Source organism: Arthrobacter sp. P1_B3 (assembly GCF_056406615.1).
On record NZ_JBFTZV010000003.1, the window covers coordinates 1 to 113,494 of the forward strand.

Below are 113,494 nucleotides of genomic sequence, written 5' to 3' on the forward strand. Positions count from 1 at the left end.
GCCCGCCGCCGTTGAGCGATCAGGTTGAGCGTCAGGCTTTGGCCTTGCGCTTCACCCAGCCCCAAACAGCCGTGGCCACCAGCAGCACCAGAGCAATGATCGCCAACCAAAGTAGGCCCTTCACGGCGAAGCCAAGGATCGAAAGTACAAGCCAAATGATAAGTAGTGTGATTATTAGTCCCATACCGGAAGCTTATGCCACGCCAGTAGCCGACGGCGCCATCGGGACCGCGCTCCACGTCCGCTTTGGCGCTGGCCAGGGCCTCGGACGGTGACCCTGCGGTGGCCGCGGCTCTGCTGTCGCTCGTTATCTAAGGGGTGAAGCGAGGACGAAGCCTGTCATGTGTTCGAGTCCAGGACGACGGTCTCTGAGACAATTCGATCGTCCGGTTACCGACGGGAAACGTAAACTGCTTCCACCTGACTGGAACGAACTGCCCGAGATGCGAATGGTCCGTTAGCGGCTGCCGGGGTTGCCGGCGTCCATAAGGGCGGGGAGAAGATGGGGAGATGAGATCCGTGTTGAAGCGAAAGCAGCCCAACGGGCGCCACCTGCTGGTCCGGAACCGGGGTCCCGTCGTCGGCGTTTGGCTGGTACTGCCGTGAATACGTTCGTGCTGATCCCGGGAGCGGGCGGCGCAGCCTGGTACTGGAGCCACGTCGTTCCTTTGCTTCAGGGGACCGGGCACGACGCCGTGGCGGTCGATCTGCCCGGCGACGATGAAGGCGCCGGGCTGCCGGAGTACGCGCGGCTGGTTCTCGACGCCATCGGTGGGCGCAACGACGTCGTGCTTGTTGCGCAGTCGCTGGGTGGCTTCACCACCCCGCTCGTGTGTGAGCGCGCTTCCGTCCGAAAGCTCATCCTGGTGAATGCGATGATCCCTATACCGGGCGAGACCCCCGGCGCATGGTGGGACAACACCGGCTGGGCTGCAGCGCAGCAAAGCGCGGCCAGGGCCCACGGGTACAGTGCCGAGTTCGACATTGACACCTACTTCCTGCACGACGTTCCGCCGGAAATCGCGGCGGAAGGGGAACCGCATCAGCGCCCGGAAGCAAACGCGGTTTTCGGTTCGGTATGCAACTTCACGCAATGGCCCAAGATCCCAACCCGTGTGCTTACCGGCGAGGCAGACCGGTTCTTTCCTCTGGATTTCCAACGACGGGTCGCCCGCGAACGCCTCGGTGTGGAGCCCGACGTCGTGCCCGGCGGCCACCTCCTCGCCCTAGCAAACCCCGACGGCGTGGCCAGCTACCTGCTGCGCAGTTGAATATGGGGAACCGGAATGGGTGCCGGTTCGATGATCGTTCCGTTGACAGGTCAAGCGGTGGACGATCTCGGCCCCGGGGTCCTTCAACACGCGTCCGAGTAACACCTGACCCGCCGGGTTGAGCCGAACTGGACAGGGTTGTCTTCCTGGCATAAATTCAACGTTGGCAGTCGGGCGGTGACCCAACTGCCCAGTGTCGGTGACGGAGCGTCCCAGCGATGCACACGAGATAAGGGAACGGATATGAGCGCGCATTTTGATCGGTTCCTCGCAGAGGCCGTGACCAGTGACCGGGAAACCGACGGCGGGTTGGACGAGGAAGAGCTGTACGGGTTGTACACCAGCTGGTGCCTGATAAACCACACCGAGCCGGAGCCCGCCGAGGCTCTTTGGGCGGCCCTCGAAGGCCGCCGGATCAAGCCTGACGACAACACTCTGGCCATGTCCGGTCCCGCCGCGTTGGATTACATCGTGTACAGCTCCCCCGACCTGGCGTAAACGCACCTCAAACGGACGGTGGGACCGCTGGACCGGCGAGCTGGAGAACGATGCGGCTCAGACGTTGAATACGGCATCGGGCCGCAGTCCGATGGCGGAAGGCCGCACCAGGGCTTGGAACCTTGGGATCACCCCCGCACGGCGGCGGGGACCTGCTTGACGGGTTTTGTGGCAGGCATCCCGATAACGGCGACGACGGTGAGCAGCGCGACGATCATGACCGCCAGGAACACGGCGGAAGAGGCCGCCACGATGGTACCGGGATCCGTGTCACCGTGCGGAGTGCCGGCGTAGACGGCGTTTGCTATCGCCCCGAACACTGCGACACCGATGGAGCTGCCGATTGATCGGGCGAAAAGGTTGGTGCCGGTCACCACCCCGCGCTCGTTCCATTCGACGCTCGTCTGGGCGGCGATGAGGGTCGGCGTGGCGACCAGCCCGAGTCCGAGTCCGACGATGAAGCAACTGCCTGCGACCAGCGCAACGTTCGGGACGGAAGCGGTGACGGCCAGGACCGCCGTGCCGATGACGGTGACCGTGATACCGATCATCGCAGTGTTCCGGAACCCGATCCGCAGATACAGGCGGCCCGATTGGGACGCACTGATCGGCCAGCCGATGGTCAGCGCCGCCAGGGCGAGCCCGGCCAGGATCGGGGAGGTCGAGAGGGCTCCTACGAGGAAGGTGGGAACGTAAGAGGTGATGCCAAGCATGACTGCTCCCACGCCGAAGGCGACCATCGCCGTCGTCGCCAGCAGCCGCCGGGACACCACCCACGGGGGCAGGACAGGCTCCGCTGCCCTCCGTTCGGCGAGGACGAACGCGGCGAACAAAAGCGCACCGCCGGCGAACACTGCGCTGCTGATGGCGGAGTTCCAGGCCCAGGCCTGGCCGCCCTCGAGGGCACCGAGAATGAGCAGGGTGAGCGAAACCGTGAGCAGCCCCGCGCCCAGATAGTCGACCCGGTGCTTCACGCGCTCGATGTTCTCGTGGAACGACCGGACCAGCATCCATCCTGCCACCAGGCACAGCGGGATGTTCACGAGGAAAATGCCACGCCAGATGCCGAGCGTGGCAAACACTCCCCCGAGCGTCGGGCCCACCACTGAGGAGACGGCCCACACACTCGCAAGGTAGCCCTGTACTTTTGCCCGCTCTGCCAGGGCGTAGATATCGCCGGCGATAGTGATGGCCATCGGCTGGACCGCTCCGGCGCCCAGGCCCTGGACCACGCGGAAGGCGATGAGCACCGGCATGCTCCACGCGACTCCGCACAGGACCGAGCCGAGCAGGAACAGTCCAATTCCGATCAGCATGATCGGCTTGCGGCCGATGGTGTCGGAGAGCTTCGCGTAGACAGGGACTGACACAGCCTGCGCCAGCAGGTAGGCGGAGAACAGCCACGGGAACGACGTGAACCCGCCAATGTCATGCACGATCGCAGGCACGGCTGTCGCCACAACGGTCGCGTCAATCGCCACCAGACCCGTAGAGAGCATCAGGGCAATAAGGACAGGTCCGCGTTCGGAGCGGAAGCCGACTCCCTCGGCAGGCGTAGTCGTCACGTGACCTCATTCCCATCGGTGCTCAAAGGCGGCGTTGTGCGCAGAACCGGTTCCACCCCCGACTGCATAACGGCACCCGTCACCGAATTAGTCCCGGACCTGCCTCATAATCGCGGCGATGGTCCGGACTATTGCACGCTTGCTTATTATCGTCTAATTTGAGGCTGGGATGCGGCCCGCCTAGCGAACACGGGCCTTCGGCACACGCCTCTTGCCGACTTCCTGACAGGCCGGCTCCGCGTCCAAGTCCGGAGCCGGCCTCGGGGGCGCCGCCCATCACCTCATTGAGCGTGTCGGCCGAGGATTTCTGAGCGTTTCCTGACGGCGTTGACGTAATCGATGAGAGGCTGCCGCGCGTCCGGCATGGCCTTCCCGACTAGCCCGCGCAGTGGGCCGGTGATCTCCTCCTTCACGCGCAGGTGCGTCTTGCCATCGTCGTGGGGTTCAAGCGTGAACGTGCATACGCCGGTGATCAGACCCAGGGGCAGGCCCCCGGTCCAGGTCATCACCTCGCCGGGCCTCTGCCGGACACGCAGCCGGAAGATGCGGCTCCCACAGGTGCTGGTCCGGATTTTGATGGTGCCACCGTTGCGCAGTTCGCCCGTGACGTGCGTGATACCGGAATCCCAAACTGTGTAGTTCCCTGCATCGGTGATGATGTCCCAGACGGTGGAGTCTCGGGCTTTGATAAGTGCCTCAGCCTCGACGGAATGCATGAACCTACCGTATCCGCCGCGTCCCGGGAAGGCGCCAGAGGATTTGGGCACCTGTCTGGTGAACATCAGCCCACGTCCACGGCATAGGCCAAAGGCCTGGGAGACGTACTCCGAGTGGCTTTGGGGCAACCTAGGTGACTGATGACCCGGCTCATGTCGACACCGCATGCTGCGCGGAAGGCTGCGGCGCTGGCTGCCGCAGAACGCAAGTTCTGGCGCCCCGGCAATGGGTCAGAGGGTGAGCTTCATGCCCTCGTGGCTGCAGACAAAGCCCAGGCGCTCGTAAAAGCGGTGGGCCGCGAGGCGGGATTTGTCGGTGGTCAGCTGGACGAGGGAGCAGCCGCGCTCACGTGCATGCTTAATGGCCCATCGCATCATGACCGCACCAGTTCCCTGGCCTCGCAACTGCTTGGCTACTCGCACCCCTTCAATCTGTGCACGCCAGGATCCCCTGCGGGAGAGGCCGGGGATGAAGCTGAGCTGGAACGTGGCCACCACCTCACCGCCGAGTTCTCCCACTACCAAAAGGTGGGCGGGGTCGGAGTCGATTGCGTCAAAAGCCAGCTCGTACGGGTCCGGATCGTCGGCCCTTTCTCGGGTTGATCCCAGCTGATCGTCGGCGAGTAGCTGCAGAATTTGTGGCAGGTCAGCTTTGGTCGCGTGCCGGAGGCTGAAGGTTTCAGAGCCGACGGCGGCAGCCATTAAAGCGGGGACAGCGGAGGAACGGGAGGTCATGACCCCAGCATTCCATGAAGGCCCAGGGGCTTGCGACTAATGCTCTCTGTGGTGCCAGCCCCGCCGCAGGGATTCAGACAGTTCCTCCCAGGCACACCGATGGAGCGGCCAACTGTTGGGTCTAGTGCTGCCTGTCGCAGGGCTCCGATCACCCTGGCGGGTTACTGACCTCCCCGACGGCTGCGGCGCCGGGCGTGAATGAGCGTGTGCGGAGGCACACCCAACCGCTTCTATCGCGAGGCGAGCCGGTCCGCGTTGTTGCTCATGCGTTCGAGGACGCTGACAGCCATGGCATACTCATCCGCTCCGATGCCTGCCGTGAGCTCACGGCGGGCAGCTTCCRCCAGCCCGGTTGCCTCCGAATGCAGAGCGGAGCCGGCCTCGGTCAGGGCGAGGCGACCATCCAGCAGGAGCACCAGCCCCCGCCGAACCAACGCGGCCAGGTCCCGCTCCTGCCCTCCGCCGCCGTCCGCTGCGTTGAAAGGCCGCAGGATATCCCGCATTTCCGCCGGCGTGACGGGGGCGGAGCCCAACGTGTTGAGGACCTGCCACTGCSTTCTGGACAGATGGACACCGGCCAGCGTGGAATCGAGCTGTGCCTGCAGCGACGCATCCAGGCGCCGGACCCAGTAGCCAATGGGCATGTTCACCTTGCCATCGTCGCAGGAGCCTCATGCCCGGGCAAGGTCGCGGGCGGAGCCCGACTCCGGATTTCAGGGCTTCATCCCCGCTAGGGTCGCCTCGTGGTTGAAGTTCCCCCTATGGGCCAGGTCTGAAAATCCGTTGGCTCCGCGTGCTGTGCGTTGGGGCTCCCTGCCCTGTCCGGCCTGCCGGCCCCTTGCGCGGGTTTTGGATACCGACGGCGGAAACAATGCCCCCGAGGATGAGCAGCACGGCCGTCACGGTCACTATCCGGTGAAATCCGTCGAGATCAAGTTTGCCGCCCACGACGAGGCCTACCAGCGCGATGCCGATCAGACCGGCAACTCTGCTGACGGAGTTATTCACTGCCGAGCCGATGCCGGCCTGCTGTTCCGAAACCGAACCGAGAATGGCGGCAGTGAGCGGTGCGACGGTCGCCGAGAGCCCGACTGCGAACAGGAGGATCCCAGGCATCAGCTGGGTCCAATAGTTCACCGGGATTTCAGACGCGAGCATCAAGAGGTAGCCAGCTCCGGCGAGAGCCGGTCCGAATGCCATGAACCACCGCGGGCCGAACCGCCCGGCCAGTGAGCCAAACCATGACGCCAGGAGGATGTTGACGATGCTGACGGGAAGCAAAGCCAGAGCAGCCACCGTCGCCGGAAACCCGGCAACCTGCTGCAGGAAAAGCACGATGATGAATCCCCCGATCGACAGCGCAGCGTAGACGAAGGCCGTCGCCACATTGCCGACGGCAAAGTTTCGGACGGAGAAGAGGCTGAGCGGCAGGAGCGGCCGCTGTGCGGTCTGTTCCCGCCAAATGAACCCGGCGAGGCACAGGATGCCGAGGACGAAGGGCATCAGAATGAGCGGGCTCCCCCATCCATAGTTGCCTTGTTCGATCAGCGCGTAGACCGGCCCCGCCAGCCCGAGCACGCAGAGTACGGCGCCCGGGTAGTCGATGCGCACCCCCTCCTTGCGAACATCCCTGGCCCGCAGCTCGCCCAACAGATGCAGGGTCACAGCAATGGGCAGGACGTTGATTCCGAAGACCCAACGCCAGCCCACCGAATCGACGAGCACCCCGCCGAGCAGGGGGCCCGCGATGAAAGCCACGGTTGTACCAGCCGTCCACTGGCCGATCGCCTTCGCCCGGGGGGCCTCGTCGAAGTTGGACGTGATCAGGGCCAGGGAACTGGGCACCAGCAAGGCGCCCGCGACGCCTTGGAGCGCCCTGGCCAAGACCAGCACGTCCGCTGTGGGTGCCAGTGCACACATCACTGACGTGGTGCCGAACCCGATGAGGCCTGCCCGGAGAACCACGACGCGTCCGAGCAAATCAGAGAGCGAGCCGGCGACCAGGATGAGTGAACCCAGGGTGATCAGGTAGGCATCGACTACCCATTGCTGCGTTGTTAGTCCGCCGCCCAGTTCACGGGAAATGGCGGGCAGCGCTACGTTGATGACGCTGCTGTCGAGGAACGACACGAAGGACGCGAGAATCGCGATCCACAGCACGAGCCTCTGCGTACGCGTCGACGGTAGGGAACTCACTCTCCCAGTTAACACCCGCGGTTGCCGGACCCAAGCCGGGACACACTCACGCAAGGCAGTACCAGACGACGGCGGCTGTTGGGTCGGTACCCGGCCCGCGCCCCGAGCTGGTGATCGTTCGATGAACATTGGATGTCCTTCAGCTTCCGGCTGTCGCCGGGGACCTAAAATGGGGGGCGGGAGTCTCCGCCTCAACGATCGAACCGGCCAACCCTGGTAACCCCAAGGGACGAAACCACAGCAGAATGCGCCCAGGCTCGCGTGGCCACGCGAAGCATCAACGATGGAGAGCTGCGATGTCGTTTGAGGATGGGATGAATAGGACGCAAGCGGAGGTGGCCCGAGCGGATGTCGCCGGCAGAGCCGCCAAAGAGTCCGTCCCGGGCATCTATGAGTCGGCCCGCCGCGCCGCCGCGGACCGGATGAAACGCATCCTGGGACATGCCAGCACGCGGCTGCTCAAGCGATCCGTGCCGACCAGTCTTGCCGCCGTCACCACAGGCACCGATTGGAGCACATGGCATTTCGTGGCCCAGTCCCTTGGCTGGCCCCTGGAAAACGAGGACGACGGCGCTGCCTTCCTGACTGTCGACGGCCGCATCTGCTTTTACCGCCAGTCCACGACCTTCGGCGGGGACGAATTCCTAAGCGTCGACACCGTTCTGAGCACGTTCGAAGGCGGCAGCGACACGAAAAGGCTGGTCAACCCCAAAGGCCTGGTCCCGGCGTCGGGACGTGTGATCTCGCTGCCGGCCCGCAAACCGGGCAAGGAGCCGGCCTGGATGACCTCCCCCCAGCGCCTTGTCGAATTCAGCGGCAACCACGCCATCGCCCGCTGGCCCCGGACCGCTTTGGACAACCTGGTGAACACTGACTTTGACCGCAAGGGCAAGGCGTGGATCACCTACTCCCGCTGGGACCACCACCAGAGCATTCCGCTGAAGGAGTGGGTCACCGCGACCACCGCTGGACTCCTCGCCCCCGGATCCCCCGCAAGCAAGGAGGCCTAAGGGGCAAGGTCTGGTCTCGGTCCCGCCATTGCCATATCGTTGGGGCACCGATAAGAGTCGACCGGCGGAACTCCGCATCGGAGGTACAAGATGGGAATCATCTCGTCTGGTTTTCATGGAAAACGGCGCACCGGCAATCCAGCGTTACCACCCGGCCAATACGAGACAGCAAGCTTTCCCGTGCTGACGGCAGGCCCTGCACCCTATATCGCCAACGCTGACTGGGAGTTCTTCATTAGAACGGAGACGGGGCAGCGCCGTGCTTGGTCCTGGGAGGAGTTCTTGGCGCTGCCCCAGGTTGATATCCAGACCGATATTCATTGTGTGACCAGCTGGTCCAAGCTGGGTACCTCGTGGCGCGGGGTGTCCCTGGACACCTTGTTCGAGGACGTGGAAACAACATCCGAGTTCACTACAGCTCACTCCTATGGCGGCTATACCACCAATGTCCCGTTGCAGGACCTGCTGGACGGCCAGGCATGGGTGGCCTGGGAATTCGGCGGTGAGCCATTGGAACGGGCCCACGGCGGCCCTGCCCGCCTGCTGGTGCCCCACTTGTACTTTTGGAAGAGCGCGAAATGGATCAATGGCATCGAGCTGATGCCGCACGATGTTGCCGGCTTCTGGGAATCTAACGGGTACCACATCAACGGCGACCCGTGGCGCGAGGAGCGCTACTCATGAGGCAGGACGCATGAGCACCTTGTGGCGCGTCGCCGAGGTTGTCAGCGGCGTTCCCGAAACGGAATCGTCCAGAACCATCGGGCTGCGCGTGGACGGTCTGAACGGCAACCTTGCCGGCCAGCACATCGATATCCGGCTCACGGCGGACGACGGTTACACGGCGGTGCGGTCCTACTCCGTGGCCACCGCCGGCATGGACGAAATCCTGGAGATCACGGTCGACGAATTGGCCAATGGGGAGGTCTCCCCTTATCTGGTCAGAGACCTGATGGTTGGAGACCAGTTGGAGATCCGGGGCCCCGTCGGCGGCTGGTTCGTCTGGCGTCCGACCGACCCGAACCCGGTTCAGCTGATCGCCGGCGGATCCGGTATCGTGCCGCTCATGTCCATGATCCGCGCGCACGAGGCATCCGAGAATCCTTCACAGTTCCGGTTGCTGTACTCGCTCAAATCGCCCGAAACAGGGTTCTATCGGGAGGAGCTGCTCACCTTGGGCCAGGAATCCCCCAAGCTGACCGTCGACCATTTCTATACACGCAAAGTTCCGGCGGGCTGGCCAAGCGCACCGAAGCGACTCACCGCTGAAACACTGCTGGCAAACATCCTGCCCGCGGACGCTGCCCCCGACATTTTCATCTGTGGTCAGACGATGTTTGTCGAAACGGCCACAGAGTGGATGGTGCAGGCGGGCTATCCGACCGGCTCGATCAAAACCGAACGCTTCGGCGGAACGGGAGGAATACGGTGACTGGCAACAACGGCTCCGCTTCCCCGGGTGCTGAGGACCCGCGCTTCGAGGACCCGGACATCGCCGGAACCGCGGGCAATCCAGTACCACACCTTGACGGGAACGCGGCAGCAGGACCGTTATGGGAATTGTTCCGCATTGACATCATTGCAGCGATCGGTCGGTGCAAGAACTGTGGCGCGGTCAGGGTCTTCGGGGAAGCAGCGGTCTACGCCGACGCCCCGGGAATAGTTGTGCGCTGCAGTTCCTGCGGGGGCGTCCTGCTGCGTCTCGTAGAGACTCCGACCAAATTCTGGCTCGATGTCAGTGGACTCAGCTACCTTCAGATCGCCCGGGAGGGCTAGGCACGGGTCTGGTATCCGCACTCCTGCCGTGCTCAAGACTGCAGGACGCGGGCTCCGAGGATAGTTCATGCAGTTACCTCACGAATCAGCACCAGTCAGTCGCCAACAATTTGAAGGCGACGACCTGGCACAGCCACCAAGACGACCGGATGAAGATCGAGTATGGGCTCATTCTGCCGGAACTCCCGGGGCTGCGGTTAGGCTTGCAGACATGGCGATCATCCACCAGGCAGAATTGCAGCCGACGAAACTTGAACTTCTCGAAAAGTGGCTGCCCAGCCAGCCGTGGTTCAAGGAGCCCGGCACGGCAGGGTTGCGCAAAGTGGGTTCCTATCGGTTCGACGACCCCGCCGGCGAGGTCGGCATAGAAACGATCATCGTGTCTGTGGGCAGCTCCACCGTTCAAGTTCCTCTCACGTACAGGGCCCAGCCCCTGGCCGGCGCGGAACCATGGCTGGTCGGAACGATGCAGCATTCGGTTCTCGGAACGAGGTGGGTTTACGATGCCTGCGCCGATCCCATCTACGTGGCGGCATTGGCGGCGAGCATCATGCTGGGCCGGCCGCAAGCTGAGCAATACCTCCAAAAAGGGGGGAAACAAGAACGCCTGGCCCAATCGGTCTTCGTGCAAACCACCGGACCGAAACTCGATGCAGTTCCTGAGGTCTCTTCGGCCACACCGTGCGACACCGACGCCGGCACGGTAGTCGAGTCTGCCGGCCTCCACTTGCTCGTTATCCGGCGGCTGGACCTTAACGGGCAACCCGCCGGCCGGCTCACGCTGACCGGCAGCTGGGAAGGACAAAAGGACAACGTCAAACTCGCCGTCATAAGCGAAGCCTGACACTTTCGTGAGTTAGGTGCGGTCCACTCGATCGTTCTCTCCGGGATGGTTTCTGCCTTCCGGCTGTTCATGGCCGTTCCCGTGCTGTTCCCGCAGCTCCCGCCCGCGGCGGATGTCTTCTTCCTCGCGGGCCTGGAGCTTGTCGCTCTGTTTCGTGTCCCGTGGTGGCAGCTGAATGGTCTCTTCGGCCTCGATGCCGGCCTGGAGCTGCCGTCCACGCTCCATCTCGGCGTCGAACTCGGCACCGAACAGCAGAGACATGTTCAGGATCCAGAGCCACAGCAGCGAGATGATGACGCCGCCGATCGCACCATAGGTCTTCTCGTAGCTGTTGAAGTTGGCCACGTAGAAGGCGAAGGCCAGGGACGCAAGCAGGAAGATCACCAAGGCGATTGCGGATCCCAGGCTCATCCAGCGGAACTTGGGCTGCTTTACGTTCGGGGTGGCGTAGTAGAGGATGGCGATCGCGAGGATCACGAGCAAGAAGATGACGGGCCACTTGAGAATATTCCACGCCGTCAGGACGGCCCCGCCGAGGCCGATCGCATTGCCGACGGCCTCGGCCACCGGCCCGCTCAGCACGAGCATTGCTGAGAGCACGAGGACGATCAGAACGGTGGCAATCGTGACGCCCAGCATCGTGCCCCGAAGTTTAATAAAGGGCCGGCCCTCGTCGATTTCGTAGATCCTGTTCATTGCCCGGCCAAACGCACCGACGTAGCCGGACGCGGACCAGAGGGCGGTGAGGATGCCGATAACCAGGGTGAGTCCGGCAGCGGAGGAGCTGCTGAGTTGCTCGACCGGCTGGCGGATCGCGTCCACCGTGTCACCGGGCGCGAATCCCTGGACGATCTCCAGAAGGGCGGATGTGGTCTTCTCGGCCTGCCCGAAAATGCCCAGCAAAGACACCAGGGCCAACAGCGCCGGGAAAATGGAGAGCACCGAGTAGTAGGTCAGGGCTGCGGCGAGATCCGGGCACTGGTCCTTCGTGAATTCACGCAGGGTCTTCTTGGCGATGTACTTCCAGGAGGGCTTGGTGACGTCGGCGGGGCTGTCCGGTTTGCGGGAGTCGTCCGGAGCGGGCGCAGTACGGGCCTTGGCAGTGCTGCTCTCGTCCGTTTCGGCGTCGGTCATGGAGTCATTTTCTGCCTTGGCAGGGTTCTTGGCCATGGAAAATCCTTCTTGGGGTTAAGCGAAGTGGCCGGCCGCCCAGCGCATCAGCGAGGGCAGCCGGCCGAATTCAGATGTGGCCTCAGGCCTGCTGAACGTTGCCCTTGGCTTCTGCGGTCCGATCCTTCACGTCCGCCACAGCCGTCTGACCGTCCGCCTTGAGATGATCGGTGGCGTCCGCGGCAGTGGCCTTGACGTTCTCCATGGCTTCCTGGGCGGGTTCCTTGAGTCCCTCGGCCACGTGCTTGGCGGCGTCCGTCAGTTCCGTCGTGAGTGGCTCGGCGGCGGACTTGAGGGCATCAGCAGCTTCACGCTCCTTCTGGCTGGCCGGGATCAGGGAGGACACCAGCAGTCCGGCGCCAAAGGCGATCAGCCCGGCAGCCAGCGGGTTCCCCTGGGTCTTGGCCTTCAGCTGTGTCGGCGCGGCCGCGACTGCGGAACCCGCGTCACTCACGTGCGCGCCCGCGCTTCCGGTGGCGGAGTGGACGTGGTCGGCGGTGTGGTCGGCGGCTCCCATGACTTTCTCCTTCACTCCGAAGACGGCATCTTTGACTCTGTCGGTTTGCCGCTGGACGATGTGCGACGGCGTGACCTTGTCAGCGACGGCATCCACGTTTGTGCCCAGGCGGGCGCGGGTTGCTTCAATATCTGCTCGGATGACATCCGGATTTTCACTCATCGTGTTTCCTCGCTGGATCTAAGAGTTGGGTTTAAGTGTCGGCGGGATTTCCTGCAGGGTCTCGGCGGTCCTCGGCATGCCCTTGATCGCGTTAAGTTCCTTGCGGCCCATGGTTGCCAGGACGGCGGCGGCAATTGCCCAGATGACTGCGACAACAACACCGGACCAACCCAGCCCCATCAGGTTCCCCAGCGCCCACCAGAGCGCCAAAGACAGGAACAGGAGCACAAAGTGGCCCGCGACGCCGGCGCCGGCCAGCATGCCGGTGCCTTTGCCGGCCCGGGTGGCGGACTGCTTGAGTTCGACCTTGGCTAGTTCCACTTCCTGCCGCATCAGGGTGGACATGTCCCGGGTGACTTCACCCAGCAGGTCACCTAGGGAAGACGTTTCCGCCTTCGCGTGGGCGGCGGTGGGAGGCATTTCGCTGCTCATCGACGGCCGCCGTCGAAGGGGTCATCGCGGGACGGATCAGCCGACCGAAGGGGCTCGCCGACCATGGGCTCTGTGGCCCTGCGGCCCGGCCCGGCGTCATGGAGTGGATCGGCAGTGCCCAACTCGGAGTCCAGGGGATTCGGAGGGTAGGTGTCCGCGAAGCCCGCCGTCGTGGTTTGCGGAGCCGGCATCTGCACCGGCGGCGGCGGAACCGCTACGCCGGTATCGGGGATCCGGCCGGCGGCGGACGTTCCGGTAGCGGTGGTGCCCGTGGTTTCGGGGGCTCCGGCGCTCAGGCTGCGGCTGAGACGCCCGGCCAGTACACCGGCTCCGGCCGCGAGCAGGAGGAACGTGCCCGGGCGCTGGCGTGCAAAGGTTTTGACCTCGGTCAGCAGCGAACCCGGATCCCGGTCATCGAGCCATGACGCAACAGCGGCGGACCGCTCGGCGGCTTGGCGGACGACGTCGGTGGCCACGCCCGGCTGCTCGGAAGCAGCAGCCATGGAATGCAGTTCGCCAGCGACGGCTCTGAGGCCTTCGGCAACCTTCTGCTGCTGGGTTCCGGCCTGCTCAGTGAGATCTGACTTGGCCTGGTGCAGCAGGTCCCGGGCATTGGTCTTGACCTCGGCGGCGACGTGGACTGCTTCCGTCTTGGCCGTCTCGGCGACGTTTTGGGCCGCATCTGTTGCGTGGCGCTTTACGTCCGCCGCTTCTTCCCTCGCTGTCTCCTGTTTTGAGACAGCACGTTCCGTACCGTGAGCGGGCACCACGCCAACTTGAGGGGGCGCCACGCCATCTTGAGGGGGCACCACGCCATCGCCGGTGTACTGGTCCGTGGATGCTTGGGGTGTTGCCTGGGCCCATGGGTTCTGTGTCATCGTTGCTCTCTTTCAGGAGGGGTCCGCGTGGGATCGTGATCGTGTCTAGCGGTACCGGATGAAATTAGTAAGCACGGTTACTAACTAGATAGTAAGCACACTTCCTATGCTGATCGCAAGGCCTTGCCGAATTTCAAACGGGGGCTTATCGCGAAAAGCGCGCAGAGTGCGGTCTTGTGCGTGAAAGTAGTAAGCATACTTGCCAAATAGATGCACGGCGTGCTTACTGTGGAGGTGGACGCCGGCTTAGTTGGCGCCGTCCCTGACACCGCGATTTCGTCGCCACCCCAATCAGGAAGGCTCTCTTAGTGATCCTCGCCCCTGAGCCCCACGCCCGGGACGCTTACCGGCTTCTGACCGCAGCGGCCCGTCTGGTCCAACGCCTCCACGACGATGCGCTGGCACCGTTGGGACTGACGCGTGCCGCTGTCATCGCCTTGGAAGCCGTGGCACCCCGGCCCATGTACCAGGAACAGCTCGCCGCAAAGGTTCATGTTCAAAGCCAGACACTCGGGCGCGTTCTTGCGCGCCTGGAGGAGGGAGGGCTGGTCACTAGGACACGCAACCCCGCCGACCGGCGCCAATTTCAGGTCCAGATTTCCGAGGCCGGAAACGCCGCCCTGCAAGCGGCCTCCGAGGCTGAGCGTGCGGCCGTGCCTGCGGACTTCGACGGGTGGGAGACCCTGTCGGAACAACTCGCCCGGTTTGTGGATTTCTTCCAGACTCCACGAACGGGAATTCCAGGCTCCAGCGCCCCCTCGGCGCCCAAGCCTGGCCCCGAAGCTTCATTGAACTAGCCTCCCGCGGCTGGATCCCGCTCGGCCTGCCGCCCCTGGTACGCACGGCCAGCGCCCGCTTCGATTGCAGGCAAGACGGGCGACGGGACAGCCGCAGCAGCAGGCAGCGAGACCGGGTATTGCACGACAGTACGCATGCTGATTAAATCGCGGTTACGGCCGCATTCCACGACCGGTCTACCGAAAGGAAGTACAGTAATGGGAATTCTCGCGTTCCTCATTCTCGGCCTTATCGCAGGAGCTATCGCCAAGGCGGTCCTTCCCGGCCGGCAGGGAGGCGGCTGGGTGATCACACTCGTTGTTGGCGTCGTAGGCGCAATCCTCGGCGGCTGGATAGGTTCGTTGATCTTCGGCGGAGGCCTCGCTGACTTCTTTGACCTGCGGACCTGGCTCCTCGCCATCCTCGGGGCCGTTATTGTGCTCCTGGTCTATGGGGCCCTTGCCGGCCGCCGAAGCAGGGCATAGCAGGCTCGGGCGCAAAGTCCTCCCGCTAAGGCGTTCTTGGGCTCCGTAGACTGCTGCTGGCTGGTTCTGTAAGACCCCGGCAACAGGGTCTTACAGAACCGCAACGCCGGCTGGCCGGCGCCACCCCCGCCGCTCCGCGCCGCAGCCACCTCGGGAACCAGAGCAAGGAGATAGACATGGAAAACTTGTTCCGCCGCACCGGCATCGACGTGCCCGAACCAGTCCGGCGCTTCCTGCAGGGCGAGACAGATGCCTGGCTAAGAGTCGAGGAGTACCGGGACGGAAACACCTTGGTCGTCCGAACCGATATTCCCGGCATCGACCCCGACAAGGACATCGATATCACCGTCACCGACGGCACCTTGCAGATTGCTGCCCGGCGCACGGAACCCGCCCACAAGGATCAACCGGGTTACCGGAGCGAAGTTCGCTACGGCGAATTTTCGCGTAGCGTCCCGCTGCCCCGCGGCGCGAACCCTGAGGCTGTTGAGGCAAGCTACATCGACGGTGTCTTCGAAATCCGCGCCCAGCTTCCGGAGCAGTCCGAAACGTCCGCCACGAAAGTCCACGTCTCCCGCGGTGGAGCCCAGTCACCGGAAGCACCCGAAACTACGTGACCTGACCCGCACGACAGAGCGGAAGCAACCCGATGACAATCAAGGTCAACAACGCGGGTCTACGTCATGCCCGGCAGCTGATCAAGGACGCGAGGCTTGCCCGGGATACCCGGGATGACTGGAGCGAGCATGCCCCCGACGCCGACCAGGAAAACGCGTTCATCGACAAGTACGGCTACACAGAGTACGGCTCGTGGCATCTGGGCGAAGACACGGAAGAAACACACGACACCAAGGGACGTTGCAGCTTTCCCTTTGGGGATTTTCGGCGGCTGCACCGCTGCGCGATTCTTGCCATCGAGAGCCGAGCCGCCCAGAACGACCACAACGACATCGCCAAAGCAGCTAAGTCCCTCCTCGACGAACTCGACAAGAACTAGACCCGGGCTCGTCTGGCCTTCGGGCGGCTCTGGCGGGGCTCTCCCCCGGGCCCTCCGATCCAGCTATGGCCTCTTGCCTGTGGCAGTGCCAGTATGTTGGGCATCAGGCTCAATCAAGACACCCCGGCCCGGGCAGAAGGGACGCACGGTCATGACCTACATCAACAACTTCGGCGATGTGGGACAAGGCGACGTCGCTGTGGCCGGCGGCAAGGGTGTCGGACTGGGCGGCCTCACGCAGGCCGGGCTGCCGGTTCCTCCGGGGTTTGTGCTGAACACCGCAGCCTATGAGGATTTTGTGGCCGCCAACCACCTCGAGGCGGGCATCCGTGAGCTGGCCTCGCTGTCGCCGCAGGCTGCGCCACAGGACTACGAGGACGCCTCGAAGCGGATCCGCGCCCTATTCACCGGCGGCACCGTGCCCGCAGGGATCGCAACGGAACTCAGCGCTGCTTACAGTCGCCTCGGCAACGGGGATTCCGCTGTGGCGGTGCGCTCCTCCGCCACGGCCGAGGACCTCGCCTCGGCCAGCTTCGCCGGGCAACAGGAAACCTACCTCAACATCCGCGGAGCGGAGGCTTTGGCCGCGGCCGTGACCGATTGCTGGGCTTCCCTGTGGACGGCGCGTGCCATGGCATACCGGGCCCGTGAGGGCATCGGCCCGGACGCGGTGCGCCTCGCGGTGGTGGTCCAGCAGATGGTCGAGGCCGAGGCTGCCGGGGTCATGTTCACCGCCAATCCGGCGAACGGGCGCCGCGACCAGATCGTGATCAGTGCCGCGTGGGGTCTGGGTGAGTCCGTGGTCAGCGGTACGGTGACCACGGATGACGTGGTCGTCAAAGCCGGTACGGGCTGGGTGCTGTCGCGCCGTACCGCTGACAAGGAGGTCATGACTGTCTATGCGGACCACGGCACGCGGGAGCAGCCGGTGCCGGCGGCGCGGCGTCGTCAGCCCGTCCTGGACAACCAGGCGGCGGCCGTACTGGCCGGCTATGGGACACGGATTACTGATCATTTCGGGACGCCGCAGGACATCGAGTGGGCACGGGCCGGCGGCGAGTTCTTCATCCTGCAATCCCGGCCGATCACGGCGTTGCCTGAACCAGCGGCTGACACCCCGGACGTCTGGACGGTGCCCTACCCGAAGGGGCTGTACTTCCGGGCCAGCATCGTGGAACAGTTGCCCGACCCGCTCTCGCCGCTGTTTGCCGACCTCATTGACGGCTCGGTGGCCCGTTCGCTGCGAGCCCTGATGGCCGAGGCCGTCGGCAAGAACGTCATCCGCGACGACGACGTGGGACTGCCCACCATTAACGGCTATGCCTATTACTTCTACCGCACCTCGGGAATGTGGCGGGTGATGGGCAAATCGCTGACCGCCGTACGGGCGCTGGTCCGCGGCAAGGCGCACATGGGTGTGGCCGGCTGGCGGGAATTTTCGCATCCGCGCTACGAGCAGGTGATCAAGGACTGGTCGGCCACGCCCGTCGAGGAGCTCTCCGGAGGGGAACTGTTCGAGGGTGTGCAGGCGTTGCTGGACGCAGGCACCGTGTACTACACGGCCGTGCAGTCAATCATTCCCATCGCCGCGACAAGCGAAATCTCCTTCCGGACGTACTACGACAGGTTCGTACGGCGCAACGGAGATCCCCCCGCCCAGACGTTCCTCCTCGGCTACGACAGCGAACCCATCCGGGCGGAGAAGTCGCTGTACGACCTCGCAGCCTGGGCCCGGGAAGTTCCGGAGCTGGCTCCGACGCTGCTCAACGAACCCACAGCGGCACTGGTGGAGTCGCAGCGCACCGGGATCCCGCCGGCAGGTGTGGACCAGGCGCTCTGGCAGCAATGGCATTCCCGCTTCCAGGACCACCTCGGCCGGTTTGGCCATGCGGTCTACAACTTGGACTTCGTCAGCCCGGTGCCGGCCGACGATCCCTCAGCCCTGCTGGAGACGGTGAAGTTCTACCTGCGGGGACAGGGCAATGACCCACACGCGCGACAACGGCTGTCGGCCGAGCGCCGGGAGGACCAAACCAACCAAGCGGTCACCCGGCTCGGGCCGAAGCGCAAGGCCGCGTTCCTCCGGTTGCTCCGGTGGGCTCAGAACGCCGCCCCGATCCGCGAGGACGCCCTGGCCGACGTCGGCCTGGCCTGGCCGCTGCTGCGGCGGATGCTGCTCGAACTGGGTCGACGGCTGGTTGACTCCGCCGTCATCGCCGAGCCTGCCGATGTGTTCTGGCTGCGCCGCCAGGAGCTGCAAAGCGCCGTCGATTTCGGCCTCGCCGCGCCGGGCGCACCAGCGGCAGTAGCAATTACCGGAGCGGATCGGCCCGTCCGCGCCGACGCCGTCGAGAAGCGCAAGATGCTCTGGCGAGGCCAAGCCAGGGCCGCCGCCCCGCAACTGCTCCCGGAAAGCCGGTGGATGGAGGGGGCCTTCGGGAAAATGATGCCCGCAGGCTCTCAGGACCAGCTGGGCGACATCATCAAAGGCATCGGCGCCAGCGCGGGCCGGGTCACCGCGCCGGCCCGCATCCTGAGAGGGCCCCAGGATTTTTCCCTGATGGTGCCCGGAGACGTCCTGGTCGCCCGCATCACCACCCCCGCATGGACCTCGCTGTTCGCGATGGCCTCCGCCGTGGTCACCGACGTCGGCGGACCATTGAGCCACAGTTCGATCGTGGCCCGGGAGTACGGCATCCCGGCCGTGCTCGGCACCGGGGTGGCCACCCAGCGGCTCACCAGCGGCCAGCGGATCCGCGTGGACGGCGACGCCGGCACTGTCACGATGGAGGATCCGGCCGTTACGCAGGGGCCATGACCGGCGGCCTTCAGAACGCTCCTGCCGCCGGCAAGTGCTCGCTCAGCCTCGGTAGCTGTCCCCCATCAGCCATCCTGCCTGCCTACAGCGGCCCGAGTTCTGCCGACCGCGGTGGATTTGCGCCCTTCCGGGAGCACGTGATCGCCGCCGCGCGGTTGGCGTACGAGGCGACTGCGTGCAGCTGATCCAGGGCCAGGGTCTGCAGTTTTTGTCTTCCCTCCGCCCCGAGCGCTTCGAGTTGGGCGAGTCCGGAAATAAGCCCTGCCATGAAGGAGTCGCCGGCCCCCACGGTATCTGCCACTTGGATGGGTTCAGCTGCCATCTCCACCCGCCCCTTCCCGGAGAGGATGATCGGGCCGGCCGCTCCGCGCGTCAGTGCCACGACCGCCGGTCCCAGTTCCAGCCAGGCCGGCAGGGATTCCTCCGGGGTCCGGTCCGGGTAGAGCCAGCTCAAGTCTTCGTCGCTGGCTTTGACAATGTCGCTGGCTGCCACGAACATTTCCGCCTGCCGGCGTGCGGCAGCCGCATCGGGGCTGATTGCAGGCCGGCAGTTGGGATCGTAACTGACCGTAGCGTGCTCCCGGGCGGCCTGTACCAGGACAAGGGTGGCCTGCTCCCCCGGCGGGAGCACCGTGGCGATTGATCCCGTGTGGACGTGGGTGGACCCTTTGACGGCGGCGAGGGCTGGCAGGGATGCCCCATTAATTGCCCACGTGATCTTGAAGGTGTATTCGGCGGCACCGTCGGAACCCAGAGTGGCGAGGGCCGTTGATGTGAGTGCGGTTCCGCCGTTGATCACCTGGACGCCGTTCGCCTGCAGATGCTCTTCGAGCATGAGCCCGTGCGGGTCGGCGCCATAGTGGGTCACCAGGTTCGTCCGGAGGTCGAGGCGCGCAGCCCCTACTGCCACGTTGAGGGGGCTGCCGCCGGGGTGGGCCTCGATTCCGGCAGGCCCGCGGCGGTCGCTGATGATGTCGACGAGTGATTCGCCGATGACCGTCAGGCTGCTGTCCCCCGCGGCGGGCGAGGCGTCCGTGGCGTACATCAGCGGCCCGGGTAGACGACGGCTTTGAGCTGTCCGGCCTGCTTGCCCGCTTTGAATGCTTCCTCGGAATCGGCGAGGGCGAACTTGCCGGTGACCAGGATGTCCAGGTCCACCTTCCCGTCCGCGATCAGCTGGATGGCCAGCGGCCATGTGTTGGTGTAGCGGAAGACGCCGGAGAGCCAGATTTCGCGGTTCTGGATGTAGGAGACGGGGAGTTCGACGTCGTCGGCCCCGAGTCCCACCAGGATGACCCGGCCGGCCGGTCCTACGGCTTTGATTCCGGAACGGACAGCCTGCGGGGCCCCGGAGGCGTCGATGAACGCATCGACGTCGAGCCCTTCGACACTGTCCGTCAAGGCGTTCAGGGCATGGGTGGCGCCGTGTTCCAGGGCGAACGCCAGCCGGTCTTCGGCGATGTCCGAGACGTAGATTTCGGTGGCGCCGAAGGCGCGGGCTGCTTGAGCGGCGATGATGCCGATGGGGCCAGCCCCGGCGATCAGGACCCGGCTGCCGGGCTTGATCTGGGCGCGTTCGCAGGCCCAAAGGCCGACGGAGAGCGGCTCGATGAGGGCTGCCGCCTCGTCGCTGACGCTGTCCGGGATGTCGTAGGCGAAGTCGCTCTGGATCTTCACGTATTCGGCGAAGGCTCCGTCGATCGGCGGGGTGGCGTAGAACTCGATGTCGGGGCACAGGTTGTAGCGTCCGGCTTTGCACTGCTTGCATTTGCGGCAGGGCCGCTGGGGTTCGACGGCGACCCGCTGGCCCACACGTGACGGGTCGACGGCGCTTCCGACGGCGGCGATCCGTCCGGAAAGCTCGTGGCCGAGGATCAGCGGATGGTCCACGACGTAGTCCCCGATCCGGCCGTGCTCGTAATAGTGGACGTCGCTGCCGCAGACGCCGACGGCGGAGACCTGCACCAGGACCTGATCCGCGTCCAGCTGCGGGACCGGCAGGGTTTCCATGGCCATGTCGCCCTGGCGCTGGAGGACTGCGGCGCGCATGGTGGCGGGCACGTCCGGATGTCCGGCGGTGCGGGACTGCGTGGTTGATGTTGTCATCGAAGGAGTCCTTTACTAATCGAAGAGGTGGCCGGCTATTTGACGGCGCCGAGGGAGAGGCCCTGGACGAGTTTGTCCTGGGCGGCGAAGCCTGCGAACAGCACCGGCAGGGAGATCACGACGGCGGCGGCGCAGACTTTGGCGAGGAACAGGCCCTGGCCGGAGACGAAGCCTGTGAGGAAAACCGGGGCGGTGCCGGCCACGACGCCGGTGAGGACCCGGGCCAGGAGGAGTTCGTTCCAGCTGAAGATAAAGCAGATCAGGGCGGTGGCCGCGATGCCCGGCATTGCCACGGGGGCGATGACCTTCCGAAGCGTGAGCAGCAGGGTGGCGCCGTCGATCTGGGCGGCTTCGAGCATTTCGACCGGCACTTCGGCGAGGAAGGAGCGCATCATCCATACGGCGATGGGCAGGTTCATCGAGGTGTACATCAGCACCAGGAACCAGATGTTGTCCAGCGCGCCGGCGGTCTTGGCGAAGAGGTAGAGCGGCAGGACAGCGGCCACGACGGGCATCATCTTCGTGGAGAGGAAGAAGAACATGACGTCGGTCCACTTTTTCACCGGCCGGATGGACAGGGCGTACGCGGCCGGAATGGCCAGCAGCAGAACCAGGACGGTGGAGAAGATCGAGGCGGTGGCGGAGTTGATCAGCGACGGCCACGGGCTGACGCCGGATGTGGCTCCGAAGAACTCCTTGTAGGCGTCCAGGTTAAGGTCGGCGGCAATGGAGGGCGGGTTCGTCGCGGCGTCGATTTCCGAGTGGAACGATGTCAGGATCATCCACAGGACCGGTACTGCGAACAGCAGGGCCAGGAGCCAGGCTGCGATCCCGGCGGCCGTGTTGTTGCGGGTGGGGTCCATGCGCGACTTGCCTCGGCGCCGGGAATCCGTGGTCGGAGCGGGCGGGGCGGGGACTGATGACCTGGGCTCGGCCGGGGTGAGGGTGCTCATCGTGCTGCCTCCTTCTTGAAGAGCGAGAATACGGTGCGGAGTGCGAAGGTCGCCACGACGATGGTGCCGATGACCACCACGACGCCGGCGGCTGAGGCCAGGCCATATTCGTTGGCGTAGTAGAACGTCTCGTAGATGGCGTAGGGCAGGTTGGCCGTGCCCAGGCCGCCGGAGGTGATGACGAAGGTGGCGTCGAAGTTCTGCACGATGTAGATGGCTCCGAGCAGTCCGCCGAGTTCCAGGTACTGGCGCAGGTGCGGCAGCGTGAGGTGGCGGAAAATATCCCAGGGACGTGCCCCGTCCATTTGTGCGGCTTCGACGGTATCCATCGGACGGGACTGGAGACCGGCAAGCAGGATAAGCATCATGAACGGGGTCCACTGCCAGACCAGCGACAAGATGATGGCCATCAGGGGTGCCTGGGACAGCAGGTCAGGCTGGGGCGGGGTGTCACTGCCGAAGAGCGACCAAACCCAGGTCAGGGTGCCGTTGATCAGGCCGTAGACGGGGTTGAGGATGGCATGCTTCCAGATGAGGGCCGCGGCAACCGGAACGATGAGGAACGGTGCGATCAGCAGGGTCCGGGCCAGGCCGCGGCCGATGAACTTCTTGTCCAGGAGCAGGGCCAGGCCGAGGCCAAGGACCAGGCTGGCCAGAACCACCGAGACGGTCTCGATGATGGTGGTGACGATCGCCTGCAGCATGTAAGGGTCGGTGACAACCTGGATGTAGTTCTCAAAGCCGGCGAATCCGGTCTTGTCTGGGCTCAGGCTGTTCCAGTTCATGAACGAGATGATCAGGGTCACCACGAACGGAAGCTGGGTGACGACGATGAGGAAGACCAGGGCCGGCAGCAGCGGTGCACGCCGTGCCCAGTCCATGGCACGTTCCCGCGCCCTGGCGTTCTTGGAAGGTTTGGCTGTCTCGCTCCCGTGGCGGGAGACGCGCGCCGTTGCGGTAGTCATGATGTTCTCCTGCGGTTCGGTTGTTGCTACTTGTACTTGTCGCCGACTTTTTGTGCGGCTTCCTGGCCCTTGGCCACCGCGTCGGCGACGGAGCCCTGGCCGGCGATGGCGGAGCTGACGCCCTGGGACACCCGTGTGCCCAGGGCGGCGAACTCGGGAATACCGACAAACTGGATGCCGACGGCCGGCCGCGGCTGGACACCGGGGTTGGTCGGATCGGCGTTCTCAATGGCAAAGCGTTCGGCTTTGAAGAACGGTGCGGCCTTCTGGAACTCGGCGTTCTCGTAGGTGGAGATGCGCTTGCCGGACGGGACCTTGGACCAGCCGAGCTTGGACGCGACGAGCTCCTCGTACTTCTTCGAGCTGGCCCAGGCGATGAACTTCCCGGCAGCGTCCTGCTTCTTGGAAGCCGCCTGCATGGCCCAGGACCAGGTCCACAGCCAGCCCGAGGACTTGGTCTCTTTTACCGGGGCCTGTGCGTAACCGATCTTTCCCTTCACCGGGGAGGCGTCGGCTTCCAAAGCGCCGGCTGCGGAGGTGGCGTCGTACCACATGGCGACCCTGCTCTGGCTCATGTTGTTCAGGCACTCGGTGAAACCGGCCTGCGCGGCCCCCGCTTCACCATGCTCTCGCACCAGCTTCGTGTAGAACTCCGTGGCTGCAGTGAATTCGGGAGCGTTGACCTTCGCATTCCAGTCCTTGTCGAACCAGGTCCCGCCGAAGGTGTTCACCACCGTGGTCAGCGGCGCGAAAACCTGGCCCCAGCCGGGCTGGCCGCGCAGGCAGATGCCCTTCATCCCGGGCGCTGCGCCGTCAGCCTTGGCGGCCAGGGCCGCGACTTCGTCCCATGTCGGCTTCTCCGGCATGGTCAGGCCCTTGGCATCGAAAATGTCTTTCCGATACATCAGGAAGGAGGACTCGCCGTAGAACGGTTCGCCATAGAGCTTGCCGTCCTTCCCGGTCAGGGAAGCGGTGTAGGCCGGCAGGATGTCCGCCTGGTTGAACTCGGCATCCTGGGCCACGTTGTCCAAGGGCGCCAGCCACCCGTTGGCGGAGTAGAACGGGATCTCATAGTTGGAAAGTGACGCGATGTCGTACTGTCCGGCCTGGCTCGAAAATTCCTGGCTGATCTTGGCGCGGACGTCATTTTCCGGCAGGACGGTGAAGTTGACCCGGATGCCGGTGTCCTTCGTGAAGTTAGCAGCGGTGAGCCGCTGCAGGTCCTCCATCTGCGGGTTGTTGACCATCAGGACATTAATGCTGTTCGGATCGCCTGCGGAATTGCCGCCGCCGGCGCCTGCACAGGCCGAGGCGCTCAGCGCCACGCACAGGGCACCTGCGGCCAATGCGGGAACGCGTAATTTTGCGCGCATTCAAGGACTCCTTTGTTCTTCAGGGGGTGCAATGCTGCCCTACTCCGACTGCTGTGTCAGGTGCGGGGCGGTGAGCGGGACTAGGGGCTTGATGCCGGGTGCCCCGCTGATGTTCCTCAAGATTAGGCTTGTGGCATAGGGCACAACTAGCGTCGTGGTTGCTGGTTTCTGATACTAATTTTCCTGAACGGTCACGGGCCGGGCGCTACTCTGGGAGGGGGCGGCCAAGGTGCCGTCCATAATTCATGATCCGAACTCATGGGAGAACCAGGATGAGCACGGCGGACCCGAGCGACGGCGCAACGGCCAGGCTTGCCGAAAGACTGCTGGGGATGCGGGCCAACCGGGAGGTGATTCCGGAAGACCCCAACCATTCCGTCCGTTGGCACGAGCACGATTACCCCAGCCCGGTTGCACGTTGGAACTACCATCCTGAATACGAACTGCACCTGATCCGGAAAGGCACCGGAAAGTTCATCGTGGGAGACCACATCGGCACTTTCGAGGCCGGACACCTCGCCCTGGTGGGTTCGGGGCTGCCGCACGACTGGGTCAGCGACCTCGAGCCCGGAGAAGTGCTTCAGGGCAGGGACGCCCTCATTCAGTTCGACGGAAAATGGGTTGAGCAGGCTGCCTCGATTCTCCCGGAAATGGCCGAGGTCAAACCCCTGCTGGAACAGTCCTCGCGCGGCATCGAGTTCCTGGGGCGATCAGCCACGGCCGCCGCGGCTTCCCTCGAAGCGATGGGAACTTCCACCGGGTTGCAGCGGCTTCACCATCTCTTTGACGTGTTGGCGATCCTTTCGCGCGCGCCGCAGGAGGAACGGCGCTACCTCGCCGACGAATGGTTTCGGCCTCAGCTGGACGGCCAGGGCGCGGCCGTGGTGGACATAGTCCTCGAGTACGTGTTCGGCAATCACGCCGGCAGCGTCAGGATGTCCGAAGCTGCGGCGCTGGTGGGAATGTCGGAGCCCACGTTTTCGAAGTATTTCAAGCGCGCAACCGGCCAGAATTTCAGCGACCTCGTGCGCAAACTTCGTCTGGCCCACGCCCGCCGCCTGCTCGAGCAGAGCGACAAATCCATCTCCGACATCTGCTACGAAGTGGGTTTCACGAACCTTTCCAATTTCAACCGGCATTTCCGCAACGACGCCGGCGAAACTCCCCGGGAGTATCGTCAGCGAGTACAGAACTGACGGTCGCAGCACGGGGTTCTGCATGGTCACACCCCGGCGGGCGTGATCTGGACTCCCTGGCCCGGCGATGGGCATCGGCGGTAGATTGTGGCTGATAGTCGCTGCCGCCAGTTCGACGACGGGTGCGGATAACAGCCAAGCGCCACCGACCTGAAGGAGATCTTCATGGGCAAGCTCACTGTCACCGCTTTTACCACCCTGGACAACGTCGCCGAGGAGCCCCAGCTCTGGACAGGCCCGTTCTTCAGCGACGCCACCGCGGCTTTCAATGAACAAGTGCTGGCCGCGGCGGACTCAATGTTGCTCGGCCGGGTCACCTATGACGGATTCGCCGCCTCCTGGCCGTCGCGGTCGGGCGACTTCACCGCCGATAAGTTCAACGCCATGCCGAAGTATGTCGCGTCAACCACCATGGACCACGCGGACTGGAACAACAGCACGATTATCGCCGGCGACATACCCGGCCGGGTCCGCGCGCTTCGCGAACAAGAGAACGTGATCGTTTGGGGAAGCCCGACGCTCGTCAAGACGCTCATGAAGGAGAGCCTCGTCGACGAGTACATTCTGCTGGTCTCCCCCATCGTGCTCGGGCATGGCAAGAAGATGCTGCCGGAGGACGGCACCCGGCACACTCTGCACATCGTCGAACTTGAGCTCCTCGAAGGCGGGATGCTGGCACTCCGGATGGCACCGGCAGCGGTCTGAGTCCTGAGCCCATCGGAAGATAGGCCTAGCTATCCAGTTTGGGTGCTGCGCGGACGTGGGCGCGTTGGCCTTGCCTTCCGATGAGGCCGAGGTATTCGACGGGACCGGCGCTGTGGAGCCGAACCAGCACCGCACCGCCTCCACAGGACACGGACATCACCCACCAGCCGAGGCGACAGCCACTCTCGCGGACATCACCCGGAGCCTGGATTCGGCCGCATGGAGCATCAGGACTAGGGAGGAGATCACGCGCACACTCCCTGGTCCCGGTGGCCGAGCCATTCCGTTGCACGACGTCGTCGTGCAGGCCACCCGACACCCCTGACCTGGCCACTGCGGCGTCGGGAGCCTCCTGTTCCGTCGGCGGCGTTAGTCCCCCGAGCCTGTACCGTCCGGCAGGCTGGCATCTACCGGGAAGGTCATGAACGCCGGCGTCTCGTATGGATGCGCGGACAGCGCGGCGTCGACGACGGCGGCGCGCCGGGAGCGCGGGTAAATCGCCTCGATCCGGGTTTCCGGCACCTCCTCGGGCTCATTGACGGCGCCGATGGTCGGGGTCGCGCCCGGCAGCGGTGTGAAGCGCCCGGTGCCGTCGAGGCTGAACGAGCAGTGCGAGTAGTTGCCCAGCCTGCCCGCCCCGGCGTCGCCAATGGCCTGCCGGACCGCGTGCGCAGCTTCGGTGGGGACGTAGATGACCAGACAATCCATTGGCTCCATGCCAGAAAGTCTGCCACCCCCGTAAAAGTCATGATTAAATTTCGCTGCGGTCTTTGGTGCTCAGGTTCAGTCCCGGGAGTCGCCGTCTGGCGGGATGATTGCTGCGGTCCGCGGATGGGCTGGAGCCGTTTCGATCGGACGCTTGTTGGTGGTACTCCAGCTGCTGAGGAAGTCGAGTTGCTCTTGGGCATGGCTTTCCGGTTCCGCAGTGTAGGCAATGAGAGTCAGACCCGTTCCCGGGAACTCCAACGAATCGCCTGTGAGTTCGATGTCCCCGATCAGTGGGTTGTGCAGTGTCTTGCGGGCTGAGCGGTGGAAGCGGACGTTGTGCCGTGCCCAGCGTGTCGAGAATTCCGTGCTTCCAGTGGCAAGGTCACCAACTAGGCTGTTCAATGCCCTGTCGTGCGGGTTGCGTCCTGTTTCGGCGCGGAGGGCGGCGGCGAGATCATCTGCGATCGTGTCCCATTCGAGAAAGAATTCCTGGGAGCGCGGGTCGAGGAACATGAACCGTGCGAGGTTCAGCGGCAGGCTCTCGGGGCTGAGAATGCCGGCGTAGAGGGCGAAGCAGAGGCCATTGGCGGCGAGGACGTCCATGCGTGAGTTGCGGACGTATGCGGGCGTGCCTGTCATGCCGGCCAGGATCCGTTGAACGCTGGGGCGCACTTCTGCCCGTGCCCGGCGTGTTCGGGATGCCGGCGCCGGCGTGGCCGCCCTGGCCAGGTCGAGCAGGTGGGCTCGTTCAGCCTCGTCGAGGTGCAGGGCGCCTGCGAGTGACTCGAGGACACTCTCGGAGACTCCCCGCAGGTTCCCCCGTTCGAGCCGGGCGTAGTATTCCGTGCTTACGCCGGTGAGCATGGCCACTTCCTCGCGCTTGAGGCCGGCCACCCTCCTCGTTCCGCCGTAGGCGGGCAGCCCGGCCTGGGCCGGAGTGATGCGCGACCGCCGGCTCATGAGGAACTCGCGGACGTCGTTGTTGTTCTCCATGGCCTCTACGCTACGACCCCCCGGCCCGGCCTGACAGGAACTGGCAGTACACCGCACAGCAGGCACTCCCGCGCGCAGGATATGGCTGGTTTTCTTGAATGAGTTCAGATCCTTGTCGCCGTCCCTGCGACTACGATCCGGCCCCTACCACCCCCAGACAAAGGAAACACCATGAATACCGTCACCCTTAATAACGGCGTCGAGATGCCGATCCTGGGCTTCGGCGTCTTCCAGATCCCCGACCACGAAACCCAGGCCGCCGTCGAGGCCGCCATCGCAGCCGGATACCGCCACCTGGACACGGCGGCCTCCTACGGCAACGAGGCGGCCGTCGGTGCCGCGATCAAGGCCAGCGGAATCGCTCGCGAGGAACTCTTCGTCACCACCAAGCTCTGGATCCAGCACGCCCCGACCGGCAGTGTACAAGACGACACCAGGCGTTCGTTCGAAAACTCGCTCCACCGGCTGGGACTGGAGTACCTGGATCTGTACCTGATCCACCAGCCGCTCGGGGACTACTACAGCGAGTGGCGGGCCATGCAGGATCTTCACAAGGAAGGCCTGGCCCGCGCGATCGGCGTCTCGAACTTCCACCCCGACCGGCTCGTCGACCTCATCGATCACAACGAGATCGTCCCGGCCGTCAACCAGATCGAGACCCACCCGTTCCACCAGCGTGCCGCCGACCAGGCCCTGATGCGCGAACGGGGCGTCCAGATCGAGTCCTGGGGACCGTTCGCCGAGGGAAAGAACACCCTGCTCACCGATCCGCTCCTCAGCGCCATCGCCGTGGCGCACGGCAAGTCGGTCGCCCAGGTGGTGCTCCGCTGGCTCATCCAGCGCGAGGTCGTCGTCATCCCCAAATCAGTCCGGCCGGAGCGGATGGCCCAGAACCTCGATGTCTTCAACTTCACCCTCACCGATGAGCAAATGTGCCAGATCGCCGCGCTGGACACCGCTGCCAGCCTCTTCTTTGACCACCGCGACCCCGCGATGGTGAGCTGGCTGGGCGGACGCCGGTACAGCTAACCAGAAAACCCGACCGGAAGACCCCTGATGACCACGAACCTACGCACCATGGGCCGGCGCTCCGTCCTGCGTTCGGCTGTCGCCGGTTTCGGTGCTGCCATGATCACCGCCGGAACGTCGGGCTGCGCCCCCAAAGAACGGAACATTCCCATGCCACAAAGCAGTCCAGGACCCGGCCACGTCGGCAGGCAGATCCTGCTCGCCTATTTCTCACGGGCCGGGGAGAACTACCACTACGGCGGCCGCACCGACCTCGACGTCGGCAACACCGAGGTCCTGGTCGCTATGATCCGCACGCGCATCACGTGCGATGTCCACCGCATCGAAGCCGCCGACCCCTACGCCGCGGACTACGACGCAACCGTCGCGCGCAACGTCCGTGAACAGGACGGTGACGCCCGCCCGGCCATCGCCTCCCCGATGCGCTCGATCGACCAGTACGACACCGTGCTCCTGGCCAGCGGGATCTGGAACGTCCGGGCCCCGATGATCATGGCGACGTTTGCCGAGAGCTACGACTTCACCGGCATGTCAGTCCATCCGGTTACCACCCACGCCATGAGCGGACTCGGCACCACTGAACGGGACTACGCGAGATCCTGCCCCGGGGCGACCATCGGCGAGGGACTAGCCGTGCGGGGCGAGGAAGTCCGGGATGCCGGAGCCGCCGTCGAATCCTGGCTTCGCCGTACCAGGCTCCTCGATAGATAGCTGTACGGGAGCGCATCGTTCTGTGGGCTTTGCGCGCGCGAGCACAAAGAGCGGCGCGAAAAGAGGTGAGTGCGCCCGGCGCCCGGGCGCCAGCACCGGCCTATCATGGGGATCACGGAACCGAACGCAACCGGGGGCCGCTTAGCATGACCAACGAACGCGAACGCAATGAAGGGCCAACGGGAAACGTTGCGCTCGTGACCGGCGCAAGCCGAGGGGTAGGCCGTGGCATCGCACTGGGCCTTCTGGCAGCGGGGTTTCGGGTTTATGGCACGGGCCGCTCGATCGACCAGGCGGACCTGCCGCAGGAGATACGGCGACTGCGTTGCGACCATCTCAACGACGAAGAGACGGCGCGCGTGTTTGAAACGATCCGGTCCGAGAGCCGCCGCCTCGATCTCCTCGTCAATTGCGCCTGGGGCGGCTACGAGAAGATGGTGGAAGGTGGCACGTTCACGTGGCCTGCGCCGTTTTGGGATCAACCGCCGCATCGCTGGACCGGCATGATGGACGCCGGCGTCCGCGCCGCATTTGTGTGTTCGGCGCACGCGGCCCGCATGATGACTCCGCGGCACCGCGGCTTGATCATCAACATCAGCTTCTGGTCGGCGCAGCGTCACCTCGGCAACACGATCTACGGCATCGCAAAAGCGGCGACAGACAAGATGACGTCCGACATGGCCGTCGAGCTGAAAACGTTCGCTGTTCCGGTAATCTCGCTCTACCCCGGGCTGGTTCGAACCGAAGCGGTCGTGGCAGCGGCGAAAAGTGGCGCGTTCGATCTCTCGACCAGCGAAAGCCCAGAATTCATCGGCCGCGTGATCAACGCATTGTTCCACGATCCGAACCTGATGGCGCGGACCGGTCAGGTGCTTATCGCCGCCGCGGTTGCGAAGGAGTTCGGCGTACTGGACATCGACGGAAGTTCGCCGCCGGCGCTGACGCTTAGGGACATTGGTTTGGAGGGGTAAGCCCCCGAGGATGTGGCACGGTTGGTAGTCTTAGCCGACTATCGCCTTCCACCGGACATCACTTGAGGTGCAATCCATGACCGCGACGACACCCCCTCCGGGCACCGTCCTTCTCGCCGGTGCCACCGGCGATCTCGGCGGGCTTATCCTGCGGAATCTGGTCGTCCTCGGGGCCACCGTTCGGGTCCTGACACGACCGGAGACCAACACATCGCGGATTGCACAGCTGCGCGCCCAGGGCGCCGAGGTGATCCAGGCGGATTACGACGATTCGGACGGCCTGCGAAGGGCGTGCACGGATGTTGATTGCGTGGTCTCCGCGATCAACGGCCTCGACAGCGCCATCTTGGATGGTCAATCGCGCTTGCTGGAGGCGGCGGCCGCCGTGGGTGTCCCCCGTTTCATCCCTTCCGACTTCTCCATCGATTACCGCGGTATCCGGCCCCGAAGCAACCGGAACTTGCAGCTCCGCAGAGACTTCGCACAGAGACTGGACGCAACCGAAATCCAGGCCACATCGATCCTCAACGGCGCCTTCACCGACATGCTCTCCGGGCAGGCACCAATGATCCTGTTCTCGCGGCGCCGTGTGCTGTTCTGGTCCGACCCCGACCAGGTGCTCGACTTCACCACCAAAGACGACACCGCCACGTACACTGCTGCCGCCGCCCTCGACGAGCGGGCGCCCCGTGTCCTCCAGATCGCCGGGGACAAGGTCACGGCAAGGACCCTGGCATCCACCATGACCGACCTGACGGGCACACAATTCCGGCTCCTCTACGCGGGCAGCGTTGGTTCCCTGACTGCTATGAGCAGGGCAGTTAGAGCCCTCATGCCGGCCTCTACCGAGCCGTTCCCGCCGTGGCAGGGCATGCAGTACTTCGCCAGCATGTTCAGTGGCGACGCGAATCTGCGTTACGTCCACAACGACAGGTACGGCAGCCGGAAATGGACCACCGCCCGGGACGTCCTGGAGCAGCACCGCCAGCAGAGCTGACCGTGCGGCAAGGCCGAACGACTGCGCGGCGTACGCCAGATCCCACAGCCGTGTGCTGGGGCCGGCACCATCCCAATCGATGAAGACCCACCTGCTAGTTCTTGCTCGTCCTCGATCATCCCTGCAGGCTACTGGAATGCCGTCAAACGCTGCTGGAAAGACTCGACAAGGTCGAGCTGCCCCGGCCCCTCTCTGGCGTCGCCCAGCGTCCATCACATCGGCGAAGTTCCTAGGCGATCGGGCGGACGTTCTGATTTGATCGGAAGAGGTTGATTGGGTCGTGTGTGGCTTTGACGGCGGCCAGGCGATCGTAGTTGGCGCCGTAGGCTGCTCTTACGCGCTCCTCCCCCTCCTGGCCCAGGTCGTTGACGTATACCCCGCTTGCGGCAAAGGGCTGCATCGCTTCGAAGAAGGCGCGGGCCCAGCCGATGTGGCGCTCCGTCGCTGCCGGGTCCGACCACTGGGCCAGGATGAGGAGTTCGCTCTGGGACCGGCGATGGGGAAATGCCGTGGCTGCCGGGTCGACCCGGGCGGCCACACCGTGCAGTTGCTGCATTCCGATGCCACTCGCCGCCGAGGGCATCTCGGACGCAAACCGGAGCAGGACATCGACGGCGTCGGCGGTGAAGTCGGTGAAGAAGCTCGATTTCCAGTAGTGGTTCTGGCCCGACGGAAAGTCCGCGTCGTGAGCGCTCTGCAGAACGACGTAGTCCGTTGGGACCACCACATCCAGGGCTGGGCCGAGATCGCGCAGCGGTCGGAGAGCCTGCTCCGCCTCATCGTGCTCGCCGCTCCAGCAGACGCCGACGCCGAGGACAGGGCGCCCCGAGCCGTCGGGCCCCAGGCTGGCCGACATCGAGAGTTCATCGGGACAAGAGGCGGCGAACCCGGGGTAGAACCGCAGGACCTCCCGCGTCCGTTCGGCCGGGAATGAGAGCGCCCCGGCAAGKACCGGCCCGACGGGATGCAAAACGATACGTGAACGAGGTAACGACGCCGAAGTTGCCGCCGCCTCCCCGGATGGCCCAGTAAAGGTCTGCGTGTTCGCCGGGGCTCACCGTCAGGAGCCTGCCATCGGAAGTCACGATGTCGGCGGCGAGCACGTTGTCGCAGGCGAGCCCGTGCTTGCCGTTGAGCCAGCCGATGCCACCGCCGAGGGTCAGGCCGGCGATGCCGGTAACCGAGACGACTCCGAGCGGCGTGGCTAGGCCGTATGCCTGAGTGGCGACGTCAAGGTCGGCCAGGAGCGCACCCGCTCCAGCCACGGCGACGCGCCGTTCGGCATCGATCCGCACGTTCTTCATGCCAGAGCACTCCAGCATGAGCCCATGGGCGCCGACGGCGTTCCCTGCCACGTTGTGACCGCCGCCCTTGATGGAAACAGGGAGATCGTTTTCCCGGGCGAAGGTCACCGCGCGGCGGATATCTTCGGCGTCAGCAGGGCGGACAATCACGTCCGGACGGCGGTCAATCATCGCGTTGAAGACCTTCCGGGCTTCGTCGTAGCCGAATTCTCCGGGACGGAGCAGCCGGCCACGGAGAGCCGAACCCAAGTCCTCAACGACGGATGGGTCAAGCGACGGTGAGGGGGTCTTGATAGCCACGCCAAGGCACCTTTCTCGATCGAGACCGTCAAGAACGCGCCCCCGCCGGCGTCGTCCTCATTTGACGGTCAGCGAGCCGTGCATGTTGGAGTGGTACGTGCAGTGAAACGCGTATGTGCCCGGCACGGAAGGCGCCTTGAATGTGGCCGTACCGCCGTTTTCCTTGACCTCTACATCGAAGAGTGTCGCATCCTGGTCTGCGGTCACCGTGTGCTCGGCAGTGTCCATGTTCACCACCTTCACCTCAGCACCGGGCGCGACCGAGCCAGGGATCTCGTAGGCGAATTTGCTGATCGTGATTGTCGCGGCGGCGGCGTTTGCCGGCCCTGAAGCGGTAGATCCCGCCGGGGCGGACGGTTCCATCGACATACTGGGAGAGGTCCCGGCCGTCGTGGCAGGGGCCGACGCCGGTGTTCCGCCGCCTCCGGCACAGCCGCTCAGCCCGATCAGGACCGTGGCCAGCACAAGTGCAGTCCGTGTCTTATTGGTTGTCATGATGTGCCGTCCTCGACGCTGGAGGGGGGCTGGGAAACAGCCCGGCTTCTTTCCATTCTGCAACCGCCACCATCAAAAAGCACCATCAAAAAGCACCCGCCAAATTGCACCGCCAAACCACGGGCCAACAGCGGGACGTCGTCGCCCCCTCAGCCAATCTTTCCGGCGTCTGCCAGCCGGTTGTTGAGCCGGTCCACCTCGTCGAGGACTTCTGTCGCCGCCCAGGCACGGCTGCGCTTTGACTGGGTGACCGGGGTGATGACCCCAGCATTGGAGAGCCTCTGCAGCGCGGCGTAGACGGAGCTTTCGGCGACGCCGGCAATATGGGCAGCGCTGTGGGCCTCGAACACGGGCCGCTCCAGAAGCCACGGAATGATCTTCTCGTCCGCGGATCCCCTGCGTGGCCTGGCCAGCTCCAGCCACATCGCCGGCAGGGCATCGAGTGCGGCCACGGATTCCCGGGCGGCGTCCGAGGCGCGGACCGCGGAACGGGCCAGGTAGAGCACGAACGGATCGGCGTCACCGGAGCGGTAGTTGTTGACGAGGCTGAAATACGTGTCGACGTCGGCGACCATCGCCGACGCGATCGGGGTGACCGTGTTCTTTGTGAGCCCGCGACGCCGGGAAATTGCGCCGATCAAGGCCCGGCCGATCCGGCCATTGCCGTCGGTGAAGGGGTGGATGGATTCGAAGTGGGCGTGCGCGATCGCCGCCTGCGCCATGATCGGTACATCGCGGCGGTTGCAGAAAACCATCAGGTCCTCCATCAGGGCCGGCACGAGCTCCGGCGGGGGCGGGACGTGGATGGCCCCGCGCGGCGAATGGTCGCTGCCGCCGATCCAGTTCTGAACGTCCCTGAATTTGCCGGCGTGTGGGCCGTCCATCGGGTCCTCTTTCATGAGCGTGTGATGGGCACCCAGCATTGCCTCCAGCCGGATCTCCCCGGTTCGCCCGGCGTCGTCGATCATCCCTTGTACGGCGTCGGCTGCCGCCACCATGGAGCGGGCGTCATCACTGGCCTTGAGCCCGATCATGGCCCGGGCGTAGTCGTCACGGTTGGCGTTGACGTGCTCGATTTTAGAGGAGGAAACGGCCTCACTGCGGAGAAGGAACCCGCTGATGGCGGCCATCCGGGTGCCGGCCGTGACGTCCAGGGACGCTATGGCAACGGCGGCCTCCTCAAGGGCGACAATGGTCTCGCGCCCCGGATCGAACCAGCTCCGGGCGATCATGGGTGGCAGCGAGACGACAACCTCGGTGAATTCCCGGTCTTCGCGCGGCGGCCGCCCCGACGACTTCCACGGCATCGTCTTGCTGCCGTGCGCGGGCCAACGGGTCATGGATCCTCCGGAAGTCTAAATAGTCACCCTACTATTTAGATTTTAGGGGTCAAACATGAATAGTGCGACGATATGCTGGGGAAACCGCCACCCGCGTCCCGCAACGCGGGATCTTTCCTTCAGCCGGAGTGGGAGGCGACGACGGGAATCTCGGCGGTGGACGTCGCAGCCCAGCTGGCCAGCAGTTTCAGGCGCTCCTCGGTCGCGGAGCCGGGTTCGGCGGTGTAAGCGAACATTGTCCAGCCGGGGTTGGCCGGCAGCTCCATCGCCTCGTACGTGAGTTCGAGATCGCCGACCACGGGGTGATGGATACGTTTGAAGCCGGTTCTGTGAAGCCGGACATTGTGGGCTGCCCAGCGGGTACGGAAGTCCTCGCTGCGCGTCGCAAGCTCCCCGACCAGATCCGAGAGTCCCTTGTCGTGCGGGTCCTGGCCCGCGGAGCTGCGCAGGACGGCGACGATATCGTTGGCGCTCCGCTCCCAGTCGGGAAAGAAGCTCCGGGCCTCCGGATAGAGGAACACGAAGCGGGCGCTGTTGGCGGGCCGGGCACTGCCGGTCAGCAGGGGCGCGTACAGTGCACGGCCGAGCGCGTTGGCGGTGATGAAGTCCATGCGTTCGTTGCGCACCCAGACGGGCGCACCAGTAATGGAGTCCACGAACCGTTGCAGGCTGGGCCGCACCTCCTGCGGCTTCGCCGGACGCCGGCGGCGGGCCGGCCCGGGCTGCGCGGCACGGGCGAGAGCGAACAGGTGCGCGGTCTCGGCTTCGTCCAGCCTCAAGGCGTGCGCAATGGATTCCAGTACTTCATCGGAGACCCCGCTGAGGTTTCCGCGTTCCAAACGCGCGTAGTAGTCGACGCTGACCGAGGCCAGGGTCGCCACCTCCTCGCGGCGCAGCCCCGGGACGCGGCGGTTGCTCCCGACGATCAGATTCACCTGTTCCGGTGTCACTTTCGCGCGGCGCGTGCGCAGGAATTCACTCACATCATTTCGGCTCTCCATGCTTTCAGGCTACGGCCGGTGATGGAAGTGTGGGAGGGCCTGTCAGTACACCTCTCGGTGCGGGAACCGGGGCTGAAGGGTGGTCTGGGAGTGCGTGGATCAGCAGTGACTCCCGCTCCGTGGCTTTCTGCGGTGTTGTTGATAGTGCGGGCCGCCGCCTGACCGACTTTCAGAAGCACCACACCATCCGACCACGAAGGACCACCGTGCCCACCACCACAGCCGCGTCCGCCACCCGGGTCCGCCCGACGGCGATCCTGGCGATCATCCTTGTCAGCTACTTCATGATCATCCTGGACAACTCGATCATCTTCACAGGCCTGCCCAGAATCCAGGCTGAATTAGACCTTTCGGCCACCGCACTGTCCTGGGTGCAGAATGCGTACACGCTGGTGTTCGGCGGACTGCTGCTGCTCGGGGCCCGCCTCGGCGACATTCTGGGCCGCCGTCGCGTGTTCATCGGCGCTCTCGCGGTCTTCGCCCTTGCGTCCCTTCTGGTCGCAGCCGCCCCCAGCGACGAGTGGCTGATTACTGCTCGGGCACTCCAGGGAATTGGCGCAGCAGTCGTGGCCCCCTCCTCGCTCTCTCTGCTGACGGCTACGTTCGCTGCCGGCCGGGAGCGCACCCGCGCCGTGGCATCCTACGGCGCCGTCGCGGGAATCGGGGCCAGCCTGGGCCTCGTCGTCGGCGGCGCGCTTGCCGAATGGGTTTCCTGGCGGGCGGGGTTCTACGTGAACGTGCCCATCGGAATCGCCATGATCATCGCCGCGGTCAGGTTCATCCCGGAATCCCCGCGGGCCTCCGGCCGCTTCGATTTCACCGGCGCCGTGGCGTCGACCCTTGGCATGGGCGCCCTCGTCTTCGCGATCGTCAAATCCGTCGACGCCGGCTGGGCGGCGCCCGAAACGGCCACGGCCCTGATCGTGGCCGCGTTGCTGCTAGGCCTGCTGGTCCTCAACGAATGGAAGGTCAAGCAGCCGATCATGCCGCTGCACCTCTTCGCCAGCCGGGAACGGGCCGGCGCCTACACAGCGCGCCTCCTCTTCGCCGGCACTATGATCGGCTTCTTCTTCTTCACCACCCAGTTCCTGCAGGGCGTCTACGGCTACAACCCGCTCCAGGCCGGCGTCGCATTCCTCCCCATGACGATCGTGAACTTCTTCGTCGCGCTGGGCGTCCCGCGGCTCACCCACCGGTTCGGCAACGCGATTCTGCTCGCTGCCGGGCTTGCCGTAACCCTTGGCGGCGTGTTCTGGCTGAGCAGGATCACCGCCGCGACCCCGTACCTCACCGGGGTCGCAGTGCCGCTGGTGCTGATCGGAATCGGCCAGGGCCTCGCCTTCGCCCCGCTCACGGCCGCGGGGGTCGCGGGAGTCACCGCCAAGGACGCCGGAGCAGCCTCGGGGCTCGTCAACACTTCGCACCAGCTCGGCAGCGCCCTCGGCGTCGGTGTCCTCGTCGCGCTCTCGGCCAACGCCGGCTCGCTCGCCGCCAGCGCGGCGGTCGCCTACACGGGCGGTTCCGTCATGCTGGCAGCGGCCCTGGCGGCCGTCCTCATCCTCATCGTCCCGGCCGAGCGATCGGCCCGGCGCGCCGCCCGTGCCGGATCCGCCCCTTCCAAGGGCCCCTCGCTGACACCCGTTCAATCAAACCGGAGCACACCATGACAAACGACACTGGCAACTACGAGCCTTCGGATGCCGCAGAGGCCATCAAGAAGGCCAACACCGATCTGAACCGCTGGATGGTCCAGGGACGCACTGACCGGCTCGAGGAGTTGCTCGACGACGGCTTCGTCCTTGTACATATCACCGGGTACGTGCAGTCCAAGGCCGAGTGGCTGGCGCAGATTGACTCCGGCGAGATGACCTACCACGGCATCCGTGAGCAGTCGGTCAAGGTTGAGGTCCACGGCGATACGGCCGTCGTTGTCGCCAGAAATCTCGTCGACGCAACGATCTGGGGGTCACGGGCGACGTGGCCCCTGGAAATGACGACGCCGTTCGCGAAGCAGGAAGGACGCTGGCGGCCGACGCGCTCCCGCGCCATCACCTACTAACGGTCGGCGCGTAGCGGCAGAAGGAAAGGCAGAAGCACGCCGTCGAGCGCGCCGGCCGCGTCCGCTTCCAGCCGCCTAGCGCTGAGAGGCTTCCCGAACGTCCGGCGGCGTAGCTTCCTGTATCACCCAGCGGTTGCCGTCCGGGTCGCTGAAGTAGGCGAAGGCGATTCCACCGATGTCTTGGACGTCGCTGATCTCTGCTCCCCGCCGGAGTAGCTCAGCCCGTGCCGATGCCATGTCGGGGACCACCAACTGCAGTCCTTCCAGGCTGCCCGGCGGCATGCTGGTCATTCCCGTGCCGATGACGATGGAGGCGGCGGAGCCGGGCGGCGTGAGTTGGACAACCCTCATGCCCGGTATGTATTCGACATCATGGTCCAGGGCGAACCCGAGCCGGTCTGTGTAGAACGACTTGGCCTTGTCCACATCACTGACGGGTACTTGCACGACCTCGAGGCGCATCTCCATGCGCCTTACAGTACCCCGGTTTGCACGTACGCACGGGGGCCGAGGATCAGTCGAGGAATTCGGGACGGCGTTCCTTCGATCTCGTGATGGGAGTGCTAGTTTTGCCGCAAGACGCGCTTCCCGGGACGAACCGGCAGTGACAGCCGTGTGCCCGCCGCTCGCGAGATTGCTTGGGACTGGACAGGGGACTGGTTTTTGATGGCAGTTGATCAGCTTTTCGCAACACTCGCCTGCGCCCTTCTAGCCGGCTTGGCCATCTTCCAGGCCGCACTCATCGGTGGAGCTCCGCTCGGGAGGATGGCGTGGGGCGGACAACACCGTATCCTGCCTGCCAAACTCAGAATCGGGAGCGCCCTGTCCATAGCTGCGTATGCCCTTTTCGCCTATGTAGCGCTGGCCAAGGCCGGCCTTGTCCTGCCGTTGGTCAGCGAAGCCTTTACTTCAATCACTGTGTGGGTGATGACGGCATACTTCGCGCTCGGCGTCGTCATGAACGGGATCTCCCGCAGCAAACCCGAACGCCTCGTCATGACCCCCACAGCGCTGGCCCTCGCAGCCACCTACCTGGTCCTTGCACTTCACTGAGCTCCGGCCTGGGGCTGCGGGATCCCTTGAGGGGTGCCCTGCCGGTACACCTTTCACCAGGGTCTCCCACGTGGCCGCAACGGCAAGGTGACTGGAGACGCTGAACCCGACTCCCCGCACAACGATCAAAGGAGACAAGATGCACACGCGAACTCTCGGACAGGGCTTGCAGGTCTCGGCCATCGGTCTTGGCTGCATGGGCATGTCACAGGGCTACGGTCCGAACCCCGGAGACCGCCAGACGATGCTCGAGGTGCTCCGCAACGCCGTCGAGATCGGAATCAACTTCTTCGACACCGCAGAGGTATACGGGCCCTTCGTCAATGAGGAACTCGTCGGCGAGGCGCTCGCCCCGGTGCGGGCCGAGGTGGTGATAGCGACCAAGTTCGGCTGGCGGATCGAGGACGGCAAATCGGTAGGACTCGACAGCTCCCCCGAGCGGATCAAACGGGTCGCCGACGAGTCGCTGCGCAGGCTCCGCGTCGACACCCTCGACCTTTTCTACCAGCACCGGGTCGACCCGAATGTGCCTATCGAGGAAGTCGCGGGCACCGTCGGCGAACTGGTTGAGGCCGGCAAGGTCCGCCACTTCGGCCTTTCCGAAGCCTCCGCCGCCACCATCCGGGCTGCACATGCTGTCTTCCCGGTGACGGCCGTGCAGAGCGAGTACTCCCTGTGGACACGGGATCCGRAACCGGAGGTGCTGCCAACGCTGGCCGRACTGGGCATCGGGTTCGTACCCTTCAGCCCGCTCGGCAAGGGCTTCCTCACCGGCACCGTCAACCCCTCGACGTCATTCGCAGACGGCGATATCCGGGGCACTATCCCCCGCTTCACCGCCGAGAACCGGGCCGCGAACCAGGCCCTCGTGGACCACGTCGCCGGTCTCGCCGGCGCCAAGGGTGCAACCCCCGGCCAGGTGGCACTGGCCTGGCTGCTGGCCCAGCAGCCGTGGATCGTCCCGATCCCCGGGACCAGGCGGCGCGGGCGCCTCGAGGAAAACGCGGCCGCTACCGCCGTCGCGCTCTCTGCCGACGAGGTCGCCGACTTGAATGCGGTGGCACGCCGGATCGGTGTGCAGGGGAACCGCTACAACGACCTCCATATGGGCCTCGTCGGGCGATGACACGGGCGAAAATGCGCCCTCAGGACGGCCGGCCGGTCAGGCCTGGCTCAGCGCCTTGGCCTTGACAGCGTCGAACTCGCTCTGGGTCAGCGTGCCGGCGTCGAGGAGCTCCTTGGCCTTGGCGATTTCCTGGGTGGGGGATGCTGTGGCGACGGAGCGGATGTACTCGTTAGTGGCGGCTTGGGCCTGTTGTGCACTCCTGGCCTGGCGCTCGGCCATGCTGCGGCCCCGCGCGATCAGGTACACAAGAACTGTGAGGAACGGCACGAAGACGAGGAAAATGATCCACACGGCCTTGAGCCAGCCGTTGAGCTCGTGGTCCCGGAAAATGTCGGTGATAACTGCAAACAGCGCGAAAAGGTAGGCGACGAACGCGAATCCCCAAAAGAACAGCCAAATGACGCTCCAGAATTGCTCCACGGGAGCCATCCTTTCGTTCTGAGGAAGCCCTGCTGGCATTCCTTACGCGCCAAGGTAGTCCGCCGGCATATCCGCTGTAAGGACCATAAGGCCTGAATTTGCCGAGGTGGCGGGCCTAGAAGAAGTGCAGCTCACTGGCCGCGTCCGGGGAAGGATGCACCACGGGAGCTTGGCCCAGTTCGAGCAGGATGTCGTTAATGCTCAGCTGGCCGTCCAGCTGAGGATCCAGCTGCACCGGGACAACAGCCTCCGGAACGGCGTCGCTACTCATGCCACGATCATATGTGCGGTCCGCCCCGGAGCCCGCGGGCCACGCCGACCGGGGGTCAGGGCGGGCCTGGCCCGGTCCGCCGCACCGGATTCCGGCGCGGCGGACCAACCGGCGCCGGGCGCCGGGGGCATAAGTGGCGTCAGTMGCCGTCGTAAGCGGACTGAAGGGCGGCGATGTCCAGCTTGCGCATTCCGAGCATCGCCTGCATGGCGCGCTGGGCGCCGTCGGGGTCGGGGCCACCGATCAGTTGTCCCAGCACGGCCGGCACAACCTGCCACGAGACCCCGTACCGGTCCTTGAGCCAACCGCACTGGCTTTCCTGGCCGCCGTCGGTCAGGGCCGACCAGTACCGGTCCACTTCTTCCTGCGACGCGCAGTCGATGACAAAGGACACCGCCTCCGTGAAGGTGAAGGCCGGTCCCCCGTTCAATGCCGTGAAGGTACGCCCGTCAACCTGGAAGCGGACGGTAATCGCCTGGCCGGCCGGCCCGGGACCGCCCTCGCCATACCGGGAGACGTCGAGGATTTTGCCGCCGTCGAAGACGGAGACGTAGTATTCGGCGGCTTCCTCGGCCTGGCTGTCGAACCACAGGCAGGTGGTGATTTTTTCGCTCACAGCGCTCCCCTTGCGTTCGCCCGTGCCACCGGCTGGCTCCGGCGGCGATCAGCGGCATGGGACCGAGCCTAGCCCCACGGTGATTTCACGCACAACGACTTCCGCCGGCCGGACGTCATCCGGACGGGACTAGGCTTGATTGTATGCCTTCTCCAACACCCAGACTCCCCCGTCCGTCCGCCCAGGATGCTTCCAGTACGGGCCTTCGGCCCGCGCAGACAGCCGCACTGGCCGCCTCCGCTGATGCGCTCCTGATCCTGCTCTTCGCGGCGATTGGGCGCGACGCGCACCAGCGGGGGGAAATCATCACCGGCGTCTTTGCGACGGCGTGGCCTTTCCTGGTGGGCGCGGCACTGGCATGGCTCGCCCTCCGGCTGTGGCATGACCCCCTGCGGGTGTGGCCCGCCGGCGTCGCCGTCTGGCTCGGAACTGTCGGCGTCGGCATGATCCTGCGAGCCGTCACCGGGCAGACAGTGGTGCTGCCGTTCATCATCGTCGCCCTGGTGAGCCTGGGCGTTTTCCTCCTGGGTTACCGCCTTGTGGCCGCAGGGGTGCGGCGGTTGCGTTCACGCCGCCGCCAGGGCTGATGCACTAGGCTTGCAGAAGATGGCAGCGCCCGGACACGGGCCGCCGACAGGCCCGCAAACGGCGCAACCGATCCGGAAAGGCTCACACGTGGTCACCGCATTCGTCCTGATCAAGACAGACGCTTCACGCATCCCGGAGACCGCCGAGGAAATCTCCGCCATCGCCGGTATCAGCGAGGTCTATTCCGTCACGGGCGAGTGGGACCTGATCGCCATCGCCCGGGTCGCCAAGCATGAGGACCTGGCAGAAGTCATCGCAGACAAGCTCTCGAAGGTCCGGGGCGTCGCCCACACCACCACGCAGATCGCCTTCCGCGCTTACTCACAGCACGACCTCGACGCCGCCTTTGCCCTCGGGTTCGAGCAGTAGCGGGCAACCAAGCAGCTTCAGCGCTACGCAGGACGGGCCCGGCATAATCTGCCGGGCCCGTCCTTCTTGGTCTGTGCCTTCTGTACCAGCCTGGCGGCGCCTAGGCGGTCTGCGACAGAGCGACCCACCTGTCCAGCACCGCGGCCGCGGCACCGGATTCAATGGACTGCTCGGCGCGTTTGAACGCCGCGGCCATCCGCTCCGCCAGCGGGCCCACGGCGTCGAGGTCGAACGCGACCAGCCCGGCCGCGGCGTTGAGCAGCGCAGCATCACGGGCCGGCCCCGGCGCACCGCCAAGGACAGCGCGGACGACGGCGGCATTGGCCACGGCGTCACCGCCGCGCAACTCCTCCAACGTGGCCGTCCGGATGCCGAGGTCGCGCGGATCAAACATCTCTTCCGTGACCTCGCCGTTGCGGATCTCCCACACGCGCGACGGGCCGGTGGTGGTGAGCTCATCCAAGCCGTCATTCCCTCGGAAAACCAGGCCGCGGCTGCCGCGCTTGGCCAGCACCCCGGCCACTAGGGGCGCCATCTGCTCATTGGCGACGCCCACGGCCGAGGCCTGGACATGTGCCGGGTTGATCATGGGGCCCAGGAAGTTGAACGCCGTCGGAACGCCGATTTCGCGGCGGGCGACGGCAGCATGACGCATCGAGGGGTGGAACACCTGGGCGAAGCAAAACGTGATTCCCGCCTCTTTGGCGTTGAGCGCCACGCGGGGAATGGGAAGATCCAGCCTGACACCGAGGGCCTCCAGGACATCGGCGGATCCGGACGAGGACGACGACGCACGGTTGCCGTGCTTGACCACCCTGGCCCCCGCGCCGGCGGCGATAAGGGCGGCCATCGTGGAGATGTTGACGGTGTTCTGCTGGTCGCCACCTGTGCCGACGATGTCCAGCTTCTCACCGGCAATGTCAATGGGGTTGGCGTTGGCGATCATCGCCTCTACCAGGCCAGCCAACTCATCCACGGTCTCGCCCTTGGAGCGCAGCGCCACCAGGAATCCCGCCACCTGAGCCGGCGTCGCCTCGCCGGACATGATGGAGTTCATGGCCCACTCAGTACTCCCGGCAGTAAGGTCTGCGCCGCTGATGAGCGCGTTGATGAGCCGCGGCCAGGTGTTGCCTGCCGCCTGTGCAGATGCCTGTGAAGTCACCTCCCGATGCTATCGAGGTCCGCCCCGCAAAGACCAATGTGAACCCCTCCGGGAACTTTTCCGCGCGAATTCGCGTCTTTGTAGAAAAAGTCCTCCGAAAACGCGGTTTGCGTTGGGCAGTACGGACTTTTATAGACATAATGTCTATGTGACATCTGCGACCCATGCCCCCAGTACCCCGGCGCACCCGACGCTGAACCGCCCGAACATGGTTTCTGTTGGAACCGTTGTGTGGCTGTCCAGTGAGTTGATGTTCTTCGCCGGTCTCTTCGCCATGTACTTCACACTCCGTTCGACTTCCGGACTGATGTGGGCCGAAGAGACAGCCAAGCTCAACTTCCCGTTTGCGCTCGTTAATACGATCGTCCTCGTGGCAAGTTCCTTTACTTGCCAGATGGGCGTCTTCGCTGCCGAGCGGCTCCAGCCGCGCCGAACCGGCGGACGCTTCAGCTTTACCCAGTGGGGGATGAACGGATGGTTCATCCTGACGTTCCTCATGGGTTCCTTCTTCGTCGCCGGCCAGGCGACCGAGTACGCCATGCTCGTTTCCGAGCATGTCTCGCTGTCCTCCAACGCCTACGGTTCAGCCTTCTACATAACGACGGGCTTCCACGGCCTGCACGTGATCGGCGGCCTGATTGCCTTCCTGCTCATCATTGGCCGCTCCTTCGCCGCGAAGAAGTTCGGACACTTTGAGGCAACCTCGGCGATTGTCACCTCGTACTACTGGCACTTCGTGGACGTCGTCTGGATTGGCCTCTTCCTGGTCATCTACGTCCTCAAGTAGTCAGACTTGACTCTTTTTCTACAAGAGGCAGAATTTCAAGAAGCGGCTCCCGGAGCCACCGCAGGATCGAATAAAGGAACCACCACGTGAAGGCACTCTCGCAGAAGCGACGTCACCCACTGGCAGCAATTGCACTGCTGCTGATGGGCCTCTTGGTCACGGGTGGGCTGTACGCCGTTGCCACCACCGTCAACCAGGCCAAGGCCGACACCACCACCTACAGCGCAAGCGACGTAGAGGAAGGCGGCAAGCTCTTTGCCGCCAACTGCGCCACCTGCCACGGCATGGGTGCCAGCGGTTCGCAGGCCGGGCCGTCGCTTGTGGGCGTCGGCGCCGCCGCTGTTGACTTCCAGGTCGGCAGCGGCCGCATGCCCATGCAGATGAACGGCCCGCAGGCCTACAAGAAGCCCGCCCAGTTCAATGAGGAACAGACCAAGCAGCTGGCTGCTTACGTTGCCTCCCTCGGCCCCGGCCCGGCCATCCCCGAGGCCGGTGTGCTCGACGAAAAGGGCGATGCCGCCAACGGTGGGGAGCTCTTCCGCACCAACTGCGCCATGTGCCACAACGCTGCCGCCGCCGGCGGTGCACTTACTCGGGGCAAGTTTGCCCCGGCCCTCGCAGGTGTCTCCGGGCAGCACATTTACGAGGCAATGGTCACCGGCCCCCAGAACATGCCGGTCTTCAGTGACGCGAACATCTCCCCCGAGGGAAAGCGCGACATCATCACCTACCTGAAGCAGATTGAGGCCAACGGTTCACCCGGCGGCGCCGATCTTGGTGCTTTGGGACCGGTCTCCGAAGGTCTCTTTGTCTGGATCGCCGGGCTGGGCGTCATCATCGCGTTCACCATTTGGCTGACATCCCGCACGTCATAGGCGGACCTTGCACCTGTAAGAATTTTCTGCTGACCCGTCAGCAGTTTGAATTGAAACCTAACTCGGCACTCGCCGAGACGAGAGAAGGATGAGGCGAATTATGGGCAACCATAGTGACGGCGGTCCGAACGACTCGGGCACCGTAGCTACGGCTGGTCAGAATGAGGTGGAGAAGTTCCAGGATCCTGGAATTCCCCCGCACCGTTTGCGCCTGGCTGACACGGACCCGAAGGCCGCCAAGAAAGCAGAACGGCAGGTAGCCCTTCTGTTCGGCATCTCGGTCGTTGGCACCTTGATATTCCTGGTGGCGTATTTCGCGATCGATCTGGGGCACGACTCCCCGATCGCCACGATCCGTCTCCAGAATGCACTGCTGGGCATCGGCACCGCATTCGCGATGCTGGGCATCGGCACCGGTATCGTCCACTGGGCCAAGGCACTTATGCCGGACCACGAGGTCTCGGAAGAGCGCCACGCGATCCGCACCGAGGAAGACCGCCAGGCTGCCGTGCGCATCGTCGATGACATCGTCGAGGAAACCGGTATTAAGCGCCGGCCACTGATCCGCAACACCCTGCTCGGCGCCGTCGCCCTCGCCCCCCTGCCGGCCTTGGCCATCTTTGGTGACCTCGGCCCCCGGCCGGACGACAAGCTTGCCCACACCCTGTGGGCACCGGCCCCGGACGGCAGGCTCAAGCGGCTGGCCCGCGACCCGGATGGCACACCCATCAAGGCCGCGGACGTCACCATGGGCTCTGCGTTCCACGTCATCCCCGAGGGTCTGAACGAACTGAGCGAAGGAAAGCTGAACGAGAAGGCCAAGTCGGTCGTCCTGCTCATGCGTCTTGACCCCGAGTTGCTCAATCCCTCCCCTGGCCGCGCAGACTGGGCCTACAACGGAATCGTTGCCTACTCGAAGATCTGCACCCACGTTGGTTGCCCTGTTGCCCTGTACGAACAGCAGACCCACCACCTGCTGTGCCCGTGCCACCAGTCAACCTTCGACCTGACTCAGCAGTGCAAGGTTATCTTCGGCCCTGCCAGCCGCCCTCTCCCCCAGCTGCCTATCGCAGTGGACTCCGAGGGCTACCTTGTCGCCACGAGCGACTTCCATGAACCCGTCGGACCGACCTACTGGGAGCGTGAGCAGCATGTCCTCGAACGCAACGCCTGATGCCTCTGTCTTCGTCGCCAAGACGTCGGGCGGCCGCATCACCGACTTCGTCGACCAGCGTGTTGGCGGCTCCGGAATCCTCCGCGAATTCGGCCGGAAGGTTTTCCCGGACCACTGGTCGTTCATGTTCGGCGAAGTGGCGCTCTATTCCTTCGTCATCCTGCTCCTCTCGGGCACGTTCCTGACGTTCTTCTTCGACCCGTCCATGGCGGAGACGCACTACGCGGGTTCGTACACACCGCTGAAGAACGTCGAAATGTCCGTGGCGTACAGTTCCTCCCTGAACATCTCCTTTGATGTCCGCGGTGGGATGTTCATGCGCCAGGTACACCACTGGGCAGCCCTGCTGTTCGTCGCGTCCGTGTCCGTGCACATGCTCCGTGTGTTCTTCACCGGCGCATTCCGTAAGCCCCGCGAACTGAACTGGGTGGTGGGCAGCGTCCTGCTCATCCTGTCCATGGCCGCAGGCTTCACCGGCTACTCACTCCCCGATGACCTGCTCTCCGGCAACGGCCTGCGCATCATCGACGGCGTCATCAAGTCCATCCCGGTCATCGGCACGTACACCTCGTTCTTCCTCTTCGGCGGCGAGTTCCCGGGCACCATGATCATCAGCCGCCTGTACATGCTCCACATCCTCCTGGTTCCCGCGCTCATCCTGCTGATGATCGTGATGCACCTCTTCATGGTGGTTGTGCACAAGCACACGCAGTACCCCGGCCCCGGCCGCAATGACGGCAACGTCGTCGGTTACCCCCTGGGACCTGTTTACGCGGCGAAGGCCGGCGGCTTCTTCTTCATCGTGTTCGGTGTCGTTGCCATCATGGCGGCGTTCTTCACCATCAACCCGATCTGGAACTACGGCCCGTACGACCCCTCCCCGGTTTCTGCAGGCACGCAGCCTGACTGGTACATCGGCTTCGTTGACGGCGCCCTGCGCCTGATGCCGGGCACGATCGGTGACTGGAAGGTCGAGCAGGTGTGGTTCGGCTACATGTTCACCTTCAACGTGCTGCTGCCGGCCCTCGTCCCCGCGGGCATCCTCTTCACCGTCATGTTCGCCTACCCGTGGATTGAACGCTGGATCACCAAGGACAACCGCGAGCACCACGTCCTGGACCGTCCCCGCAATGCTCCTACCCGTACGGCAATCGGCATGGCCGGTTTCGTTTGGTACTGCGTCATGTGGGCAGCCGCCGGCTCGGACCTCATCGCCACCCACTTCCACGTGGCCCTGAACGATGTGACCTACTGGCTGCGCGCGCTGTTCTTCATCGGCCCGGTTATCGCCTTCATCGTCACGAAGCGCGTTGCCCTGGCGCTCCAGCGCAAGGACCGCGAGATTGCCCTGCACGGCCGCGAAACCGGCCGCATCGTGCGCCTGCCGCACGGAGAGTTCATCGAGGTCCACGCCCCGCTGGATGAATACAAGCGCTACAAGCTGGTCGGCTTCGAGTCGCCGGCCCCGCTGCCCGCGGTGCCGAACGAGCACGGCGTCGTGGACCGCAAGGAAAAGCGCCGCGCGAAGCTATCACGCTGGTTCTTCGAAGACCGGGTTGCCCCGGCCACTCCCGCAGAACTGGAGGCCGCTCACGGCCACCACGGCGCCCACGAGGCCGTCGAGGCGGCAGAGTCTCAGAAGACGCTGAGCCACTAAGCAGCACCAAGCAAGACAGCTAGACAGGAAGGCCCGGTCCCCTTGGGGACCGGGCCTTCCTTTGTTTCTGCTGCCTATCGAACAGCTGCGTTGTTGTGGCTACGGACGGTACCCCGAGGCGTAGTTGCGGGTGGGCCGGACGCCGGGGCGCTGCAGGGGCACCCAGAGCTTGTAGCGGTCAGCCCGGTAATAGGACACGGAGTAGTCCACCATGGCGCGGGCCACGAACGCATGGCGCTGGATCTTCAGCAGCGGAGTTCCAACCTCGACATTCAGGAGCCGGGCTGTCGACGGGGATGCGGCCGTCGCCTCGATCATGTCCTCCCCCCATTCCATCACCAGCCCGTAGCGTTCGCTCAGCACGTTGTAGAGGGATGTGGGCGGCTCGCCGTCGAGCAAGCCGGGGACCCGGTGGGCCGGGATGAAGTTCTCGTCCACGCTCATTGGCTCACTGTCGGCCAGCAGGAGGCGCCGGAACCGGACCAGGGGCGTCCCCTCCTCCAACTGCAGCTCCCGGGCCAGGAAGGCGCTGGCGCTAATCTGCTCAAAGCTCAGCACTTTGGCGGCCGGGACCATGCCGCGGCGCTGCATCTCTTCGCTGTAGGAGGTCAGCTTTACCTGGAGATCCAGTTTGGGTTTGCGCACGAACGTGCCCAGCCCAACGACGCGCTCGATGACTTCCTCGCCCACGAGGGCATCGATTGCCTGGCGGACGGTCATCCGGGCAAGGCCGAAGCGCTGGGCGAGGTCTCGTTCGGACGGCAGCGCGGATCCCGGCGGGCAGGCGGCAGCGATGTGCGCCCGCAGGATTTCCCGGAGTTGCACGTAGATCGGCACCCCGCTCTGACGGTCGATCTCGCCGATCATCTTGGATGCGTTAGAGGACGCCATGGTTCAGCCTCCGATTGGGGCACGACGCGGGAAAAACACTCATATCTCAAGGGTAAGCCCGCGGCCCGGCAGGTCTAGACCACTGTCGACTCAAGTCGTGCGGGCCCCGCCCCCGCGGCTACCCTTGAAGTTGCAGACCGGAACCGGGGCAATGGCGCCCGCCCAGTCTGCTGGAACGCCAGTTCTGGGCACGCCTGCCTAACCGGACGCCTGCCGTAGGGAACAGCCCGTCCCGCAGCACCACCTATAGACCAGCACCACCTACTGAACCAACACCAGCATGAGGGAGTCCCGTTGCCAGTTCGCAAGGCAATTGTCACGGCCGCCATCGGCCTCCACGCCCGGCCGGCGGCAGTATTTGTCCGGGCCGTCACGGCCACCGGCCTCCCGGTGACCATCAGCAAGGACGGCAGGCCCGGCGTCGACGCCCGCTCGCTGCTGGAGGTCATGACGGAAGACTTTGAGTGTGGCTGCGAAGTGGAACTGGCCGTCGCGGCGGAGGCCCTCCCGGCGTTCTGCAGCCTTTCGGAGGCCGAGGGTGCGCTGGAGGACCTCCGGATCCTCCTGGAGTCGGCAGCCGCAGCCTGAGCCTTCCAGACCCGCACCGCACCAGGCTCCCGCACAACACGCCCGCGCAGCAGGCGCACTAGACCCGCGCAGGCGCGCGCCGCACCCCGTACTGGGGCACAAACGACGGCGGGCCCCACCAATGGTGGGGCCCGTCGTCGTGCAATCTGAATTTTAGTCCGGGTGGACGTGGCCGCTAGTGCGCGTGGTCACCGCGGCTGTACTCGTAGACCCAGCCGACGAGAGCCACTACTGCCATTCCGCCGGCGATGAAGACGATCCACCAGCCCACGGCCAGGCCGAGGAACCCGGCGGCGCAGGACAGGCCGAGCATCAGCGGCCACCAGCTCCAGGGACTGAAGTGTCCCTGTTCGCCGGCGCCTTCGTGGATTTCAGCGTCGTTGCGGTCCTCGGGGCGCATGCCCACGCGGCGGCCGGTGAAGCCCAGGTAGGCGCCGATCATGCCGGCGAGCCCGCCAACCAGCAGGATGGCCAGCGCGCCCACCCATTCGGTCCAGTTAGTCAGGTAACCGTAGATGAATGCCACCGGCACGAAGAAGAAGACGCCGTAGCCAAAGATCCTTGATTCGATTTTCACTTGGCAGTGTCCTTCTGGTCGGCGTTACCGAGGACCGCTGCTGCTGGAGCAGGCGAATCCGCGGTGTAGGACAGGGAGAGCTCCGGGTGGTGCAGGTCCAGGGCAGGACGCTCGGAGCGGATGCGGGGCAGGGACGTGAAGTTGTGGCGCGGCGGCGGGCAGGACGTGGCCCACTCGAGCGAGGCACCGAAGCCCCACGGGTCATCAACTTCAACGCGCTCGTTGCTGCGCCAGGTGATGTAGACGTTCCAGAAGAACGGAATCAGCGAGGCGCCGAGGACGAACGAGGCGATGGTGGAGAACTGGTTCATCCACGTGAAGTTGTCCTGCGGCATGTAATCGGCGTAACGGCGGGGCATGCCCTCGACACCCAGCCAGTGCTGGATCAGGAAGGTGCCGTGGAAACCGAGGAACAGCATCCAGAAGTGGATCTTGCCGAGGCGCTCGTTGAGCATCTTGCCGGTCCACTTGGGCCACCAGAAGTAGAAGCCGGCGAACATGGCGAACACGACAGTACCGAAGACCACGTAGTGGAAGTGCGCCACCACGAAGTAGGAGTCCGAGACGTGGAAGTCCAGCGGCGGCGAGGCCAGGATGATGCCGGTGAGCCCACCGAAGAGGAACGTCGCCAGGAAGCCGATGCTCCACAGCATGGGCGTCTCAAAGGTGATGGAACCGCGCCACATGGTGCCGATCCAGTTGAAGAACTTCACGCCGGTCGGAACGGCGATGAGCATCGTCATGAAGGAGAAGAACGGCAGCAGGACCGAGCCGGTGACGTACATGTGGTGTGCCCACACGGTCACAGACAGGGCAGCGATGGAGATGGTCGCGTAGACCAGGCCCTTGTAGCCGAAGATCGGCTTGCGGCTGAAGACCGGGAAAATCTCAGAGACGATGCCGAAGAACGGCAGCGCGATGATGTAGACCTCAGGGTGGCCGAAGAACCAGAAGAGGTGCTGCCAGAGGACGGCACCGCCGTTCTCAGGATCGAAGATGTGCGCACCAAAGCGGCGGTCGGCACCGAGGGCAAACAGCGCGGCGGCCAGCGGCGGGAAGGCCATCAGGACCAGGATGGAGGTCACAAGGGCGTTCCAGGTGAAGATCGGCATCCGCCACATGGTCATGCCCGGGGCGCGCATGCAGATGATGGTGGTGATGAAGTTGACCGCACCAAGGATGGTGCCGAAGCCGGAGAGCGCCAGGCCGAAGACCCAGAGGTCACCGCCCACGCCGGGGCTGAACGTCGTGTTGGACAGCGGCGCGTAAGCGAACCAGCCGAAGGACGCGGCACCCTGCGGGGTGATGAAGCCGGATACGGCGATCGTGGAGCCGAAGAGGAAGAACCAGAAGGCCAGTGCGTTCAGTCGCGGGAACGCGACGTCGGGGGCACCGATCTGCAGCGGCATGATGACGTTGGTGAAGCCGGCGAACAGCGGCGTCGCGAACATCAGGAGCATCACGGTGCCGTGCATGGTGAACAGCTGGTTGTACTGCTCTTTGGTCTGCAGTATCTGCATGCCGGGCTCGAAGAGCTCGGCACGGATCAGCAGAGCCATGATGCCGCCGAAGCAGAAGAAGATGAACGACGCGATCAGGTACATGTACCCGATCGTTTTGTGGTCGGTCGAGGTGATCCAGTTGACGACGATGCGTCCCTTGGACTTCGGTACAACGGGAGCCTCGAGGGTCCCGGCGGATTGAGTGTAAGTTGCCACGTCGCTCCCCTTACTTGGTTTCGGTCGGGGCCGGGTTGCGGTCGTACTCTTCACCGAGCAGGCCGGTGTTCCCGTCCTGGCGCAGCTTGTTCATGTGCGCCTGGAACTCCGACTCGGAGACAACCTTCACGCGGAACAGCATTTCGGAGTGGTACTCGCCACAAAGTTCGGCGCACTTGCCGTCGTAGGTGCCCTCCCGGGTGGGAGTCAACCGGATGTAGTTGGTCTTGCCGGGAATCATGTCCCGCTTCTGCAGGAAGGCCGGCACCCAGAAGGAGTGGATGACGTCGCGTGCGTTGAGCTCGAGGTCAACGGACTTGTTGACCGGCAGGTAAAGGGTGGGCAGCTTTTCCTTGTCCACGTCGTTACCGGTCAGGTGCGCCTGGACGCCTGCTTCGTGGACGTCCTCAGTGACGACGTCGCCCTTCAGGTAGTTGAAGTCCCATGCCCACTGCTTGCCGCGGACGTCGACGACGACGTCGGCCGGCTGTGAGCGGTCATCGATCGATGCCTGGTCGCGGTCGGTGAAGTAGAAGAACACCAGGACCATGAACAGCGGGATCRTCAGGTAGAACACTTCAAGCGGAAGGTTAAAGCTGTTCTGGCGGGGGAAGCCCACGGTGCCCTTGCGGCGGCGATAAGCGACGACGCACCAGATCATCAGGCCCCAGGTGATGATGCCGACGACCAGCGCGGCAATCCATGAGTTGACCCAGAGGTCCATGATGAGGTCAGTGTGATTGGTGGTGCCACGCTCGGTGGGCAACCAGCCCTTCTGTACCTCTGGTGAACATCCAGTCAAAGCCAACGCGCCGGCTAGTGCCAAGCCAGTGATCGTAGTGATCTTTTTGCGTCGGCTGCCGGTTCGGTTCTGCGAACTCACAGACGGCCCTTCCTACTTGTTGCTGTTGCCCCGCAGATTACGGGCAGGGCAAACGAAAAGTTTTACTACTCGGTGTAGAGCTTACCGCTCTCCAGGAGTTTTCGCCCACATGTCCGCACCGTGCGTCGGGAGCTTTTTGCCGGTGCCGGTCGTTGAGGATCCTGCGGCACTGAGGCCGGGCAAAATGCCCGGCCTCAGTGGAAGGAATTAGTGGAAAGAATCTCCGCAGGCGCAGGACCCGCCGGCATTGGGATTGTCGATCGTGAAGCCCTGCTTGGCGATGGTGTCCTCGAAATCGATGCTGGCACCGCTGAGGTAAGGAACACTCATCTTGTCGACGACGACTTCAACGCCGTCGTAGTCGCGCACCGCGTCCCCGTCGAGCAGCCGCTCGTCGAAGTAGAGCTGGTAGATCAGGCCGGAGCAACCGCCAGGCTGCACGGCAACGCGGAGGCGCAGATCGGTGCGGCCTTCCTGCTCCAGGAGGCTGCGGACCTTTCCGGCCGCGACGTCGGTCAGCTTGACCTCGTGCGTGGCCAGCTCGCCGGCCTGGGCGGTGGTGTCGGCGCTGTTTTCATTGGTTGTAGTGCTCATGGCCTACCTTCTTGCAACGGTGGTGGCGGCCCCGCTAGCACGGTGCCCGCCCCTACTTAAACGGTATGGGCTATAGCTACATGCTACTTCGCGCAGCCTTCTAGCTCTAACTTCTGACGTAACCGTGTGAGACGGCTGGATGTTCCCCCCGGGGGCCGGAGGGGCCGGGCGGCTAGAGCGCACCTTCGTCGTTGAGGCGCGCGAGCAGCAGGGCCTCGGCGACGATCGCGTTCCGGAAGTCGCCCAGGTGCAGCGATTCGTTGGCGCTGTGGGCCCGGGAATCGGGATCCTCGACGCCGGTGACCAGGATCTGCACGTCCGGGTAGAGCTCGGTCAGATCCGCGATGAACGGAATGGACCCGCCGATCCCCATTTCGACGGCGGGTACGCCCCAGGCCTCGCCCAGCGCCCACATGGCCACGGACGCGGCCTTCGAGCTGGTGTCCGTCAGGAAGGAGTTGCCGCTCTCCCCCGGGGTGAACACCACCTGCGCGCCGAACGGCGCGTTCTCCTCGACGTGCTTGCGGACAGCATCCATGGCGGCTGCGGGGTCCTGCCCGGGGGCCAGGCGCAGGCTGAACTTGGCCCGGGCCCGCGGCAGCAGGGTGTTGGAGGCTACGTCCACGGCCGGGGCGTCAAAACCGATGATGGACAGGGCCGGCTTGGTCCACATGCGCGAGGCAATGCTCCCGGTCCCGGCGAGCTTCACGCCGTCGAGCACGGAGGCATCGGCGCGGTACTCCTCCTCGGTGAGGTCGACCACCACGTCGTCGCGGCTCACCAGGCCCTTGATCGCGACGCTGCCCTCGTCGTCGTGGAGGGTCGCGATCAGGCGGGCCAGCAGGGTCGGCGCGTCCAGCACCGGGCCGCCGAACATGCCCGAGTGCACCGCGTGGTCCAGGACCTTGACCTCGATGGTGCCGTCCACCAGGCCGCGCAGGCTGGTGGTCAGGGCAGGAATGCCCACCTTCCAGTTGCTGGAGTCGGCCACGACGATCACGTCGGAGCGGAGAAGCTCGCGGTGCGTCTCGAGGAACTGCCGGAACGTTGGCGAGCCGGCCTCTTCTTCGCCCTCGAAGAAGAACGTCACGCCGAGGCCCAGCTCGTCTCCGAGCACGCGCGTCACGGCCGAGTAGGCGGCGATGTGGGCGAGGATGCCGGCCTTGTCATCGGCGGCACCGCGGCCGAAGAGCCGCCCGTCGCGTTCGACGGCGGTGAAGGGGTCGGTTTCCCATAGCGCCAGATCACCCGTGGGCTGGACGTCGTGGTGGGCGTAGAGCAGAACTGTCGGCTTGCCCTCGGCAGCTGGACGGCGCGCGACGACGGCGGGGCCGCCGGGTGTCCCGTCTTCCTTGTCGCAGCGCAGGATCCGCACGTCGTCGAAACCGCTGGCCCGCACGAGGGCGGCGACGGCGTCGGCGCTGCGGTTCAGCGGGGCAGGATCAAAGCTTGGCCAGGCGATGCCCGGAATGGCAACAAGGTCCGTCAGCTGGCCGATCGTTTCGTCGAACGATTCGGCAACGGCCTGGCGGAGGGCCTCGGCATCGATGGTGCCGTCGTGGTCCATAGTGGTCAGCGGGTTCCTCGCGGTTGATGAAGTCATGGCCAAAAGACTACCCGTGCGCTGGATCACGACAAACAGCATCGTCGCCGGGCCTGCGCCGTGTGGGCTGGGTCTCGGACCCGTGTCTGCGGGGTATTCTTTAGGGGTGTTTGGACGTAAAAAGGAAGCGCCATCGGCGCAGGAAATAGTTGACCAGCAGGCAGCCGAGGCAGCAGCCCGGGGCACCGTGACCGGCAAGGGCGCACCCACGCCCAAGCGCAGCGCCCAGGTAGCGGCCCGCAAGCGGCCCCTCGTGCCGGAGGACCGCAAGGCCTCCAAGGCGGCCGAGCGCGCCGCCGTCGCGGAGCAGCGGCTCAAGATGCGGCAAGCCATGGACAGCGGTGACGAGAAGTTCCTGCCCTTGCGCGACAAGGGTCCGCAGAAGCGTTTCGCCCGTGATTACGTCGATGCACGCTTCAGCCTGGGCGAGTACCTCATGTTCGGTGCCCTGCTCTTCGTCATCATCTCGCTGCTCGTGCCGGCCTCCAGCGCGCAGATGGTCTACGTCCTGGGCGGCTTCTGGGTCATGTTCCTCGCGGTCTTCGTGGACGTCTTCATCCTMTCCCGCAAACTCAAGAAGCGTCTTGGCGAAAAGTTCGGCGACGTCGAGCGCGGCACCGTCTGGTACGGCTCCATGCGCTCCCTTCAGTTCCGCCGCCTGCGCCTGCCCAAGCCCCAGGTCAACCGCGGCCAGTTCCCCGTCTGACATTCCCTCCCAGTCGTCTTCAAACGAGAAGCCCCCGGCAGTCATCTGCCGGGGGCTTCTCGTTTGCTGCGATCTGTCCGGGGCCTGATCGCCCCGTGATGCCTAGCGCCGGCTCGGGTGCATGGCCAGCAGCCGGTTGATCCGGGCGGCCCAGAAGGGTCCCTCGTAGAGGAATGCCGTGTAGCCCTGGACGAGGGTGGCGCCGGCGTCCAGCCGTTCCTGCACATCCTGCGCGGTTTCGACACCGCCCACTGAGACGAGCGTCAGCGCTCCGCCCGTCACGGACTTGAGCCGGGCCAGGACATCCAGGGACCGTTGCTTGAGGGGCGCGCCGGAAAGGCCACCGGCCCCGCACGCTTCAACCTTGTCCGGGCTGGAGACGAGCCCGGTGCGGGCGATCGTGGTGTTGGTTGCGATAATGCCGTCCAGTTTGAGGTCCAGCGCCAGGCGCGCGACGTCGTCGATGTCCTCATCGCTGAGGTCAGGCGCGATCTTGACCAGGAGGGGAACGTGGCGGCCGGCGGCCTTGTCCGCTTCCTCGCCCACTGCGGTCAGCAGCGGGCGCAGCGTCTCCACGTCCTGAAGCAGCCGGAGGCCGGGCGTGTTGGGCGAGCTGACGTTCACCACCAGATAGTCGGCGGCCGGGGCCAGGCTGCGCGCACTGATGAGGTAATCGGACACCGCATCTTCGAGCCCAACCACCTTGCTCTTGCCGATGTTCACCCCGATCACGGGCCGCACGCCGGGCTGGTGGCGCTGCAGGGCGGCGCGGGCGGACTTCAGGCGCGGGGCCACCGCCGCGGCGCCGTCGTTATTGAACCCCATCCGGTTGACGACGGCCCTGTCCTCCACGAGGCGGAACAGCCGCGGCGCCGGGTTCCCGGGCTGGGCCTGACCGGTGATCGTGCCGACTTCCACATGGCCGAAGCCGAGCTCGGTCAGCGCCTCGATGCCGTGGCCTTCCTTGTCGAAGCCGGCAGCGAGTCCGAACGGGGAGGGGAAGGTCAGGCCGAACGCCTGGGTCTGCAGGGATGCTGCGGGGGCCGTGACCTTCTGCAGCAGCCGCCCGGCGCCGCAACTGTGGGCGAGCCGGATGGCCTTGAAACCGATCTTATGGGCGCGTTCGGCGTCCATCCATGAGAAGGCCAGCCGGAAGAATGTGGGATATACGCGCATGCCTCTAGTTTTCCGGTTCGGGCCGCGCAGACCAAACCAGCGCTCGGGCGGACGCCCGTTGTGACTGCGGTTGTGACTGTCGGTGTGACTGCGGTTGTGACTGCGGCGCCCAGCGCCGTGGACCCGGCGGCCGAACAGCGCCGGGGAGAGTTAGCATGAAGCCATGACCAGCAATGATGGTGTCGGAACGGACGGCCGCGGGGCGCCGGCGCGCGGGATCGAGGCCGATGTCGTGGTGGTCGGGGCGGGCCTGGCCGGGCTCGTCGCGGCGGCCCAGGCCTATGCCGCCGGCCGGCGGGTGGCCGTGCTCGATCAGGAACCCGAGGCCTCCGTCGGCGGCCAGGCGCACTGGTCCTTCGGCGGCCTCTTCCTGGTCAACTCCCCGGAACAGCGGCGGCTCGGGGTGCGGGACAGCGAAGAACTGGCCCTCACCGACTGGCATGCGTCCGCAGGATTCGACAGGCCGGCGGACGCGCTGGCGAAGGAGTGGGCGGCGGCGTACGTGAACTTTGCCGCCGGGGAGAAACGTGCGTGGCTCGCGTCGCTGGGCGTCCGGCTGTTTCCCTTGGTGCAGTGGGCCGAACGCGGCGGCTACGGCCCGGACGGCCACGGCAACACTGTCCCGCGCTTCCATGTCGCATGGGGCACGGGACCTGCCCTGGTGGCTCCCTTCCTTGCCAAACTGCGCGAGGGCGAAGCCGCCGGGCGCGTGTCCTTTCATTTCCGACACCGCGCCACTGAGCTTGTGAAAACCGCGGGCCGGGTGAGCGGCGTGCGCGGCGAACTGCTCGAGGCCAGCAGCGCGGGGCGGGGCGAAAGATCCTCAAGGCGCCCGGCAGGCAGTTTCGAGGCCATGGCCGCGGCGGTGGTGGTGACGAGCGGCGGGATCGGCGGCAACCACGATTCGGTCCGCAGGCAGTGGCCCGGCGGCATTGCGCCGGAGCGGATGCTGAGCGGCGTACCCGCTTCCGTGGACGGGGACTTCCTGCAGGCCGTGGGTCGGGCCGGCGGGAACCTCATCAATGGCGACCGGATGTGGCACTATCCGGAGGGCATCCACAACCATGCCCCGGTCTGGCCGCGGCACGGCATCCGGATCCTGCCCGGGCCGTCGGCCCTGTGGCTGGACGCTACGGGGCGGGCCCTCCCCCCTCCCCTGTTTCCCGGATTCGATTCCCTCGGCGCCCTCCGCCACATTCTGGCCACCGGACATGCCCATTCCTGGTTCGTCCTCAACAGGACCATCGCCCTGAAGGAGTTCGCCCTGTCCGGATCAGAGCAGAACCCGGATCTCACGGGCAAGGATGTCCGCCTGCTGGCCGCCAGGCTGAAGCCCGGCAGCGACACGCCGCTGCAGCGTTTCCTGGACCGCGGAGTCGACTTCCTGCAGGCGGACAACCCCGCCGGGCTGGCCGGCCAAATGAACGAATTGACTGGCGGACAGCTCATTGACCCCGGGACCCTGGACCAGCTGATCCGCGACCGGGACCGGCAGTTTTCCAGCGGGCTGGGCAAGGATCCGCAGCTGGCGGCCATTCGGGCCGCGCGCCGTTTCGCCACCGACAAGCTCATGCGGGTGGCGCCACCGCACCGGCTGCTGGATCCGCGCCACGGTCCGCTGCTTGCCGTCCGGCTCTCCGTCCTGACACGCAAGAGCCTCGGCGGCCTGCACACGGATCTGCAGTCGCGGGTCCTGGACGTGACCGGGCAGCCCGTACCCGGGCTGTTCGCCGCCGGTGAAGCCGCAGGGTTCGGCGGCGGCGGAATTCACGGCTACCGGGCCCTCGAGGGGACATTCCTGGGCGGGTGCCTCTTCTCCGGACGTTCGGCCGGCCGCTCCGCGGCGTCCGCAGCATAGTCAGCGGCGCAGGCAACAGCGCAGGAGGAAAGTCGATGCAGTGGCGGACCGACATACTGGGGGATGATTTCCAGGCGTGCGCCTTCGAGGCCACCGGACCTGACGGCGTGCTGCGCACGGCCACCCTGGTCCGCCATACCCCGCTGGGACCGGCACCATCTGCCCTGCCGGCCCGGGCCGTGCTGTTCCTGCACGGCTGGAGTGACTACTTCTTCAACGAGGAACTCGCGGAATTCTGGGCCCGGCAGGGATTTGAGTTCTTCGCACTCGACATGCACAACCACGGCCGCAGCCTGCGGCCGGGCACCCACGGCGGCTACGTCGCGGACCTGGACAACTACGACGCCGAAATCACAGCAGCGATCGGCATCATCGGCTCGCTCCGGCCGGCCGGCGCGGCGCCGCGGCTGATACTCATGGGCCACTCCACCGGCGGCCTCATCGCGGCGCTGTGGGCCGACCGGCACCCGGGGGTGGCATCGCAGCTGGTTCTGGACAGCCCGTGGCTGGAGGTCCACGGCAGCCCCGCCCTGCGCCGGGCCGCGCGGACCATGGTGGAGCCGTTCGCCCGGTTCTGGCCAGAGTCGGTGATCCGGCTGCCAGAGCGTGCCTTCTACTGGCGCAGCATCAGCAGCGCGGCGGAGGGCGAATGGGCGCTGGACGATGCCTACCGTCCGCCGCATGCCTTTCCGGTCCGTGCCGGCTGGCTCAGCGCCGTGCTGAGCGGTCAGTCCAAGGTGGCGCGCGGCCTGAACATCGATGTGCCCATCCTCGTGCTGATTTCGGGCGCCAGCGCCAACGGGATGTTCTGGAAGGAGTCCATGCGCCGCACCGACGCGGTCCTCGACGTGAACACGATCGCCCTACGAGCGCTTAGCCTGGGCCGGACCGTCACGCTGGAGCGGATTGACGGGGCCCTGCATGACGTCTTCCTCTCCGCACCCCGGGTCCGCGCGGACGCCTATGCCCGGCTGTCCCGGTGGCTCAGGGCGTACGTATTCGGCTGACGCGAACTAGGCGCCGGCGGCAGCGGCCCGCCTCCGGCAGGCAGAGGCCCGGTCCGGCCGGCCGGTCAGGTGCCCTGATTGCCTGCGACGGGAGCGGCGTCGACCGCTCCTCCGTAGCGGCGGTCCCGCTGGGCATAGATCTCGACGGCGTCCCACAGCGTCCGGCGGTCCACGTCCGGCCACAGGGTGTCCATGAACACGAACTCGGCGTAGGCCGACTGCCACAGCATGAAATTGGACAGCCGCTGCTCGCCGGAGCTGCGCAGGAACAGGTCAACGTCGGGCAAGTCCGGCTCGTCCAGGAACTTTTGGATGGTCCGTTCGGTGATGGCGCCCGGTTTGAGCCGGCCCTGCGCCACTTCCTCCGCGATCGCGGCGACGGCGTCGGCGATCTCGGCGCGTCCGCCATAGTTGACACACATGTTCAAGGTGCAGGTGCTGTTGCCGCGGGTGTAGTCCTCGGCCTCTTCGAGTTCGCGGATCACCGAGCCCCACAGTTTCGGACGCCTCCCGGACCAGCGGATCCGGACCCCCCAGTCATCGAGCTGGTTCCGTTGACGGCGCAGCACGTCCTTGTTGAAGCCCATCAGGAAGCGCACCTCCTCGGGGGACCGCCGCCAGTTCTCGGTGGAGAAGGCGTATACGCTGACGTGCTCGATTCCCAGCTCGATCGCGCCGGCCATGACGTCCAGCAGGGCGGGCTCCCCCGCCTTGTGGCCCTCGATCCTCGGCAGGCCGCGCTGGTTCGCCCAGCGTCCGTTGCCGTCCATGACGATCGCTACATGCCTCGGAATGAGCTCCGCGGGAATCGCGGGCGGAACAGCGCCGGATGGATGCGGATAGGGAGCCACCACCGGGGCGGTCCGCCGCCGGACAATGGCCTGCTTCCCCTGGCTCTTCTCCAGGTTTCTTCCCAAGCTTCTTCCCAATGCCACTTTTACGTTCGCTCCACATGTTTGAGGGATTTGAGGACTCGCTCCAGGTGCCACTGAAGGTAGCTGGCCACCAGGCCGGCCGCTTCCCGGCGGTGAACGGATTCGGAGGCATCCGCCGTCGTCCAGTTCCCGGTGAGCAGGGCACCAAGCAGGACCACGGTTTCCGGGGCAGGCGCCGGGGACCCCGGCGGCCGGCACTCGGGGCAGACCATGCCGCCCAGCGGCACGGAAAAGGCCGTGTGCGGCCCGGGCGCACCGCACCGGGCGCAGTCGGTAAAGCTCGGCGCCCAGCCGCCGGTCGCAAGGGCGCGGAGCAGGTACGAATCCAGGATCAGTTCGGAGGCGTGGTCACCCCGGCTCAGGGACGCGAGTGCACCAACCAGCAGGTTGTACTGGGCGGTTCCGGCTTCGCCGTCGACGTCCGTGAGCTTCTCTGCTGTCTCGGTCATGGCGGCCGCCACCGTGTAGCGGCCATAGTCCGCCGCGATGTTTCCGCCGTAGGCGCCTTTGGCCACGGCTTGCGTGACGACGTCCAGCGTGCGCCCGGAAATCAGCTGGAGATCGGCCACCATGAACGGTTCCAGCCTGGCGCCGAATCGGCTGCTGGTGCGTCGGACGCCCTTCGCCACCGCTCGCACCTGGCCGTGGTGCTTTGTCAGCAGGGTGATGATCCGGTCGGCCTCGCCCAGCTTATGGGTGCGCAGTACGACGGCGTCATCACGGTAGGCGCGCGCTGCGAAGGATTGTTGGGCCACAGTTAATCTTCGCACTGTCTTTACGGAATCACGGCATGGGCAGCACTGCCGAGGTAAAACACTGCGCCGCCGGAGTGTTCCGGCGGCGCAGTGTGTCTCAGGTCAGTGTCTTCCGTGGCTGTGTCTGCCGTTCTGGCGGACGCCGTGCCGGCGGACGGATCAGGCGCGGGCGTCCCGAATGGCGCGGTTCACGGCCGAGATGACGGCTTTGAGGGCGGACGTGCTGGTGTTGGCATCGATCCCGACACCCCAGAGCACGCGCTCCCCCACGGCGCATTCGACGTACGCGGCGGCCAGGGCGCTGCCGCCTTCGGAGAGCGCGTGTTCGCTGTAGTCCAGGACGCGTACGTCCACGCCGTCCTCGCGCAGGATGCTCAGCAGGGCCGCGATGGGGCCGTTGCCGGTCCCGGTCCGGCGGACCTGGTTTCCGTCGACCTTCAGGGCGGCGGTCAGGGTCATGGCGCCGTCCTCGTCAGTTTCGGTGCTGATCGAGCCGAGGGCGTAGCGGCCCCACTRCGTGTCGGCCGAACCCGAGGGCAGGTATTCGTCCTGGAAGACCTGCCACAGCTGGGGTCCGCTGACTTCCCCGCCCACCGTGTCGGTCCGTTTCTGGATGACGCCGGAGAACTCGATCTGGGCGCGGCGCGGCAGGTCCAGGCTGTGTTCGTTCTTGAGCAGGTACGCGACGCCGCCCTTGCCGGACTGCGAGTTGACGCGGATGACCGCCTCGTAGCTGCGGCCAAGGTCCTTCGGGTCGACCGGCAGGTACGGGACCTGCCAGGTGTAGTCGGCCACGTCCTTGCCCGCCGCGGCCGCATCCTTTTCGAGGGCCTCCAGGCCCTTCTTGATCGCGTCCTGATGCGAGCCGGAGAACGCGGTGAAGACCAGGTCTCCGCCGTACGGGGAGCGCTCGGCCACGGGCAGTTGGTTGCAGTACTCCACGGTGCGGCGGATTTCGTCGATGTCGGAGAAATCGATCATCGGATCGATGCCCTGGACGAACATGTTCAGGCCCAGGGTCACCAGGTCCACGTTGCCGGTCCGCTCGCCGTTGCCGAAGAGGCAGCCCTCGATCCGGTCTGCGCCGGCCAGGTAGCCGAGCTCGGCGGCGGCAACGCCGGTGCCGCGGTCATTGTGCGGGTGCAGGGAGAGGATGATGCCCTCCCGGGGGTGCAGGTTCCGGCTCATCCACTCGATGGAGTCGGCGTAGACATTGGGGGTGGCCATTTCCACCGTGGCGGGCAGATTGATGATGACCTGCCGGTCCGCGGACGCCTCGAAGACGTCGGCGATCGCGTTGCAGACGCGGATGGCGTATTCCAGCTCGGTTCCGGTGAAGGACTCGGGCGAGTATTCGTAGGTGATGTGCGTATCGACGAGGGTTTCCTCGTACTTCTTGCACAGCCGAGCGCCCTGAAGGGCGATGTCCAGGATGCCGTCTTCGTCCTGGTTGAAGACCACGCGGCGCTGCAGGACGGACGTGGAGTTGTAGAGATGGACGATCGCCTGTTTCGCGCCGACCAAGGACTCATAGGTCCGCTCAATCAGGTGCTCACGGGCCTGCGTCAGCACCTGGATCGTCACGTCGTCGGGGATGTGGTTGCCCTCGATCAGCTGCCGGACGAAATCGAAGTCCGTCTGCGACGCCGAGGGGAAACCGACTTCGATCTCCTTGTAGCCCATCCGGACCAGCAGCTGGAACATCTTCAGCTTGCGGGCCGGGCTCATGGGATCGATGAGGGCCTGGTTGCCGTCGCGCAGGTCCACGGCGCACCAGCGCGGGGCCTTGGTGATGACTTTGTCGGGCCAGGTGCGGTCCGGCAGTTCAACGGTGATCTGGTCCTGGAACGGGATGTAACGGTGGACCGGCATTCCTGAGGGCTTCTGTGCGTTCTGCATTACAATCGGGGCCTTTTCTGTGGTTCTTGGTGAAAGGGTGGCCGGGCAACACAAACTCCGCAGCGAGGGTGGGCCTTGCGCTAGATCGCGTCTGAGGCCTCGCCGCGGCAGCTAAGAAGAAGCAGTTCTGCGCGCACAATTTCACAGTAACACGGGTGCGTAAGATGAAGGAGCCAGACCACCGTAACGTCCACCATGCAGACTGTGCGCCGACAAACGCTCCGGCGCCGGACTGCCTCTCAAAGGAGCATCCGTGCCACTTTCGGGAATCGACCTGTCCACCATCGACGCCAACGTCCGTCCTCAGGATGACCTGTACCAGCACGTGAATGGCGGCTGGCTCGACAGCACGGTCATTCCGGACGACCGGCCCCTGGAGGGCACGTTTACTGCGCTGCGCGACGCTTCGGAGCTCGCCGTGAAGGAAATTATCGAGCGGGCCGCCGCGCGTGGTTCCGAGGCTACCGGCATCGAGCGGAAGATCGGGGACCTGTACAACAGCTTCATGGACGAGGCGGCGGTGGAAGCCAAGGGCCTGGACCCGCTCCGCGCGCGGCTGGCGGAGGTTTTTGCCACGACGTCGGTGCCCGCACTCGTGACGCTGGCCGGACGCCTGTTCCGCGCCGATGTCTCGGGGCTTTTCTATATCTACCCCGCCCCGGACGCCGGAAACCCGGACCGGGTGCTGCTCTACACCGGCCAAGGCGGCCTCGGCCTGCCGGATGAGTCCTACTACCGGGAAGAGAAGTTCGCCCCGATGGTCCGGGCCTACCGGGAACACGTTCAGGCCATTCTGGGCCTCGCCGATGTGGCGGACGCGGAGGGCGCGGCCGGACGCGTGGTGGCGCTGGAAACTTCGCTCGCCTCGCACCACTGGGACAACGTGACTTTGCGGAATCCGCAAAAGACGTACAACCTGAAGTCAGCCGGTGAGGCCGCGGAGCTGTTCCCCCTGCTGGCCGACTGGTTCGACGCCGCCGGCATCGAGCCGGACAAGCGCGCCGAACTCGTGATGAGCACCCCAGATTTCTTCTCCGGCGCGGCCTCCCTGCTGGCCACCGAACCGCTGGCCACATGGCAGGAATGGCTCGCCATGCGCGTGGTCAGCGCGGCCGCCCCCTACCTGTCCGCGGCGTTCGTGGACGCGAACTTCGCGTTCTATGGCACCACCCTGAGCGGTACGCCGCGGATCAAAGACCGCTGGAAGCGCGGCGTCGCGGTGGTCGAGGCGGGCCTCGGTGAGGCGGTCGGCCAGATCTACGTGGCCGAACATTTCCCGGAAGGCAACAAGGCACGCATGCAGACCCTTGTCACCAACCTCATCGCGGCGTACCGGGACTCCATCCTGGGACTGGACTGGATGGGCGAGGCAACGAAGCTCGAGGCCCTGAAGAAACTGGACACCTTCCGCGCCAAAATCGGCTACCCGGACAAGTGGATCGACTACTCCGCCGTGGAGGTCGATCCCGCCGATCTGCTGGGGAACGTGGAGCGCGCGCACAGCGCCGACGTCGACCGCCACCTCGACGAGGTCGGCAAGCCCGTGGACCGCGAGAAGTGGCTCATGACCCCGCAGACGGTCAACGCCTACTACCACCCACTGCTGAACGAGATCGTTTTTCCCGCCGCCATCCTGCAGCCTCCGTTCTTCACCGCCGACGCCGATGACGCCGTCAACTACGGCGGCATCGGTGCCGTGATCGGCCACGAAATCGGCCACGGCTTCGATGACCAGGGCTCGCAGTATGACGGCAACGGCCTGCTCCGCAACTGGTGGACCGAGGACGACCGCACCGCCTTCGAGGCGCTGACCTCCCGGCTGGTGGCGCAGTTTGACGCGCTCTCCCCCACGGCCGCCCCCGGCCACAACGTCAACGGCAAGCTGACCCTGGGCGAGAACATCGGCGACCTCGGCGGCCTCACAATCGCCTACAAGGCCTACCTGATCAGCCTCGACGGGAAGGAGCCCCCGGTGCTCGACGGCCTGACCGGGGTCCAGCGCTTCTTCGCGTCCTGGGCCGCGGGGTGGCGGCAGGTCATCCGGACTGAAGAGGCCGTCCGCCGGCTGGCGACGGACCCGCACTCCCCCAACGAGTTCCGCACCAACTCGATCGCCAAGAACCTCGATGCCTTCCACGAAGCGTTCGACGTCACCGATCAGGACGGCATGTGGATGCCACCGCAGGAGCGCGTCAGCATCTGGTGACCGGCGGCTGTCAAAGCTAAAAGGGCCGGCCACGGGGTTTCCCGGGCCGGCCCTCCGTCGTTGGCGCCAGTTTGTCGCCGCAGGTTTCAGTCACTGCCGGGACCCTGCGCTTCAGCGCATAGTCAGCCGGTGATCAGCGCCGGGTTCGCCTGCTGGCAGACGGTGTCGCCGGCTGTCTGGTTGACGATGTCCGCCGGCAATTGCGGCGTGGTGTCTGCGGTCGGTGTCCCGTTCGCGAAATCGCTGCCCAGGTAAACCTGGACTCCCGCAACTCCGGCGGCCGGGAGCACCCGGCCCGGCGCCACACCCAGCGCCGCCGCGACGTCCGCGGCCACGTCAGCGTAGTCCGCACCGTAGTACACAGCCGTCGCCGCGACGGGCGGAGCCGTCAACTGTCCCACCTGTGTGAAGCCGGCGCCCTTGATGGCCTGCATGATCTCCTGGGTCCGGGCCGGAACGCCCGAGCCGTTGGCCACAGTGACGGGCTGCAGCGTCTTGTCGTAGGCCGGTACCGTGGCGCTGGGCGTCGGCGTGGCGCTGGCACTCGGGGAAGCGCTCGGCGTTGCGGTGGGATCCGTCAGGTCGACGTCGTTGCGCATGGCATTGAACAGCTGGGATGCCGCGGGCTCGGCCAGCTGCAGCCGGTTGGGGTCCGCTTCGGCCGGGACGGTGGGCGTGGCCACGAAAGCCACCTTGCCAACGTCGATGTTTTTGAGCCGGTTGCCCACGGTCAGCAGCGTCGGCACCGAGGCCAGACCGTCGTCGATGGTCAGGTTCTTCGTGATCGCGTCCGCGATGCCGAGCATCCGGGCCGGGTTGGTGAGGGTGCCGTCGTCCTTGATTTTCCTGGTCAGGGAGGACAGGAAGCCCTGCTGGGCCTTGATGCGGCCGAGGTCGCCGCCGTCGCCGAAGGCGTGCCGGGTGCGGACGAAGGACAGTGCCTGCTCGCCCTGGACGGTGGACGTGCCCTTGGGCAGCCGCAGCTTCGAGTCGGGGTCGTACACGGCGTCGCTGACACACACAGACACACCGCCGACGGCGTTGGAGAGTTCCTTGACGGCGTTGAAGTCGGCCATCATGAAGTGGTCGATTTCCAGGCCGGTGAGCTTGTTGACGGTGTCCACGGCGCAGCCGATGCCGGCCTCGGACATGGCCGAGTTGATCATGACACCCGTCTGGGCCGGGTACTCCTTGTTGGTTTTCGGATCCTTGCACTTGGGAATGTCGACCAGCAGGTCCCGGGGGAAGCTGACCACATTGACCCGCTTGTTGTCCGCGGAGATGTCCATCAGCATCATCACATCCGAGTGCCCATAGCCGGTCGCGTCATCGCTGGTTCCGTACTGCGCATTCTTCCCGTCGCGCGTGTCCGAACCAAGGACCAGGATCTGCATCCGGTCCGTCGAATCGTTCACGGCGTTCTCGGTCTTGGTGCTGCCGGCGCTCAGCGGGGCCTTGGTGAGGTTGCCCTGGAGCCGGAGGGCCCAGTAGGCGCCGAAAGCGATCACGCCGACCAGGAGCACGGCCACCACGCCCGTGAAGACTTTCAGCCAGGTGGGGGTCCGGCGGGCAGCGCCGAGGTGGCGGGCCGGACCAACGGCGGGATCGGCCGTGTGCCGGGCAGCGGCGGTTGACCGAGCCGGCGGGGCGGATCCGTCGGCACGGTTGTCACGGGGTCGAACCACTTGTTGAGCCTTCCTAAACGAACGGGGAGTCAGCCCATTTTAGAGTCCGAATCTGAGAAAACGCCGATGGGCCCCGCCTTGGGAGCGGCGGAGCCTGCCGACGGCCGAAATAGGGCCTAAACGGGACCCGGCTCAGAAGCCCAGTTTGACGAGCTGCTTCGGGTCCCGCTGCCAGTCCTTGGCGACTTTCACATGCAGGTCGAGGTAGATCCGGGCACCGAGCAGCGCCTCAATCGCCTTGCGCGCGTTGGTCCCGACCTCGCGGAGCCGGGCGCCGCCCTTGCCGATGATGATGGCTTTCTGGGAGGGCCGCTCAACGTAGAGATTGACGCGGACGTCCAGGAACGGCCGGTCTTCGGGCCGGCCTTCCCGCGGAACGATTTCGTCGACGACGACGGCCAAGGAGTGCGGCAATTCGTCGCGGACGCCTTCGAGGGCGGCTTCCCGGATGAGTTCGGCGATCATCACCGCTTCGGGTTCGTCCGTCAGGTGCCCGTCCGGGTACAGCGGCGGCGACGCCGGCATGTGGCTGATCAGCACGTCGGCAAGGGTTTCGACCTGGAAGCCGTCGGTGGCGGAGACCGGGACGATGTCCTTCCAGCCGTCCTCGCCGAGGACCTCGCGGCCCAGGGCGGCGACGGCGAGCAGCTGCTCGGTGAGGCCCTGGCGGTCCACGGTGTCGGCCTTGGTCACGATCGCAATGATCGGCTTGTTGCCGAGGGCGGCGAGCTGGGCGGCGATGAACTTGTCTCCCGGGCCGATCTTCTCGTTGGCCGGCAGGCAGAAACCGATCGCGTCAACCTCGGCGAGGGTGTCGGCGACGAGTTCGTTCAGCCGCTTCCCCAGCAGCGTGCGCGGGCGGTGCAGGCCCGGGGTGTCCACGAGGATCAGCTGGGCGTCATCCCGGTGCACGATGCCACGGATCGTGTGCCGGGTGGTCTGCGGCTTGGCCGAGGTGATCGCGACCTTTTGGCCGACCAGGGCGTTGGTGAGGGTGGACTTGCCCGCGTTGGGCCGCCCCACCAGCACCGAGAACCCGGCCCGGTAGCCGCCGTAGGCTGCTTCGCCGTCGGACTTATTCTGCTTGCTCACGTGAGACTCCCTGTTGGATTGGTGCGGCCTCGTCGAGAAGGTCTTCAAGGTCAGTTTGTTCTTTTGCTACGGCGGCCGCAATGATGTGGCTGACGCGGTTCCGCCGGCCCTCGAGCCGGTCGGCGCGGAGGGACAGCCCGTGGACCTGGACGGCGCTGCCGACAATCGGCACCCGCCCGAGGGCCTTGGCGAGCAGGCCGCCCACGGTGTCCACTTCGTCGTCGTCKAGCTCGAGGTCGAAGAGCTCTCCGAGGTCATCGATGCTCATCCGGGCGCTGACCCGGTAGCTTCCGTCGCCCAGGGCCACGGCCTCGGCGCTTTCGGTGTCGTATTCGTCCACGATCTCGCCGACGATCTCCTCGATGAGGTCCTCAAGCGTGACCAGCCCTGCCGTTCCGCCGTATTCGTCGATGACGATCGCAACGTGCGTGGATTCCTTCTGGAGTTCGCGGAGCAGGTCGCTGACAAGCTTCGAGTCCGGCACGTAGCGGACCTCGCGGGCGAGTTCGTCCACCGCCGGCGGGTCCTCGTCCGGGCCGAGGTTGTGGAGGCAGGCGGCGACGTCTTTGAGGTACACAATGCCCAGGATCTGGTCCGTGTTTTCGCCGATGACCGGGATCCGCGAGTACCCGGAGCGCAGGAACAACGACATCGCACGCCGCAGGCTGGACCCGGAGTCGATCGTGAGGATGTCGGTCCGCGGCACCATGACTGAGCGGACCAGGGTGTCCCCGAAATCGAAGACCGACTGAATCAGCTCGGCCTCGTTGTCCTCGATCACGTCGGACTCGGTGGCCCGGTCCACAAGTTCGCGGAATTCCTCTTCGCTGAAAAACGCCTCGCTGTCGGCCGGCGCGCCGGGGGCGACGACGCTGCCAAGCCGCACCAGCCAGCCCGGGATCGGGCCGAGCACGGCGTAGAGGGACCGGACCAGCGGGGCGCTGAACCGGACCAGGGCGGCTGAGTGGACCCGGCCGAGCTGCCGCGGGGACACCCCCACGATCACGAAGCCGACCACCGCCATGATGCCGGTGGCCGCCAGGCCGGCGAGCCAGACGTTGTCCAGCATGCTGTAGAGGAGGACGGTCACGGCGACGGCGGCTGCCATCTCGAACCAGACCCGCCAGAACCGGAGGGCGCGCATGTGCCCCACGGGCTGCGCCAGGATGCGTTTGAGCGACGTGCCCCTGCTGTGCAGGACCGCCTGCTCGGCATCATGCCGGGGCAGGAAGTTGAAAGCGGACTCGGCAGCGGTGAGCACCGCGGCAAAGCTAAGGAACACCAGCGCCATGCCGGCCAGGATCAGTGGGGTCACTGAACCGTCTCGGACGGGGCCGCTTTGCCGGTGAAGGCGGTCAGCAGTTCGCGCTGCAGCCCGAACATCTCTTCCTTCTCTTCCGGCTCCGCGTGGTCATAGCCCAGCAGGTGCAGGATGCCGTGCGTGGTCAGCAGCAGCATCTCGTCCTGGGTGGAGTGGCCGGCGTTGCGGGCCTGGACCTCGGCCACCTGGGGGCAGATGGCGATGTCGCCGAGCATGCCCTGGGGCGTCGGCTTGTCCGGCGTGCCCGGGGTGAGCTCGTCCATAGGCACGGAAAGGACATCGGTGGAGCCGGGTTCGTCCATCAGTTCAAGGTGGAGCTTTTCCATGGCCGGTTCGTCCACCAGCAGGATGGACAGTTCCGCCTGCGGGTGGATGTAGAGGCTTTCGAAGATGAAACGCGACAGAGCCACGAGCTCCGACTCGTCCACGACGACGCCGGATTCGTTGTTGACCTCAATGCTCATGCGTGTTCTCCCCGCGTTTCCCGGGCAACGGAGTGCTTGACCCGGTTCCTTTGGACTTCGTCCCAGATGCTGTAGGCGTTGACGATATCCCCGACCAGGCGGTGCCGGACGACGTCGGAGGCATCCAGGATCGAGAAGTTGACGTCCTCGATCCCCTGCAGGATCTCCTCGACGATCCTGAGCCCCGAGCGGGTGCCGAAGGGCAGGTCCACCTGGGTGATGTCCCCGGTGACCACCATCTTGGAGCCGAAGCCCAGACGGGTCAGGAACATCTTCATCTGTTCCGGCGTGGTGTTCTGGGCCTCATCGAGGATGATGAAGGCGTCGTTCAGCGTCCGGCCGCGCATGTAGGCCAGCGGGGCGACTTCGATGGTGCCGGCGGCCATGAGGCGCGGAATGGATTCGGGGTCCATCATGTCGTGCAGGGCGTCGTACAAGGGCCGCAGGTAGGGGTCGATCTTGTCGCTCAGGGTGCCCGGCAGGAAGCCTAGCCGCTCCCCCGCCTCGACGGCGGGACGGGTCAGGATGATGCGGCTGACTTCCTTCTGCTGCAGTGCCTGGACCGCCTTGGCCATCGCCAGGTAGGTCTTGCCGGTACCGGCCGGCCCGATCCCAAAGATCACCGTGTTCGCGTCGATCGCGTCCACATAGTTCTTCTGGTTCAGCGTCTTGGGCCGGATGGTCTTCCCGCGGGTGGAGAGGATGTTGGTGGTCAACACTTCCACGGGGTTCTGCAGTGACTGGCTGCGGAGCAGGGAGACGAGCTGCTGCAGGACGGCCGGGGTGATGACGGTGCCCCTGGCCACCAGCCCGCGCACCTCGTTGAGCAGGCGCATGATGCGCGGCACGTCGGCGGCAGGACCGCTGATGGCAAGCTCATTCCCGCGGACATGGAAATCGACGGCGGGGAACTGGTTTTCGATGAACCTTAAGGCTTCGTCATGGCTGCCCAGCGACTGGACCATCTGTTCTGAGTCGTCGAACACGACCACCTCCGTCCGCAGCCCTGGTAGGGAGTGGGGGAATTCCCCTGCGGTGCGTTCTCGGGCGCTGAACCGGGCCTTGCCGTTCGCTGCTTCAGTCATGGTGTTGGCCCGCGGGCCTCTGGTCCCCTCCAGTATGAATATGGTCGGTCGCCGTGATCCGTACCGACGGCGGTTCGCACCGCCCGCGGCCCGGGTCAACGGGTGCTTCCATCTTACGCCAGCGCGGCGCGCCCGACGCCGTACGGGGAACCGGCGTCGGGCGTTACACGTCGGTGTTTCCGAAGCCGACCCACCCATCCAGCCAGTGGGCGCCGGTAACCGGGAACGGCTGTACAGCGCTCCCCCGCTCCGCATCGTCCCCGCGGCCGGGCCGAGCCGGCCGTGYCGCCGTCAAGGCCCAGGCTGCCCACAAGCGGGACAGCGACTGCAGCATGGTCATGCCACGCTCTCCAGCGCGCCGGCGCCGGACCGGACACCGACGTAGTCTCCCTTGTAGAAGAGCAGGGGCTCGGCGCCGGGTCGTGCGCCCAGGGCGCGGACGGCGCCGACGACGATCGTGTGGTCCCCGCCGTCGTACTCCTGGTGCAGTTCGCAATCCACCCAGGCCAGTGCCTGGTCCAGGACGGGGTTGCCCAAGGGCGAGGGCGAGTGCTCAACGCCGGCGAACTTCTCCGTTCCCGACCGCGCGAACTGCCCCGCGAGATGCTGATGTTCTGCGGGCAGGATGTTCACGGTAAACCGGCCCGCCTCACGCAGCAGCGGCCAGGTGGTGGACGTCCGTGCCGGGCTGAAGGTGACAAGGGCCGGCTCCAGGGACAGGGAGGAGAAGGACTGGCACGTGAACCCKGCCGGCCCGTGCTTCGTTGCTGCCGTGATCACCGTCAGGCCGGTGGCGAAGTGTCCGAGAATGTGGCGGAGTGTCCTCGGGCTGAGATCAGTTTGTTCCGTCATGGCGGGTCCTTTCGACGCTGGAAACCCCAATCAACCACCGCGGACCCGGCTTCCCAAGCCCGGCTGCAACGCACAGTCGCGCAGCGACACAGCGCGTCACGGACCCGTTGCATGACGTAAAAATTCGGCACCGCCTGGGAACCTTGCGGACCGTAGGGACCTGGACCGCGGGCTGCCGGCGGCATCCGGGTAACTGGGGTTCGCCGGCCATGGCCGCTAGGCTCGGTCGATGCCAAACTCCGAGAACCTGTTGGACGTCAGATCCGCGTATGACACAGTTGATCGACGTCGGATGCGGTGCCGGACGAATGACCAGCTACCTCAGCCACGCCGGGCTGAACGTCAGCGGCGTCGACCTGTCGCCCGAAATGGTCCGGGTCGGGCAGCAGCTGCATCCCGAGCTGTCGTTCGAAGTCGGAGAGCTGACTGACCTGCCGGCAGCCGACGCCGCTGCAGACGGCATCCTGGCCTGGTATTCGATCATCCACTCTCCCCCGACGGCCCTGCCGGCGATCGCGCGCGAGTTCTGGAGAACGCTCCGCCCAGGCGGCTCGGCCCTCATCGGATTCCACGCCGGCAGCGGCCACCGCACTATTGACCGTGCCTACGGACACGACGTCCAACTCCGTGCAGAACGGCACGCCCCCGACGACGTGGCGCTGCGGTTCACCGAGCAAGGTTTTGTGATGCGCGCCCAGCTTGTGCGTTCGCCGAGAGCCATGGAGAAAGACCCTCAGGCCGCCATCCTCGTCGACAAGCCCTCCGTCCCCTCGTAGGGATTTCACCCGCAGCGGGTGAGGCCCATGCCACGCATGACGCCAACAATAGTCATACCTTCCACTGGCAGGGCTGAAGGACGGACCGTCCCGGAAACGAGAAGGCGTCGCACCGAGACGCCGCAACTTTGAGAGCAGGAATCACAAATGAGTCTCCCGGGAAACTTTTGGGATATTTTCTGGTGGTTCCTCACAGCGTCCGTATTCTTTGCCTGCCTGTTTGGTGTTTTTGCGCTCATCGGTGACCTCTTTCGCGCTCAGGAATTGAACCATTCCAAAGCCAAGGAACTCCTGGACGCTGGAACCGGCAGCGCTGAAGAGTTAGAAAGAATCAAGAACCGTGTGCTCGTCTGACGGCGTTCGCGGCATCGAAGAACGTTGAGGCAGCAGTGCGCGGATTCTTCCAGGATATTGAAACGTTCGCCTTGCTCCTGCTGGCGGCCCACATATTGCTCGTGACCGTCGCAACTGTCCTCGTGTCGATGAATCGCCGTCCATCCTCTGCTATTGCCTGGGTGCTCGCCATAATCTTCATACCGATCCTTGGTGCAATCGCGTTTTTCTTTGTCGGTTACTCGAAACTGCCCAAGGCGCGCCGGGACAAACAGCGCGAAGTCAACAATCTGGTCCTGGCGCGGACTGAAGGCAGCCCGCTGGTTAGCCGCGGCCTTGACTGGCCGGAGTGGCTGCATTCTGCGGTGGTATTGAACAGCAACCTTGGGGCGCTCCCTATGGTGTCGGGCAATAGTGCGACCCTATTGGGCGACTACAACGGCACTTTCGATGCCATGATCGCTGAGATTGATTCGGCCACCAGTTACGTGCACGTGGAGTTTTACATCCTGGTGCTGGACGCAACGACGACGCCGTATTTTCAAGCGTTGGCCCGGGCAAGACGACGCGGCGTCGACGTCCGGGTTCTGTCCGATCATTTGGCTGGCCTGAAGTTCCCCGGCCGGAAAGAAACCCTGGACTTCTTCCAGGAGATAGGGGCGGAATATCGCCCCATGCTGCCGGTGCGGCCATGGCGCGGCGAATGGCAGAGGCCTGACCTGCGCAATCACCGGAAGATCTTGGTCGTCGATGGCCGCGTGGGATTCACTGGATCCCAGAACGTCATCGACGCGAGCTACGACACGAAGGCCAACCTGAAGCGCGGGCTCCAGTGGCACGAGCTGATGATGCGCGTTGAGGGACCTGTGGTCCGGGAACTGGATGCGGTCTTCGCGACGGACTGGTACAGCGAAACGGATGTGATACTGCCACTGGATTCAAGCCCCATAGGCGCCAGCCACGGTTCTGCACTCATTGACGCACAAGTCCTGCCCAGCGGTCCCAGCTTCGACAACGACAACAATTTGAAGCTCTACGCGACGCTCATCCACAAAGCTGAGCGGCGTGTCAGCATCACCAGTCCATACTTTGTCCCGGACGAATCCATCCTGATGGCTATTGTCACGGCAGCCGCGCGGGGGCTAAGCGTCGAGCTCTTTGTTTCCGAGGTCGGAGACCAGAGCATGGTCTACCATGCTCAGCGTTCCTACTACGAGGCACTGCTCCGCGCCGGCGTCAGGATCTACCTATACCGGTCGCCCAAGGTGCTGCACTCGAAGCACTTCACCATCGATGAGGAGGTTGCGGTAATTGGGTCCAGCAACATGGATGTCCGTTCCTTCAGCCTCAACATGGAGGTATCCGTACTTGTGCACGGGCGCGGTTTTGTGGACGCAATTCGAGGGATCGAAGACGGGTACCGCGTGGAAAGCCGTGAGCTGCAGCTCGCGGACTGGCTCCGGCGGCCCATAGCCCAAAAAGTATTCGACAACCTGGCGCGCCTGACAGCCTCCCTCCAATAAGGAATTGGCGAACCCTTTGGAGGGGTCCTTGCTTCCAGGAAGACGAAGGCGCCGGCTACGGAGTGCTAGCTGATGCCCAAACCGGCTGGCTACCTTCCTTGACACTCGGCTGGCAGGTGCCCGGCCTCACGCCGTTCGCGAGATGTCCGCAACTACCTGATCGATTTGATACCTGGAAACCCGCGCAAGGGCCGGGTTGGTGTGGACATAGTAGGGATAGGTGATGATTCCAATCGACAGTGCCCAAGCGCGGCCGCGTTCCCACGTCGTCTGGTCAACGCCTACTGCATCGCGAAATGCGGCGCGTCCTTTATCCTCGAGCAGGTTCCAGGCGACGATGAGGTCGACCGCCGGATCGCCAATGGCCTCCCCAGTCGAGGACACCGGCGAGCCGCGCGTCGGCAATCATAAGGTTTCCTGGTTGCAAGTCCGTGTGAATCCAGACCTGCTCCCCTTCAGCGAGGCCGATGCGTCGGCTACGGCATGATGAAGACATGGAATTGCAGACTGAGCGTCTCCTGCTGCGCGAGTACACGATGGATGATTTCGCAGCGGTACATTCGTTCGCTTCTGATGTGAGAATCGCCGATTTCGTGGACTGGGGACCGAATACAACCGGCGAAACTCAGGAATTCCTCGAAATGTGCGTGGGGGCGCAACGCGGCGCGAGCCGGACAAACTTCACTCTCGCTGTCACCTTTCCGGGTGGCTACCCTTTTGGTTCTGTCGGGCTCGCCGTTGATCAGGGCCGGGGCGAACTCGGGTACGTGATTGATGCTGACCACTGGGGCCGCGGGTATGCCACTGAGGCCGCAGCCTCCCTCCTCAGATTCGGCAAAGAAACCCTCAGACTGCGGGACGTTACCGCAACCTGCAGACCACCGCTTCGGCGAGGGTGCTGGAAAAGATGGGTATGGTCCAGGTCGGATTGCGGAGGGCGGACAAAATCATTCGTGGGCATTGGCGGGATTCTCTCGTCTTTTCAGCGGTCAACACCACCTGGTAACGCACGGGACGGCGGGTGACCTCAGTTGACGCCCAGCGTGGCACGTTGCCCGGTTATATGTCAGACCGGACCATCCGTATCTCAGGTAGTTCCTCCCAGTCGGGTGAAAGCAACTTGCGTTTCCCATCGGGCCTAAAACCGTTCTTGGCATAGAAGGCCCGGGCGCGGGCGTTGGCCTCGAGCACCCACAGATAGGCGGGTAAATCGCCGAGTGCGGCCTTCAGCAGCGCGACACCGAGCCCAGTGCCATGCGTGCGCCTCAGAGTGTAGATGGAGTAAAGCTCAAATTCTCCGGGCAAGTCATGGTCACGTCCCGTACCTGCGTCGGCAAATCCAACGATTTCATCGCTCGCGTCCAAGGCGATGATTCGAGGCTGAGCGCTGTCCAGATACGCTCGACGTTTTTCCACGCGCTCCGGGATGCTGGCACGGCGCGCATCGAAGAATTCCGAGGGCAAAAGGTGCCCGTAGCATTCCTCATGGGCCAGGGTGTGCATCCGAACTACGGCATCAGCATCCTCAACCGCGGCCTGGCGGATCTGGTATTCCATCTGCCCAGCCTAGCTTTGACCCTGTTGTTCCGTGGCCGGGACCCGCAGTAAAAGTAGGGCCGCGAGGGAAGCCACTTTACGAGCAATGCCATACTGACGCCATGGCCATCCGGCTTTGCTTCTACGCCGGATATGCGGTTGCGTTGATGATCGACGTGGCGTCGATATTTTCGTCGTCGGAACCCGCAGCAGATTCAGGCTTCGCCATTCTGGCCGCCGTCTTCCAAACTCCATTGGTCCTCATCGCATCTGCCGGCGCAGTCGCAGCCATTGTTCTTCGGAAAGACGCGCCTCCCAGAACCGGGGCTACCCAGGCCCCCTGAACATTCTTGCGGATCGTCTCTGTGCCGGCTGCCGCGAAAGTGATCCATTCGCCCGGGCCTTCGAGGGCTGCTCAAGCCAGACAGAGCACATCTCCGTCCCTCCGAGCTCCACGACGCTTTGACCATCCGCGATCTTTCAGATCCGGACGGCCGGCCCCATGCGATGCAGCCGCTGTTGCAGGGCATCATCGACGCTCTCTGCCATGAATGGGCAGTGCCAGGACGAATCGTCCGCCACAGCCCCCTCGTGAGTGTGGCCGACAATTACGATCGTTTGGGGTTCAACGCATCGGACGTCACGCGGGACCAAAGGTACTCCCGCTACCTCAGTCCAACGGTCATGCTCCGCAGCCACACGTCGGCATCCATCCCGTCGCAGCTGCGGGCACTGGACGACGACGCATCCACGGACGAACTCTGGGCCGTCCCCGGTCTGGTCTATCGACGCGACTGCGTCGACCGCACCCACGTGGGAACTCCCCACCAGGTCGACCTGTGGCGCGTCAGCTCGCTAGAAAGACTCGACGCAGAGAACCTGCAGGACATGATCGGATCGCTGGTGAAGGCGGTGCTTCCAGGGGCACGATGGCGCGCAGTTCCAGCCGTTCATCCCTACACCAGAGAAGGCTTGCAGGTCGATGTCCTCATGGAGGGAGAGTGGCTCGAACTCGCAGAATGCGGGCTCATGGCACCTCATCTGTTCTCCGAAGCCGGCCTGGATCCCACAAGGTGGTCTGGCCTGGCTCTTGGGATGGGTTTGGACCGGGCCCTGATGCTCCGCAAAGGCATCCCCGACATCAGGTTGCTTAGGTCGACGGACGAGAGAATCGAACAGCAGATGCTGGACCTGTCCCGGTGGAAACCGGTCTCCCAGATGCCATCCATCCGCAGGGACATCTCCATCGTGGTTCCCGCGGACATGGATACCGAAGTGCTCGGTGACCGAGTGCGAACAGCATTAGGCGAAAAGGCCGAGGACCTGGAAAGCGTCGAACTCTTGGCCCTAACTTCGTATGGAGACCTTCCGGTAAAAGCGCAGGAACGACTTCGCATCTGCGATGGGCAGGCCAACGCACTAATACGTCTGGTGCTGCGTCCCCTCGCTCGGACCATGACGGATGCAGAGGCGAATCAGATCCGGGACGATGTTTATCTGGCCCTGCACGAGGGGCCAGTCCGGGAGCTCATTGCAGGACAGAACCGAACGAATTAGGTATCAACTTTGTATCGGCCTCATATCGTTCCCGTTGCAGTTCCGGCGCCGGGACCGAAACCCGGCTGTCGCGCCGTGCCGGTGTGCCATGCTGGAATCCGGCTGTCCCAGGATCGCCGGGCTGCTCTCCGGCAGGTGAAGGATGGGGCGGTCACGAGCGGTCTACGACGGCTACAACGGATCATCGCCGCGGAACGCGGGGCATAAGAAGGGACAGCGGCATCAGGAAGCGTGAAGTTCAGCACTCATCGGTGGGGCGCGTCCGCCGCGCCGCGCTGGCGCTGGCGCTGCCCGCCGCCCTCCTCCTGTCCGGCTGCGTGGCGACGCCGCAGAGCGGCATCACGAACTCCAGCAGCCCGTCGGAGCTCATTCCCGTCCCGGCGTCGGGTGTGCCCACCACCAGCGCTCCGCTCGAAACAGCCCAGACGTCGAACAAGGCTCCGGTGTACTGGATCGGCCGGAGCAATGACAACGCGTTCCTCTACCGCGAGTTCCGTGACGTCCCTGACCAGGACAACCCCGTCACCCGCGCCCTGCGGGTGATGATGTCCCAGAAGCCGCTGGACCCGGATTTCTTCACGCCCTGGCAAAACCCGAAGAAGCTCGCGACGTCGATTTCCGGCAAGAATGTCATCACGGTGGATGTCTCGGCGGATGCCTTCAACAGCAACGTGGATGCGGCCATGGCCGAGCGCGCCATCCAGCAGCTCGTCTACACGGCGACGGCTGCCGCGGCCAGCGCAGGCCTTATCGATGCCGGACAGCAGATCCAGGTGGTTGTGCTGGTTGACGGTCACACGGACTACGTGGCCTTCAACCATGTCCGGCTGGGCGAGCCGACGTCCCGCAGCGCCGGGATGGTGGCACCTGTGTGGATCATTGATCCGCAGGAAGGCACCTCCGTGGCTGACGGTTCGGTCAAGATCAGCGGCCGGAGCACCGTCCAGGGCGGGAAGCTCCGCTGGGCGATCCTCAAAGTCGACGGTGACGGCGACAACGACAAGACGGCCTATCTCAACGGCAACGCCACGGCCTCGGCCGACTCCGTCAAGTCCGGGCTGTTTACCTTGTCCGTGAACCTCGGCCCGGGCCGTTACGAGGTCCGGGTGTCCCAGGTGGACGCGTCGGACAGCGCCAAGGAAGTGTTCCAGGACACCCGCGGCTTCACGGTTAAATAGTCTTTCGCGTCAAATGGTCTTGCGCGTCAAGAAGCGACGACGCCGGCCGCCGGTTACCAGCGGCCGAGGATGTCGCTGGCCAGTACGGTGGCGGCGGGCCCCGCGGTGGACGAGCGCAGCACATGGTGGCCCAACAGGGCCGTGACCGCCCCCGCGTCGCACAACCGGGTCACCTCCCGCGGGCTGATGCCGCCTTCAGGGCCCACGATCAGCAGCACTTCACGGGACCCGCTGTCGCCGGGCTGCGCGGTTGCCAGCCATGATTCGAGTACGTGCCGCAGCGGTCGGACGGCATCTTCGTGCAGGATGACCGCGAGATCTGCGGCCGCCACGGCCGCCTGCAGACCGGCGCCGTCCACTGCCGCCCGGACCTCCGGTATCCAGGCCCTGCGCGCCTGCTTGGCTGCTGCTGTCACCACCGACTGCCATTTGGCGTGCGCCTTCGCGGCCCGTTCAGCCTTCCACCGCACAATGGACCGCTCCGCCTGCCAGGGAATGACGGCGTCGATGCCCAGCTCGGTGGCCGTTTCGGCCGCAAGTTCGTCACGGTCGCCTTTGGCGAGGGCCTGGACCAGGACCAGCCGGGTCCCGGGCCGCGGCTCGTTGGCAACCTCGAGGCACTCGACGGTCAGCTCGCCGGGCAGGGCGGCGGTCACCGTGCCGGTCAGCCGCTTGCCCGCGCCGTCGGCGATGTCGACGGCCTCGCCGACGGCGATCCGCTTGACGGTGACGGCGTGGCGGGCCTCAGGGCCCTCCAGGACGAAGGCGGAGCCGGGGACCTGCTGGTCCAAGGTGCCGGGGGCGGTGAAGAAGACCGGGTTACTCACCGCTACAGGTTACCGAGCCTGTCCCGGAGTTTAGCGAAGACGCCGCCGCTGGCCGCGAGCTTTCCGGCCGTGAAGTGCTCGCCGCGCAGCTTGGCCAGCTGGCGGAGCAGGTCTTCCTGGGCGGCGTCGAGCTTGCCCGGTGTTTCGACCTGCAGGTGCACTTTCAGGTCACCGCGCCCGTGGCCTCGCAGGTGGGTGACACCAAGGCCGCGCAGTGTGATGATCTCGCCCGACTGGGTGCCGGCCCTGACGTCGATCTCCTGCTGCCCGTCGAAGGTGTCGAGGCTAATTTCGGTGCCGAGTGCGGCGGCCGTCATGGGGATGTTGAGGCTCGCGTGCAGGTCGTCGCCGTCGCGGACGTACGTGGCGTCGTTGTTGACCCGGATCTCCACGTACAGGTCCCCCGCCGGACCGCCGGCGGGCCCTGCCTCGCCCTGGCCGGACAGCTGGATGCGGGTGCCGGTGCCGACGCCGGCCGGTACCTTGACGGTCAGCGAGCGGCGGCTGCGGATCCGGCCCTGGCCGCTGCATTCGTTGCAGGGGTCCTTGATGACGGTGCCGAAGCCCTCACAGGACCCGCAGGGCGCCGAGGTCATGACCTGGCCCAGGATGGAGCGCACAGCGCGCTGGACCTGGCCACTGCCGCCACAGATGTCGCAGCGCACCGGGTGGGTGCCCTCGCGGCAGCAGGAGCCTTCGCAGGTGGGGCAGACGACAGCCGTGTCGACCTCAAGCTTCTTGTTCACGCCGAACACCGCGTCGCGCAGGTCAATCCGGACGCTGATCAGCGCATCCTGGCCGCGGCGGACACGGGACGCCGGGCCGCCCTGGCCGCCGCCCGCCCCGAAGAAGGTCTCGAAGATGTCTTGGAAGGCGAAGCCCTGGCCTGAGTAGCTGCCGCCACCGAAGCCGTTGTCGGTGCCGTTCTCGTTGCCGGTGGTGTCATACACCCGGCGTTTCTGCGGATCGGAGAGGACCTCATAGGCGTGGGTGACGGCCTTGAACCGGTCCGAGGCGTCTTCTCCTGGGTTCACGTCCGGGTGCAGGGTCCGGGCCAGTTTCCGGTAGGCCTTCTTGATCTCCTCCCCCGTTGCGTCGCGGGAGACTCCAAGAACGTCATAGTGGCTGCTCAAAGTGTGTATCTCTTCCTTTTCATACTGCCGGTGGGGCACTGCCTGTGGGGCAAGAAGTCGCGTTCGGTCCCGGGCCCGTCAGGGCCCCAGGATCCTCGAAAGGTAACGGGCCACCGCGCGGACGGCGGCCATGGTGGTGGGATAGTCCATCCGGGTGGGTCCAAGGACGCCGACCTTGGCCGTGGCGTCCGGCCCGTAGGCAGTGGCCACGACCGAGGCCTCGGCAAGACCGACGTACGGATTCTCCCGGCCGATGCTGACGGTTACGCCGCGCGGGTCTTCGGCCATTTCGCTGAGCAGGCGGAGCATGACCACCTGCTCCTCGAGCGCCTCCAGCACGGGGCCGATGCTGAGCGGGAAGTCCACATTGGAGCGTGCCAGATTCGCGGTACCGGCCATGACCATCCGCTCTTCGCGACTGCTCGTGGCCAGGGCTTCAAGGCCGCGGGCCAGGGCCTGGGCCGCTCCGCGGCTCGCCGGCGCGCCACTGGCGACGACCGTGGGCAGAAGCTGGGGCAGCAGGCTCAACGGCGTTCCGGAGAGGCTCGCCAGGAACCGTGTACGCAGCTCCGCCAGGGCGTCGTCGGGAAGGTCCTGCCCGACGTCGATGACGCGCTGCTCCACTTTGCCGGTGTCCGCTATGAGGACAATCAGCACCTTCCGGGGGGCCAGCAGCACGAATTCTATGTGCCGCACCTTGGCTCGGCTGAGCAGCGGATACTGCACGACGGCGACCTGGTTGGTCAGGTGGGAGAGGAGCCTCACGGTCCGGTCGAGGATGTCGTCGAGGTCCTCGGATCCTTCCAGCAACGCCTGGATGGCCCGGCGCTCGGCCGAAGACAATGGCTTCACCGCTGAAATCTGGTCAACGAAAAGCCGGTAGCCCTTGTCGGTGGGGATCCGGCCTGCGCTAGTGTGCGGTGCCGTGATCAGGCCTTCGTCCTCCAGCGCCGCCATGTCATTTCGGATCGTGGCGCTGGACACGCCAAGATGGTGCCGCTCAACGAGCGCTTTGGAACCAACGGGCTCACGCGAATGGACGTAGTCCTCCACGATGGCGCGCAGCACTTCGAGTTTGCGCGGTTCGCTCACGCTCCACCTCCAATCGACTGTCCCGCAGTCGGTGCCGCCCGCGTTGTCCGGTTCGCGCCCAGAAGCAGTACCCAGAAGTAATACTGAGACGGCCCTCTTCGGGACAAGGGTTAGCACTCGACATGCCTAAGTGCTAACCAGTCTAATATGAGTCGCCGCGTTGTTAGCATTGGATTCGCTCCAGGCGTGGCCCTCGCGATCGCGATTCCCGTCACGTCGGTGCCGAGACCGTGGCAGCCGCTGCCGTTGCCGCGCCGTCGCGGTCCGGTTCCGGCCCCGGAGAGTTCCACCGACCGCCGTACATTCCGAGTGCAAAGTAAGCGTGTAGAGATGTCGTACCAGAACTGGGGACCCCAGGACCTGTCCGCCCCCGCCAAGACCCAGTTGCCGGAAGTCCCGGTGGAACGCGGGATGGTCCTCGAGGAGGTCCAGTCCGGCTGGGTGGGTGCCGTGACCCGGGTGGAAAAATCCGGCGGCATGCACGTGGTGGCGTTGGAGGACCGGCGGGGCAAGTCCCGTTCCTTCCGCCTCGGCTTTGGCTTCCTGTTGGACGGCCAGCCGATCCGGCTGATGCCGCCGGCCCCGAAGAAGGCGGCGCCGGCCGCCGGTGCCGGCCGCACGGCGTCGGGTTCGGTGCGGGTGGCGGGGCACCGCGCACAGGTGGCCAAGGCCAGCCGCATCTGGGTGGAAGGAAAGCACGACGCCGAACTGGTGGAGAAGGTCTGGGGCGATGACCTCCGTGTGGAGGGCATCGTCGTCGAACCGCTGCACGGCATTGACGACCTCGCGGCCGCCGTGGCGGAGTTCGGGCCGGGCCCGGGCCGCCGCCTCGGCGTGCTAGTTGACCACTTGGTGGCCGACTCCAAGGAGTCACGGATCGCCGACGCCGTCATGGCGTCACCGGGCGCCGCCGGCAACGTCCTGATTGTGGGCCACCCCTACGTCGACGTGTGGCAGGCCATCCGGCCCGCGGTCCTGGGTATTGAGCAGTGGCCCGTGATCCCGCGCGGCGTCGACTGGAAGACCGGCATCCTCATGGCATTCGGGTGGCCACACTCCACGAAGGAGGACATCGGCCTCGGCTGGCAGAAACTTCTGGGGGCTGTCCGCAGCTATGCGGATCTGGAGGCGTCCCTGCTGGGCCGCGTGGAAGAGGTCATTGACTTCCTCACCGTGCCCTAGTCCGCCGCGGCGGACACTCCCTGATCTCCATTTCCGCGCCCGAGCAAGTATTCTTGGAACGGCGGCCGCGCACCCAGCGCGGTTCCGGCTATTCCAGGCACAACCCAGGCAGCAACGCATCACCGCAATCCGAAGGGCTATACCGTGGCAGATAACGCACGCGAACACACGGGCAACCAGGCCGGCCAAGGTCAGCCCCCGTACCATGGCGTTCCGGCAAATGCGCTGCCGCTGACGGCCAGCGAGGACCGGCAATGGGCCACGCTGGCCCACTTCGGCGGCATCCTAGGCTGCGTTCCGTCGCTGCTGATCTACCTCATCTTCAAGGACCGCGGCCCGTTCACGGCGCAGGAATCCAAGGAAGCCCTCAATTTCACGTTGCCGCCGACCATCGCCGCGGTGCTCGCCAATCTGCTGGTGTTCATTCCCGTGGTGGGCAACCTCTTCGCCGTGCTCGCCACCGTGATCTGGATCGCCGTGACGTGCTTCTCGGTGGCGGCAGGCATCCACGTCAACCGTGGCCAGCCGCACCGGTACGAGTTCAACCTGCGCTGGATCAAATAGCCCAGCCCGGACCCAAGCAAGAAGAGCCGGCCGCTTCCCACCAGGGGTAGCGGCCGGCTCTTCTTGTGCGGCTTCATCGTTGTGTGCGGCAGCTTAGTCGGGCCGCACGGTTAGGTGCGGCCGTTCAGTCCGGCAGGATCCTGCGGACCACGGCGTCGGCCAGCAGCCGGCCCTTGAGCGTAAGGATGAGCCGGCCCTTGAAAGCGGCCGCGGGGTCCACGAGGCCGTCGGCAATCAGCCCCGCGACGGCGTGCCTGCCCGTGTCCCCGAGGCCGCCGAGGCTGGGGATGTCGAGTCCGGAGTTCAGCCGGGCCTCGAGCATGACGCGTTCCACGTTGCGGGTTTCGGGGTCCAGCGTTTCGCGTCCGGCGGCGGGCGAGACCCCGGCGCCGAGGCGATTGGCGTAGGCGGTGGGGTGCTTGACGTTCCACCACCGCACGCCTCCGACGTGGGAGTGCGCCCCGGGTCCGATGCCCCACCAGTCGTCCCCCCGCCAGTAGGCGAGGTTGTGCCGGCAGGCCTGTTCGGGGGTGCGGGACCAGTTGCTGACCTCGTACCAGGCGAGCCCGGCCGCGGAAATCAGCTCGTCGGCGAGTTCGTACTTGGCCGCGTGGTCGTCGTCGTCGATTTCCGGCACTTCGCCGCGGCGGATCTGCGCCGCAAGTTTGGTGCCGTCCTCCACAATCAGGGCATAGGCGCTGATGTGGTCGGGGGCGTAGGACAGTGCAGTCTCCAGTGAGAAGCGCCAGTCATCCAGCGACTCCCCCGGCGTCCCATAAATGAGGTCGAGGCTGACCGCGAGCCCCGCGTCCCGCGCCCACCGCACCACTTCGGGCACCCTGCTGGGCGTGTGGGTGCGGTCCAGGACCTTCAGGACGTGCGGCACGGCCGACTGCATACCAAAGGACACCCGGGTGAACCCGGCGTCGGCGAGCAGTTGCAGTGACTCGGGCGTGACGGAATCCGGGTTTGCCTCGGTGGAAACCTCGGCGCCGGGCTGCAGGCCCCAGGCGCCGATCGCGGCCGTGAGTATGCGCGCCAGATCCTCGGCCGGCAGCAGCGTGGGCGTGCCGCCGCCGAAAAAGACCGTGCTGAGGGGGCGCGCGGGCAATCCGCTGCGATTCAGGGCCTCGGCGGCGAATTCCACTTCCGCGACCGCCGTGGCGGCGTAGGCGTCCTGGGAGGCGCCGCCGCCCAACTCGGTGGCGGTGTAGGTGTTGAAGTCGCAGTACCCGCAGCGGACCGCGCAGAACGGGATGTGCACGTACAGCCCGAAGGCACGCTGATCGGCGCCCTGGCACGCCTGGGCGGGCAGGAGCCCGTCCGGCGGCGCCGGGTCGCCCAGGGGAAGAACGCTAGGCACGGGCCCGGCCTGCCGTCACTGCAGCAACAGTCATTACCAGCACCGCTACTTCTTGGCCTTGTCCTTGGACTCGTCCGTCGTGAGCGCGGCGATGAAGGCTTCCTGCGGTACTTCGACGCGGCCCACCATCTTCATGCGCTTCTTGCCTTCCTTCTGCTTTTCCAGCAGTTTGCGCTTTCGGGTGATGTCACCGCCGTAGCACTTGGCAAGGACGTCCTTGCGGATGGCGCGGATGCTTTCGCGGGCGATGATCCTGGAACCGATGGCGGCCTGGATGGGCACCTCGAACTGCTGGCGGGGAATGAGTTCGCGCAGTTTGCCGGTCATCATCACGCCGTAGGCGTAGGCCTTGTCGCGGTGCGTGATGGCGGAGAAGGCATCAACCTGCTCGCCCTGGAGCATGATGTCCACCTTGACGAGGTCGGCCACCTGCTCGCCGTCGGCCTTCCAGTCCAGCGACCCGTAGCCGCGGGTCTTGGACTTGAGGATGTCGAAGAAGTCGAAGACGATTTCGGCCAGCGGCAGGCGGTAACGGATTTCCACCCGGTCCTCGGAGAGGTAGTCCATGCCGCCCATGACGCCGCGCCGGCTCTGGCACAATTCCATGATGGCGCCGACAAACTCGTTCGGCGCCAGGATGGTGGCGGACACCATCGGCTCGCGGACTTCGGCGATTTTTCCGGTGGGGTATTCGCTGGGGTTCGTGACGTGGACAATCTTCTTGTCCTCCAGCGTCACCTCGTATTCCACGTTGGGGGCGGTGGAAATCAGGTCCAGGTTGTATTCGCGTTCGAGCCGTTCGCGGGTGATTTCCAGGTGCAGCAGGCCCAGGAATCCCACCCGGAAGCCGAATCCCAGCGCGGCGGACGTCTCGGGCTCGTACACCAGCGCGGCATCGTTGAGCATCAGCTTCTCCAGCGCATCGCGGAGCACCGGATAGTCGGTGCCGTCCAGCGGGTACAGGCCGGAGAAGACCATCGGCTTGGCGTCCGCATAGCCGGGGAGGGATTCGGTGGCCGGCTTGGCAAGGTTGGTGACGGTGTCGCCCACCTTGGACAGGCGGACGTCCTTCACGCCGGTGATGAGGTAGCCGACTTCGCCGACACCGAGGCCCTTGGAGGGGGTGGGCTCCGGGGAGCTCACCCCGATCTCCAGGAGCTCATGCGTGGCACGGGTGGACATCATCTGGATGCGTTCGCGGGGGTGCAGCATGCCGTCGACCACGCGGACGTACGTGACCACACCGCGGTACGTGTCGTAAACCGAGTCGAAGATCATGGCCCGGGCCGGGGCGTTCGGGTCGCCCACGGGTGCCGGCAGGTCGCGGACGATCTTGTCCAGCAGGACCTCGACGCCCATGCCTGTCTTGCCAGAGACGCGGAGCACGTCGTCGGGGTCGCCGCCGATCAGGTTGGCGAGTTCCGCCGCGTACTTCTCCGGCTGGGCCGCCGGGAGGTCGATCTTGTTCAGGACCGGGATGATCGTGAGGTTGTTTTCCATCGCCAGGTAGAGGTTGGCGAGGGTCTGGGCCTCGATGCCCTGGGCCGCGTCCACCAGCAGGATCGCGCCTTCGCAGGCCGCGAGCGAGCGGGAGACTTCGTACGTGAAGTCAACGTGCCCGGGGGTGTCGATCATGTTCAGCGCGTAGCTGGTGCCGTCGAGTTCCCAGGGCATGCGGACGGCCTGGGATTTGATGGTGATGCCGCGTTCGCGCTCAATGTCCATGCGGTCCAGGTACTGGGCCTTCATGTCACGGGACTGGACGACGCCGGTGAATTGAAGCATCCGGTCGGCCAGTGTGGATTTGCCGTGGTCAATGTGCGCAATGATGCAGAAGTTCCGGATGATGGCCGGATCTGTTGCGGCGGGCACCGGGGCGGTGCGGGCCATGGGAGACACGCAGGGTCCTTACTGTTGGCATTAAGGTTGGCTGTCCACGGATCGGCGCGGATGCTGGTTTCCCATCCTGCGACGTGGCGCATTTGTCGTTCCTAATAGTCTCCCACGTCCGGGCCGGTGGCAGTGCATCCCTGCATTGCGTTGCGGACTCTGCATCGCCCCGTGGATTCTCCTCTCCCGCCTATCTCGTCCCCTTCTCCCGCCCGCCCGCTCCCCCGGCCCTCTCCCCTCTGGGGGTTGCCGGTATGGTTTCCCCATGGCTTGGAATTTACGATCGATCAGCAACGCGGTCCGCGACGCGCTCCGCTTCCTGGACAAACTCGGCGGCTCCGCGCCGGGCACCACCCGCGGCCCGGCGTCAAAACCTGCGGGGAAGCCGACGGGCAAGCCGACGGGGAAGGCGCGGCCGGGTCAGACACGGCCGGGCGCCACGGGCGGCACGGGCGGCACTCCGGCCGCCGGACTGACCGGGACGTATCCCGGCGACTTCCGGGGCCGGGCGGCCGTCCGCTACGCCCCCGCACCCAACGGCCTGCCCGAGCCCGGCGAAATCGTGTGGACCTGGGTGCCCTATGAAGAGGACTATTCCCGAGGCAAGGACCGTCCGGTGCTGCTGGTGGGCACCAGCGGCCGGTATCTGCTGGGTCTGATGCTGACGAGCAAGGACCACGACGGCGATTCCCCCCGGTCGGATGACTACGTTGACATCGGCACGGGCCCCTGGGACCGCCAGTGGCGGCCCAGCGAAGCGAAGCTGGACCGGATTCTGCAGATCAATGCCAATGACATCCGGCGCGAAGGAGCGATCCTGGAGGTAGGCCGCTTCAATCTCATCGCAGCGGCCCTGCGGGAGCGCCGCGGCTGGAACTGACCCGCCCGGCGCCGGGTCCTGCGGCGGATTGCCACGGGTACTCGTGCCTGCACGTTCATCTCTGCTATTATTTACAGCTGTGTGTCCGTGCAGGTCGACGGCCACAGATGGTTGGTCGCCATAGGTATCCCCACGCCGCTCAGTCAATGGCCAATCTGAAAGCCCTCTAGACCATTTTCCGCATTGAAAAAGAGAGTTCACACGTGGCTAATATCAAGTCCCAGAAGAAGCGCATCCTGACCAACGAAAAGGCTCGCCTGCGCAACAACGCAGTCAAGTCCGAGCTGAAGACGGCCATCCGCGCCGTCAACACCGCCGTTGAGTCCACCGACAAGGATGCTGCTGCTGTTGCACTGCTTTCTGCCAGCCGCAAGCTGGACAAGGCTGTCAGCAAGGGCGTTCTCCACAAGAACAACGCTGCAAACCGCAAGTCGGCCATCTCCAAGAAGGTCAACGCGCTCTAAGGTTTCCAGTTCACTCGAACTGATGATTGTGGCCGGCACCCCATGGGTGCCGGCCACATCCAGTTAAGCCGCACGTTGCGTTCTCATCCGGACACGCCGCCGGCTGGCCGCGGCCGGGTCTGACCGGACACGCCGTGCGGGTGGGTCAGAACCCGGGTGTCAGGAACTTCGGACCGAGGTGGCAATCACCGTTACCGCATGTTCCACGGCATAGACGGGATCCCGGGAGAGCCCCTTGACCTGGGCGTCGGCCTCGGCGGTGACCTGGATGGAGCGGACCAGCCCGTCGGGTGTCCAGCGCCGGACTTCCCGCTGGGCCTGTTCGACGAGCCAGGGTTGCATTCCGAGTTGCTTTGCGATTTGCGAGGACGAACCCTGGGCGCCGGCCACCTTGGCCAGGGAGCGCAGCTTGGACGCCAGCGCCGCCACGATCGGAACGGGATCCGCGCCGGTGGCCAGGGCGTGGCGGAGCGTGGAAAGGGCCAAAGGGCCGTTGCCGGCCATCGCAGCGTCGGCGACCTTGAAGGCCGTTGCCTCGACCCGGCCGCCGTAGTATTTGTCCACCATGGCGGCGTCCACGCCGGTGGTGGCGTCCGCGATTAGCTGGCTGCAGGCGGCGGCGAGTTCCGCGAGCTGCGCGCCGACCGCATTGACGAGGGCGTGCACGGCGTCGGGGTCGATCCGACGGGAAGCCGTCTTGAACTCGGCCGTGACGAAGGCGATCTTCTCGGCGTCTTTTTTGAGCGGCTGGCAGTCCACGACGGGCCAGCCCGCGGCCTTGATGGCGTCCAGCAGCTTTTTGCCGCGGACTCCCCCGCCGTGGCGAAGCACCAGGACGGCGTCCGGTTCCGGCTGCGCCACATATTTAAGGGCATCGGCCAGGAAGGCGTCGTTCATCGCCTCGAGCCCGTCAACCTCGATGAGCTTCTGTTCGCCAAACAGTGAAGGGCTGACGTTCATAGCCAGCGACCCCGCCACGTAGCTGCCGGCATTGAGCCGGGTAATTTCGACGTCGGGCGCCGCCTCGCGAACCTGCCCGCGGATACGGTCCATGGCACGCGAGCCCAAGTAGTCTTCCGGGCCGCCGACCAGGACTACGGCAGCCGGTGTCACGTCGCGCCAGGTGGCGGTGTTCGACGCCGAGGTCCTGGGCCGTTGGGTCTGGGCAGCAGCCACTCGTGATTCCTCCCGGAAGTTGATTTGCGGACTCTAAGCGTCCCACGCCCGGACCGGTGCTCCAAGCCGCGCCGGACGGCCTGCCCGGCGGGCGGCCGTGCCTCCGAAGGCGACCGTCCTTCGAGCCCGGCAACCACCCTCGCATGTGCCGCCAAGACAGCCCGAACAACCACCGCCGGGTGCAGAGCCAGCCACGCCGCTGCCAGCACAGTCGCGGAAAAGACACACATGGTGGCTGCGCCGAAGGCCCCTTCCGGCCACGGCAGCGCAGCGCCCGGGAGTGCCGCGAAACACCGCGCGATACCCGCCACAGCGCCGGCGAAGTAGGCAGCAGCGGCCATCAGGAGCTGCGCAACGGCAGGGACTGCGGGCAGGAGCGCCGCAGCGGCCGTGCCGAGGAGTGTCACTGGCGCCACGAGTCCCGCAGCCGCCACGTTCGCGGGCAGGGCGTACAAGCCGAACTGCGGTTGCAACAGCACGATCGCCGGAGCGCAGAACAGCTGGGCGGACAGGGGTACGGCAACCCCGGCTGCCGCCCAGCGCGGCACCGCTGGTGGCAGCCACTCCATGATGCGACGTCCAGTGACCACAATTCCCAGCGTGGCCAGGACCGAGAGCAGGAATCCGAAGCTGGTGGCCAGGACCGGCTGTGCCAACAGCAGGCCGATGACGGCAACGCACAGCAGGCTGAGTCCACGCCCGGCCCGGCCAAAGGCCACGGACGCGAGACCAATGCTGCCCATGAGCGCGGCCCGCAGCACACTGGGATCCGGTCCCACCATGAGGACAAACAGCCCGAGCCCCGCAAGACTGACCGCGGCGGCTGCGGTGCGCGGCAGGCGCAGTGTGCGGGCAGCGAGCAGCAACGTCCCCAGGATCAGGCTGCAGTTCGCTCCGCTGACGGCCGTCAGGTGCGTCATGCCCACCGTCTTCATAGCGACTTCCAATTCCGCGTCCAGGGCGCTGGTGTCGCCGGTGACCATCCCGGGCAGCAGCCCGCCGGCATCGCCGCCGAAGCGTGCCGCCGCGGCGGTGAATGCACGGCGCAGCTCACCGGGACCTTGCTGCCAGGGCCCGGGTCCCCGCAACACCGTTGGAGCGGACGAGGCTGAAAGGATTCCTGTGTCCGGCTCCCCTGGCGCGGCCGGCCGGAGCCTGCCCGTGGCGCGCAGGCGCTGGCCCGGAACGGCGAGTTCCCACGCCGTTCCACCCATGACGACGAGCCGGGCTTCTCCGGCGACCCTTTGGCCGCCGAAGGTCATCGCCTTCAGCATGACGGGGACCGCCCAGCGGTCCGCCAGTCCGCCGGCCCCGGGAACCCGAAGCCGCCGCGGGGCGCCCGCAATTTCCAGTTCCGCGACGACAGCCGCGCGCGCGGCCACGGCCTCGGCGATGGCGCCGTCATGCCGCCGGGACGCCTCGACGGCGGCATGGGCGCCCGCCGCCACGGACAGCACCAGCGCCACAGCCAGAGTGACGCGAAGGCTGCGCGCAGCCACCGGCCCGGGACGGGGGCCGTGCCGGGCGGCTTCGCGCACATCCGTGGCGCTCCGAACCCTGGCGCTCCTGCCGTGGGCACGGCCGAACCCAGCGCGGCCGAACCCAGCGCGGCCGGGGTTGCCGCGTCCTGCCAAGAAGAGCAGGATTCCGGCGGTCGCCGCCAGTGCCGTGCAGAGTCCCGCCAGTCCGGAAGGGGACAACGAGTTTCCGGCCACAGCGGTCCCCCAAACAAGGAGGGTGGGCAGCACCAGCCGAAGGTCCGTCCGCCGTGTCCGGTCCGTCAGGCGTCGAGGCAAGGCAATGTCGCGCGCGGCCCGGGACAGCAGGCTTTCGGTGATGTGACCGGTGAGGTGCCCGGGAGGGAGCCATCCAATGCGCCCAAGGCACCCCGGGAAATCCGGGAGGCGCTTTGCCCTCTGGCTCACAGAAGGGCTGCCACCGGGCTGTAGACCGTGGGCTGCGGGCGCGGTCATGCCCGACCCGCGAACCCGGCCGCCGCCCACCGGGGCATCGCGTTCCGAGGGCGCCGGCGAATGGACGGCCGCGTCGACGTAGCGCTGCCAACGGCTCCGCGGGGCTGCTGCCACCAGACCCCGCAGGCTGGTCCGACTCACGTCACGCTGTGGCACGTCAGGCTGTGGCACGTCACGATGTTGCGCAGCATGCCGCGACGCGTCAGCGTCCCCCCGCGCCATGTCAGATGCCTACCAACGGGAGCAGGGCCTCGAGCAACTTTGGACCGATTCCGTCAACCGCGTCGAGCTCCTGCGCGCTCTTGAAGCGCCCGTGCTGCTGACGCCAGTCCACGATGCGCTGCGCCAAGACCGGACCGACGCGCGGGAGAGTCCCCAGTTCCTCGAGGCTGGCGGTGTTGATGTTGATCTTTCCGCCACCGCTGCCTGATGTGGTGCCACCCGGGGCGGAACCGGGCTCAGGCGAGCCGCCTGTGGGCGCATCGGCCGGATCGGGTTCGCCGCGGATGGGCACCAGGACCTTCTGGCCGTCCTCCAACACGGCGGCCAGGTTGAGCCGGTCCTGATCCGCCGTGTCCGTGGCCCCGCCTGCCGCCAGGATCGCTTCGTAAAGCCGGCTCCCCGCGGGCAACTGAACCACCCCCGGCCTGAGCACCGCGCCGGCAACATGGACCTCGATGGTTTTCGGCGCCGTGCTGGCATCATCTTCTGCAGGCGGCGCGACGGTCTCGCCCGCTGCCGGATCGGCAGCCTCCTCCGCGGCCGGGGCGGGCTCGCTGAGCGCGACCACCTGCGCGCCGCCGGTGCCAGCCTGCCACCAGAAGTAACCGCCCAGCACCGCGGCGAGGACGCCCAGCAGAACCGCCGCCCGCAGACCGGTCCTGGCCCGCAACACCGTGGACAGCGGCGCCCCTGCAACGCGCCCGCGCCCGGGGAGCTCCTCGGAGTGCGTTCCGTCACCGCCGGCACGGCGCCTGCCGGCACCGCCGACGACCCCGGCGGCCAGGGACGGGATGGGGAGGCCGGACGCCGGCACGTCCAACAGCCCCGAGGACAGCTCCGCCGCCCGTTGCGCGTCCAACGACATCCCCGAACTCCCGGCCTTCGGCGAATGCCCGGCGTCTCCGGCATCCGCCGCACCGCCGAGCGTCGCCGCCAGGCGTTCACGGGCAACCCTAACTCCGGTGGCGGATTCGGCTTCCGGGTTCCGGCGTGACATGGAAGCGACTCTAGGCAACCCTCACCCACACCGATATCCGGCACCAGGCGTATGTGGAAATACCTGAGTAATACGCGTATTTTCGCAGCAACGGGCAAGTATTCCCTACGCTGGTGCCCACTCGGACCCGGTGGTAACGTCTGCATCCTCAATCGAGAAGACTTTGCCGGCTGGGGGCAACCCTGATCGCCTGGATGTGACCATCAGGCGTCGAAAGCTGGTGTGCAATGAAGTGGTTGTTTTGGCCAGCGGCGGTCGTGGCTCTTGGCGGCGCCATGCTGCCGGCCCCGCCTGCTGTGGCAGACACGACGCAAGCTACCTCAACCCAGATCGTCAACTTTTCCCTTGACAGCAGTTTCTGCCCGCAGCACGGCCTGTACGGCATAGCGCACGTGACGGTTGCCGGCACGGCAGGAATGACGGCCGACCAAAATTTCATCTGGACCACCCAGACGGCCGCCACGTCGATTCACTCGGTGCCACCCGCGGGCGCCGTCGCCAATGTCACGATTGTCTACCACTGCAACGTCCAGGTGCTCTGGTGGCTGGAGCCCGGCAGCGCCCACAGGGTGAAAGCAGCCCTTTGGGTCAACGGCTCGGGCAAGCAGCCCAGCTACACCATCAAGCCGAATCAGCCGGCCCCCGGGCCAACGCCGCCGCCAGCCCCCACGCCAACTACCGCTCCAGCCCCTGCGCCACCGCCCGCACCAACTAGCGCACCGGCGCCCGCACCAACTAGCGCACCGGCGCCCGCACCAACTAGCGCACCGGCGCCCGCACCAACTAGCGCACCGGCGCCCGCACCAACTAGCGCACCAGCGCCCGCACCAACTAGCGCACCAGCGCCCGCACCAACGACCGCTCCAGCCCCTGCGCCAACGAATCCGCCGGCTCCCGCGCCTACCCCGTGAGACGCACCTTCCGTCAGGAATTCACTGCTGGTAGGTGATGTAGGCCTCGTACTGCACCCGCCATTTGTCAGCGGCTTTGGGATCCGGCACGGTGGTGGTGAGGAATTGGACGCTGGTCACTTGGCCCTTGAGGTATTTCAGCCATTTGGTCACCTCTTCGGCAACGTCGCGATCGAACTGGGCTACGTGGTGCACCTGCATTGCCATGGCGACCTCCGGGTTCGCTGGGGTTCGGTGGAGTGACTTTACCTCCGGCGCCCGCTCCCGGCCAGCCTTTCGCCCACCAGGGATGCCTCCGGTGCTAGTCGCCAGCGCGCGCGGTTGCCCGGCCAGCGCCCGGCTCCCCGCCGTCCGGCTCGCCGGCAGCCGGTTCCCCGCCAGTCGCAGTGGCGTCGCTGACACCGCTGGGCCTCGAACTTCCGGGCGTGCTTCCCTCCCCCACAATCACCGCCAGCACACCGAGTCCCGCGTGGGCGGCCAGGACGGCCGGCAGTGCGCTGATCTGGGCAGGCGGACAAGCCGGCAATGCCACGGCCAGGCGCCGGGCAAGCTCCTCGGCCTCGGCCTGGTTGCCGAAGTGGTGCACAGCCAGCCGCGCCTGCCCGGCGGGGCGGGTGGAGGCATCGGCGGCAACGATTTCCTCCAGCCGTGCGATGGCCTTCGCGGCGGACCGGACCTTTTCCAGCGGGATGATCCGGCCGTCTTCAACCGCCAGGATGGGTTTGATGGAGAACATGGTGCCCCAGAGCGAGGCCGCGGCCCCTATCCGGCCGCCCCGGCGCAACTGTTCCAGGCTCGGAACGTAGAAATACACTTTGGTGCGGTCCAGCCGGTCCTGCGCGAAAGCCAACACGCCGGCCCCATTCCTGCCGCCCGCTGCCGCGACGACGGCGCCCTGCACGCCCATCCCCTGCGCCATCCCCACCGTCCGGGAGTCGAGGACCTCTACCGGGATGCCCACCCGCTGTGCTGCCAGACGGGCGGCGTCGGCAGTCCCGGACAGCGCACCGGAGATGTGGATCGAGACCACGGACTGGAAGCCACGCTCGCTGGCCGCCCGGTAGGCGTGTTCAAACTGCCCCGGTGACGGACGCGAGGTCTTGACGGGCTTGCCGCTGGCGAGGGCCACGGCAATCGTCTCGGCAATGTCGTCCTCGCCCTCGCCATAGATTTCGGCGCCGACCATGACGGGCATCGGGACCACGGTCAGCGCGCCGTCGGCAGCGAAAGCCCGGATCCAGTCCGCGGGCAGCGCGGCGGCAGAGTCAGTGACCACCGCAACCTGCACGACGGCGTCGGGAGCTGCTTCGGGAACGCCGCCTCGGGGGCCCTGCCGAAGGCGAACAAGCCGCTCGCGCAGCCATGGCCAGCCTGACGGCTCGCGGTCTGGCACGAGGGACCTCCTGCTGTCGGGACGCATGGACTTTTTCTCCGGCCAGGGCGGTGCATGTCACGTTCCCTGCACTGGCCGCCGGTATCAGCCGGCGGCCAGTGCTGGCTAGTACGTCCAGCTAGGCCGGGACGATGTTGACCAGTTTAGGCGCCCGCACGATCACCGTGCGAAGGGCACGGCCGTCAAGGGCGCGCTGGACGTTCTCCGAGGCCAGCGCCAGTTCGCGCAGGTCCTCCTCAGAGATGTCCGGGGACACCTCCAGGCGGTCCCGCACCTTGCCCTGCACCTGGACGACGGCGGTGACCGTGTCCTCTACGAGCAAGGCGTCGTCGTGCGTGGGCCAGCCTGCGTTGGCGACCGAGGCCGGGTGTCCCAGAACGTTCCACAGGTCCTCGGCGGTGTAGGGCGCAAACAGGCTCAGGATGACGGCAACGGCCTCCACGGCTTCGCGGACCGCGGGGTCCGCGCCGCCGGCCCCCGTGGCTGCATCTATGGTTTTGCGGGTCGCGTTGACCAGTTCCATCAGCTTTGCCACAACCACGTTGAACTTGTTGTGGTTCAGCAGGGCCTGCGCATCGGCGATCGTGCGGTGCGTGACGGTGCGCAGGGCACGGTCGCCGGTGGCGAAGTCGATGCCGGGTGCGCTCGATACATCCTGGCCGAGGCGCCAGGCGCGGGCCAGGAACTTCGCGGAGCCCGACGGCGATACGTCCGCCCAATCGACGTCGTCCTCCGGCGGGGAGGCGAAGATCATGGTCAGGCGTACGGCGTCCACGCCGAACTTGTCCAGCTGCTCACTGAGGTCGACGCCGTTGCCCAGGGACTTGCTCATGGCCTTGCCGCCATTGAGCACCTGGCCCTGGTTCAGCAGCGCACTGAACGGCTCGTCGGCCTCGATCATGCCGAGATCGTGGATGACCTTGGTGAAGAACCGCGCATAGAGCAGGTGCAGGATGGCGTGCTCCACGCCTCCCACGTACTGGCCGACCGGCATCCAGTCGTTGATCTTCTCCGGATCGAACGGGCCTTCGGTGTACTGCGGCGAGACGAAGCGCAGGAAGTACCAGGAGGAATCCACGAAGGTGTCCATGGTGTCCGTGTCCCGCTTGGCCGGTCCGTGGCAGTTGGGGCACTCGATGTTGACCCAGCTTTCGACCGCGGCCAGCGGAGACGTGCCCTTCGGGGACAGGTCTTCGCCGCGCAGATCCGCCGGCAGGGTCACAGGCAGCTGGTCGTCGGGGACGGGAACCTCGCCGCAGGCCGGGCAGTGGATGATGGGGATCGGGGTGCCCCAGAACCGCTGCCGGCTGAGCAGCCAGTCACGCAGGCGGAAGTTCACGAACTTCTCGCCTGTGCCCAGCTCACGCAGGATCTCGATGGCTGCCGGGATGGCCTCGGCCTTCGGCAGCCCGTCGAGGCCGCCGGAGTTGATCAGGGTCCCCTCGCCGGTGGTGGCAATGCCCGTGGCCGCGGGGTCTTCCTCGCCGGTGTCCAGTACTGCCCGGACGGGCAGGTCAAAGGTCTTGGCGAAGTCGAGGTCGCGCTGGTCGTGCGCCGGGACGGCCATGATGGCGCCCGTGCCATAGTCGGCCAGGACATAGTCCGCGGCCCAGACGGGCAGCTTCTCGCCGTTGAGCGGGTTGGTCGCGTAGCGCCCGGTGAAGACGCCGGTCTTTTCGCGCTCGGTGGACTGGCGCTCGATCTCGGACAGCGCCTTGACCTGTTCGCGGTAGGCGTCCAGGGCGGCGGCGTGCTCGACGGTGACCAGTTCGACGGCGAGCGGCGCGTCGGCGGCGACGACGAAGAAGGTGGCGCCGTAGAGGGTGTCCGGACGCGTCGTGAAGACGGTGACATCCTTGGCGGCCTTGCCGCCCTCGGCTTCGATCACGAAGTTGACGTGGGCGCCCTCGGAGCGGCCGATCCAGTTCTTCTGCATGGCCAGGACGCGCTCGGGCCAGTGCCCGCGCAGTTCGTCCATGTCATCGAGCAGCCGGTCGGCGTAGTCGGTGATCTTGAAATACCACTGGTTCAGGGACTTCTTGGTTACGGGCGTGCCACACCGCTCGCAGGCGCCATTGACTACCTGTTCGTTGGCCAGCACAGTCTGGTCCTTGGGGCACCAGTTGACCGGCGAATTCTTGCGGTAGGCCAGTCCACGCTCGTAGAAACGCTTGAACAGCCACTGGGTCCAGCGGTAATACTCCGGGTCGGAGGTGTGCAGCCGGCGGGACCAGTCCGCTGAGATGGCGTAACGCTTGAACGACGCCGCCTGGGTGTCGATGTTGGCGTACGTCCACTCGCTGGGGTGCGCGTTGCGCTTGATCGCTGCGTTCTCTGCCGGCAGGCCGAAGGAGTCCCAGCCGATCGGGTGCAGCACGTCGTAGCCCTGCTGGCGCAGGTAGCGCGCCACAACGTCGCCCATCGCGAATGCCTCGGCGTGGCCCATGTGAAGGTCACCGGACGGATACGGGAACATGTCCAGCACGTAGCGGCGTTCCTTTGAGCCGTCGTCGAGCGGCGTGAAGACTTTCAGGTCCTCCCAGACCTGCGGCCATTTGGCTTCCATTGCCGCGAAGCTGTAGGCACCTTCCTCGGGCCCCTCCGCCGCGGCGGCTGGTGATCCGGTCTGTGTTTCCGGCTGAACGCTCACTGCTGGCCTCTTCTGTTCTATGCGGCCTGTTATCCCAAGCCTGTCTACCTTCAGGCCTGCCTGCCGCCAGGCCTGTTCACCATCAAGTCTGCACTGTCACGGCCGGCTGCCCGGCCCTGACTCCATACTGTTCGTACGTGGCACTCCTGCTACTACTACATGCGTTGCGTCCGGGAATGTACCCCGGACACACAAAAGCCCCTCGACATGGAGGGGCCGCCGCTCGGCAATCCGAGGACTCTTCGGGATCGAGGTCTCGTCGGGATGCCGGGCGGCTAGCTAAGCAGGAGCACGGCGCGCATAGGACCACTTTAGCCCCTCGGGCTGGTTCGCGCTGAACCGCCGGCCCCGATGCTGCCCGGTAGTCGCAGTGGACTCGCGCTCCGTCGCCCTTCGCGGGCCGTTATTTCCAAAATTGTTACAAATGCCATACCTATGGAACAGCGGTACTTACTGCCAATTGCAGAACGCCTCAGGCGGGTAGCAAAAATGGAAATTCAGGTAGCATTCCCCGGGAAAACAAGTAGAAAAACCACTAATACTCGGGTGGCGTTTTGCGCACGTCCGTACATTTCCACGAAGTTCGCCCCGAAAGCGGATTATGCCGCTCTAGGCTGGGAGAATGCCGTGAATAACCTAGGCCAGGACAAAAAATTTTGATCTTGCCAAAAGATTCAAATGGGAACACTATTCGGTAAAGATCAGCAAATGGGATCTCTTGGGGGGATTCGCAAATGGTCTCGGGTTGAGGAGCCTATCATGTATCACTTGCGCTATTCTTCTGTGCATCTGCCGAATACCCCCGCTGGCGGCTCCCGCGACGCCGGCTCCCTGGAACAGAGCTAGCCATGTTCGGCTGGATCACCCGTTTCAGTATGCAGTTCCGTATCCTGGTTCTCGCCTTGGCCGCCGGACTCATTGCCTTCGGGGTAGTGAACGTCCCCAATGTCGCCATCGACAGCATGCCCGAGTTTGCTCCCGCGCACGTCGAGATCCAGACAGAGGCCTTGGGCCTCTCAGCTGCTGAAGTCGAACAGCTCATCACCGCTCCGATGGAAGCCGACCTCCTTAACGGGGTGGCGTGGCTCGATGAAATCCGGTCCAAGTCCGTTCCCGGCCTTTCCTCCATCGAGCTCGTGTTCGAGCCGGGCACCGACCTTCTGCGCGCGCGCCAGCTCGTGGCCGAACGCATGACCCAGGCCCACGCACTGCCGAACGTCTCGGCGCCGCCACTGATCATGCAGCCTCTGTCGTCAACCAGCCGCGTCCTCATGGTCCGGATGAACTCCAAGGAGCTCTCAGGGATCGAAATGTCGGTCCTGGCCCGGTGGAAGATCAAGCCACGGCTGATCGGCATTCCCGGTGTCGCCAACGTTTCCATTTGGGGACAGCGCGAGCAGCAGCTCCAGGTCGAGGTGACCCCCACGCAAATGCGCGACAAGGGGATCACGCTCGAACAGATCATCAAGACCACAGGCAACGCAGTCTGGGTGTCGCCGCTTAGCTTCCTTGAGGCGTCAACCCCCGGCACGGGCGGGTTCGTGGAGTCGCCGAGCCAGCGTCTGGGCATCCAGCACGTCTTGCCCATCCGAACGCCCGCGGACCTGGCCAAGGTCAGTGTCGAGGACGCCCAACCTCCCATGCTCCTCGGTGACATTGCCCAGGTGAAGGAGGACCACCAGCCGCTGATCGGCGACGCCGTCGTCGGCCAGGATGCAGGCCTCCTGCTGGTCGTGGAGAAGTTCCCCGGAACCAGCGCACTGCAGGTCACCAAGGACATCGAAGCCGCCCTGAACGACATGCAGCCTGGGCTTTCCGGAGTCCAGATGGATACGTCCGTCTTCCGGCCCGCCTCGTTCCTGCAAGATGCCGTGGATGGACTCGGCGTGGCGCTGCTCGTGAGCCTCCTGATCGCCGTCCTGCTCTTCTGGGTCCTCTTCCGGTCCTGGCGTGTCGCGGTGATCGCCCTCGTGGCCATCACCACGACAGTCATGGCGGCAGGAGTGGTGCTCTACCTGCTCGACTCCACACTGAATATCTCGATCCTGGCCGGCATCATCCTGGGTGTCTCCGTGATTGTGGGTGACATCGTGGAGGACGTGCAGGCACAGCGGCGCCGGCCGTTGCGGACCACGGAGACGGAGACTGATGCCACCATCAGGTTCCGCATGGTCCAGCTTGTCCGCAGTGTCCGCACACCGCTGTTCCACGGGTCCCTCATCATGGCCCTTGCGCTCGTTCCGACGCTGTTCGTTACGGGAGTCGGCGGTGCGTTCTTCCAGCCGCTCTTCTGGTCCCTGGCGCTGGCGCTTGCCGCCTCAATGCTGGTGGGTTTGTCCGTGACACCGGTCTTGGCGTATCTCCTGCTTCCCGGTGAGAAACCCCGGCGGGCGGACTCGTCAACTGTTGCCCGGGCCAGGTCCTACTACAACCGGGCCCTCGAAGGCGGTCGCTCCCGCACCGCGCTCGGCATCGTCGCCGTCGCCGTCGTGGGACTGCTCGGACTGGCCGCCGCATCCCAGCTGGTCGGAAACCGGGCGGTCGTTCCCACTATTCCGGACCGGACGCTCCTGGTGCAGTGGGACTCGATGGCAGGCACGTCCAATGACGAGGTCCGCCGGGTGGCGTCGAAGGCGTCCGATGAACTGCGGACCCTGCCGGGTGTTTCGGGAGTGGGCGGGCATATCGGCCGCGCCATTTCCTCCGACCAGGTTGTTGGGAACAGCTCCGCCGAACTCTGGGTATCCATCACACCGGACGCCAACTTCAGCGAAACGGAGCAGGCGGTCCGTGAGGTCGTCCAGGGCTACCCGGGCATTGCCCACAACGTGGTGAACTACTCCCAGCAGAAGATCGGGGAACAGCGCAGCAGCATGGATCCGGGATTCGCCGTCCGCGTTTACGGAACCGACTTGCCGGTCCTGCGCGAGAAAGCCGAAGAGGTCCGCAAGGCCATCGAAAAGGTCGACGGCGTGAAGAACCCGACGATCAATGCCAGCGCCATGACGCCCATCGTCGAAGTCGAGGTCAACCTCGAGGCGGCGCAAAAGGTCGGCATCAAACCCGGCGACGCACGGCGCGCCGCTGCCGCCCTGATGCAAGGCATCGTCGTCGGCAACCTCTTCGAACAGCAGAAGGTTTTTGAAGTGGTGGTGCGGGGCGCGGTGGGTGTCAGGGATGACCTGACCAGCATTCGTGAACTCCTGCTCGACACGCCAAGCGGCGGCCAGGTCCAGCTGGGCCAGATCGCCGACGTCCGGCTCGTTCCCAATGAAGTCGTGATCCTGCACGATGACACCTCGCGCCGGATCGACGTCGTGGCCGAGGTCAGCGGACGGCCGCTCGCGGATATCCAGCGCGATATCAACACGGCGATCGAGCAGATCCAGTTCCCACTGGAATACCACGCCGAAATCCCCACAAAGTACAGTGAGCAGCTCGCCGGGGACGCCCTGGTTCTGTGGATCGGCGCGGCCGCCCTCCTGGCAATCCTGCTCCTTCTCCAGACAGCCGTGCGGAGCTGGAAGCTGGCGCTTGCCGTCTTCCTTTCCCTGCCGGCCGCGCTGGCCGGGTCCGCCGTGGCAGCGTGGATCGCGGGAGGCGCCATCACGGTGCTGGCGCTCACGGCGTTTGCCGCGGTGCTGGCCGTCGCCGTCCGCAACGCGACGCTGCTCTCGGCCAGGACGGATGAGCTGTGGCGGGCTGCCCCGCACGAATCCCCTGACAAAGTCATCATGATGGCGGCCCGGGACCGGGTATCGCCCATCTTGAAGGCCGCCCTGATCACCATGGCGATCCTGATTCCGCCGGGATTCTTCGGCGGCGCCGTAGGCGAGGCCCTCCTGGGTCCAATGGCCCTGATCATTGTCAGCGGACTCATCACTACAACTCTCATCGGGATCTTCGTACTCCCCCTGCTCGCACTCTGGTTCGGGCCCAAGTCCGCCCCGGAAGAGTGGGCGGAAGTCTACGAGGCCGAAGTTCCCGTCCAGCCCGTTACGCAGGAAAAGGTGGAAGCAAAATGACCAGCCAACAGCCCCTGCGGCGCCTGCCCCTGGCGGCCGCTGTATGCGCAGCACTTCTGTTCGCGTTGCCCGCATGTGCCCAGACGACGGCGGCGGCCCCCGCCGTCGTCGCGGCCAACGAGCCCGCCAAGGTGGAGAAGAATGCCGCAACAGGCATCGCTAAACTGACCTTGACCGAAAAGGGAATCGAACGCCTCGACCTGAAAACCGAAACCGTTAAGGCCGGCACGGGGACCAACGTCGTCGTGCCCTACGCAGCCCTGCTCTATGACTCCAGCGGAAAAACCTGGGTGTACACCAACCCGGCCCCGCGGGTCTACCAGCGGCAGGCGGTCACTGTAGCCAAGGTGGAGGACGGATTGGTCACGGCCTCGGCTGGCCCCGCGGTCGGCACCACCATCGTGACGGTAGGCGCGGCTGAACTCTTCGGCGCTGAATTCGATACGGCGCACTGACATGCGCCGGATTGTCGCTGCAAGTCTGAGGTTCCGGTCGATCATCATTGCGATGGCGGCTGCCCTCATGATCGTGGGCGGCGCGCAACTCAGCAGTGCTTCGGTGGATGTTTTCCCGGAGTTTGCCCCGCCCCGTGTCGAGGTCCAGACCGCGTGTCTGGGACTCACCGCCTCCGAAGTCGAGGAACTCGTAACGGTCCCGATGGAGCAGGCCTTCAACGGCATCGACGGACTGGACCAGATGCGGTCCAAGTCTGTGTCGCAGCTGTCCGCCATTGTGATGGAGTTCAAGCCAGGAACCGATCTGCTCACCGCCAGGCAACTGGTGTCGGAGCGGATGGCAACGGTCATACCGACGTTGCCTACCTGGGCCGCGCCGCCGGTGATGCTCCAGCCGCTGTCCTCCACCAGCCGTGTCATGAAGATCGGGCTGTCCTCCGAGACCCGCTCCCTGATCGAGATGTCCATGGTTTCCTACTGGAATATCCGGGCGCACCTCCTGCGGGTGCCGGGCGTCGCGAACGTGGCGATCTGGGGCGAACGCCTTCAGATGCTGCAGGTCCAGGTTGATCCGGCCAAGCTGGCGGCCAACAACGTCACGCTGGAGAACGTCATGAACTCCACGTCCGACGCCCTGGACGCCGGCCTGCTCAAGTACTCCCCCGGCGCCTTGATCGGCACCGGCGGGGCGCTGGAAACGCCGAGCCAGAGCTTGACCATCAGGCACGTACAACCCATCACGTCCCCGGCGGACCTTGCCCAAGTGGCACTGGAGGAACGCGAGGGACTGCCTCCCCTGAAGCTCGCCGACGTGGCAACCGTCGTGGAGGACCACCAGCAACTGATCGGTGACGCGGTCATCAACGGCGGCCCCGGACTCATGCTGATTGTCGAAAAGCTGCCGTGGGGCAACACGCTCGAAGTCACGCGCGGGGTTGAGGAAGCGCTCAAGGAACTGCAGCCCGGCCTCACCGGGATCGCAGTCGACACAACCCTGTTCCGGCCCGCCTCGTTCATCGAGGAGTCCCTCGGCAACCTGAGCCTCGCGCTTTTGCTGGGCTGCTTCCTGGTGGTCCTGGTGCTGAGCGTCTTCCTGTTCCAATGGCGGACGGCGCTGGTCAGCGTGACGGCGATCCCGTTGTCGCTGATGGCAGCGGCCCTGGTGCTGTACTGGACCGGAGGCACTATTAATACGATGGTGCTTGCGGGATTGGTGATCGCCGTCGGGGTGGTGGTGGACGATGCCATCATCGACGTCGAGAACATCGTCAGGCGGCTCCGGCACCACCGCGCCAGCGGCGGAACCGAGAGTACCGCCCGTGTGGTCGTCAATGCTTCCCTGGAAGTTCGCGGCCCCATCGTTTACGCCACCTTGATTATCGTCGCCGCCACGGTGCCGATCTTCTTCCTGGACGGACTGACGGGCGCCTTCTTCCGCCCCCTGGCCACCTCCTACACCCTGGCCGTGATGGCGTCCATGCTGGTGGCCCTCACGGTCACGCCGGCCATGGCGTACATCTTCCTGCGCAATGCCAAGCTGGAAGATCGGGATCCGCCGGTGGTCCGGGTTCTCAAGCGCTGGTACGGCAAGGCTCTGCGGCCCATTGTAAAGCGGCCGCTCCCGGGCTATCTCGCGGTGGCGGCGCTCGGCGTCGTCGGTATCATAGCGGCACCGCTCCTGGGTCAGTCGCTGTTGCCGTCGTTCAAGGAACGCGACTTCCTCATGCACTGGGTCACCCAACCCGGCACGTCCAATGCCGAGGAAGTCCGCGTGAGCCAACTGGCCTGCCGGGAGCTGATGACCATCCCAGGCGTCAACAACTGCGGGTCCCACATCGGTCAGGCGTTCGCCGCCGATGAGGTGGTGGGCGTCAACTTTGGAGAGAACTGGATCAGCGTTGACCCCTCGGTCGATTATGACAAAACCCTGGCCTCCATCCAGCAGGTCGTGGACGGATACCCCGGCATCCACCGGGACGTCCAGACCTACCTCAAGGAACGTGTCCGCGAGGTGCTCACCGGCACCGGCTACTCGATCGTCGTCCGTGTATACGGCGATGACCTGGACACACTGAAGAAGCAGGCGGACAAGGTCAAGACGGTCCTCGCGGGCATCGAGGGGGCAATTGGAGCCAAAGTCGCCCTGCAGGTGAATGTTCCGCAGGTGGACGTCGAGGTGAACCTGGACGCCGCCAACCGCTATGGCCTGAAGCCCGGTGACGTCCGCCGTGCCGCAGCCACCCTGGTGTCCGGTGAGGAGGTCGGCGACGTCTATCGGGACGGCAAAGCCTACGACGTCCAGGTCTGGAGTCCTCCCGCGATCCGGACCAGCGTCACAAGCATCGAGAACCTCCCGCTGGACACTCCCAGCGGACAGAAGATCCGGGTGGCCGACGTCGCCAAGATCACGGTAAAGCCCACTCCCAACGTGATAGAGCGTTCGGAAGGGTCCCGCCGACTCGATGTCAGCGCCAACGTCAAGGAAGGCGATCTTGCCAAAGTCGTGGAGAAACTCGAATCCGACCTCAAGTCGGTTGAGTTCCCCACCGGTTACAGCGCGGACATCCTGGGCGAATACGCAGAGCGGCAGGCCGCCTCACAACGGCTCCTCCTCTTCGCCATCGGCGCCCTGGTTGTGGTGTTCCTCTTGCTCCAGGCGGCATTCCACAGCTGGCGGCTTGCCACCCTCGGCATCCTGACGCTGCCGGTAGCCCTGGTAGGCGGGGTGATCGCCGCGCACATGAGCGGCGGAATCCTGTCCCTTGGGTCGCTGGTCGGGTTCCTGACAGTGATGGGCATCGCCGCCCGCAACGGCATCCTGCTCATCAACCACTGCCAGCATCTGGAGCAGTTCGAGGGCGTGCCGTTCGGCCGGGACCTGGTCCTGCGCGGCGCTGCCGAACGCTTGTCTCCAATCCTGATGACCACACTCGCCACCGCACTCGCACTGGTGCCGCTGGTGATGTTGGGCAACCGGCCCGGCCATGAGATCGAGCACCCCATGGCCGTGGTGATTCTGGGCGGGCTGGTGACTTCGACACTCGTCAACCTGTTCGTCGTTCCATCGCTCTACCTTCGGTTCGCCAAGAAGGGTCCGGCACGCGAACGCGGGCCCCGCGAGCCGGAACCCGTACCAGCCGCCTAGCATCAACCACCTACTGAGAGGCCAGTCAGATGACTCCACGATCAAAGAGATTTACCGCCTACGGCTCCGCGCTCTTGCTGGTGGTGGCGTCACTGACCGCGGCCACCGCTGCATCGGCGGCCGCGCCGGCGGCCACCAGTTCTCAGGAACTGTGCGGCCCCGGCTCGGCGCTGTCCTTCAACCGCTCTGCCTTCCCGGCCAAGCCACTGATCAACAACCAGTGGCTGACGCTTAAGCCCGGCATGCAGTCCACCACCGTCGGCAAGGTAGTCTCCCCGGACGGAACGACCACCCGCAAGGTGGTCAGCACCGTCACGGGTCTGACCAAAGTGATCGACGGGGTCAAGACGATCGCGATTTGGGACCGGGACTACTCCGACGGCGTACTGGTGGAGTCCGAGCTCGCCTTCTTCGCCCAGACGACGAAGGGGACGGTCTGGCTCTTCGGCGAGTATCCGGAGGAGTACGAAAACGGCAAGCTTGTCGGCGCGCCCAGCACGTTCATCAGCGGCATCGACAAGGCCCAGGCCGGCATCGCGATGCAGGCCGAGCCGCACCGGAATACCCCTGCCTACGTCCAGGCCTACGCCCCCAGCGTGGACTTCCTGGACTGCGGTGACGTCAAGTACAAGCACCTGCGCGTGTGTGTCCCCACGGGCTGCTACAACGATGTCATGGTGATCGATGAGTTCAACCCGCTGGATCCGCCGAGCGCGGGCCACCAGCGCAAGTTCTACTCAGCCGGGACCGGGCTCATCAAAGTGACGGCCGTCGGCGGCGAGGACCAGGAGTTCATGGATCTGGTCAAAATCAGGAAGCTGAACACCACGGAACTGGCTCTCATCAACAAACGTGCCCTGGAGCTCGACAGCAGGGGCTACACAGTCAGTAAGGACGTCTACGCCAAGACGCCGCGTGCTGTCGTGACCACCACGTCAACGCGGCCCGTGTCCTGAGGGACGAGGCGGACGCGGGAAAGCGAAGAGCTCCGGCTAGGTTTCCCTGGCCGGAGCTCTTCATTGTCCGCCGAAGCCGTGCCCGGTCGGCGGGTCAGGGTGCGCCCCTACCGGACGTCGTCGTCAACCCAGTCCATGGACTTGGTGACGGCCTTCTTCCAGAGGCGCATCTGGCGTTCCCGCTCGGCCTGATCCATTTGCGGCTCCCACCGCTTGTCCTCGGCCCAGTTGGCCGAGCACTCGCCCAGGTCCTTCCAGAATCCGACCGCCAGGCCGGCCGCGTAGGCTGCGCCCAGCGCGGTCGTCTCGACCACCTTCGGACGAATGACCGGCACGCCGAGGATGTCCGCCTGGAACTGCATGAGGGCATCGTTGGCGACCATGCCGCCGTCGACCTTCAGCTCCGTCAGCGGGACGCCGGAGTCGGCGTTGACGGCGTCGAGGACCTCACGGGTCTGGAAGGCGGTGGCCTCCAGCGCCGCGCGGGCGATATGGGCCTTGGTAACAAATCGGGTCAGGCCCACAATGGTGCCGCGGGCGTCCGAGCGCCAGTACGGCGCAAAGAGGCCGGAGAACGCCGGCACAATGTACACGCCGCCGTTGTCCTCAACCGAGGCCGCGAGGGTCTCGACCTCCGGGGCGCTGCTGATCATGCCGAGGTTGTCCCGCAGCCACTGGATCAAGGAACCGGTGACGGCAATGGAGCCCTCCAGCGCGTAGTGCGGCGCCGCGTCGCCGAGCTTGTAGCCGACGGTGGTCAGCAGCCCGTTCTTGGAATGGATAATCTCCTCGGCCGTGTTGAAGATCAGGAAGCAGCCCGTGCCGTAGGTGTTCTTGGCTTCCCCGGCATCGAACGCCGCCTGCCCGAACGTGGCCGCCTGCTGGTCGCCCAGGATGCCGGCCACAGGAACCTCGCGCAGCAACTGGGAGGTGTGCACCGTGCCGTAGACCTCGGAGGAGGACTTGATAGCCGGCATCATGGAGGCCGGGACGCCGAACGCGTCCAGAATCTCCTGGTCCCATGACAGCGTCTCAAGGTCCATGAACATGGTCCGTGAGGCGTTGGTCACGTCGGTGACGTGCACTCCGCCGTCGGTCCCGCCGGTCAGGTTCCAGAGCACCCAGCAGTCGGTGTTGCCGAAGACGAGGTCGCCGGCCTCCGCCTTGGCCCGGGCACCATCGACGTTGTCAAGGATCCACTTGATCTTGGTGCCCGAGAAGTAGGTCGCCAGTGGCAGGCCCACCTTCTGCTTGAAGCGTTCTACGCCGCCGTCCTTCGCGAGTTCGTCCACGATCGGCTGGGTGCGGGTGTCCTGCCACACGATGGCGTTGTAGATCGCCTCGCCGGTGGTCTTGTCCCACACCACCGCCGTTTCGCGCTGGTTGGTGATGCCGACGGCGGCGATGTCGTGCCGGGTCAGGTTCGCCTTGGACAGGGCCGAGCCGATCACTTCGCGGGTGTTGTTCCAGATTTCAGCGGGGTTGTGCTCCACCCAGCCGGGCTGGGGGAAGATCTGCTCATGCTCCATCTGGCCGGAGGAGACGATGCTGCCGCTGTGGTCGAACACGATGGCTCGGGTGCTCGTGGTGCCCTGGTCGATGGCGACTACGTACTGGTTCATATTGACGTCCTTGTCTTTTTAGCGTGGCAGTTGAACTAATGGTTAGAGCGGGAGTACAGGGGGGATGATCGGCACGACGGCTGCCACAAGTCCGGCAAGGCCTCCACCGATCAGGGGTCCCACGACCGGGATCCAGGAGTAGCTCCAGTCGGAGGACCCCTTGCCCTTGATGGGGAGCAGGGCGTGCGCAACGCGGGGGCCCAGGTCACGAGCCGGGTTGATGGCGTACCCGGTGGGACCACCGAGGGAAACACCAATGCCGACAACCAGCAGGGCGACCGCCAGCGGGCCGAGCCCGGAAGGTGTCCCGCCGAAGGTCAGGATGACGAACACGAGGACAAAGGTGCCGATGATCTCGGTGGCCAGGTTCCACGGATAGGAGCGGATCGCGGGGCCGGTGGAGAAAACGGCCAGCTTGCCGGCGGGCTCGGACTCGACGTCAAAGTGCTGCCGGTAGGCCACCCACATGACGACGGCACCCAGGAAGGCACCGGTCAGTTCACCGCCGAAGTACGTCAGGGTCGAGGCGAAGTCAACCGGAACGCCGGGAGCGTACAACCTCTTGCCGTTGAGCAGCAGACCAAGGGTGACCGCGGGGTTCAGGTGCGCACCTGAGATGGAAGCAACATAGACACCGGAGAAGACGGCAAGGCCCCACCCCCAGGTCACCATCAGGAACCCGCCGTTGTTGCCCTTGGTGCTTTTGAGCACAACGTTGGCCACAACGCCGCAACCCAGCAGGGTCAGCATTGCGGTTCCGAATACTTCGGACAGGAATACTATTCCAAGAGACATCTTTGACTCCTCTATTTTCTGTTGTCGGCCCTTCGCGAGTTTGAATGGCCGTGGAGCCGGCAGCATGTTGGTGCTGCCGACCAGCCACTGCGCCGGCCGCCGGGGCGGACCGCGCAGTGCTTGCACCCGGGCTTCCCTGCCCGGGCACGCAAGCTGTATCAGGCGACCAGGCTGTGGACCTGGACGCGGTGGAACCGCTGAAGCACCTCCTGCGTGTGGCTGATCTCCTTGGCCCGGCGAGCCGCGTCCCAGCCGAGCGGGCCCGAAAGTATATCGGCAACTTCGTTCAGCAGTTCCCCGGTCACGAGTCCCCGGAAGGCCAACGAGGTGCGGCGGATGAGGACGTCCACGAGGTGTCCGACCTGCTCGTGCGCCGCCATGAACTCCAATTCACGCGTGCTGAGTTCGCGTGTTGAGTGCAGCAGCCTGTCCAGCGCACCTGCCCGGTCCGCATCCAGGAAACGGATGACTTCCTCGGCGCGGGTCCCGTAGCGGGTCAGCAGCCCGGTAACGCGGGCGGCGTCGCGGCCGGCCGACATGTGGGCCTTGATCCAGCGCTGGATGCCGTCCTCGCTGTCAGGGAACCCGGCGCCGCCGCCGATGGCGAGCTTCGCCGTCGAGACCTTCCGTTCCATGCCGAGTTCGGCCAGGACGTCGTTGCTCAGGTGCTCGGCGAGGGCCCGGAACGTGGTCCACTTGCCGCCCACGAGGCTGAGGACGGCCCCGCCCGCCGCCGCACGGCGTTCGATCCGGTAGTCCCGGCTGACGAACCCGGGCTGGGTGGCGTCATGCCTCGGAAGCGGGCGCACACCGGAGAACGTGTAGACAATCTGTTCCCGGTCCACGGGGATGCCCGGGAACACGTGGCCGATCAGGTCAAAGAAGTAGTCGATTTCCGCCTCGGTGCAGACGGCGTCCTGGGCCATGTCGGCGTCGACGTCGGTGGTGCCGACCAGGACGCGGTCCCCCATCGGATAGATCAGCACGATCCGGCCGTCGGTGTGTTCGAAGAAGATTTCCCGGCCGTTGCACGCCGCGAGCAGCTCCGGATGGTCCAGCACGATGTGCGAACCTTTGGTTCCGCCCATGAACGACGACGCCGCCCCCATCGCCTCGTTGGTCAGGTCGACCCAGGCGCCGGTGGTGTTCACGATGACGTCGGCGGTGAAATCGAACACTTCGCCGGTCTGCTCGTCGCGCAACTGGACTGTGGTTCCGGTTCCGGTGGTGCCGGTCCCGCTTGTGGCGGCGCCCGCGTTACCCGGCGAGAGGAACGAGACGTAGTTGCTGGCCCGGGCCATGCCGCCGCCGGCCTTCTCGCCGTCCTGGAGCACATCCAGGGTGAGGCGCTCGGGGTTGTGGACCGAGGCGTCAAAGTAGGTGGCCGCGTATTTGATCCCGGGGTGCAAGCGGGGCAGCTCGGCGAGGGCGCGCTTGCGTCCGCGGAACTGGTGGCGCGGAACCGTGCCGCCGTCGCGGGAGAAGAAGTCGTACATGCTGAGGCCGAGCTTGATCAGGAACGCTCCGCGCTCGGTGTGCTTGCCCTGCTTGTGGGTGAGGAAGCGCATCGGGGCGGCCAGGACTCCGGAGAAGGTGCTGAAGATCGGGATCGTGGTCTGCAGCGGTTTGACGTAGTGCGGTGCGATCCGCAGGAGCCTGTTGCGTTCGACCACGGACTCCTGGACGAGGCGGAACTCGCCGTTTTCGAGGTACCGAATGCCGCCGTGGATCATGTGGGAGGAGGCGCCACTGGCTCCCTGGCAGTAATCGCCGCGCTCAACGAGCGCCACGTCGACGCCCTGCAGCGCCAGGTCACGGAACGTGCCCACCCCGTTGATGCCGCCGCCGATGATCAAAACCTGCGCGTGCCGCCGCGTCCGCAGCTTCTGCACCGAGGCGCGATCGTTCGCCGCTGTGCCGACTGAGTCCTTCTGTCCCAAAACTGCTCCCTTGGGTTTGGTTCTGTGCGGCACGCCCGTGGCGCGGCGCCGTTCAACACTATTCTTTGGACTAATGGAAAATGGAGTCAAGCACTATGCACAAACGTGCAGACGGGAAATTTCATGACGCATTCACGCCAGTCCGACGCCCTCCGCGCGGCCCAGCTGTATTACCTCCAGGACCTGACCATGGACGCCATTGCCCGCGAGCTCCGGACGTCCCGGTCCACGGTTTCGCGGCTGTTGGCGGCGGCACGCGATTCGGGTCTGGTGCAGATCCAGATCCGCAGCCCGCTGGACACCGGGCCCGAACTCGAGGGAATGATTCGCGCCGAATACAAGGTGGATGTACATGTTGTTCCGGTGGTGGACACCCTCAATGAGGCGGAAACACTGGACCGGGTGGCCATGCAGGCCGCCCGGACGATCGGACCGCTGGTGGACTCCAACGCCATCATCGGCGTCGCGTGGGGCTCCACCCTGAGCGCCGTGAGCCGGCACCTGACCCGCAAGATCACCCACGACAGCGTTATCGTCCAGCTCAACGGCGCCGGCAACATGCAGACCACCGGCATCACCTACGCCTCCGACATCATGCGACGGTTCGGCAGCGCCTACGGTGCACGGGTGGAACAGTTTCCCGTGCCGGCCTTCTTCGACCACGCCGCGACCAAAACGGCCATGTGGAATGAGCGCAGTGTTCAGCGGATCCTGGAGCTGCAGGCCCGGATGAGCATCGCGATCTTTGGTGTCGGATCGGTCGACGCCGACTATCCCAGCCACGTCTACGCCGGCGGCTACCTCGATGAAGACGACTTGAGCGTCCTCGCGAACTCCGATGTGGTGGGTGATGTTGCCACGGTTTTCTTCCGCGCTGACGGGTCCTCGGACGGCATCACGCTCAACAAGCGGTCCACCGGCCCGGACCTGGCCCAGCTCCGCCAGGTGCGGCGCCGCATCTGCGTGGTGTCCGGAGCCTCCAAAATCAACGGGCTCCGGGGCGCCCTGGCAGCAGGACTGGCCACCGACCTGATCCTGGATGAGGCCAGCGCCCGCCGGCTCGTCCGGTTCGACGGACTGTCCTGAGCGGCCGCGGTGCGCGGCGACCGATGCGGCCGCCGGCACCCGCGGTCCGTCGCTCGCCAGCGCCAGTAGGTAAAGTCATTGTCATGAAACTCTCCTCCCAGCTGACCCTGAACAACGGCGTATTGATCGACCGGCTGGGATTCGGGCTGTACAAGGTCCCCCCGGCCGACGCCGCCAGCCTGGTGACCATGGCGGTCGAGGCCGGCTACCGGCACTTCGACACCGCCGCCATGTACGGCAACGAGACCGGCGTCGGCAAGGGAATCGGTGCCCTGTCCGGATTTGAGGGCACGGGCGGAGGCCCCGGGGAAACCGCCCCCTACGTTTCCCGCCAGGACCTCTTCGTCACCACGAAGGTCTGGAACGACGACCACGGCTACGACGCCACGATGCGGGCGTTCGACACCTCCATCTCCAACCTCGGCCTGGAATACATCGACCTCTACCTGATCCATTGGCCGTGCGCGCGCCGTGGCCTGTTCCCGGAAACATACCGGGCCCTGGAGACGCTGTACCGCGAGGGCAAGGTCCGGGCGATCGGCGTCTGCAACTTCCAGCCGCAGCACCTGGACCGGCTCCTGCAGACAGCGGAGGTGGTACCCGCCGTGAACCAGATCGAGCTTCATCCCTGGCTGCAGCAGGACGAACTGCGGGAACAGCACGAGGTCCTCGACATCCGTACTGAGGCGTGGAGCCCCCTGGGCCGCGGCCAGGTGCTGAAGGACCCCGTGATCCTGGCCCTCGCCGCCGAACACGACCGCACCCCGGCGCAGATCATCCTCCGCTGGCACCTGCAACTTGGCAACATCGCCATCCCCAAGGCCAGCTCGTCCGGGCGGATCCGCGAAAACTTTGAGGTTTTCGACTTTGAGCTCACCCCGCTGGACATGTCGGAGATCGGCGGCCTCGAACGCGGATTCCGGACCGGCTCCCACCCCGACAACGTCGCATAGGATTCGAACCAATGGAACAAGTGGATACCGGGTCCTCACGCACGCCCCTGTTCAGCGGCGGACTTGACGCCCGCACCCGTGCCGCGTCCGTCGAGGTTGACGGCGCCCGGATCGCGTACTGGGTCTACGAACCCGTCCGCGTCACCCCGGAGACCCGCACCATCCTGGTGGTACACGGTTTCCGCGGCGACCACCACGGCCTGCTCCGGGTAGCGGACCAGCTGACGGACATGCGCCTGATCATGCCGGACCTGCCGGGCTTCGGCAGCTCGGCAGCCTTCGAGGGGACCGGGCACAGCGTTCGTGCCTACGGCAGTTTCCTCGGCGATTTCATGGCCGCGCTGGGCCTGGGAGCGGATACGGTCCTGCTGGGACATTCATTCGGGTCGATCATCGCCAGCCACTTCGTGGCAGCCAATCCCGGCGCCGTGGCCGAACTGATCCTGGTCAATCCCATCGCGGCGCCCGCCCTTGAAGGGCCCAAGGGCCTGATGACGAAGCTTGCCGTGCTGTACTACGAGGCTGCGGCGCGCCTTCCCCAGCGGCCCGGACTGGCCCTGCTGCGCAGCCAGGCGATCGTGCGGGTGATGAGCGTGACCATGGCCAAGACCGGGGACAAGGACATCCGCCGGTTCGTGCACGCCCAGCACAGCGCCTACTTCTCTTCGTTCGCGGACCGCGACAGCCTGCTTGAGGCCTTCAAGGCCTCGGTCGGCAGCAACGTCAGTGAGGTGGCCAGCGAACTGACGTTGCCCGTGCTGCTGATCGCGGGAGAGAAGGACGAGATCGCCATGCTGGCGGACCAGCACAAACTCGCGGCGCGGCTTCCGGACGGGAAGCTGGAAGTCATT

110 protein-coding genes and 2 pseudogenes (1 of these 112 cut by a window edge) are annotated in these 113,494 nt (G+C 65.5%); 51 read left to right on the top strand and 61 right to left on the bottom strand.

All coding sequences use genetic code 11. The features are described from left to right. Positions 1-31: 31 nt before the first annotated feature. Positions 32-184 carry a hypothetical protein gene (locus tag AC1D2F_RS04370; RefSeq protein ID WP_229992342.1) on the bottom strand — a complete coding sequence of 51 codons (153 nt, stop codon included), beginning with the start codon at positions 182-184 and terminating at the stop codon, positions 32-34. Between the two features lie 418 nt (positions 185-602). Between AC1D2F_RS04370 and AC1D2F_RS04375 the strand changes: the two genes are divergently transcribed. After that, a complete protein-coding gene (locus tag AC1D2F_RS04375) occupies positions 603-1,271 on the top strand; it encodes an alpha/beta fold hydrolase (protein WP_364742991.1) in 669 nt (222 codons plus the stop codon). Positions 1,272-1,514: 243 nt separating this feature from the next. After that, positions 1,515-1,769, top strand: a complete 255-nt coding sequence (locus AC1D2F_RS04380) for a hypothetical protein (protein ID WP_229992340.1) — start codon at positions 1,515-1,517, stop codon at positions 1,767-1,769. 128 nt (positions 1,770-1,897) lie between these two features. On the opposite strand, the gene AC1D2F_RS04385 is transcribed toward AC1D2F_RS04380, so the two are convergent. From AC1D2F_RS04385 to AC1D2F_RS04405, 5 genes are all read right to left on the bottom strand, one after another. Then, positions 1,898-3,334, bottom strand: a complete 1,437-nt coding sequence (locus AC1D2F_RS04385; RefSeq protein ID WP_364742988.1) for an MFS transporter — start codon at positions 3,332-3,334, stop codon at positions 1,898-1,900. 281 nt (positions 3,335-3,615) lie between these two features. Further along, a complete protein-coding gene (locus tag AC1D2F_RS04390; protein ID WP_364742985.1) occupies positions 3,616-4,050 on the bottom strand; it encodes an SRPBCC family protein in 435 nt (144 codons plus the stop codon). A gap of 231 nt (positions 4,051-4,281) precedes the next feature. Continuing rightward, the gene (locus AC1D2F_RS04395) at positions 4,282-4,785 is read right to left on the bottom strand and encodes a GNAT family N-acetyltransferase (protein ID WP_364742982.1); all 504 of its coding nucleotides are present in this window, start codon (positions 4,783-4,785) and stop codon (positions 4,282-4,284) included. 230 nt (positions 4,786-5,015) lie between these two features. Beyond that, a complete protein-coding gene (locus AC1D2F_RS04400; protein ID WP_476966372.1) occupies positions 5,016-5,429 on the bottom strand; it encodes a MarR family transcriptional regulator in 414 nt (137 codons plus the stop codon). Between the two features lie 115 nt (positions 5,430-5,544). After that, positions 5,545-6,981, bottom strand: coding sequence for an MFS transporter (locus AC1D2F_RS04405; protein ID WP_229992184.1), 1,437 nt, complete (start codon positions 6,979-6,981; stop codon positions 5,545-5,547). 314 nt (positions 6,982-7,295) lie between these two features. Here AC1D2F_RS04405 and AC1D2F_RS04410 point away from each other — a divergent pair, with 314 nt between their 5' ends. From AC1D2F_RS04410 to AC1D2F_RS04430, 5 genes are all read left to right on the top strand, one after another. Further along, on the top strand, positions 7,296-7,991 hold the full coding sequence (locus tag AC1D2F_RS04410; RefSeq protein ID WP_476966285.1) for a hypothetical protein: 696 nt from the start codon (positions 7,296-7,298) through the stop codon (positions 7,989-7,991). Between the two features lie 90 nt (positions 7,992-8,081). Further along, positions 8,082-8,675, top strand: coding sequence for a sulfite oxidase-like oxidoreductase (locus tag AC1D2F_RS04415; RefSeq protein ID WP_229992186.1), 594 nt, complete (start codon positions 8,082-8,084; stop codon positions 8,673-8,675). 10 nt (positions 8,676-8,685) lie between these two features. Then, positions 8,686-9,423: a ferredoxin reductase gene (locus tag AC1D2F_RS04420; protein WP_229992187.1), complete on the top strand. Its 738-nt coding sequence runs from the start codon at positions 8,686-8,688 to the stop codon at positions 9,421-9,423. Then, on the top strand, positions 9,420-9,767 hold the full coding sequence (locus AC1D2F_RS04425) for a DUF6510 family protein (protein ID WP_476966286.1): 348 nt from the start codon (positions 9,420-9,422) through the stop codon (positions 9,765-9,767). The genes AC1D2F_RS04420 and AC1D2F_RS04425 overlap by 4 nt, the downstream gene beginning before the upstream one ends. 67 nt (positions 9,768-9,834) lie before the next feature. After that, positions 9,835-10,611, top strand: a complete 777-nt coding sequence (locus tag AC1D2F_RS04430) for a CG0192-related protein (RefSeq protein ID WP_476966287.1) — start codon at positions 9,835-9,837, stop codon at positions 10,609-10,611. 12 nt (positions 10,612-10,623) lie between these two features. Here the strand turns inward: AC1D2F_RS04430 and AC1D2F_RS04435 are convergent, their stop codons facing one another. The 4 genes from AC1D2F_RS04435 to AC1D2F_RS04450 all read right to left on the bottom strand — a co-directional run bounded on the left by AC1D2F_RS04435 (position 10,624) and on the right by AC1D2F_RS04450 (position 13,770). Next, positions 10,624-11,745 carry a YihY/virulence factor BrkB family protein gene (locus tag AC1D2F_RS04435; protein WP_476966373.1) on the bottom strand — a complete coding sequence of 374 codons (1,122 nt, stop codon included), beginning with the start codon at positions 11,743-11,745 and terminating at the stop codon, positions 10,624-10,626. Between the two features lie 118 nt (positions 11,746-11,863). Next, positions 11,864-12,460, bottom strand: a complete 597-nt coding sequence (locus AC1D2F_RS04440) for a DUF3618 domain-containing protein (RefSeq protein ID WP_229992191.1) — start codon at positions 12,458-12,460, stop codon at positions 11,864-11,866. Positions 12,461-12,478: 18 nt separating this feature from the next. Then, positions 12,479-12,892 (bottom strand): phage holin family protein, encoded by a 414-nt coding sequence (locus AC1D2F_RS04445; RefSeq protein ID WP_229992192.1) that lies wholly within the window; start codon positions 12,890-12,892, stop codon positions 12,479-12,481. Further along, positions 12,889-13,770, bottom strand: a complete 882-nt coding sequence (locus AC1D2F_RS04450; RefSeq protein ID WP_476966288.1) for an ATP synthase subunit B family protein — start codon at positions 13,768-13,770, stop codon at positions 12,889-12,891. Before AC1D2F_RS04450 ends, AC1D2F_RS04445 begins: the two co-directional genes overlap by 4 nt. Positions 13,771-14,078: 308 nt before the next feature. Between AC1D2F_RS04450 and AC1D2F_RS04455 the strand changes: the two genes are divergently transcribed. From AC1D2F_RS04455 to AC1D2F_RS04475, 5 genes are all read left to right on the top strand, one after another. Next, positions 14,079-14,567: a MarR family winged helix-turn-helix transcriptional regulator gene (locus AC1D2F_RS04455; RefSeq protein WP_229992194.1), complete on the top strand. Its 489-nt coding sequence runs from the start codon at positions 14,079-14,081 to the stop codon at positions 14,565-14,567. A gap of 198 nt (positions 14,568-14,765) precedes the next feature. Continuing rightward, positions 14,766-15,032 (top strand): GlsB/YeaQ/YmgE family stress response membrane protein, encoded by a 267-nt coding sequence (locus AC1D2F_RS04460; RefSeq protein WP_229992195.1) that lies wholly within the window; start codon positions 14,766-14,768, stop codon positions 15,030-15,032. Positions 15,033-15,208: 176 nt separating this feature from the next. Continuing rightward, the gene (locus tag AC1D2F_RS04465; protein ID WP_476966289.1) at positions 15,209-15,649 is read left to right on the top strand and encodes an Hsp20/alpha crystallin family protein; all 441 of its coding nucleotides are present in this window, start codon (positions 15,209-15,211) and stop codon (positions 15,647-15,649) included. A 32-nt stretch (positions 15,650-15,681) separates the two neighbouring features. Beyond that, a complete protein-coding gene (locus tag AC1D2F_RS04470; RefSeq protein ID WP_229992197.1) occupies positions 15,682-16,029 on the top strand; it encodes a hypothetical protein in 348 nt (115 codons plus the stop codon). A gap of 151 nt (positions 16,030-16,180) precedes the next feature. After that, positions 16,181-18,847, top strand: coding sequence for a PEP/pyruvate-binding domain-containing protein (locus AC1D2F_RS04475; RefSeq protein ID WP_476966290.1), 2,667 nt, complete (start codon positions 16,181-16,183; stop codon positions 18,845-18,847). An 82-nt stretch (positions 18,848-18,929) separates the two neighbouring features. Here the strand turns inward: AC1D2F_RS04475 and AC1D2F_RS04480 are convergent, their stop codons facing one another. The 5 genes from AC1D2F_RS04480 to AC1D2F_RS04500 are packed head-to-tail and all read right to left on the bottom strand — an operon-like array spanning position 18,930 to position 24,244. Further along, positions 18,930-19,892: a carbohydrate kinase family protein gene (locus tag AC1D2F_RS04480; protein ID WP_476966291.1), complete on the bottom strand. Its 963-nt coding sequence runs from the start codon at positions 19,890-19,892 to the stop codon at positions 18,930-18,932. Beyond that, positions 19,892-20,953, bottom strand: a complete 1,062-nt coding sequence (locus AC1D2F_RS04485) for an NAD(P)-dependent alcohol dehydrogenase (protein WP_476966292.1) — start codon at positions 20,951-20,953, stop codon at positions 19,892-19,894. The genes AC1D2F_RS04480 and AC1D2F_RS04485 overlap by 1 nt, the downstream gene beginning before the upstream one ends. 35 nt (positions 20,954-20,988) lie before the next feature. Beyond that, on the bottom strand, positions 20,989-21,906 hold the full coding sequence (locus AC1D2F_RS04490) for a carbohydrate ABC transporter permease (RefSeq protein ID WP_364743455.1): 918 nt from the start codon (positions 21,904-21,906) through the stop codon (positions 20,989-20,991). Next, the gene (locus tag AC1D2F_RS04495; RefSeq protein WP_476966293.1) at positions 21,903-22,871 is read right to left on the bottom strand and encodes a carbohydrate ABC transporter permease; all 969 of its coding nucleotides are present in this window, start codon (positions 22,869-22,871) and stop codon (positions 21,903-21,905) included. Before AC1D2F_RS04495 ends, AC1D2F_RS04490 begins: the two co-directional genes overlap by 4 nt. Before the next feature lie 26 nt (positions 22,872-22,897). Continuing rightward, a complete protein-coding gene (locus AC1D2F_RS04500; protein ID WP_229996213.1) occupies positions 22,898-24,244 on the bottom strand; it encodes an ABC transporter substrate-binding protein in 1,347 nt (448 codons plus the stop codon). Between the two features lie 272 nt (positions 24,245-24,516). On the opposite strand from AC1D2F_RS04500, the gene AC1D2F_RS04505 reads away from it, so the two are divergent. Together AC1D2F_RS04505 and AC1D2F_RS04510 are read left to right on the top strand one after the other, a co-directional pair. Beyond that, complete coding sequence (locus AC1D2F_RS04505) at positions 24,517-25,440, top strand: AraC family transcriptional regulator (RefSeq protein WP_476966294.1); 924 nt, start codon at positions 24,517-24,519, stop codon at positions 25,438-25,440. Positions 25,441-25,605: 165 nt separating this feature from the next. Further along, positions 25,606-26,145, top strand: a complete 540-nt coding sequence (locus tag AC1D2F_RS04510) for a dihydrofolate reductase family protein (RefSeq protein WP_229993294.1) — start codon at positions 25,606-25,608, stop codon at positions 26,143-26,145. A 369-nt stretch (positions 26,146-26,514) separates the two neighbouring features. Here AC1D2F_RS04510 and AC1D2F_RS04515 read toward each other — a convergent pair whose 3' ends face one another. Together AC1D2F_RS04515 and AC1D2F_RS04520 are read right to left on the bottom strand one after the other, a co-directional pair. Continuing rightward, positions 26,515-26,862, bottom strand: coding sequence for a YqfO family protein (locus AC1D2F_RS04515; protein ID WP_414645446.1), 348 nt, complete (start codon positions 26,860-26,862; stop codon positions 26,515-26,517). 66 nt (positions 26,863-26,928) lie between these two features. Further along, positions 26,929-27,846, bottom strand: a complete 918-nt coding sequence (locus tag AC1D2F_RS04520) for a helix-turn-helix transcriptional regulator (protein ID WP_476966295.1) — start codon at positions 27,844-27,846, stop codon at positions 26,929-26,931. Between the two features lie 171 nt (positions 27,847-28,017). Here AC1D2F_RS04520 and AC1D2F_RS04525 point away from each other — a divergent pair, with 171 nt between their 5' ends. The 4 genes from AC1D2F_RS04525 to AC1D2F_RS04540 all read left to right on the top strand — a co-directional run bounded on the left by AC1D2F_RS04525 (position 28,018) and on the right by AC1D2F_RS04540 (position 31,554). Further along, positions 28,018-28,875 (top strand): aldo/keto reductase, encoded by an 858-nt coding sequence (locus tag AC1D2F_RS04525; RefSeq protein WP_476966296.1) that lies wholly within the window; start codon positions 28,018-28,020, stop codon positions 28,873-28,875. A 27-nt stretch (positions 28,876-28,902) separates the two neighbouring features. Next, positions 28,903-29,586, top strand: coding sequence for a flavodoxin (locus AC1D2F_RS04530; RefSeq protein ID WP_476966297.1), 684 nt, complete (start codon positions 28,903-28,905; stop codon positions 29,584-29,586). 146 nt (positions 29,587-29,732) lie between these two features. After that, a complete protein-coding gene (locus AC1D2F_RS04535) occupies positions 29,733-30,557 on the top strand; it encodes an SDR family NAD(P)-dependent oxidoreductase (RefSeq protein WP_364743473.1) in 825 nt (274 codons plus the stop codon). 76 nt (positions 30,558-30,633) lie between these two features. Beyond that, the gene (locus AC1D2F_RS04540; RefSeq protein WP_364743476.1) at positions 30,634-31,554 is read left to right on the top strand and encodes an NmrA family NAD(P)-binding protein; all 921 of its coding nucleotides are present in this window, start codon (positions 30,634-30,636) and stop codon (positions 31,552-31,554) included. Positions 31,555-31,563: 9 nt separating this feature from the next. On the opposite strand, the pseudogene AC1D2F_RS04545 reads toward AC1D2F_RS04540, so the two are convergent. The 6 genes and pseudogenes from AC1D2F_RS04545 to AC1D2F_RS04570 form a co-directional block, all read right to left on the bottom strand. Beyond that, positions 31,564-31,647 (bottom strand): annotated as a pseudogene (locus tag AC1D2F_RS04545) (aminoglycoside phosphotransferase); the annotation flags it as partial. Between the two features lie 136 nt (positions 31,648-31,783). Beyond that, complete coding sequence (locus tag AC1D2F_RS04550) at positions 31,784-32,410, bottom strand: FAD-binding oxidoreductase (RefSeq protein WP_476966298.1); 627 nt, start codon at positions 32,408-32,410, stop codon at positions 31,784-31,786. Positions 32,411-32,417: 7 nt separating this feature from the next. Continuing rightward, positions 32,418-33,158, bottom strand: coding sequence for an FAD-binding oxidoreductase (locus AC1D2F_RS04555; protein ID WP_476966299.1), 741 nt, complete (start codon positions 33,156-33,158; stop codon positions 32,418-32,420). A gap of 57 nt (positions 33,159-33,215) precedes the next feature. Then, complete coding sequence (locus AC1D2F_RS04560; protein WP_229993304.1) at positions 33,216-33,653, bottom strand: cupredoxin domain-containing protein; 438 nt, start codon at positions 33,651-33,653, stop codon at positions 33,216-33,218. A 149-nt stretch (positions 33,654-33,802) separates the two neighbouring features. After that, positions 33,803-34,993, bottom strand: coding sequence for a Fic family protein (locus AC1D2F_RS04565; RefSeq protein ID WP_476966300.1), 1,191 nt, complete (start codon positions 34,991-34,993; stop codon positions 33,803-33,805). A 119-nt stretch (positions 34,994-35,112) separates the two neighbouring features. After that, on the bottom strand, positions 35,113-35,994 hold the full coding sequence (locus tag AC1D2F_RS04570; protein WP_229993306.1) for a helix-turn-helix transcriptional regulator: 882 nt from the start codon (positions 35,992-35,994) through the stop codon (positions 35,113-35,115). Between the two features lie 206 nt (positions 35,995-36,200). On the opposite strand from AC1D2F_RS04570, the gene AC1D2F_RS04575 reads away from it, so the two are divergent. Beyond that, positions 36,201-37,661, top strand: a complete 1,461-nt coding sequence (locus AC1D2F_RS04575) for an MFS transporter (RefSeq protein WP_476966301.1) — start codon at positions 36,201-36,203, stop codon at positions 37,659-37,661. After that, the gene (locus AC1D2F_RS04580) at positions 37,658-38,053 is read left to right on the top strand and encodes a nuclear transport factor 2 family protein (RefSeq protein WP_476966302.1); all 396 of its coding nucleotides are present in this window, start codon (positions 37,658-37,660) and stop codon (positions 38,051-38,053) included. Before AC1D2F_RS04575 ends, AC1D2F_RS04580 begins: the two co-directional genes overlap by 4 nt. A gap of 75 nt (positions 38,054-38,128) precedes the next feature. Here the strand turns inward: AC1D2F_RS04580 and AC1D2F_RS04585 are convergent, their stop codons facing one another. Then, positions 38,129-38,521 (bottom strand): VOC family protein, encoded by a 393-nt coding sequence (locus AC1D2F_RS04585; protein WP_476966303.1) that lies wholly within the window; start codon positions 38,519-38,521, stop codon positions 38,129-38,131. A 198-nt stretch (positions 38,522-38,719) separates the two neighbouring features. On the opposite strand from AC1D2F_RS04585, the gene AC1D2F_RS04590 reads away from it, so the two are divergent. Together AC1D2F_RS04590 and AC1D2F_RS04595 are read left to right on the top strand one after the other, a co-directional pair. Continuing rightward, positions 38,720-39,106 (top strand): hypothetical protein, encoded by a 387-nt coding sequence (locus AC1D2F_RS04590; protein ID WP_229993310.1) that lies wholly within the window; start codon positions 38,720-38,722, stop codon positions 39,104-39,106. A 139-nt stretch (positions 39,107-39,245) separates the two neighbouring features. Beyond that, a complete protein-coding gene (locus AC1D2F_RS04595; RefSeq protein WP_476966304.1) occupies positions 39,246-40,232 on the top strand; it encodes an aldo/keto reductase in 987 nt (328 codons plus the stop codon). Positions 40,233-40,268: 36 nt separating this feature from the next. Here AC1D2F_RS04595 and AC1D2F_RS04600 read toward each other — a convergent pair whose 3' ends face one another. From AC1D2F_RS04600 to AC1D2F_RS04610, 3 genes are all read right to left on the bottom strand, one after another. Then, positions 40,269-40,652 (bottom strand): SHOCT domain-containing protein, encoded by a 384-nt coding sequence (locus AC1D2F_RS04600; protein WP_414645447.1) that lies wholly within the window; start codon positions 40,650-40,652, stop codon positions 40,269-40,271. Between the two features lie 115 nt (positions 40,653-40,767). Then, on the bottom strand, positions 40,768-40,923 hold the full coding sequence (locus AC1D2F_RS04605; RefSeq protein ID WP_018773067.1) for a hypothetical protein: 156 nt from the start codon (positions 40,921-40,923) through the stop codon (positions 40,768-40,770). A gap of 139 nt (positions 40,924-41,062) precedes the next feature. Next, entirely contained in the window at positions 41,063-41,539 is a 477-nt protein-coding gene (locus tag AC1D2F_RS04610) for a VOC family protein (protein ID WP_476966305.1), read from the bottom strand. A 143-nt stretch (positions 41,540-41,682) separates the two neighbouring features. Between AC1D2F_RS04610 and AC1D2F_RS04615 the strand changes: the two genes are divergently transcribed. Both AC1D2F_RS04615 and AC1D2F_RS04620 read left to right on the top strand, forming a co-directional pair. Further along, positions 41,683-42,126 carry a DUF3054 domain-containing protein gene (locus AC1D2F_RS04615; protein ID WP_229993314.1) on the top strand — a complete coding sequence of 148 codons (444 nt, stop codon included), beginning with the start codon at positions 41,683-41,685 and terminating at the stop codon, positions 42,124-42,126. A gap of 88 nt (positions 42,127-42,214) precedes the next feature. Further along, positions 42,215-42,496, top strand: coding sequence for an Lrp/AsnC family transcriptional regulator (locus AC1D2F_RS04620; RefSeq protein WP_090580900.1), 282 nt, complete (start codon positions 42,215-42,217; stop codon positions 42,494-42,496). Between the two features lie 100 nt (positions 42,497-42,596). On the opposite strand, the gene trpD is transcribed toward AC1D2F_RS04620, so the two are convergent. Further along, a complete protein-coding gene (gene trpD / locus AC1D2F_RS04625; protein ID WP_476966306.1) occupies positions 42,597-43,658 on the bottom strand; it encodes an anthranilate phosphoribosyltransferase in 1,062 nt (353 codons plus the stop codon). A 148-nt stretch (positions 43,659-43,806) separates the two neighbouring features. Between trpD and ctaE the strand changes: the two genes are divergently transcribed. From ctaE to qcrB, 4 genes are all read left to right on the top strand, one after another. Further along, positions 43,807-44,445 carry an aa3-type cytochrome oxidase subunit III gene (gene ctaE, locus AC1D2F_RS04630; RefSeq protein WP_229993316.1) on the top strand — a complete coding sequence of 213 codons (639 nt, stop codon included), beginning with the start codon at positions 43,807-43,809 and terminating at the stop codon, positions 44,443-44,445. Between the two features lie 86 nt (positions 44,446-44,531). Further along, positions 44,532-45,320 (top strand): cytochrome bc1 complex diheme cytochrome c subunit, encoded by a 789-nt coding sequence (gene qcrC / locus AC1D2F_RS04635; RefSeq protein WP_229993317.1) that lies wholly within the window; start codon positions 44,532-44,534, stop codon positions 45,318-45,320. A gap of 100 nt (positions 45,321-45,420) precedes the next feature. Further along, the gene (qcrA, locus tag AC1D2F_RS04640; protein WP_229993318.1) at positions 45,421-46,494 is read left to right on the top strand and encodes a cytochrome bc1 complex Rieske iron-sulfur subunit; all 1,074 of its coding nucleotides are present in this window, start codon (positions 45,421-45,423) and stop codon (positions 46,492-46,494) included. After that, entirely contained in the window at positions 46,472-48,151 is a 1,680-nt protein-coding gene (gene qcrB, locus AC1D2F_RS04645) for a cytochrome bc1 complex cytochrome b subunit (RefSeq protein WP_229993319.1), read from the top strand. Before qcrA ends, qcrB begins: the two co-directional genes overlap by 23 nt. Before the next feature lie 99 nt (positions 48,152-48,250). On the opposite strand, the gene AC1D2F_RS04650 is transcribed toward qcrB, so the two are convergent. Beyond that, positions 48,251-49,042 carry a GntR family transcriptional regulator gene (locus tag AC1D2F_RS04650; RefSeq protein ID WP_229993320.1) on the bottom strand — a complete coding sequence of 264 codons (792 nt, stop codon included), beginning with the start codon at positions 49,040-49,042 and terminating at the stop codon, positions 48,251-48,253. 294 nt (positions 49,043-49,336) lie between these two features. Between AC1D2F_RS04650 and AC1D2F_RS04655 the strand changes: the two genes are divergently transcribed. Beyond that, a complete protein-coding gene (locus tag AC1D2F_RS04655) occupies positions 49,337-49,630 on the top strand; it encodes an HPr family phosphocarrier protein (protein WP_229993321.1) in 294 nt (97 codons plus the stop codon). A gap of 175 nt (positions 49,631-49,805) precedes the next feature. Here AC1D2F_RS04655 and AC1D2F_RS04660 read toward each other — a convergent pair whose 3' ends face one another. From AC1D2F_RS04660 to AC1D2F_RS04680, 5 genes are all read right to left on the bottom strand, one after another. After that, positions 49,806-50,207 (bottom strand): cytochrome c oxidase subunit 4, encoded by a 402-nt coding sequence (locus AC1D2F_RS04660; RefSeq protein WP_026537311.1) that lies wholly within the window; start codon positions 50,205-50,207, stop codon positions 49,806-49,808. Continuing rightward, on the bottom strand, positions 50,204-51,925 hold the full coding sequence (gene ctaD, locus AC1D2F_RS04665) for an aa3-type cytochrome oxidase subunit I (protein ID WP_476966307.1): 1,722 nt from the start codon (positions 51,923-51,925) through the stop codon (positions 50,204-50,206). The genes AC1D2F_RS04660 and ctaD overlap by 4 nt, the downstream gene beginning before the upstream one ends. A gap of 10 nt (positions 51,926-51,935) precedes the next feature. Further along, on the bottom strand, positions 51,936-52,808 hold the full coding sequence (ctaC, locus tag AC1D2F_RS04670; RefSeq protein WP_476966308.1) for an aa3-type cytochrome oxidase subunit II: 873 nt from the start codon (positions 52,806-52,808) through the stop codon (positions 51,936-51,938). A gap of 207 nt (positions 52,809-53,015) precedes the next feature. Continuing rightward, complete coding sequence (locus AC1D2F_RS04675; protein WP_476966309.1) at positions 53,016-53,402, bottom strand: HesB/IscA family protein; 387 nt, start codon at positions 53,400-53,402, stop codon at positions 53,016-53,018. Positions 53,403-53,574: 172 nt separating this feature from the next. Beyond that, on the bottom strand, positions 53,575-55,005 hold the full coding sequence (locus tag AC1D2F_RS04680) for a M20/M25/M40 family metallo-hydrolase (RefSeq protein ID WP_476966310.1): 1,431 nt from the start codon (positions 55,003-55,005) through the stop codon (positions 53,575-53,577). A gap of 106 nt (positions 55,006-55,111) precedes the next feature. On the opposite strand from AC1D2F_RS04680, the gene AC1D2F_RS04685 reads away from it, so the two are divergent. Next, a complete protein-coding gene (locus AC1D2F_RS04685; protein ID WP_229993324.1) occupies positions 55,112-55,711 on the top strand; it encodes a DUF3043 domain-containing protein in 600 nt (199 codons plus the stop codon). Positions 55,712-55,813: 102 nt separating this feature from the next. On the opposite strand, the gene AC1D2F_RS04690 is transcribed toward AC1D2F_RS04685, so the two are convergent. Then, positions 55,814-56,887 (bottom strand): quinone-dependent dihydroorotate dehydrogenase, encoded by a 1,074-nt coding sequence (locus AC1D2F_RS04690; RefSeq protein ID WP_229993325.1) that lies wholly within the window; start codon positions 56,885-56,887, stop codon positions 55,814-55,816. A 163-nt stretch (positions 56,888-57,050) separates the two neighbouring features. Here AC1D2F_RS04690 and AC1D2F_RS04695 point away from each other — a divergent pair, with 163 nt between their 5' ends. Both AC1D2F_RS04695 and AC1D2F_RS04700 read left to right on the top strand, forming a co-directional pair. After that, the gene (locus AC1D2F_RS04695; RefSeq protein WP_476966311.1) at positions 57,051-58,745 is read left to right on the top strand and encodes an FAD-binding dehydrogenase; all 1,695 of its coding nucleotides are present in this window, start codon (positions 57,051-57,053) and stop codon (positions 58,743-58,745) included. Positions 58,746-58,780: 35 nt separating this feature from the next. Further along, positions 58,781-59,752 carry an alpha/beta hydrolase gene (locus AC1D2F_RS04700; RefSeq protein ID WP_229993327.1) on the top strand — a complete coding sequence of 324 codons (972 nt, stop codon included), beginning with the start codon at positions 58,781-58,783 and terminating at the stop codon, positions 59,750-59,752. 65 nt (positions 59,753-59,817) lie between these two features. Here the strand turns inward: AC1D2F_RS04700 and AC1D2F_RS04705 are convergent, their stop codons facing one another. The 3 genes from AC1D2F_RS04705 to leuA all read right to left on the bottom strand — a co-directional run bounded on the left by AC1D2F_RS04705 (position 59,818) and on the right by leuA (position 63,341). Further along, a complete protein-coding gene (locus AC1D2F_RS04705; protein WP_364743505.1) occupies positions 59,818-60,669 on the bottom strand; it encodes an isoprenyl transferase in 852 nt (283 codons plus the stop codon). A 20-nt stretch (positions 60,670-60,689) separates the two neighbouring features. Next, a complete protein-coding gene (gene recO / locus AC1D2F_RS04710; protein WP_229993329.1) occupies positions 60,690-61,442 on the bottom strand; it encodes a DNA repair protein RecO in 753 nt (250 codons plus the stop codon). A 159-nt stretch (positions 61,443-61,601) separates the two neighbouring features. Further along, a complete protein-coding gene (gene leuA, locus AC1D2F_RS04715) occupies positions 61,602-63,341 on the bottom strand; it encodes a 2-isopropylmalate synthase (RefSeq protein WP_476966312.1) in 1,740 nt (579 codons plus the stop codon). A gap of 253 nt (positions 63,342-63,594) precedes the next feature. Between leuA and AC1D2F_RS04720 the strand changes: the two genes are divergently transcribed. Further along, on the top strand, positions 63,595-65,547 hold the full coding sequence (locus AC1D2F_RS04720) for a M13 family metallopeptidase (protein ID WP_229993331.1): 1,953 nt from the start codon (positions 63,595-63,597) through the stop codon (positions 65,545-65,547). A 122-nt stretch (positions 65,548-65,669) separates the two neighbouring features. On the opposite strand, the gene AC1D2F_RS04725 is transcribed toward AC1D2F_RS04720, so the two are convergent. From AC1D2F_RS04725 to AC1D2F_RS04750, 6 genes are all read right to left on the bottom strand, one after another. Beyond that, positions 65,670-67,232 carry an LCP family protein gene (locus tag AC1D2F_RS04725; RefSeq protein ID WP_229993332.1) on the bottom strand — a complete coding sequence of 521 codons (1,563 nt, stop codon included), beginning with the start codon at positions 67,230-67,232 and terminating at the stop codon, positions 65,670-65,672. 132 nt (positions 67,233-67,364) lie between these two features. After that, positions 67,365-68,324, bottom strand: a complete 960-nt coding sequence (gene era, locus AC1D2F_RS04730; RefSeq protein WP_229993333.1) for a GTPase Era — start codon at positions 68,322-68,324, stop codon at positions 67,365-67,367. Next, on the bottom strand, positions 68,308-69,639 hold the full coding sequence (locus AC1D2F_RS04735) for a hemolysin family protein (RefSeq protein WP_229993334.1): 1,332 nt from the start codon (positions 69,637-69,639) through the stop codon (positions 68,308-68,310). Before AC1D2F_RS04735 ends, era begins: the two co-directional genes overlap by 17 nt. After that, the gene (gene ybeY / locus AC1D2F_RS04740) at positions 69,636-70,109 is read right to left on the bottom strand and encodes an rRNA maturation RNase YbeY (RefSeq protein WP_018773095.1); all 474 of its coding nucleotides are present in this window, start codon (positions 70,107-70,109) and stop codon (positions 69,636-69,638) included. Before ybeY ends, AC1D2F_RS04735 begins: the two co-directional genes overlap by 4 nt. Next, positions 70,106-71,194 carry a PhoH family protein gene (locus tag AC1D2F_RS04745; protein ID WP_229993335.1) on the bottom strand — a complete coding sequence of 363 codons (1,089 nt, stop codon included), beginning with the start codon at positions 71,192-71,194 and terminating at the stop codon, positions 70,106-70,108. The genes ybeY and AC1D2F_RS04745 overlap by 4 nt, the downstream gene beginning before the upstream one ends. Positions 71,195-71,530: 336 nt before the next feature. Next, positions 71,531-72,046: a flavin reductase family protein gene (locus AC1D2F_RS04750; RefSeq protein ID WP_229993336.1), complete on the bottom strand. Its 516-nt coding sequence runs from the start codon at positions 72,044-72,046 to the stop codon at positions 71,531-71,533. A 209-nt stretch (positions 72,047-72,255) separates the two neighbouring features. On the opposite strand from AC1D2F_RS04750, the gene AC1D2F_RS04755 reads away from it, so the two are divergent. The 3 genes from AC1D2F_RS04755 (at position 72,256) to cls (ending at position 74,678) form a co-directional block, all read left to right on the top strand. Further along, positions 72,256-72,822 (top strand): class I SAM-dependent methyltransferase, encoded by a 567-nt coding sequence (locus AC1D2F_RS04755; RefSeq protein WP_414645449.1) that lies wholly within the window; start codon positions 72,256-72,258, stop codon positions 72,820-72,822. 147 nt (positions 72,823-72,969) lie between these two features. Beyond that, positions 72,970-73,176, top strand: a complete 207-nt coding sequence (locus AC1D2F_RS04760; protein WP_364743514.1) for a hypothetical protein — start codon at positions 72,970-72,972, stop codon at positions 73,174-73,176. 35 nt (positions 73,177-73,211) lie between these two features. Continuing rightward, positions 73,212-74,678, top strand: coding sequence for a cardiolipin synthase (gene cls, locus AC1D2F_RS04765; protein WP_229993339.1), 1,467 nt, complete (start codon positions 73,212-73,214; stop codon positions 74,676-74,678). Between the two features lie 126 nt (positions 74,679-74,804). On the opposite strand, the gene AC1D2F_RS04770 is transcribed toward cls, so the two are convergent. Continuing rightward, positions 74,805-75,083, bottom strand: coding sequence for a hypothetical protein (locus AC1D2F_RS04770; protein WP_229993340.1), 279 nt, complete (start codon positions 75,081-75,083; stop codon positions 74,805-74,807). A 4-nt stretch (positions 75,084-75,087) separates the two neighbouring features. Further along, positions 75,088-75,174: pseudogene (locus AC1D2F_RS04775) on the bottom strand (hypothetical protein); the annotation flags it as partial. A 40-nt stretch (positions 75,175-75,214) separates the two neighbouring features. On the opposite strand from AC1D2F_RS04775, the gene AC1D2F_RS04780 reads away from it, so the two are divergent. Beyond that, positions 75,215-75,703: a GNAT family N-acetyltransferase gene (locus tag AC1D2F_RS04780; RefSeq protein ID WP_364743761.1), complete on the top strand. Its 489-nt coding sequence runs from the start codon at positions 75,215-75,217 to the stop codon at positions 75,701-75,703. A gap of 34 nt (positions 75,704-75,737) precedes the next feature. On the opposite strand, the gene AC1D2F_RS04785 is transcribed toward AC1D2F_RS04780, so the two are convergent. Then, positions 75,738-76,235 carry a GNAT family N-acetyltransferase gene (locus AC1D2F_RS04785; protein ID WP_364743518.1) on the bottom strand — a complete coding sequence of 166 codons (498 nt, stop codon included), beginning with the start codon at positions 76,233-76,235 and terminating at the stop codon, positions 75,738-75,740. Between the two features lie 101 nt (positions 76,236-76,336). Here AC1D2F_RS04785 and AC1D2F_RS04790 point away from each other — a divergent pair, with 101 nt between their 5' ends. The 3 genes from AC1D2F_RS04790 to AC1D2F_RS04800 all read left to right on the top strand — a co-directional run bounded on the left by AC1D2F_RS04790 (position 76,337) and on the right by AC1D2F_RS04800 (position 78,949). Further along, the gene (locus AC1D2F_RS04790) at positions 76,337-76,558 is read left to right on the top strand and encodes a hypothetical protein (RefSeq protein ID WP_229993344.1); all 222 of its coding nucleotides are present in this window, start codon (positions 76,337-76,339) and stop codon (positions 76,556-76,558) included. 118 nt (positions 76,559-76,676) lie between these two features. Continuing rightward, a complete protein-coding gene (gene srmL / locus AC1D2F_RS04795) occupies positions 76,677-77,771 on the top strand; it encodes a PheS-related mystery ligase SrmL (protein WP_229993345.1) in 1,095 nt (364 codons plus the stop codon). Positions 77,772-78,022: 251 nt separating this feature from the next. Continuing rightward, positions 78,023-78,949, top strand: coding sequence for a GerMN domain-containing protein (locus AC1D2F_RS04800; protein ID WP_229993346.1), 927 nt, complete (start codon positions 78,023-78,025; stop codon positions 78,947-78,949). Positions 78,950-79,002: 53 nt separating this feature from the next. Here the strand turns inward: AC1D2F_RS04800 and AC1D2F_RS04805 are convergent, their stop codons facing one another. From AC1D2F_RS04805 to hrcA, 3 genes are all read right to left on the bottom strand, one after another. Beyond that, positions 79,003-79,776 (bottom strand): 16S rRNA (uracil(1498)-N(3))-methyltransferase, encoded by a 774-nt coding sequence (locus AC1D2F_RS04805; RefSeq protein ID WP_229993347.1) that lies wholly within the window; start codon positions 79,774-79,776, stop codon positions 79,003-79,005. 2 nt (positions 79,777-79,778) lie between these two features. Continuing rightward, positions 79,779-80,909 carry a molecular chaperone DnaJ gene (gene dnaJ, locus AC1D2F_RS04810; protein WP_229993348.1) on the bottom strand — a complete coding sequence of 377 codons (1,131 nt, stop codon included), beginning with the start codon at positions 80,907-80,909 and terminating at the stop codon, positions 79,779-79,781. A 78-nt stretch (positions 80,910-80,987) separates the two neighbouring features. Beyond that, positions 80,988-82,001, bottom strand: a complete 1,014-nt coding sequence (gene hrcA, locus AC1D2F_RS04815; protein ID WP_364743522.1) for a heat-inducible transcriptional repressor HrcA — start codon at positions 81,999-82,001, stop codon at positions 80,988-80,990. Between the two features lie 330 nt (positions 82,002-82,331). Between hrcA and AC1D2F_RS04820 the strand changes: the two genes are divergently transcribed. Then, positions 82,332-83,183 (top strand): DUF3097 domain-containing protein, encoded by an 852-nt coding sequence (locus tag AC1D2F_RS04820; RefSeq protein WP_229993350.1) that lies wholly within the window; start codon positions 82,332-82,334, stop codon positions 83,181-83,183. 144 nt (positions 83,184-83,327) lie between these two features. After that, positions 83,328-83,747, top strand: coding sequence for a DUF4870 domain-containing protein (locus tag AC1D2F_RS04825; protein ID WP_229993351.1), 420 nt, complete (start codon positions 83,328-83,330; stop codon positions 83,745-83,747). A 124-nt stretch (positions 83,748-83,871) separates the two neighbouring features. Here AC1D2F_RS04825 and hemW read toward each other — a convergent pair whose 3' ends face one another. Both hemW and lepA read right to left on the bottom strand, forming a co-directional pair. Then, the gene (gene hemW, locus AC1D2F_RS04830; protein ID WP_229993352.1) at positions 83,872-85,110 is read right to left on the bottom strand and encodes a radical SAM family heme chaperone HemW; all 1,239 of its coding nucleotides are present in this window, start codon (positions 85,108-85,110) and stop codon (positions 83,872-83,874) included. Between the two features lie 45 nt (positions 85,111-85,155). After that, entirely contained in the window at positions 85,156-87,009 is a 1,854-nt protein-coding gene (lepA, locus tag AC1D2F_RS04835; RefSeq protein ID WP_229993353.1) for a translation elongation factor 4, read from the bottom strand. A gap of 256 nt (positions 87,010-87,265) precedes the next feature. Here lepA and AC1D2F_RS04840 point away from each other — a divergent pair, with 256 nt between their 5' ends. Both AC1D2F_RS04840 and rpsT read left to right on the top strand, forming a co-directional pair. After that, a complete protein-coding gene (locus AC1D2F_RS04840; protein WP_476966313.1) occupies positions 87,266-87,880 on the top strand; it encodes a type II toxin-antitoxin system PemK/MazF family toxin in 615 nt (204 codons plus the stop codon). 203 nt (positions 87,881-88,083) lie between these two features. Further along, positions 88,084-88,344 (top strand): 30S ribosomal protein S20, encoded by a 261-nt coding sequence (rpsT, locus tag AC1D2F_RS04845; RefSeq protein WP_018773112.1) that lies wholly within the window; start codon positions 88,084-88,086, stop codon positions 88,342-88,344. A 159-nt stretch (positions 88,345-88,503) separates the two neighbouring features. Here the strand turns inward: rpsT and holA are convergent, their stop codons facing one another. From holA to leuS, 6 genes are all read right to left on the bottom strand, one after another. Then, positions 88,504-89,520 (bottom strand): DNA polymerase III subunit delta, encoded by a 1,017-nt coding sequence (gene holA / locus AC1D2F_RS04850; RefSeq protein ID WP_229996095.1) that lies wholly within the window; start codon positions 89,518-89,520, stop codon positions 88,504-88,506. After that, positions 89,454-91,634, bottom strand: coding sequence for a ComEC/Rec2 family competence protein (locus tag AC1D2F_RS04855; RefSeq protein WP_476966314.1), 2,181 nt, complete (start codon positions 91,632-91,634; stop codon positions 89,454-89,456). Before AC1D2F_RS04855 ends, holA begins: the two co-directional genes overlap by 67 nt. 82 nt (positions 91,635-91,716) lie before the next feature. Beyond that, the gene (locus AC1D2F_RS04860; RefSeq protein ID WP_229996093.1) at positions 91,717-92,712 is read right to left on the bottom strand and encodes a helix-hairpin-helix domain-containing protein; all 996 of its coding nucleotides are present in this window, start codon (positions 92,710-92,712) and stop codon (positions 91,717-91,719) included. A gap of 932 nt (positions 92,713-93,644) precedes the next feature. After that, a complete protein-coding gene (locus AC1D2F_RS04865) occupies positions 93,645-93,830 on the bottom strand; it encodes a hypothetical protein (RefSeq protein WP_090581036.1) in 186 nt (61 codons plus the stop codon). 94 nt (positions 93,831-93,924) lie between these two features. Next, complete coding sequence (locus tag AC1D2F_RS04870; protein WP_476966315.1) at positions 93,925-95,016, bottom strand: DegV family protein; 1,092 nt, start codon at positions 95,014-95,016, stop codon at positions 93,925-93,927. Positions 95,017-95,134: 118 nt separating this feature from the next. Then, a complete protein-coding gene (leuS, locus tag AC1D2F_RS04875; protein ID WP_229995416.1) occupies positions 95,135-97,666 on the bottom strand; it encodes a leucine--tRNA ligase in 2,532 nt (843 codons plus the stop codon). An 875-nt stretch (positions 97,667-98,541) separates the two neighbouring features. On the opposite strand from leuS, the gene AC1D2F_RS04880 reads away from it, so the two are divergent. From AC1D2F_RS04880 to AC1D2F_RS04895, 4 genes are read left to right on the top strand one after another with little or no spacing between them, the layout of a single operon-like run. Next, entirely contained in the window at positions 98,542-101,691 is a 3,150-nt protein-coding gene (locus AC1D2F_RS04880; protein WP_229995417.1) for an efflux RND transporter permease subunit, read from the top strand. Next, positions 101,688-102,146, top strand: coding sequence for a hypothetical protein (locus AC1D2F_RS04885; protein WP_229995418.1), 459 nt, complete (start codon positions 101,688-101,690; stop codon positions 102,144-102,146). The genes AC1D2F_RS04880 and AC1D2F_RS04885 overlap by 4 nt, the downstream gene beginning before the upstream one ends. A 52-nt stretch (positions 102,147-102,198) precedes the next feature. Continuing rightward, positions 102,199-105,291 (top strand): efflux RND transporter permease subunit, encoded by a 3,093-nt coding sequence (locus tag AC1D2F_RS04890; RefSeq protein WP_229995419.1) that lies wholly within the window; start codon positions 102,199-102,201, stop codon positions 105,289-105,291. A 29-nt stretch (positions 105,292-105,320) separates the two neighbouring features. Further along, positions 105,321-106,247 (top strand): hypothetical protein, encoded by a 927-nt coding sequence (locus AC1D2F_RS04895; protein WP_364743537.1) that lies wholly within the window; start codon positions 105,321-105,323, stop codon positions 106,245-106,247. A gap of 107 nt (positions 106,248-106,354) precedes the next feature. On the opposite strand, the gene glpK is transcribed toward AC1D2F_RS04895, so the two are convergent. The 3 genes from glpK to AC1D2F_RS04910 all read right to left on the bottom strand — a co-directional run bounded on the left by glpK (position 106,355) and on the right by AC1D2F_RS04910 (position 110,604). Beyond that, positions 106,355-107,869, bottom strand: a complete 1,515-nt coding sequence (gene glpK / locus AC1D2F_RS04900; RefSeq protein WP_229995421.1) for a glycerol kinase GlpK — start codon at positions 107,867-107,869, stop codon at positions 106,355-106,357. Between the two features lie 42 nt (positions 107,870-107,911). Then, positions 107,912-108,664, bottom strand: coding sequence for an MIP/aquaporin family protein (locus AC1D2F_RS04905; RefSeq protein ID WP_229995422.1), 753 nt, complete (start codon positions 108,662-108,664; stop codon positions 107,912-107,914). A 158-nt stretch (positions 108,665-108,822) separates the two neighbouring features. Further along, positions 108,823-110,604: a glycerol-3-phosphate dehydrogenase/oxidase gene (locus AC1D2F_RS04910; RefSeq protein WP_476966316.1), complete on the bottom strand. Its 1,782-nt coding sequence runs from the start codon at positions 110,602-110,604 to the stop codon at positions 108,823-108,825. A gap of 123 nt (positions 110,605-110,727) precedes the next feature. Between AC1D2F_RS04910 and AC1D2F_RS04915 the strand changes: the two genes are divergently transcribed. From AC1D2F_RS04915 to AC1D2F_RS04925, 3 genes are all read left to right on the top strand, one after another. Further along, on the top strand, positions 110,728-111,690 hold the full coding sequence (locus tag AC1D2F_RS04915) for a sugar-binding transcriptional regulator (protein ID WP_229995423.1): 963 nt from the start codon (positions 110,728-110,730) through the stop codon (positions 111,688-111,690). An 83-nt stretch (positions 111,691-111,773) separates the two neighbouring features. After that, on the top strand, positions 111,774-112,643 hold the full coding sequence (locus AC1D2F_RS04920; protein WP_476966317.1) for an aldo/keto reductase: 870 nt from the start codon (positions 111,774-111,776) through the stop codon (positions 112,641-112,643). An 11-nt stretch (positions 112,644-112,654) separates the two neighbouring features. Continuing rightward, positions 112,655-113,494, top strand: partial view of an alpha/beta fold hydrolase gene (locus AC1D2F_RS04925; protein ID WP_229995424.1) — the 5' portion only. 87 nt of this gene lie beyond the right edge of the window; only the first 840 of its 927 coding nucleotides appear in the window; its start codon is at positions 112,655-112,657; the stop codon falls past the right edge of the window.

Excerpts from the sequence above, each read along its gene's own strand:
- AC1D2F_RS04370 (WP_229992342.1), bottom strand. The coding sequence starts at position 184 with ATGGGACTAATAATCACACTACTTATCATTTGGCTTGTACTTTCGATC.
- AC1D2F_RS04380 (WP_229992340.1), top strand. The coding sequence starts at position 1,515 with ATGAGCGCGCATTTTGATCGGTTCCTCGCAGAGGCCGTGACCAGTGAC.
- AC1D2F_RS04390 (WP_364742985.1), bottom strand. The coding sequence starts at position 4,050 with ATGCATTCCGTCGAGGCTGAGGCACTTATCAAAGCCCGAGACTCCACC.
- AC1D2F_RS04395 (WP_364742982.1), bottom strand. The coding sequence starts at position 4,785 with ATGACCTCCCGTTCCTCCGCTGTCCCCGCTTTAATGGCTGCCGCCGTC.
- AC1D2F_RS04410 (WP_476966285.1), top strand. The coding sequence starts at position 7,296 with ATGAATAGGACGCAAGCGGAGGTGGCCCGAGCGGATGTCGCCGGCAGA.
- AC1D2F_RS04415 (WP_229992186.1), top strand. The coding sequence starts at position 8,082 with ATGGGAATCATCTCGTCTGGTTTTCATGGAAAACGGCGCACCGGCAAT.
- AC1D2F_RS04420 (WP_229992187.1), top strand. The coding sequence starts at position 8,686 with ATGAGCACCTTGTGGCGCGTCGCCGAGGTTGTCAGCGGCGTTCCCGAA.
- AC1D2F_RS04430 (WP_476966287.1), top strand. The coding sequence starts at position 9,835 with ATGCAGTTACCTCACGAATCAGCACCAGTCAGTCGCCAACAATTTGAA.
- AC1D2F_RS04435 (WP_476966373.1), bottom strand. The coding sequence starts at position 11,745 with ATGACCGACGCCGAAACGGACGAGAGCAGCACTGCCAAGGCCCGTACT.
- AC1D2F_RS04440 (WP_229992191.1), bottom strand. The coding sequence starts at position 12,460 with ATGAGTGAAAATCCGGATGTCATCCGAGCAGATATTGAAGCAACCCGC.
- AC1D2F_RS04445 (WP_229992192.1), bottom strand. The coding sequence starts at position 12,892 with ATGAGCAGCGAAATGCCTCCCACCGCCGCCCACGCGAAGGCGGAAACG.
- AC1D2F_RS04450 (WP_476966288.1), bottom strand. The coding sequence starts at position 13,770 with ATGACACAGAACCCATGGGCCCAGGCAACACCCCAAGCATCCACGGAC.
- AC1D2F_RS04460 (WP_229992195.1), top strand. The coding sequence starts at position 14,766 with ATGGGAATTCTCGCGTTCCTCATTCTCGGCCTTATCGCAGGAGCTATC.
- AC1D2F_RS04465 (WP_476966289.1), top strand. The coding sequence starts at position 15,209 with ATGGAAAACTTGTTCCGCCGCACCGGCATCGACGTGCCCGAACCAGTC.
- AC1D2F_RS04470 (WP_229992197.1), top strand. The coding sequence starts at position 15,682 with ATGACAATCAAGGTCAACAACGCGGGTCTACGTCATGCCCGGCAGCTG.
- AC1D2F_RS04475 (WP_476966290.1), top strand. The coding sequence starts at position 16,181 with ATGACCTACATCAACAACTTCGGCGATGTGGGACAAGGCGACGTCGCT.
- AC1D2F_RS04480 (WP_476966291.1), bottom strand. The coding sequence starts at position 19,892 with ATGTACGCCACGGACGCCTCGCCCGCCGCGGGGGACAGCAGCCTGACG.
- AC1D2F_RS04485 (WP_476966292.1), bottom strand. The coding sequence starts at position 20,953 with ATGACAACATCAACCACGCAGTCCCGCACCGCCGGACATCCGGACGTG.
- AC1D2F_RS04490 (WP_364743455.1), bottom strand. The coding sequence starts at position 21,906 with ATGAGCACCCTCACCCCGGCCGAGCCCAGGTCATCAGTCCCCGCCCCG.
- AC1D2F_RS04495 (WP_476966293.1), bottom strand. The coding sequence starts at position 22,871 with ATGACTACCGCAACGGCGCGCGTCTCCCGCCACGGGAGCGAGACAGCC.
- AC1D2F_RS04500 (WP_229996213.1), bottom strand. The coding sequence starts at position 24,244 with ATGCGCGCAAAATTACGCGTTCCCGCATTGGCCGCAGGTGCCCTGTGC.
- AC1D2F_RS04505 (WP_476966294.1), top strand. The coding sequence starts at position 24,517 with ATGAGCACGGCGGACCCGAGCGACGGCGCAACGGCCAGGCTTGCCGAA.
- AC1D2F_RS04510 (WP_229993294.1), top strand. The coding sequence starts at position 25,606 with ATGGGCAAGCTCACTGTCACCGCTTTTACCACCCTGGACAACGTCGCC.
- AC1D2F_RS04515 (WP_414645446.1), bottom strand. The coding sequence starts at position 26,862 with ATGGAGCCAATGGATTGTCTGGTCATCTACGTCCCCACCGAAGCTGCG.
- AC1D2F_RS04520 (WP_476966295.1), bottom strand. The coding sequence starts at position 27,846 with ATGGAGAACAACAACGACGTCCGCGAGTTCCTCATGAGCCGGCGGTCG.
- AC1D2F_RS04525 (WP_476966296.1), top strand. The coding sequence starts at position 28,018 with ATGAATACCGTCACCCTTAATAACGGCGTCGAGATGCCGATCCTGGGC.
- AC1D2F_RS04530 (WP_476966297.1), top strand. The coding sequence starts at position 28,903 with ATGACCACGAACCTACGCACCATGGGCCGGCGCTCCGTCCTGCGTTCG.
- AC1D2F_RS04535 (WP_364743473.1), top strand. The coding sequence starts at position 29,733 with ATGACCAACGAACGCGAACGCAATGAAGGGCCAACGGGAAACGTTGCG.
- AC1D2F_RS04540 (WP_364743476.1), top strand. The coding sequence starts at position 30,634 with ATGACCGCGACGACACCCCCTCCGGGCACCGTCCTTCTCGCCGGTGCC.
- AC1D2F_RS04550 (WP_476966298.1), bottom strand. The coding sequence starts at position 32,410 with ATGTCGGCCAGCCTGGGGCCCGACGGCTCGGGGCGCCCTGTCCTCGGC.
- AC1D2F_RS04560 (WP_229993304.1), bottom strand. The coding sequence starts at position 33,653 with ATGACAACCAATAAGACACGGACTGCACTTGTGCTGGCCACGGTCCTG.
- AC1D2F_RS04565 (WP_476966300.1), bottom strand. The coding sequence starts at position 34,993 with ATGACCCGTTGGCCCGCGCACGGCAGCAAGACGATGCCGTGGAAGTCG.
- AC1D2F_RS04570 (WP_229993306.1), bottom strand. The coding sequence starts at position 35,994 with ATGGAGAGCCGAAATGATGTGAGTGAATTCCTGCGCACGCGCCGCGCG.
- AC1D2F_RS04580 (WP_476966302.1), top strand. The coding sequence starts at position 37,658 with ATGACAAACGACACTGGCAACTACGAGCCTTCGGATGCCGCAGAGGCC.
- AC1D2F_RS04585 (WP_476966303.1), bottom strand. The coding sequence starts at position 38,521 with ATGGAGATGCGCCTCGAGGTCGTGCAAGTACCCGTCAGTGATGTGGAC.
- AC1D2F_RS04590 (WP_229993310.1), top strand. The coding sequence starts at position 38,720 with ATGGCAGTTGATCAGCTTTTCGCAACACTCGCCTGCGCCCTTCTAGCC.
- AC1D2F_RS04605 (WP_018773067.1), bottom strand. The coding sequence starts at position 40,923 with ATGAGTAGCGACGCCGTTCCGGAGGCTGTTGTCCCGGTGCAGCTGGAT.
- AC1D2F_RS04615 (WP_229993314.1), top strand. The coding sequence starts at position 41,683 with ATGCCTTCTCCAACACCCAGACTCCCCCGTCCGTCCGCCCAGGATGCT.
- qcrA (WP_229993318.1), top strand. The coding sequence starts at position 45,421 with ATGGGCAACCATAGTGACGGCGGTCCGAACGACTCGGGCACCGTAGCT.
- qcrB (WP_229993319.1), top strand. The coding sequence starts at position 46,472 with ATGTCCTCGAACGCAACGCCTGATGCCTCTGTCTTCGTCGCCAAGACG.
- AC1D2F_RS04650 (WP_229993320.1), bottom strand. The coding sequence starts at position 49,042 with ATGGCGTCCTCTAACGCATCCAAGATGATCGGCGAGATCGACCGTCAG.
- AC1D2F_RS04675 (WP_476966309.1), bottom strand. The coding sequence starts at position 53,402 with ATGAGCACTACAACCAATGAAAACAGCGCCGACACCACCGCCCAGGCC.
- AC1D2F_RS04680 (WP_476966310.1), bottom strand. The coding sequence starts at position 55,005 with ATGACTTCATCAACCGCGAGGAACCCGCTGACCACTATGGACCACGAC.
- AC1D2F_RS04690 (WP_229993325.1), bottom strand. The coding sequence starts at position 56,887 with ATGCGCGTATATCCCACATTCTTCCGGCTGGCCTTCTCATGGATGGAC.
- AC1D2F_RS04695 (WP_476966311.1), top strand. The coding sequence starts at position 57,051 with ATGACCAGCAATGATGGTGTCGGAACGGACGGCCGCGGGGCGCCGGCG.
- AC1D2F_RS04700 (WP_229993327.1), top strand. The coding sequence starts at position 58,781 with ATGCAGTGGCGGACCGACATACTGGGGGATGATTTCCAGGCGTGCGCC.
- ybeY (WP_018773095.1), bottom strand. The coding sequence starts at position 70,109 with ATGAGCATTGAGGTCAACAACGAATCCGGCGTCGTCGTGGACGAGTCG.
- AC1D2F_RS04745 (WP_229993335.1), bottom strand. The coding sequence starts at position 71,194 with ATGACTGAAGCAGCGAACGGCAAGGCCCGGTTCAGCGCCCGAGAACGC.
- AC1D2F_RS04755 (WP_414645449.1), top strand. The coding sequence starts at position 72,256 with ATGGCCGCTAGGCTCGGTCGATGCCAAACTCCGAGAACCTGTTGGACG.
- AC1D2F_RS04760 (WP_364743514.1), top strand. The coding sequence starts at position 72,970 with ATGAGTCTCCCGGGAAACTTTTGGGATATTTTCTGGTGGTTCCTCACA.
- AC1D2F_RS04780 (WP_364743761.1), top strand. The coding sequence starts at position 75,215 with ATGGATGATTTCGCAGCGGTACATTCGTTCGCTTCTGATGTGAGAATC.
- AC1D2F_RS04785 (WP_364743518.1), bottom strand. The coding sequence starts at position 76,235 with ATGGAATACCAGATCCGCCAGGCCGCGGTTGAGGATGCTGATGCCGTA.
- AC1D2F_RS04790 (WP_229993344.1), top strand. The coding sequence starts at position 76,337 with ATGGCCATCCGGCTTTGCTTCTACGCCGGATATGCGGTTGCGTTGATG.
- AC1D2F_RS04820 (WP_229993350.1), top strand. The coding sequence starts at position 82,332 with ATGTCGTACCAGAACTGGGGACCCCAGGACCTGTCCGCCCCCGCCAAG.
- AC1D2F_RS04840 (WP_476966313.1), top strand. The coding sequence starts at position 87,266 with ATGGCTTGGAATTTACGATCGATCAGCAACGCGGTCCGCGACGCGCTC.
- AC1D2F_RS04860 (WP_229996093.1), bottom strand. The coding sequence starts at position 92,712 with ATGTCACGCCGGAACCCGGAAGCCGAATCCGCCACCGGAGTTAGGGTT.
- AC1D2F_RS04865 (WP_090581036.1), bottom strand. The coding sequence starts at position 93,830 with ATGGCAATGCAGGTGCACCACGTAGCCCAGTTCGATCGCGACGTTGCC.
- AC1D2F_RS04880 (WP_229995417.1), top strand. The coding sequence starts at position 98,542 with ATGCAGTTCCGTATCCTGGTTCTCGCCTTGGCCGCCGGACTCATTGCC.
- AC1D2F_RS04885 (WP_229995418.1), top strand. The coding sequence starts at position 101,688 with ATGACCAGCCAACAGCCCCTGCGGCGCCTGCCCCTGGCGGCCGCTGTA.
- AC1D2F_RS04890 (WP_229995419.1), top strand. The coding sequence starts at position 102,199 with ATGGCGGCTGCCCTCATGATCGTGGGCGGCGCGCAACTCAGCAGTGCT.
- AC1D2F_RS04895 (WP_364743537.1), top strand. The coding sequence starts at position 105,321 with ATGACTCCACGATCAAAGAGATTTACCGCCTACGGCTCCGCGCTCTTG.
- glpK (WP_229995421.1), bottom strand. The coding sequence starts at position 107,869 with ATGAACCAGTACGTAGTCGCCATCGACCAGGGCACCACGAGCACCCGA.
- AC1D2F_RS04905 (WP_229995422.1), bottom strand. The coding sequence starts at position 108,664 with ATGTCTCTTGGAATAGTATTCCTGTCCGAAGTATTCGGAACCGCAATG.
- AC1D2F_RS04915 (WP_229995423.1), top strand. The coding sequence starts at position 110,728 with ATGACGCATTCACGCCAGTCCGACGCCCTCCGCGCGGCCCAGCTGTAT.
- AC1D2F_RS04920 (WP_476966317.1), top strand. The coding sequence starts at position 111,774 with ATGAAACTCTCCTCCCAGCTGACCCTGAACAACGGCGTATTGATCGAC.